The following is a 93,134-nucleotide window of genomic DNA, read 5'->3' on the forward strand; positions in this document are numbered from 1 at the left end:
AAACATCGCCTTCAACCACGTCTATCTGGACGTCTACCAGGTGCTGGCCTATCTGGCCGGGCGCCCGGCGCACCAGCACGTGGTGGTGACCGGGCGCGGTGCGCCGCCGGCGCTGGTCGAGGCCGCCGATACCGTGACCGACATGAGTCTGGTCAAGCATGCTTTCCAGGCCGGCGTCCGCGCCCAGCAGGGTATCGAATGGTAGGCGAGACGCGGCATTGCCCGGCGCTGCTGATCGCCGCCCCGGCCTCCGGTCAGGGCAAGACCAGCGTCACCGCCGCCCTGGCCCGGTTGCACGCCCGCCAGGGGCGGCGGGTACGGGTGTTCAAGTGCGGTCCGGACTTTCTCGATCCGATGATTCTCGCCCGCGCCAGCGGCGCACCCGTCTACCAGCTCGATCTGTGGATGATCGGCGAGGCCGAGAGCCGGCGCCTGCTGTGGGACGCGGCGGGGGAGGCCGATCTCATCCTTATCGAAGGCGTCATGGGCCTGTTCGACGGCCAGCCCTCGGCGGCCGACCTGGCCGAGCGCTTTGGCGTACCGGTGCTGGCAGTGATCGACGCCGCCGGCCTGGCGCAGACCTTTGGCGCCCTGGCCTATGGCCTGGCCCACTACCGGCCGGGCCTGCCTTTCGCCGGGGTGCTGGCCAATCGCAGTGGCAGTCCACGGCAGACGCAGCTGATCCGCGGCAGCCTGCCGGCGGGCATGACCTTCTTTGGCAGCCTGCCGCGCGATGCCGGCATCGAGTTGCCCAGTCGTCACCTGGGGCTGATCCAGGCCGACGAGGTCACCGACCTGGATCGTCGTCTCGACCTGGCGGCCGATGCCCTGGGCGCCAGTTCCACCCTCGAAGTGCCGCCGCCGGTGGCCTTTGCCGCACCGCCGCCGACCGCTGTCGAGCCGCTGCTGGCGGGGGTGCGGATCGGCGTGGCCCGGGATGCGGCGCTGGCCTTCATCTACCAGGCCAATCTCGATCTGCTACGCGCCCTGGGCGCCGAGCTGCAGTTCTTTTCCGTGCTCACCGACACGGCGCTGCCGGCGGTGGACAGCCTCTATCTGCCTGGAGGCTATCCCGAGCTGCACCTGCAGACGCTGTCCAACAACCTGGGCATGCGCGCGGCCATCCGCGCCCACCATGCGGCCGGCAAGCCGATCCTCGCCGAGTGCGGCGGCATGCTCTATCTGCTCGACGAACTGACCGACAAGGCCGGCGAATCCGCCAGCCTGCTCGGACTGCTGCCGGGCAGCGCGCGGATGCAGGCGCGCCTCACCGCCCTGGCCTTGCAGTCGGTGGAGTTCGAGCAGGGCACCCTGCGTGGCCACACCTATCACCACTCGGCCCTGGAGTCACCCGAGGTGCCCTGGGCGCGCGGGCTGTGCCCCAACGGCAAGGCGGTGGCCGAGGCGGTCTACCGCGACGGTCGCCTCACCGCCAGCTATATTCACTTCTACATGCCGTCGGCACCCGCCGCGGCCGCCGCGATGCTCAAGCCGTGACCACGACCCCCTATACCCCCGCCGAACAAGCCGCCGTCTACCGAGCCATCGCCGAGCGCCGCGACATGCGCCACTTCTGCGGTGGCGAGGTGCCCCCCGAGCAACTGGCCCGCCTGCTCGGTGCCGCCCACCAGGCGCCCAGCGTTGGGCTGATGCAGCCCTGGCGCTTCCTGCGCATCAGCGATCCGGCCTTGCGCCAGCGCCTGCACGAGCTGGTGGAAGAAGAGCGCTGCGCCACCGCCGACGCCCTCGGCGAGCGCAGCGACGACTTCATGAAGCTCAAGGTGCAGGGCATCCTCGATTGCGCCGAGGTGCTGGTGGCCGCGCTCATGGACGGCCGCGAAGCCCATGTCTTCGGCCGCCGTACCCTGCCGGAGATGGACCTCGCCTCGCTGTCCTGCGCCATCCAGAATCTCTGGCTGGCGGCGCGCTGCGAAGGCCTGGGCATGGGCTGGGTGTCGCTGTTCGAGCCGGAAGCCGTGCGCAGCCTGCTGGAGATGCCGGAAGGCGCGCAGCCGGCGGCCATCCTCTGCCTGGGACCGGTGGAAGCCTTCTATCCGCGCCCGATGCTGGAAGAGGAGGGCTGGCGCCAGGGGCGGCCGCTGGAGGAGCTGGTCTTCGAGAATCGCTGGGGCCGGAAACCATGATGCTGGCCTTCGCGGTCGTCAGCGGCATGCTGCTCGACCTGCTGTTCGGCGAACCCCGCCGCGCCCACCCCCTGGTGCTGTTCGGGCGCCTGGCCGACAGCCTCGAAGCCCGCTTCAATCCCGGTGGCCGCGGCTGGCGCAGCCATGGCGTGATGGCCTGGAGTCTCGCCGTGCTGCCCTGGGTGCTGCTCACCGCCTTGCTCTGCCAGCTCGACTGGCTGGCCTGGATCATCCAGCCCCTGGCGCTGTATCTGGCCGTGGGACTGCGCAGCCTTGGCGAGCACGCCGAGCCGGTGGCGCGCGCCCTGCAACGCAACAATCTGCCCGAGGCACGGCGGCGGGTCGGCTACCTGGTCAGTCGTGAGACCAGCGAACTGGACGAGACCGCCGTGGCCCGCGCCGCCACCGAATCGGTGCTGGAGAATGGCAGCGATGCCGTCTTCGCCGCGCTGTTCTGGTTCGCCCTGCTGGGTGCCCCGGGCGTGGTGCTCTATCGCCTGGCCAATACCCTGGACGCCATGTGGGGCTATCGCACGCCGCGCCTGGAGCGCTTTGGCTGGGCCGCGGCGCGGCTGGACGATGTCCTCAATTACATCCCTGCGCGCCTGGTAGCCCTGACCTATGCCGGCCTTGGCCGCTTCTGGAGCGCCATCGAAAGCTGGCGCACCCAGGCACCGCTGTGGGACAGCCCCAACGCCGGTCCGGTGATGGCGGCCGGTGCCGGCGCCCTGGGCGTGAGCCTGGGCGGCCCGGCTCGCTACCACGGCGAATGGCACGAGCGTCCGCTGCTGGGCCGTGGACCGGCGCCGACCTTCCTGGCCATCACCCGCGCGCTGAAACTGGTGCGCCGTGGTGCCTGGTTGTGGACCGCGCTGATCGCCCTGGGAGGACTGCTGCTTGCTTGAGCACGGCGGTCGACTGCGGCGCGCGGCGCGCAGCTACGACATTCCCCTGGGCGACTGGCTGGACCTGTCCACCGGTCTGGCCCCCTGGCCCTGGCCGCTGCCGGAGATTCCGGCCAGCGCCTGGGCCCGGCTGCCGGAGCCCGATGACGGCCTGGTGGAGGCTGCCGGTGCCTGTTACCGGGCCAGCGCGCTGCTGCCGGTGGCCGGCTCCCAGGCTGCCATCCAGGCGCTGCCAACCCTGCGCGCACCCGCGCGGGTCGCGGTACTCGCGCCCTGTTACGCCGAACACGCCCTGGCCTGGCGTCGCGCCGGGCACGAGGTGCTGGAGTGGGGCGAAGCCCGGATAGCGACCGACCTCGACCAGCTGGACGTGGTGGTGGTGGTCAATCCCAACAATCCCACGGGCGAACGCCTGTCGCCGGCCCGGCTGCTGGACTGGCACGCCCGCCTCGAGCGCCGCGGTGGCTGGCTGGTGGTGGACGAGGCCTTCATGGATCCCACCCCGGCAGCGAGTCTTGCACCCTTCAGCGATCTGCCCGGGCTGATCGTGTTGCGCTCCTTTGGCAAGTTCTTCGGACTGGCCGGGATGCGCCTGGGCTTCGTGCTGGCGGCGCCGAGCCTGCTGGCGCAGCTGGACGAGCAACTGGGTCCCTGGACGGTGAACGGCCCCAGTCGTCATCTCGCCCGGCAACTGCTGGCCGATCAGCCGGGCCAGCAGCGTCAGCGCGAGGCGCTGCTCAAGGCCGGTGAGCGCCTGGCGGCGTTGCTGGCCCGGCACGCCCTCGCGGCCAGCGGTGGCTGCGCCCTCTTTCAATTGCTGCAGCGCGCGGATGTCGCGGAGCTGCACGAACACCTGGCCCGCCAGGCCATCCTAACCCGCCTGTTTCCCGCCCTTGGCGCCCTGAGATTCGGCCTGCCCGGCGACGAGTCCGGCTGGCAGCGCCTGGACCAGGGCCTCGGCAGCTACCGGAGTCCCCTATGAGTACGCTGATGGTGCAGGGCACCACCTCCGACGCCGGCAAGAGCACCCTGGTGGCCGCCCTGTGCCGCTGGTTCTATCGCCAGGGCGTGGCCGTGGTGCCCTTCAAGCCGCAGAACATGGCGCTCAACAGCGCCGTGACCGCCGATGGCGGCGAGATCGGCCGGGCCCAGGCGGTCCAGGCCCAGGCCTGTGGCCTGGTACCCCATACCGACATGAATCCGGTGCTGCTCAAGCCCAACACCGATGTCGGCGCCCAGGTGATCATCCACGGTCGCGCCGTCACCAGCATGGATGCCAAGGCCTATCACGCCTACAAGCCGGTGGCGCGGGAGGCGGTGCTGGCTTCCCATGCCCGCCTCTCGGCGGGCTATCAGGTGGTGCTGGTGGAAGGCGCCGGTTCGCCGGCCGAGATCAACCTGCGCCAGGGCGACATCGCCAACATGGGCTTCGCCGAGGCGGTGGACTGCCCGGTGCTGCTGGTGGCCGACATCGACCGGGGCGGCGTCTTCGCCCATCTGGTCGGCACCCTCGACCTGCTCGAACCCAGCGAGCAGGCGCGCGTTGCCGGCTTCATCATCAACCGCTTCCGCGGTGACCTGGCGCTGCTGCAACCCGGGCTGGACTGGCTCGAGGCCCGTACCGGCAAGCCGGTGCTCGGCGTGCTGCCCTATCTGCACGACCTGCATCTGGAAGCCGAGGATCGCCTGGCCACCGGCCAGGTCGTCAAGCAGGGACCGCGCCTGCGGGTGGCGGTGCCGGTGCTGCCGCGATTGAGCAACCACACCGATTTCGATCCCCTGCGCCTGCATCCCCAGGTGGAGTTGCTGTTCGTCCGTCAGGGCGAGGAGCTGCCCGCCGCCGACCTGATCATCCTCGGCGGCTCCAAGAGCGTGCGCAGCGACCTGGCCTTTCTGCACGCCCAGGGCTGGGACGCGGCCATCACTCGCCACCTGAGATACGGCGGGCGGGTGCTGGGCATCTGTGGTGGCTTCCAGATGCTCGGCGAGCGGATCGCCGATCCGCTCGGGCTGGAAGGCGCGCCGGGTGACAGCGCCGGTCTGGGCCTCCTGGCCATGACCACCGAATTGGCGGCGGAAAAGCAGCTGCGCAACGTGCACGGCTGGCTGAGCGATGGCGACGCCGAGGTGGCCGGCTACGAGATCCATGCCGGTGTCAGCCAGGGCCCGGCCCTGGAGCGGCCGGTGCTGCGCTTCGCCGATGGCCGCGTGGATGGCAGCCTCAGCGACGACGGCCAGGTGCTGGGCACCTACCTGCATGGCCTGTTCGAATCGCCCGCCGCCAGCGTCGCCCTGCTCCGTTGGGCGGGTCTCGCCGAACCTCGGCAGCTGGACTACCACGCCCTGCGCGAGCGCGATCTGGAGCGTCTGGCCGATCTGGTCGAACACCATTTGGACACCGGGCGCCTGCGCGCCCTCTGCGAGCTCTAGATGCGCGAATTCATCCTCGGTGGCGCTCGCTCCGGCAAGAGCGCCCTGGCCGAGCGCCTGGCTGCCGAATCCGGCCTTGCCGTCACCTATATCGCCACCGCCGGCGGCAGCGACGTCGAGCTGGCCCGCCGCATCGAACGCCATGCCGCCCGCCGGCCGGCGCACTGGGCGCTGGTGGAAGAACCCCTGGCGCTGGCCGAACGCCTGGAGGCTTTGGCGGCGCCGGATGCCTGCCTGCTGGTGGATTGCCTGACCCTCTGGCTGACCAATCTGCTCTTGCGCGACGATCCCCGGCGCCTCGACAGTGCCTGCGCGGAGCTGCTCGACGTCGTGCCGCTGTTGCCCGGCCACCTCATCTTCGTCAGCAACGAAACCGGTCTGGGCGTCGTCCCGCTGGGCGAGCTGACGCGCCGCTATGTCGATGCCGCCGGCGAGTTGCACCAGGCCCTGGCCGCGCGCTGCGAGCGCGTGGTGCTGACCGTCGCCGGTCTCCCCCTGACCCTCAAAGGAATCCCGCTATGAGCATGCCCTGGTGGCAAGGACCCTGCCGCCAACCCGATACCGCCGCCGCCGAAGCCGCGCGCCAGCGGCAGGCGGTATTGACCAAGCCGAGCGGTTCGCTCGGCGATCTGGAAGTGCTGGCCATCCAGCTGGCGGCCCTGCAGGGCACGCCGCGGCCACTGCTGCAGCGGACCGCCATCGCCGTCTTCGCCGGTGATCATGGGGTGGTGGAAGAGGGCGTCTCGGCCTATCCGCAGTCCGTGACCGCCGAGATGGTGCGCAACTTCGTGCGTGGCGGAGCCGCCATCAGCGTGCTCGCCCGGCAACTGGACGCCGCCCTGGAAGTCATCAACCTGGGTACCGTCACGCCGCTGGAAGCCCTGCCCGGGATCATCGACCTGCCGCTGGGGCGCGGTACCGCCAACTTCACCCTGACCCCGGCCATGACCCATGAGCAGTGCCAGGCCGCGCTGCAAGCCGGGCGCGACGCCGTCCTGCGCGCCTGCGCCGGGGGTGCCGATCTGTTCATCGGCGGCGAGATGGGCATCGGCAACACCACCGCCGCCAGCGCCATTGCCAGCGTGCTGCTGGATACCTCGCCGCTGGCCCTGGCCGGGCCCGGTACCGGCCTGGACGCCGATGGGGTGGCGCGCAAGGTGGCGGTCATCCAGCGCGCCCTGCTGCGCCATGGCGACGCCCTGGACGATCCCTACGAGCTGCTGCGCCGCCTGGGCGGCTTCGAGCTGGCCGCCCTGACCGGTGCCTATCTGGCCTGTGCCCAGCAGGGCCTGCCGACCCTGATCGACGGCTTCATCTGCTCGGTGGCAGCGCTCTGCGCCCAGCGCCTGCAACCCGCTACCCGCGACTGGCTGCTGTTCGCCCACTGCGGCGCCGAGCCCGGCCATGCCGCGGTGCTGCTGGCGCTGGGCGGCGAGCCGCTGCTGGACCTCGGCCTGCGCCTGGGCGAAGGCAGCGGTGCGGCGCTGGCCGTGCCGCTGCTGCAACTGTCCTGCCGCCTGCACAGCGAGATGGCGACTTTTGCCGAAGCCAGTGTCTCCAGCCGCGCCCATGACTGACTGCTGGCTGCTGCGCCATGGCGTCACCAAGGGCCCCGAAGGCTTTCGCGGACGCCTCGATCCGCCGCTGGCGGAGCAGGGCTGGGCGCAGTTGCGCGCCGCCGTCGCCACGCAGCCGCCTTTCGAGCTGATCCTGACGTCGCCGCAACAGCGCTGCGCGCGCTTCGCCGAGTGGCTGGCGGCGGAGCAGGGCGCCGAGCTGGTGCTGGAAGCGGATCTGCGCGAACTGGATTTCGGCGCCTGGGAAGGCCGTAGCGCCGCGGAGCTCATGCAGGACCAGGCGGAAGCCCTGGGCCGGTTCTGGGCCGATCCCTATGCCTATACCCCGCCCGAGGGCGAGCCCGTGGCGGCCTTCGCCGAACGGGTCCTGGGGGCGGTGACGCGCTGGCGGCCCCGGGTGCAGGGCCGGCGCAGTCTGATCGTCACCCATGGCGGCGTCATCCGCCTGCTGCTGGCCCGCCAGCGGGGTCTGGCAGCCAAGGATTTGCTGCAGGTCGAGGCGCCCTACGCGACCCTGCAGCCACTGGCGCTGGAGGAAGGCTGATGCCGCTACCCCTGCTGATCGCCGTGCAGTTTCTGACCCGCCTGCCGGTCCGGCTGCCCGGCCTGCCGCCCGCCGAGGCCGTCGGCCGCTCGGTGCTCTGGTATCCGGCGGTCGGCCTGCTGCTGGGTGCGCTCCTCAGTCTGATCGCCTGGCTGGGCGCCGCGGGCGGCGTCTTCCTGCAGGCGGCCCTGGTGCTGGCCGGCTGGGTGATCCTCACCGGCGGCCTGCATCTGGATGGCCTGGCCGACACCGTGGATGCCTGGATCGGCGGCTATGGCGATCGCGAGCGGACCCTCGCCATCATGAAGGATCCGGCCTGTGGCCCCATGGGCGTGCTGGCGCTGCTGCTGACCCTGCTGCTCAAGTGGAGCGCCCTGGTGGTGCTCCTGCCGCACGCGCCGGGCTGTCTGTGGCTGGCGCCCCTGGCCGGTCGCCTGGCGCTGCCCTGGCTGTTGCTGACCACCCCCTATGTACGCCCTGGCGGTCTGGGCGATCTGCTCAGTCGCCACCTGCCCCGGACAACCTTGACTCGAGTGCTGCTGCTGGGTGCGCTAGCCATCCTCCTGCTGCCCCAGGGCTGGACCGCACTGCTGGTCACCGCCGGGGTCGCGCTGCTGGTGCGACGCGCCCTGCGCCAGCGTCTCGGCGGTACCACCGGCGATACCGCCGGAGCCCTGCTGGAATTCACCGAGACCGGGGTATTGGTCGCGCTGGCCCTGACGCTGGGCTGAAAAATCGGCCCAAGCGTGAGGCACCCGGGATTTTGCGACCGTGGTCCTTGAACGACGTCGGTTAAACCGTTAAGAAGGCGCCTGGTTGCGCGTCCAGCGAAACCGCTTCGGCACGAGCGGGTCCAGGGGGAGTCGTCGTCAGTTGGACAAGGAGCCCCAATGCTCGATGCGCCTCACAGCGTCGCCTCGCCCCGGGAAGTCGCCCCAGCGTCGCGGCTCCGCCTCAAGCCACGCAGCCTGTTCGCCAAGTTCTTTCTGGCGTTCATCCTGGTGGATGCCCTGGGCACCCTGCTGTTCACTCTGCACAGCTATCACCAGGCGCGCGAAGCCAGCAGCCAGAGCATCGACTATCGCTTGATGAGCGCGGCCCTGGCGCTGCCGGAAATTCTTGGCGAGGACTATCTCGCCCAATTGCAGGATCCGGCTCAGGCCGATCCCGACCGCTACCAGCGAACCCTGATCACCCTGGATCGCTATGCCCGCAAGGCCGGGCTGGCCTCGCTCTATGCCTTCGTCAAGGAGGGCTCGGGCTTTCGCTTCATCATGGATTCGGCCAACGAGGAGGAAATCCGCGTTGGCTATTTTGGCGATTATCGACAGCTCTACGAGCAGGCACCCCCGGAACTCGCAGCGGTGTTTGCCGATCATCAACCGCGTTTCGCGGAATACCAGGATAACTTTGGCAGTTTCCGTTCCCTGTTCCTGGCCATTCCAGGACAGAACGGGCAAGCAGTCGTCATAGGGGCGGACATGTTCATGGAAGGAATAGCGGCGGCGGAGCAGTCGGCTCTGCTGGATTCGCTGCTCATAGGGGCGATCATCTTCGCGATGGGCGCTCTGGTCAGCCGGATCTTGGCAGGCGCACTCAATCGCTATCTGCTCCGTCTGGGTCAGGCCACCGAACGCATCGCCGATGGCGACTATCAGCTGGGTCTCAAGGAAGGCCGCGATCCGGTCGGCCGGCTCGGTCGCGCCATGAATCAGATGGGCGCCGCCCTGGCCGCGCGCGAGCGGCGCATCAGCCAGCTGGCGTTTCGCGACATGCTCACCCGGCTGCCCAACCAGGTGCGGCTGGTCCTGGAGATTCGCCAGCGCATCGAGCATGCCGCGGCCGGGCGCTTCGCCGTGCTGCTGCTGGACGTGGCCAACTTCCGCAACATCAACGAACTGCTCGGCCAGGAAGGTGGCGACAAGATCCTGCGCCACCTCGCGCGTCGGCTGAGGGTCGCGGCGCCGGAAGAGAATGGCGTGGCGCGGATCGGCGCCGACACCTTCGTCCTGCTGCTGCCCTGGTTCGACGACGCCTCGGCGGAGGCGGCGCTGCTGTCGCTGCGCAACCTGGTGGAAAAACCCTTCGTCAGCGGCAACCAGCGGGTGTCGCTGCGCATCACCTTCGGTATCGCCTGCTACCCCGAACATGGCGCTAGCGCCGAGGCCCTGCTGGCCAACGCCGAGACCGCGCTGCAGGATGCGCGCCGGCGCCAGCTGCCCTTCGCCTTCCACGATCCGGACCAGGAACGTCAGCGGCAGCTGGGCATCGCCATGCTCGACGCCCTCGACCTGGCCGTGGACCACGATCAGCTGCGTCTCTATCTGCAACCCAAGATCGCGCTACCCGACGGCCGCGTGGAAGGCGCCGAGGTCCTGATCCGCTGGCAGCATCCGGAACTGGGGCTGCTCAAGCCGGACGCCTTCGTCGGCATCGCCGAACAGAGTCGCAAGATCTGCGACATCACCCTCTGGGTGCTGGAGCGCTGCATGCGCCTGCAGCGCGAGCGGCAGCTGGGCGCCCTCAAGCTCAACGTCAATCTGTCACTGCTGGACCTAGAGCACCCGGCCTTCATCGCCCGCATCGGCCGGCTGCTGGACGAGACCGGCGCCGTCGCCGCCGGCTTCTGCCTGGAGATCACCGAGTCCCGGGCCATGAGCAATCCGGTACAGGTGCTCGACTGCCTGCGCCAGCTCAAGGCCATGGGCTTCGAGCTGTCGCTGGACGACTTCGGCGCCGGACATTCCTCGCTCGCCTGCCTGAGCAGCTTTCCCATCGACGAGCTGAAGATCGATCGGCAATTCATCGAGCACTGCCAGCTGCCCGGCGATCAGGAGGTGATCAGGCTGCTGGTCCAGCTCGGCCAGTTGCGCGGGCTGCGGGTGGTGGCCGAAGGCGTGGAGACCCGCCAGGCCCTGCAGGTCCTCACCGAGCTGGGCTGCGACCAGATCCAGGGCCAGCTGGTGGCCGGCGCCCTGTCGCTGGACGACTTCCAGCGCTGGTACGCGGAGCAGGAGCAGGGCTACTGGGGGCTCAGAGCGTAGATCAGGATCGGGGCTGTTCGCCGCCGCGGATGGCTGATGCGCGATCCCGGTCCCGGAAAGCACGAAGCCGCCTGACGGCGGCTTCGCTAGCGGACCCTGACGCTTAGAAGCGGTAGGTCAACTGGGCGCCCAGACCGTGGGCGCTGTTGTCGTACTTGGCGCTGTAGCCGGCCTTGGTGGAGGTGGCGGGGCGATTGATCGACACGTCGTCTTCCCAGAGGTAGGCATAGGCCACATCGATGGTCATGTCCTTGGTCGGCGACCAGCCTGCGCCCACCGAGAAGGTCTTGCGATCGCCCACCGGGATGCGCACGTTGCGGTCGCCGTTGTCGGTCGGGGACGGGTCGATGGCCATGCCCGCGCGCAGCACCCACTGGGGATTCAGCTGATAGGCCGCGCCGATGGCGTAGGACCAGGTGTCCTTCCAGTTGAGTTCTTCCGTCACGGTTGCCAGGGGCGAACCCAGCACCGGCAGGGTGGGGGTGCCCTCGTTCTCCACGTCGATCGACTTGAGGCGACTCCAGCGGGTCCAGGTGGCCCCGGCGTACATCGTCCAATCGTTGTTCAGCCGATAGGTGAAGGAGGCATCGCTGCTTTCCGGCAGGGTGATGTTGAGGCTGGCGTCATACTTGCCGTTGAGCCGGCTGACCAGGGCGTTGGTGATCGGACTGACCTGGCTGTTGGCACCCGTGACCTCGGTATTGCCCTTGAGCTTGTAGGTGACCTTGGAGTGGTAGGTCAGGCCGAAGGTCAGGTCATCGGTCAGGTCCGCGAGCAGGCCGACGTTGAAACCATAGGCGGTATCGTCGCCATCGATCTTGACCTGGCCATCCTGGGTGCTGCCGAAGTTGACGTTGCTGTTGAGCTTGCCTTCGATGCGGTTGATGGTCGGACCGAAGCCGATGGAAACCTTGTCGGTGATCTTGTAGCTGACGGTGGGCTGGATGGTGATGACTTCCACCTTGCTCGCCTGACCCTGGTAGCGACCCTGGAAGGCGTGCTCGTAGTTGCTGATCAGCGCATAGGGGACGTACACACCCAGGCCGAAGTGCAGGCGGTCATCCACCGGCGTCACGAAGTAGCCGAAGGGCACCACCGAGTTGGGCACCATGTCGCCGTCGTTGCTGCCCTGGACGGCCTGGCCGTTGGCGTAGCGGCCACTGGCGTCCTTGATGTCGATCTTGGCGTGGATGTAGGCGCCACCGAGGGACACCTCGCGGCCCAGGCGCGACATGCCGGCCGGGTTGCCATAAACGGTGGAAGCGTCCTGCGCGGAGGAAGAGCGTCCGGCGAAGGAGGTACCCATCCCGCTGACACTCTGTTCGTTGATAGCCAGACCGTTCGCCAGGGCATAGCCGGAAGCGCTCGAAACGGCCAATGCAAGTAGGGTCAGTTTTATTGTTTTCATGCTCTTGCAGCTCCATTGAAAGGCGAGAAGCGCTTACCTCCGCGGATTCCCAAGTCCGAGTGAGTACCTGCGCACACTCAGCTTTTAGCAGGCCCGGCTTGCGAATACAAAAAAAACTATTCGGTCACGTTTGGTTCGGGGCGGTCATCAGGCGTTCATCCGACGAACCCGCCTGGAAAGCCGCTGAATGCCACGCTTCCCGGTGCGTGACGGGAGCGTCAAGCGGCACCGAAGAACCGGCCCGGGTGGCTTATACTGTCGGCTCATCTGTTCGGAGTGCGCCCTTGACTTCTGCCCCTCACTGGATCCGCGACGACGCGGCGCTGGCCGCCCTCTGCGCGCGGTGCCAGACCCTGCCCTTCATCGCCCTCGACACCGAATTCATGCGGGTCGACACCTTCTATCCCAAGGCCGGCCTGATTCAGATCGGCGACGGTCAACAGGCCTACCTAGTCGATCCCCTGTGTATCGGTGACTGGACACCCTTCGCCGCGCTGCTGGAGGACCCGGCGGTGGTCAAGGTGCTGCACGCGTGCAGCGAAGACCTGGAAGTGTTGTTGCGCCTGACCGGCAGCCTGCCGCAGCCGCTGTACGACACCCAGCTGGCGGCGGCCTATCTGGGGCTGGCCCATTCCATGGGTTACTCGCGGCTGGTCGGCGAAGTGCTCAAGATCGACATCCCCAAGGACGAGACCCGCTCCGACTGGCTGCAACGGCCGCTGACGCCGTTGCAGGAACGTTACGCGGCGGCCGACGTGACCTATCTGGTCGACGTCTATCTCTATCTCGACGCGCGCCTGGATGACCAGCGGCGTGCCTGGCTGCTGGAGGATGGCGCTGAGCTGGTGGCCAATCTGCGCCGCATCAGCGATCCCTGGGAAGCCTATCGCGACGTCAAGCTGGCCTGGCGCCTGTCGCGCCAGCAACTGGCGGTGCTGCGGGTGCTCTGCCACTGGCGCGAGGTCAAGGCCCGCGAGCGCGACCAGCCGCGCAACCATGTCCTGCGCGAACGCTCGTTGTGGCCGCTGGCGCGTTTCCAGCCCACCGACAAGCAGGCCCTGGCGCGCATCGACGACATGCACCCGCGCACCGTGCGCCAGGACGGCGATACCCTGCTGGAACTGATCGCCGAAGGCGCCGCCACCCCGGCTGAGCAATGGCCGGCGCTGCAGGCCGAACCCTTGCCCCACGAGGCGTCGCCGCTGCTCAAGGCCTTGCGCGCCATTGGCGAACGGGATGCCGAGGCCCTGGGCATGGCGCCGGAACTGATGTTGCGCAAGAAGGTGCTCGAAGCCCTGCTGCTCACCGGCTGGCCCGATGGCGACTACCAGTTGCCGGCGAATCTGCGCGGCTGGCGTCGCGAGCGCTTCGGCCAGGCCCTTCTCGCTCACCTGCAGGCGCAACGCACCCCGCCGGCGCCCCTGGAAGACACCCCATGAAACTGCTCTGCTCCATCTACCGCAGTCCGCGCAAGCCGGAAATGTACCTCTATGTCGACAAGCTCAAGGGCCTGAAACCCGTCCCCGAGGGGCTGCTCGCAGCCTTCGGCCCGCCGGCGCTGGCCTTCGAATTCGTGCTGACCCCGGAGCGCAAGCTGGTCCGGGAAGACATTGCCAAGGTCCTCGAGAACATCGCCAAGCAGGGCTATCACCTGCAGATGCCGCCGCCGGAGCTGGAGCGCGATGACTACCTTGAGCACCTGCCTGAAGAACTGCTGCGGCTCAACGATCCGCTATGACCGCCGTCCTGCTGCTGGAAGACGCGCCGACCGGCTATGCCGCTGCCTGGCGCCAGTGGGCGCCGGAGCTGGACCTGCAGGTACCGGCGGACCCGGTCGAGGCCGTGCGTCTGGCGCAGCAGCCGTGCTACTGGCTCGGCCAGCCCGATCGCGCCGCGGCCCTGTTGCGCCAGGGCGTCAAGCCGCTCTGGCTGCAATCGACCTGGGCCGGCTACGCACCGCTGCTGGCGGCGGATCTGCCCTGCGACTATCGCTTCAGCAGGGCGGTGGGCTTGTTCGGCCAGAGCATCGGCGAATACGTCCTGACCTATCTGCTGCAGTTTGAGCGCCAGGTGGCTGGGCGGCAGCTCAGTCAGCAGGAAGGACGCTGGGATACCCGGGCGCCTGGCACCCTGGCCGGGCGGCGGCTGTTGCTGGTCGGGGCAGGGGACATCGGCCAGGACATCGCCCGCCTGTTCGCGCCGTTCGGCATGATCCTCACCGGCGTCGCCCGCAGTGCACGAACCTTGCCTGGCTTTGCCCGGGTGGTGACGCTCGCGGAACTGCGCCAGGCGGCGCGGGATGCGGACTTCGTGGTCAATCTGTTGCCGGACAGCGGCAGCACCCGGGATCTCTACGATGCGGACTTCTTCGCCGCCTTGCCTGCGGGTGCCTTGTTCATCAATGCCGGACGCGGCACCAGCGTGGTGGACGCCGAGCTGATCGCCGCGTTGGAGAGCGGGCAGCTGGCCGGGGCGGTGCTGGACGTGTTCCGTCAGGAGCCGTTGCCGGCCGAGCATCCCTTCTGGCAGACACCCAACCTGCACCTCACCGCCCATGTCGCCGGACCTACGCCGCCGGCGGCGGCGGTCCGGTTGTTTCTCGACAATCTCCAGCGCCTGCAACAGGGGCAGCCCCTGCGCGGCGCCGTCGACCTGGCCGCTCAGTCGAAGGTATAGGGGCCGGCCACCGCCAGCTCTTCGACGGTCAGGCGCGGACTGGGCAACTCGCGCCCCTGCAGGGACTCCGGCAGGCTGGCCTTGTCGCCCAGCTTGCCGATGGCCACCGCCAGCTCGACCTTGAACGCTGCCGGCACCTTCAACTCACGCTGGATACCTTCGCGATCGATCCCGGCCATGCCGTGGGCGTGCCAGCCGGCGTTGGTCGCCTGCAGCGCCAGGTAGGCCCAGGCCGCACCGGCATCGAAGCTGTGACTGGGGAAGGGGACTTCCTCGCCACTGCTGGCGCGCAGCAGGGTGGTCTTCGACAGGATGATCACCAGCGCCGAGGCGTGCTGCGCCCAGCCGCGGTTGAATTCACTGATCAGCGACAGGAACAGCGCCCAGTGGGCGTCGTCGCGTCGTGCATAGAGGAAGCGCCAGGGCTGGGCGTTGAAGGCTGACGGCGCCCAGCGCGCGGCCTCGATGAAGCCGAGCAGTGTCTCCTCCTCGATGGCGACCGGGTCGAAGGCGCGGGGCGACCAGCGCTGGACGAACTGGGAATCGACGGGATACTGGGGCGTACGGCTGCTGCTGGTCATGGCTTCACCACGGGAGGAAAGGGGAGTCCGGCACGGTAATCCGGTCGGTCGGAGTCGACAAGGGCGCGAACGGTGCTTGGCGCTCGCGGCGTGCGGCACTAGACTGCGCGCCCCCTTTCCTTGCCACGATCTCTGCCATGGCCGCCATCACCCAGCCGTTCTGGAAGCGCAAGACCCTCGATCAGCTCGATGCCCAGGAATGGGAGTCGCTGTGCGACGGCTGTGGCCTGTGCTGCCTGCAGAAACTCGAAGACGAGGACGACGGCGCCGTCTACTACACGCGCATCGCCTGCAAGCTCCTGGATCTCAAGACCTGCCAGTGCAGCCGTTACGCCGAGCGCACCCGCTTCGTCCCCGACTGCATCCAGCTCACGCCGGCCCAGGCCGACCAGTTCGCCTGGCTGCCGCCCACCTGCGGCTATCGCCTGGTGGCCGAAGGCAAGGATCTGCCGGAGTGGCACCCGCTGATCTGCGACGACCGCGAGGCGGTGCACAAGGCCGGCATCTCCCAGTCCGGCCGCATGCTCAGCGAGACCCAGGTCGCCGAAGACGACTGGGAAGACTATCTGATCTTCCGCGCGGGCTGATAACAGCTTCAGACCACCGCGGGGCTGGCCCGCCGCGGTACGGCCAGGTCCGCCGCGCGATGGCAGCGTACCTCCGCCAAGGTGCCTGGCAGCAGTACCTGAGGTCGCTCGCAACCGGCGCCCGCCTGCGGACAGCGATCCCGAAAGAAACAGCCCGTCGGCAGCACCCGGTTGCCCGGCAACTCGGTGCGCTGCGCCGCAGCATCGCCGGTGAGCGGCTGGTCCAGCCGCGGCACCGCTTCCAGCAACAGCCGGGTATAGGGATGGCTGGGTTGCTCCAGCACCTCTGCCGCCGCCCCTAGCTCGACGATCTGCCCCAGGTACATCACCGCCACGCGATCAGCCAGGTGGCGCACCACCGAGACGTTGTGGGAGATCAGCACGAAGGTCAGGCCGCGTTCGCGTTGCAGCTGGGCCAGCAGGTTGAGGATCTGCGCCTGTACCGAGATGTCCAGGGCCGAGGTGGGCTCGTCGAGAATGATGACGTCCGGGTCCGACGACAGCGCCCGGGCGATGGCGATGCGCTGACGCTGACCACCGGAAAACTGGTGCGGGTAGCGATCCAGGTATTCGGGACGGATACCGACCTGCACCGCCAGGCGCTCGGCGAGGGCGCGCAGGGCGGCGGTGGAGCTGCGACCCCGTACCACCAGCGGCTCGGTGATCAGCTTCCACACCGGCAGGCGCGGATCCAGCGAGGACTGGGGGTCCTGGAAGACGATCTGGATATTGCGCTCGCCACGGGCGGCGCCGGTGAGGGTGCCGCCCACCGGCTCCACCAGTCCCATCAGGACCTGGGCCAGGGTGCTCTTGCCGCAGCCGGATTCACCGAGCACGCCCAGGGTCTCACCGGGAAAGAGCCGCAGGTCGATGCCGTTGAGGGCATGGGCCTGGCCCTTGATGCGCCCGAGCCAGTCGCGGCCCACCGGATAACGCACCTCGACGCCGCTGAGTTCCAGCAGCGGTACGGCAGGCGGAGCAAGGGTGTTCATGCCGGGGCGTCCTCCGCCTGCAGCCAGCAGGCGCTCAGGTGATCGGGGGTGTCCGTCGGCAGCAGCGCGGGGCGCGTCTCGCAGCGCTCATGGCGCCGACTGCAACGATCCTTGAAGCTGCAGCCGCCAGGCAGCTGGGTCAGGTTGGGCACCTGGCCGGGGATGCTGGCCAGGTCGCTGCCCGGCACCGCCTTTTCCGGCAGGCAGGCCATCAGGCCCTGGGTATAGGGATGTCGGGGTGCCTGCATGACCGCCGCGGTAGCCCCCTGTTCGACGATGCCGCCGGCGTACATCACATAGACGCGATCGCAGAATTGCGCGACCAGGGCCATGTCATGGGTGATCAGCAGGATGGCGGTGCCCCGGGCCCGCGCCTTTTCGCGCAGCAGGAGCAGCACCTGGCGCTGCACCGTGACGTCCAGCGCGGTGGTCGGCTCATCGGCGATCAGCAGCTGCGGATCGCAGGAGAAGGCCAGGGCGATCATGATGCGCTGGCGCATGCCGCCGGACAGCTCGAAGGGATAGCGTTCGAGGATTTGCTCGGGATCGGCGATGTGCATGTCCTTGAGCAGCTCGATCGCCTTGGCGCGGGCCTGGGCGGCATCCAGCGCGGTATGGCGGCGAATCACGTCCAGCAGCTGGCGACCGATGCGCCGCGTCGGATTGAGCGCGGTCATCGGCTCCTGGAAGATCATCGCCGCCTCGCGGCCGCGCACCTCCATCAGCTGACGCTCGCTCAAGGCGAGCATGTCGTGGCCTACCAGGTTGACGCTGCCGCCGGTGACCCGGTAGCTGCCGGGGGGCAACAGGCCGAGGGTGAGCATGGCGGTGACCGACTTGCCCGAACCGGACTCGCCCACCACGCCGACGATCTCGCCGGGGGCCACACTCAGGCTGACGCCGTTGAGCGCCTTGGCGCTGCTGCGAAAGCCGGGGAACTCCAGATTCAACTGGTCGATGTGCAGAACGGGCTGGCCCATGTCATTTGCCCTTTTGGCGAGGATCGAGCAGATCGCGGATGCCATCGCCCAGCAGGTTGAAACCGATGGCGGTAACCAGGATCGCCAGGCCCGGGAAGGTCGAGTACCACCACTGGTCGAGGATGAAATTGCGGCCGCTGGCGACCATCACGCCCCATTCCGCGGTGGGCGGCTGGGCGCCCAGGCCGATGAAGCCCAGCGCCGAGGCCATGAGGATGGCGTTGCCGATGTCCAGGCTGAATTGCACCAGCAGCGGCGGCATGGCGTTGCGGGCCACGTGCCAGTGCACCAGGTGCCATTTGCCGGCGCCGAAGGTGCGCGCTGCCTGGACGTAGGCCAGCTGGCGGATGCTCAGGGTCTGGCCGCGCGCCAGGCGCACATAGAAGGGAATGCGCACCAGGGTGATGGCCAGCATGGCGTTGAACAGACTCGGCCCGAGGGCGGCGGCCAGGGCCATGATCAGCACCAGCGAAGGCACCGAGAGGATGATGTCCATCAGGCGCATCATCAGGCGGTCGAAGGCGCCGCCGACGATGCCCGACAGGCAGCCGAGCAGGCCGCCGCTGGCGCAGGCGGCAAAGGCCACGAACAGGCCGACGCCCACCGACTGGCGGCTGCCGTAGATCACCCGGCTCAGCAGGTCGCGACCCACCTCGTCGGTGCCGAACCAGTGCAGGGCGCTGGGCGCCTGCAGGCGGGCGGTGAGTTTCAGCGCGTTGGGCTGATAGGGCGCGAGCCAGGGCGCGGCGACCATGCACAGCAGCACCAGCAGGGTGATCACCAGCCCCGTGAGCATCAGCGGATTGCGGCGGATGCGCCAGGCCAGCCAGGCGGTCTGCTCGCGCCAGCGGGGGCGCGCAGCGGTCAGGGTCGTCATGCTAGTTCACCTTGCCGATGCGGGGATCGACCAGCCGGTAGAGCAGGTCGATGAAGCGGTTGAGCAGGACGTAGATGAAGGACACCACGATGGCGAAGCCCATGACCGCCGGGAAATCCAGCGCCTGGATCGACTTGACCACATAGGCGCCCATGCCCGGCCAGGCGAACACGGTTTCGGTGAGCACCGCGCCATAGAGCAGGTCGCCGAGCGCCAGGCCGATCACCGTGATGGAGGGAATCAGCGCATTGGGCAGCGCATGGCGCAGCACCACGGTGGTCTGCGACAGGCCATAGGCGCGGGCGGTGCGGATATAGTCCTCGCCCAGCTGTTCGAGCATGGCGCCGCGGATCTGCCGGGTGATGACGCCCAGGTTGACGAAGGCCAGGGTCACCGCCGGCAGCAACAGGTGCCTGGCCGCGCTGACGAAGCCGGTGAGATCGCCCGCCAGCAGGGTATCGATCAGATAGAAGCCGGTCACCGCTGGCGGTGGCGTCAGCCCCTGGTCCAGGCGCCCGCCGCCGGGCAGCCAGCCGAGGTGCCCGTAGAACAGCACGATCAGCCCCAGGCCCAGCCAGAAGGCCGGGGTGGAGATGCCGGCCACCGCCAGGGTACGGCTGATGTGATCGATCCAACGGTTGTTGTAGACCGCCGAGAGCACGCCCAGGGGCACGCCAATGAGGATCGACAGTAACAGCGCGGCCAGGGCCAGCTCCAGGGTGGCCGGAAAGAACAGCTGCAAGTCTTCCAACACCGGGCGATGGGTGCGGATCGACTGGCCCAGGTCGCCCTGCAGCAGGTCCCCCATGTAGCGGAAGTATTGCTGGTAGAGCGGCAGGTCCAGGCCCAGCTGCTGACGGATGCCGGCGACGATTTCATCGCTGGCACGCTCGCCGGCGATCAGCCGCGCCGGATCGCCCGGGATCAGGTGGGAGATGACGAAGGTGATCAGGGACACCCCGATCACCACGATGAGGATATCGGTCAGCTGCTTGCGCAGCAGATGGAAGAAGGCCATGGCATACCTCGCGAGGCGGGTGCCGGAGCGCGCCGGCACCCGTCGCCCTTACTTGGACATCGCAGCGAAATCGAAGACCTGTTCGAGCATGGGGTTGAACACGTACCCCTTGACCGCGGCGCGCATCGGCACCGTGTAGGCCTTCTGGTAGAGGTAGGCGTAGGCGGCGTCGCCCACCACGATCTTCTGGGCCTCCTGGTACAGCGCCTTGCGCTGGGCCACGTCGCTGACGCTGGCGGCGTCGCGCAGCAGCTGGTCCACCTTGGGATTGCTGTAGAAGGCACGGTTGCCCGCCAATCCCGCATTGGTGCTGTCGAACCAGAAGTTCATGAACATGTAGGGGTCGGCAAAGTCCGGACTCCAGTTGCCGATGGCGACGTCGAAGTCACCCTTGCCCAGGCGTTCGCGGAAGGTGGCGTTGGCCAGCTTCTCCATCTTCAGGTTGACGCCCAGGGTGCCCAGGCCGGCCTGCAGGGTCAGGCCGATCGGCTCCCATGCCGGATCCTTGTCCGAGTAGAGGAATTGCAGCTCCCGCACCTTGGGCGCCTTGCCCAGAGCGGCCTGGGCGGCTTCCAGGTCCTGCCTGGGCATTGGCAGGCTTGGATCATGGCCCCACATGCCGTCCGGGATCGGGCCGTTCATGAGCTTGGCCTTGCCCATGGCGATGCCTTCGACGATGCCCTGGTAGTCGAGGGAGTCGACCACGGCCTTGCGCGCGTTGACGTCGTTCAGGGGGGCGCGCCTGTTGTTGAGGTAGAGGTAGGTCACCCGCAGCGAGGGGTAGGCGGTGGTGACGAAGCCGGACTTCTGCGCCAGCGCCTTGACCTGGTCTTCGGGCAGGTCCTCGATGATGTCCAGATCGCCCTGTTCCAGTTGCAGGCGCCGTACCGAAGGCTCGGCGATGATGCGGATCACCACCTGCTTGAGCGTGGGGGCCTGGCCGGCGTAGTGCGGGTTGGGCTCCAGGGTCAGCGACTGGCCCTTCTGCCAGGCGGCCAGGCGATAGGCGCCGGAGCCGGCGGTATGGCCGGCCAGCCAGGCGTCCACGTCCTTGCCGTGGGTGCTGGCCACCTTGGGGTTGATCACGCTGGCGCCGTCGTGGGCCAGGGCGAAGAGGAAGGGCGCGAAGGGCTTCTGCAGGGTGAATCTGATCGTCTGCGGATCCACCACGGTCACCGTCATGTCCGCCGGGAAGATGCTGGACGGGCCCTGCTTGAGCTTCATCAGACGCTCGACGGAGAACTTGACCGCCTCGGCGGTGACCTCGCTGCCATCGTCGAACTTGTTGCCGGGCTTGAGGGTGAAGGTCCACACCAGGTTGTCGGGGGAGACGGTCCAGCCGCTGGCCAGGTCGCCCTCGACGTCGGTGCTGCCCTTGCCGTCTTCCACCTTGTAGCGCATCAGGCGCTGGTAGGCCGGGTAGGTCACGGTCCAGTCGTTGTTGTCGAAGGTCACGCCCGGATCGACGGTCTGCAGATCCGCAGGCTTGCCGATGACCAGGGTGTCGGTCGCGGTGGCGGCGCTGGCCGGTTGCCAGGCGCCGAGGCCCAGCAGGGAAACCAGGGCGAGCACTCGGGACGCCGATGAAACGTGGGTGCGCGAAGACGAGAACATGCCGGTACCTCGGATTGTTTGGGTTTATGGGTGTTTCGGCAGTGGGCAAGGCGGTCGAGCGAAGGGCTCGCGGCGCCGGATTCGAATGACCCGGTCGCCGGCAGGATCAGTTCAGCAGGGCGGCGAGCTCCTCCTGACTGAGATGGTGGTAGTCGATCAGCGCATAGCGACGGGCGTCGGGCAGTTCGAAGTGCCACCACTCGCTGGGGATGAAGGTGAAGCCGGCGCTCTGCATGATGCCCAGCAGCAGCAGGCGGTTGCGCTGGGCGGCGGCGGGCAGCGCCGGATTGAACAGGTGCGACAGCTCGCGCATGTCGTCGAAGCCGGTACCCATGTCCAGCGGTTCACCGGCCTCGTCGAGCAGGGTCACGTCCACGGCCACGCCGCGGCTGTGGTGCGAACCCTGCGCCGGATCGCTCACGTACTGGGCGTCGGGCAGTACCCGCCACAGCAGTTGCTGGGCATAGGGCGGGCGGTAGGCATCCAGTACCCGCAGACGCAGACCGGCCTGTTGCGCCAGCGCGCTGGCGCGTTGCAGGCGGCCGGCGGCATCCCGGTGCAGCAGGCAGTGGGCGTCCTGGTAGAGCACCTTGCCGGCCAGGTTGTCGGCGGTCGCGTAGACCAGGTGGATGGCTACGCCGTAGTGGTCGGCGTCGATCTCGACGAGTTCTGGATGGTTCACGGTACGGAAGGCTTCCTTGGGGTGAAGAAGAGGGCCAGGGCTCATTCGAATTGCCCGAAGCGCTGCTGCAGGGCGCGGTTGCTGGCCAGCCGCTGTTCCAGGGCATCGCCCGAGCGATCCGCCACCGCCGACACCAGCAGGTTCAGCAGGCAGGCCAGCGGCGCCAGAGAGTCCCAGAACTGGTCGACTTCCAGGCGCAGTTGCAGCAGGTCGGCGGGGTAATCCCGCGCCCAGGGGCAGTGGTAGTCGGTGATCAGCGCCATGGGCAGCCGGGCATCGCGAGCGCTCTCGCAGAGCTTGCGGGTCACGCTGGAATAGGCGCGAAAGTCGGCCACCACCAGATAGGGCTGGGCGAAGCCGCTGTTGAAGATGTCGGCGTAGGTGCCCGACAGCCCATCGACATAGAAGGCCTTGGGGCGGATGTATTCCAGCAGGCTGTGAAAACTGCCGAGTACCCCGCGGGTGGTCTGGATACCGGCGATGAACACCGCGTCCGCGCCGGTCAGCTGCCGGACCACCTGTTCGAACACCGGTCCGCGAGCCAGCTGGTAGACGTCCTCGATGGCGGCGAGCTCGGCGGCCAGGGAGCGATCCAGGGCGTCGCTGCGTCCGCTCTGCTGGCGAAAGGCACTGAAGCGGTCGGTGATGCGCCAGGCTTCCAGGCCTTCGTCTCTCAGGCTCTGCTTGACGTCGTCGAGGTTGCGATAGCCCAGCGAGCGCAGCAGCCGGCCCACGGAAATGCCGGTGGTGTTGGTGCGCTGGGCGATGCTGTCGGCGGTCTCGAAGGGCAGTTTCTCCGGATTGGCCAACAGATAGCCCGCGACGCGTTTGCCGGTGGGCGTAAGGTCGGCGAAGGCGCCTTCGAGGGCCTGGAAGAACAGCGGCTTGGTCAAGGTGTGGATCCGCAATGTTATCGAGCTGTCATTAAAAGCTCCGTTGTTCGAAAGCTAACATCGCTTTTCCAGGCGTCGCAAGAGGCCGCACGCCGGTTGTCACCGAGGTGTCGCAAAGCGGATTCAGGGGTCGCTACGAGATAAGCCAGTCGGGGCTGAATGGCCTGGAGGAAGGTAGCGGCGTCCCGGACGAGACGCCGCGGTACAGCCGGAGGTCAGCCCAGCGGCGACTCCATTTGCGAGGTGCGCTCGACGGCGCCATAGTGATCGCCGACCGCATGGGCGCGTTCCAGCAGCACCTTCAGCTCGGCCAGATCCTGGGCGATGCGGGTGCCGGGGTCGCGACGCAGCAGTCGGGCGAACAGATGGCCGAGGCGCCCGGCTGGCGGCTCGTAGGCCATGACCGCGGTCACCTCGGTGCCACCGGGCACATCGGCGAAGCTGACCCAGCCCAGGTTGTTCAGGCCGGCATAACCGCAGGAGCGCCAGCCGATCAGCCGACCCGGTACGTCGTCGGTGACTTCGGCGTCCCATTCGAAGCGCCCCATGGGCGCCTTGACCACCCAGTGGGAATAGCGGTCGTTGAGCACGTCCACGCGTTCGATATGGCGCATGAAGATCGGCAGGTTGGAGAAGTCGCGCCAGAAGCGATAGAGCTCATCGCGGGGGCGGGCGATGATAATGCGGCGGGTCTGGGAGGCTGCCGAATGCCAGGCCAGCGAACGGCGGACGTCGCGCTCGAAACGCACCTTGGTCAGGGTGCTCTTGATCGAGCAGTGACCGCGCAGGCCGCGTTTCAGCAGCCAGGCGCCAGTGGCGCCGGTCAGCAGGCCGAGCAGACCGCCACGCGCCAGGCCGCGGCTGATCAGCAGGCCACCGCCGGCCACGGAGGCCAGGCGTTCGACGCCCTTGATGGCAGCGGCGTCGCGAGGCGGAGGAGCGAGAGTGGGAGTGGGGGCATCTAGGTGCATGGCAGATTCTCCTTTAGCTGTGGAAAAGACCTGCCCAGAGCCCCCGCCGTTCCCTAGCCGGTCAGGCCCAGTACCCGGAAGACGAAGGCGTATTCCAGGGCCACGTCGCGCAAGGCCTGGTAACGCCCGCTCATGCCGCCGTGGCCGGCGCCGAATTCGGTCTTGAGCAGGAGCAGTGGCGCCTGATCGGTCCGCCGCTCGCGCAGCCGCGCCACCCACTTGGCGGCTTCCCAGTACTGCACCCGGGTGTCGTGATAGCCGGCCACCGCCAGGATGGCCGGATAGGCCTGGGCCTTGACGTTTTCGTAGGGCGCGTAGCTGGCGATGCGCGCGCGCACCTCGGGCTCGTTCGGATCGCCCCACTCGTCGTACTCGGTCACGGTCAGCGGCAGGTCCGGCTTGAGCATGGTGTTGAGCACGTCGACGAAGGGCACCTCGGCAATGGCGGCGGCATAGAGGTCCGGACGCTGGTTGAGCACGGCGCCGATCAGCAGACCGCCGGCGCTGCCGCCGCTGATGACCACCTGTTGCGGCGTCGTCAGACCCTGTTCCAGCAGATGCTCGGTGCAGGCGATGAAGTCGTCGAAGGTGTTCTGCTTGTGTTCCAGCTTGCCGCTGCGATACCAGGCTTCACCCAGCTCACCGCCGCCGCGCACATGGGCGATGGCGAAGCGCACGCCACGATCCAGAAGGCTCAGGCGGGCATGGGAGAACCAGGGGTCGAGGCTGTGGCCATAGGCGCCGTAGCCATACAGATAGAGCGGGGCGCTTTGCGGCAGGTCGCGCCGACCGACCAGGCTGATGGGGATACGGGTGCCATCGGCGGCGGTGGCCCACAGGCGGCGGCTCTCGTAGGCATCGGCGTCGAACGGGCCTTCCACCGGGACCTGCTTGAGCACCCGCTGGGTACCGCTGGCCAGGTCCAGTTCGCGGATCTCGGCGGGGCGATTGAGCGCCTCGTAGCGCAGGCGCATGACCGGGCTGTTGAATTCCAGCACGTCCATGGCATCGAGGCTGTAGACCTCGTCCGGCAGGTCGACCCGATAGGGCGCCTGGCCGTAGGGCCGCACCTCCAGAATCGGCAGGCCGGCGCTGCGCAGACTCAGCACCAGCGCCTGGGCGCCGAGACTGGCATCCTCCAGCATCACCTGCGGGTCATGGGGCACCACCGGCTGCCAGTGCGCGCGCGTGGGGCTGTCCTCGGCGGCCTGGTAGAGCGCGAAGTTGATGCCGTCCTGATTGCTGCGGATGTACCAGCCATCGACGCCATGATCGGGGAAGTACTCATGACCTTCCTCGCGGGGCGCCAGGCAGACAAAAGCCTCGTCCGGCCGATCCGCGTCCAGCACCCAGGCTTCGCTGGTGGTCTTGCTGTGCGACAGCAGCAGCAGCTTGCGCTCGGAGCTCGAACGATAGCAGCCGAGAAAGAAGCGCCCGTCGGTCTCGTGGAAGACCAGTTGCGGCTCGGCATCGTCCAGGTGGTAGCGATAGAGCTTGTGCGGACGATGAGATTCGTCGCGCTCGCCAAAGAACAGGGTGCGGCTGTCGTTGGCCCAGGTCAGGCTGCCGTCGCACTCCTCGAAGGGCAGCTCGGTCACCAAGCCGGTGGCCAGCTCCTTCACATAGAGCCGGTAGGTCTCGTCACCGATTTGGTCGAGGCTGTAGGCGAGGCGGGTCTGGTCCGGGCTGATGGTGAAGCGGCCGACCGAGAGAAAGCCGCCGTCGGCGATGGCGTTGCCGTCGAACAGCAGCTCCTCGGTCGCCGGATCGGGCGTCAGGTCGCCATTGGCCGGGCGACGGCAGCGATAGTTGCGGCCGTATTCGTCACCGGCCTGGGTGCGCTGATAGTAGAGATAGTCGCCGCGGGGGACGGGCAGCGACAGGTCCGTCTCGCGAATGCGCGCGCGGATCTCTTCGAACAGCTGTTCGCGCAGGGCGGCCTCGGGTGCCAGCTGGACTTCCAGGTAGGCGTTCTCGGCTTCCAGGTGTGCCAGCACCTCGGGGGCGTCGCGGCTCTCCAGCCAGGCGTAGGGGTCGTCATCGGGGGCGCGGCGGGCAATGGGGGCTTGGGTCATGCGGGCTCCTTGGGCGCCGCGCAAGAGCACGCGGGCGGGGCAAAACCGCTATCATAGGCTTCTCCTTTCCGCTATCGCCATGGATCGCAATGACCGAGCAAGAGTACCTGATCGCCTGGGCCGTCTACGCCATCGCCGCGCTGCTGCTGTTGGTGGTGTCTTTCAAGGCCACCGGCTGGCTCTGGCGCTGGCTGCGCGAACCCATCCGGCTGGTGGTGGCCGTGCTGCTGGTGACGCCGGCCCTGGTGGATGCCGAGCACGGCCTCTATGCCCCGGCGATCGCCGTGACGGTGCTGGATCTGGTGTTCAAGGTGGGCAACAGCGCCTGGTCGGCCGTGGCCAACCTGGCGGCCGCCGGCACCATCGGCGTGGTGCTCTATCTGATCTTCGTCCTCTGTCGCTGGCTGTACCGTCGCTCCCATCCGCGTCCGGCGCCGGTCGCCGCAGCGGCGCCGACGGATGATCCGCAACCGGAATCGCCGGTGGCGCCACGGACCCCGGCAGCCCCGGTCGAGCGCCGCGAACCCCGGGGACGTAGCGAGCGCGTCGAACCCCGTCTTTAATCCAGGCTTGCGCCCGGGGCGTGACCCCTTCAGCATGATTGCGAAGGGCAGCGGCTGCAGCCGCCGTTGAACCAGGCAGCCACCCCGGAGGGACGGACATGTGCGAATTGCTGGGCATGAGTGCCAACGTGCCCACGGATCTGGTCTTCAGTCTCCAGGGCCTCATGCAGCGCGGCGGCCGCACCGGTCCGCATCGGGACGGCTGGGGCGTGGCCTTCTACGAGGGCAGGGGACTGCACCTGTTCAAGGATGCCCTGCCAGGCGCCGATTCCGAGGTGGCCAAGCTGGTCCAGGGCTACCCGATCAAGAGCCATACGGTGATCGGCCATATCCGGCACGCCAACGTCGGGTCGGTCAATCTGGCCAATACCCACCCCTTCGTGCGCGAACTGGGCGGGCGCTACTGGAGCTTTGCCCATAACGGCCAGCTGCAGGACTTCCATCCCGAGCCGCGCTTCTACCGGCCGGTCGGCGATACCGACAGCGAGACGGCCTTTTGCAGCCTGCTGGATCAGGTCCGCGAGCGCTTTCCCGAACCCGTCCCGGTGGAGATGCTGTTGCCGCAGCTGGTGAACGCCTGCGATGGCTTTCGCAAGAAGGGCGTCTTCAACTGCCTGCTCAGCGACGGCGACTGGCTGTTCAGCTTCTGCACCACCAAGCTGGCCCATATCACCCGCCGCGCCCCCTTCGGTCCGGCCCAGTTGCGCGATGCGGAAGTCCACATCGACTTCAAGGCCGAGACCTCGCCCAAGGACGTCGTCACCATCATCGCCACCGAGCCGCTGACCTCCGACGAGGTCTGGACCCTGCACCAGCCAGGGGAATGGCATCTCTGGTGGGACGGCGAGATCGTCTCCCAGGGCCGCGTCTAGACAGGAAGCCACACCACGATGCTGCGCAGTTATATTCGTCTGCTGTTGTTTACCCTGGCCTTGCTGGTAGGGGTACAGATTCCCGGCTTCATGCTCGACTACGAGCAGCGCGTGGATGCCCATCGCCTGGAGTCCGATCAGGCCCTGAGCGGTTTCAGACGGACCGCGCAACAGTATTTCGAAGGCAGCCTCGACGGCTTGCTGGCGCATTACCGGGCCAGCGAGGATCCGGTCTTTCGCAGCGACGCCGACAGCCTCGGCGTGCTGCTGCGCCGTAATGCGCTGTTCAATGAGGAGTGGCAGGCGCTGCAGGGGCCCTGGTACCAGCGGGCCTGGCACATCCTGGTATCACCCAACGCCGAATTGCGGAACGAGACCCTGCAGCAGTATCGCTATCAGGTGGTGCTTACCCCCGAAGCCATAGGTTGGGGGATAGGGCTGGGGTTGGCCTTGGCGGTGACGATGGAAACCCTCGCGCTCTGGCTTTCAATCCTGCTCTATCCGCGGCGTCCAGCCCGCCGGGTGTCCTAGCCTTCTAAAAAATTTCACGTTTTCAGGCGTTTAGCTGAAAAAAGGGCTTGACGCTAAAGTCCCGCGCTGTAGAATGCGCACCCACAGCAGGCACGTAGCTCAGTTGGTTAGAGCACCACCTTGACATGGTGGGGGTCGTTGGTTCGAATCCAATCGTGCCTACCAAACAAAACCCGCACTGCTGGCGGGTAAGAAAAAAGGCGATCCGAAAGGGTCGCCTTTTTTCGTTTGGGGATGGATTGGGAAGGCCCCCGTGGGCAACGCTTCAGATCCATCCTGGCGATTTGGGGCTGATGACCAATAGCGCGGCACCGCCATTCCACCGTCGCCAGCTGCCCTTGAGTAGCCACCAGGCCTCTCGGCAGGCCGCTGGCGCTGCTGCTCGGCATGCTTCATGACCTGAGTCATTCCAATGGCGTGCTGCTGGGCCAGGGTCTTTGCCCCCAAGAAGGCGAGGCGCTAGGCGTCTCGCTGCCGGGCAGTCATCGGCCACGTGAGCGCCACGAACGCCATCCCGCCACCGACCAGCAGCAACGCCGCACTCAGGCTCCAATGCTGCGCGACGAAGCCGATGGCGGCTGGACCGATGAGAATGCCGGCGTAGCCGATGGTGGTAATAGCTGCGATGGCGTGGCTTGCGGGCATCCGTGTCTGCCTGCCGGCGGCACTGAAAAGCACGGGGACAATGTTGGACGCCCCGAGGCCGACGAGCAGGAAGCCGGCGAAGGCAAAGGGCTGGGTAGGTGCCAGGACCGCCATCAGGAAGCCTGCCGCGGCGAGTAGGCCGCCGCCTACGACCACTTTCAGGCCACCCAGCGTCTTCACGATCCAGTCGCCGGTCAGGCGGCCAATGGTCATCGCCAACGCGAATACCGTGTAACCGAAGCCGGCCTGTGCCGGGTCGACGCCATGCGCATCGATCAGGAACAGGGCGCTCCAGTCCAGGATCGCGCCTTCGCCGAGAAAGATCAGAAAACAGAGCAGGCCGATGAAGGCGACGATCCCGCGCGGCAGTGTGAACAGCGGAGTATGCCCGGCGTCATGATTGCCGTAGGGCAGCAGACCCTTGATTGAGGCCGCGAGTAGAACGATCAACAGCGCGCTGAACACCAGAGTCGCAACCAGCGACTGAATTCCAGCCCCCAGCAGAACGCTCATGCCGCCGGCGCCGACGATCCCGCCGACACTGAACAGGCCGTGGAAGCCGGACATCATGTTGCGCCCGCTGTCCTTCTCGACCATCACGGCCTGGATGTTGATTGCGACATCCAGGGCGCCAACGCTGGCCCCGAACAGGGCCAGGGCTATGGCCATGCCGAGAGGCGAATCGGCGACGGCAAGCAGCGGCAGCACCAGCGCCAGTGCCACCGAGCTGGTCGCGATCACCGCGCGGCATCCGAAGCGGCTGGCGAGGATGCCGACGATGGGCATCGCGACAATGGATCCCAGGCCCAGGCAAAGCAGCAGAAGGCCTAGCGTCGAATCATCGGCGCCGATCCTCGCCTTGGCGACGGGCACCAGGGGTGCCCACGCGGCCATGGCCGAACCCGCAATGAGAAAGCCGGCGCGGGTCGCCCATTGCTCGATTGCCCCCGAAGGCTGTTGGGCGGCGAGTTGCACGTGTTGCATGGGCCATGCTCCGGAATAAGGTGTCGGTAGGAGTGATACCACCTCATACCAGTGTGAGCTGATCATGCATGATTAAGCAATACCGCGCACAATCGTGCATATCATGCGTGGTAGGCGCAGCGTGAGTCGGCTGTGCCTGTCCCGAGCGGGTTGGCAGCCGGCTGGCGTCGAGGTAGCGGCCAGAGTCTGGTAGCTCTGCCTGCAAAGAGGAGGGGTGATAGCTCTGGGAATTTATGGGCGGAACAGTGCTTCAACCCGTCGACAGGCTCGGATGTCAGCCGTACCGACTGCCTCCGGTACAGCGGCAGCCTAGGTCCAGGCACCTTGAGATTTTCGATGCCGACGCTGTTGGCGGGCCCTACCAAAACTTTTTGCAGAAGGGGTATTGGTTCAGGGCCCGTCGGACCTGGCAAACGAAATCGGGCGTTTGATGGGCATTGGAAAAGGGCGATCCAAGCGGTCGCCCTTTTCGTATTTGTCCGTGCTGCACGCCGTGATCGAGCCGGAAGTGCTGGGTATCGGCTCGTTTAACCAGGCGACCTTGCGATCGCCCTGTTGTGCGTCCCAAGCCATCAGCTGCTCGGAGTAACGGTCTCGGTAAAGGAGCCCGCCGGCTGCAGCCCGTGCTTGTTCGCCGTGAAGTCCAGCGCCGTCGAGGCGTAGCGCACGCCATCCTGAACCTGCTTGAGCGTCAGGTTGGCCTCATAGAACTTGTCGCTGGCCAATTGCTTGGCCGCCTGGTCGACGTCCGTCATGGTCTGCTTGAGCGGTGCCAGGGCAATGGCCGTATCGATATCCACATCGGCCAGGCGCAAGGTTTCTGCAGCACCCTTGGCGTCGCCATGTTTGAGTTTGTTATTGGCATCGGCCACTGCCTTAACTTTCTGCGGGCTGGCCATATAACTGTCCTGCACTACGGTATCGCCCCAGATAGGTAACCAGGAGGTTACGGCGGTACTAGTATCGGCCTTGCCCTGATTGTCCTTGACCTGCAACTCACTCGCGGCTTTTTTCAATGCCGTGTTATCCGACTGCGCAAGTTTGAGTGCCTGTTGGGCGTCCTTGACATGGGATACCGCTTGCTTCGTCTGGCCTTGGAAGAGTTCCAGGCGCGCGGCGGAGATGTCGGTGAAAGCTCTTTGTCCCTGGGTGGAGAGGGCCTGGAAGCTGCCCAGTTCTTTTGCCGAGGGGGCTTGGTTCGCGGCGATGGCCGCAGACGAGCAGGCGGCTACGATGGCGACGACCAGCATGCTCTTTGCCAGTGTGTTCTTGACGTTCATTTGCTGCCTCCAGCGGATATGCAATTGAAGTAAGGCTATCGCTCAGGTACCAGAACCAGGTTCTGCAGTGCCTGGAATCGATACTCCGCCGTATCGCTTAACACTGGATTAATAAGGGCGAGTCTTTTCTTGAATAGCGGCTGAACAAGTCTGCGTGGATACATCCATGAGATCGTGTCGTACCTAATCAAGATAAGAGCCTGATTGGGTCCGGCGTAAGTTTGTTTTGCGCGGTAGAACTTTCCGGACGTCCGAGTCGGCCTTCTGCGGAACTCGCGGGCGGGGTGTGACCGCTTGCCTCGGTCGTGAGGCCCGGGCTTTTCACGTAGACTGGCGGACGATTTTTTCTTGGGGCTCCGTTGCTTCGCCAGGCGCGAGCAGGCCCCGTTGCCGCGAGGAGCGAGTGATGACGCAGGGTGGTGAAGGCCGGCAGATCGGCAAGGGTGGTTGCCTGGGATTGATCCTGCTGTCGATCCTGTTTGCGGTCGTGATCTTCGGCTCCATCATCTACGTCTATCGCCACAATGCGACGCCGGTCAGCCGCGCCAACGAGCAGCAGGCCATCGACCAGTGCCTGGCACGGGCCAACGCCGCGGACACCTCGCCGGCGGATCGCCAGGCGCTGATGGAAAACTGCCAGGAAATGCAGAAGCAGTTCCTCAAGAAGTATCCCGACGCGGCGCGCTAGGTAGACGACAGTCCCTTGGCGAGGTTGCGCCAGGTCTCAGTTTCTGAAAGGATTTCCGTCCCAAACTTTCCAGTGATCCTTTCGCGTCGCCCGGAATGCCTTACGGCCCTGCCACTGTGCGGCGGGATTTCCAGCGGTGCGGCTGCTTACTGGCCAATCCCACCATGTGGCCCTTGGTATGGGTCACCACTGAGTTGAGGAGGCGCCATGCCTGTCATTACTCTCCCCGACGGTAGCCAACGTCCATTCGACAAGCCCGTCACCGTAGCCGAAGTCGCCCAGTCCATTGGCGCCGGTCTCGCCAAGGCCACCATCGCCGGTCGCGTCGATGGCCAGCTGCGCGATGCCAGCGATCTCATCGAGCAGGATGCCAACCTGCAGATCATCACCGCCAAGGACGAGGCCGGTCTGGAGATCATCCGCCACTCCTGCGCCCACCTGGTAGGTCATGCGGTCAAGCAGTTGTTCCCGACCGCCAGGATGGTCATTGGTCCGGTGATCGACGAGGGCTTCTACTACGACATCGCCTTCGAGCGTCCCTTTACCCTCGATGACCTCTCGGCCATCGAGACGCGGATGCGCGAGCTGATCGACAAGGACTACGACGTCATCAAGAAGATGACGCCGCGCGCCGAGGTCATCGAGGTGTTCAAGGCCCGGGGTGAGGAGTACAAGCTGCGCCTGATCGACGACATGCCGGAGGAGCAGGCCATGGGCCTGTACTACCACGAGGAATACGTCGACATGTGCCGGGGCCCCCACGTGCCCAACACCCGCTTCCTCAAGGCGTTCAAACTGACCAAGCTGTCCGGCGCCTACTGGCGTGGCGACGCCAAGAACGAACAGCTGCAGCGCATCTATGGCACCGCCTGGGCGGACAAGAAGCAGCTGGCGGCCTATATCCAGCGCATCGAGGAAGCCGAGAAGCGCGACCATCGCCGCATCGGCAAGCAGCTCGACCTCTTCCACCTGCAGGAAGAAGCGCCCGGCATGGTGTTCTGGCATGCCAATGGCTGGACCGTCTACCAGGTGCTCGAGCAGTACATGCGCAAGGTCCAGCGCGACCACGGCTACCAGGAGATCAAGACGCCCCAGGTGGTCGATCGCGTTCTGTGGGAGCGTTCGGGTCACTGGTCCAACTATGCCGAAGGCATGTTCACCACGGCCTCGGAAAGTCGTGACTTCGCGATCAAGCCGATGAATTGCCCCTGCCATGTGCAGGTGTTCAACCAGGGCTTGAAGTCCTACCGCGACCTGCCGCTGCGCCTGGCCGAATTCGGTGCCTGCCACCGCAATGAGCCGTCCGGTGCCTTGCACGGCATCATGCGCGTGCGCGGCTTCACCCAGGATGACGCCCACATCTTCTGCACGGAAGAGCAGGTCAAGCAGGAGGCCGACAACTTCATCAAGCTGACCCTGCAGGTCTATGCCGACTTCGGTTTTACCGACGTGATCATGAAGCTCTCCACCCGGCCGGCCAAGCGCGTCGGTTCCGAAGAGCTGTGGGATCGCGCCGAGAAGGCCCTGGCCGATGCGCTGGATGCCTCGGGTCTGGACTGGGAATACCAGCCGGGCGAGGGCGCCTTCTACGGACCGAAGATCGAATTTACCCTCAAGGACTGCCTGGGTCGTCAATGGCAGTGTGGTACCCTGCAATACGATCCGAATCTTCCGGAGCGTCTCGATGCCAGCTACATCTCCGAGGACAACAGCCGTCAGCGTCCAGTGATGCTGCACCGCGCCATCCTCGGTTCCTTCGAGCGTTTCATCGGCATGCTCATCGAGCACTATGCCGGTCTGTTCCCGGCGTGGCTCGCCCCGACCCAGGCGGTGGTGCTCAATATCACCGACAAGCAGGCCGATTTTGCCCAGCAGGTCGTCGGCGAATTGAACGCTGAGGGCTTCCGAGCCAAAGCCGACTTGAGAAACGAGAAGATCGGCTTTAAAATCCGTGAGCATACTTTGCTCAAGGTTCCCTATCTCCTGGTTATTGGAGACCGGGAGGTTGAGACACGATCCGTTGCCGTGCGTACCCGTGAAGGCGTTGACCTGGGCTCCATGCCCGTCGAGCGTTTCCGCGAGCTGCTCACGCAAGCGGTTTCCCGGCGTGGCCGGCAAGATTCGGAGTAATCACTATCAAGCAGCGTGACATGAGACAAGACAAGCGAGCCGCACCCCGGGCACCGATCAACGAAAATATCACCGCCCGGGAAGTTCGCCTTATTGGCGCCGATGGTCAGCAAGTAGGCATCGTCTCCATCCAGGAGGCCCTGCAGGCTGCTGAAGACGCCAAGCTGGATCTGGTGGAAATCACCGCCGACGCCCTACCTCCGGTCTGCCGGATCATGGACTACGGCAAGCACATCTTCGAGAAGAAGAAGCAAGTCGCGGCGGCGAAGAAGAACCAGAAGCAGGCTCAGGTCAAAGAAATCAAGTTTCGTCCAGGGACGGAAGAAGGGGATTACCAGGTAAAACTACGCAACCTGGTACGTTTCCTAACCGAGGGGGACAAAGCCAAGGTCTCGTTGAGATTCCGCGGCCGGGAGATGGCCCACCAGGAGCTGGGCATGGAGCTGTTGAAGCGGGTCGAAGCTGACCTCGTCGAACACGGCGCCGTTGAGCAGCATCCTAAGATGGAAGGACGCCAACTCATCATGGTCATCGCCCCCAAGAAGAAAAAGTAACTACCAGGGCACTGGCAGGCCTTGCTGTTATGCGTAATCACTCAATGCGGAGTATCCGAACATGCCAAAGATGAAAACCAAAAGCGGCGCTGCGAAGCGCTTCGTGAAAACTGCTGGTGGCATCAAGCACAAGCACGCTTTCAAGAGCCACATTCTGACCAAGATGACCACCAAGCGTAAGCGTCAGCTGCGCGGTACGTCGCTGATGCATGCATCCGACGTCCAAAAGGTCGAGCGCATGCTGCGCCTTCGTTAATCCTGGTTAAGAATTTAAAGGAAGTTACTCATGGCTCGTGTTAAGCGTGGCGTTATCGCTCGTCGCCGTCACAAGAAAATCCTGAAGCTCGCAAAAGGCTACTACGGTGCCCGTTCGCGCGTCTTCCGCGTCGCTAAGCAAGCGGTAATCAAGGCAGGCCAATACGCCTACCGTGACCGCCGCCAGAAGAAGCGTCAGTTCCGCGCTCTGTGGATCGCTCGTATCAACGCTGGTGCTCGTATCAACGGTCTGTCCTACAGCCGTCTGATCGCCGGCCTGAAGAAAGCGGCCATCGAGATCGACCGCAAGGTACTGGCCGATCTGGCCGTGAACGAAAAAGCGGCGTTTGCTGCGATTGTCGAGAAAGCTAAAGCTTCGCTGGCTTAAGCCCCCCGGCAATCTCGCGCCTCTGGCGCGAAGCAACGTTATCAATAGGGGAAGAGCCTCATAGCTCTTCCCCTATTTTGTATCTGGAGTCCCTAGATGGAAAACCTGGATGCGCTGGTCTCCCAAGCACTGGAGGCCGTGCGGCACACCGAAGACACCAATGCCTTGGAACAGCTCCGGGTCAATTACCTGGGCAAGAAGGGTGAGCTGACCCAGATCATGAAGACCCTGGGCCACCTCACCGCGGAGGAGCGTCCCCAGGCTGGCGCGCTGATCAACGCCGCCAAGGAACGTGTCCAGGACGCAATCAACAGCCGCAAGGCGACGCTGGAGCAGGCCGCCCTGGCCGCTCGCCTCGCCGCGGAACGCATCGACGTGACCCTGCCCGGGCGTGGTCAGGCCTCCGGTGGCCTGCATCCGGTCACCCGTACCCTGGAGCGCATCGAGCGTCTGTTCGCCAACATCGGCTATGGCGTCGCCACCGGTCCCGAGATCGAAGACGACTACCACAACTTCGAAGCGCTCAACATTCCCGGCCACCACCCGGCACGGGCGATGCACGACACCTTCTACTTCAATGCCAACATGCTGCTGCGCACCCACACCTCGCCGGTGCAGATCCGCACCATGGAGAGCCAGCAGCCGCCGATCCGCATCATCTGCCCGGGTCGGGTTTACCGCTGCGACAGCGATCAGACCCACTCGCCCATGTTCCATCAGGTCGAAGGCCTGGTGATCGACGAGGAAGTCAGCTTCGCCGATCTCAAGAGCACCCTGGTGAGCTTCCTGCGCGAGTTTTTCGAGGAAGAGCTGGAAGTCCGCTTCCGTCCCTCCTACTTCCCCTTCACCGAGCCGTCGGCCGAGGTGGACATCCGCCGCCCGAGTCGCGACGGCGAACCGGCTTCGCGCTGGCTCGAGGTGCTGGGCTGCGGCATGGTCCACCCCAATGTCCTGCGCATGGCCGGTATCGATCCGGAGAAGTACCAGGGCTTCGCCTTCGGCATGGGCGCCGAGCGCCTGGCCATGCTGCGCTACGGGGTCAACGACCTGCGCCTCTTCTTCGACAACGATCTGCGCTTCCTGGCGCAATTCCGCTAGCTGCCAGACGGGAGTCCTATGAAATTCAGTGAACAATGGCTGCGTAGCTGGGTGAACCCTGCGGCTCCGCACGAGGATCTGGTTGCCCGGCTGTCCATGGCCGGCCTGGAAGTGGACGGCGTCGAAGCGGCGGCCGGGCGCTTCCAGGGCGTCATCGTCGGCGAAGTGGTCTCCGTCGAGCGCCATCCCGATGCCGACAAGCTCAATGTCTGCCAGGTGAGCAACGGCCAGGAATTCTTCCAGGTCGTCTGCGGCGCGCCCAACGTGCGCGCAGGCCTGAAGGTGCCTTTCGCCACCGTCGGCGCCACCCTGCCCGGTGACTTCACCATCAAGAAGGCCAAGCTGCGCGGCGTGGAATCCCACGGCATGCTCTGCTCGGCCAGCGAACTGCAGATCAGCGATGACAACAGCGGCCTGCTGGAGCTGCCGGCTGCTGCGCCAGTGGGCGAAAGCATCCGCAGCTACCTGCAGTTGGACGACGCCATCATCGACGTCGACCTGACCCCGAACCGCGGCGACTGCCTGTCCATCGCCGGTCTGGCGCGGGAAGTGGGTGCCCTGTACAACGCTACCGTCGAGCCGCTGCAGGTCGAGGCCGTAGCGGCTACTCATCAGGAGGCTCGTCCGGTCGAGGTGCTGGCTCCCCAGGCCTGCCCGCGCTACCTGGGTCGTGTGGTCAAGAACGTCGACCTGTCCCGTCCGACGCCGGACTGGATGGTCGAGCGCCTGCGCCGCAGCGGCGTGCGCAGCATCGACGCCGCCGTCGACGTCACCAACTACGTGATGCTCGAGCTGGGTCAGCCCATGCATGCCTTCGATCTGCACCAGATCAAGGGCGGCATCCGCGTGCGCCTGGCCGATGCCGGCGAGCGCCTGGTGCTGCTGGATGGCCAGGACATCGAACTGCGCAACGACACCCTGGTGATCGCCGACCACGAACGCGCCCTGGCCATCGCCGGCGTCATGGGGGGCGAGCACAGCGGTGTGGCCGCCGGTACCTGTGATCTGTTCCTGGAAAGTGCCTTCTTCGACACCATCGCCGTGGCCGGCAAGGCCCGTTCCTATGGCCTGCACACCGATTCCTCCCACCGCTTCGAACGGGGCGTGGATTTCGAGCTGGCACGCAAGGCCATGGAGCGGGCGACCCGCCTGCTGCTGGACATCGTCGGCGGCGAACCAGGTCCGGTCATCGAAGCGGTGAGTGCCGAGCACCTGCCGCAGGTCGAGCCGATCCTGCTGCGCGCCGAGCGCATCGAGCGTGTCCTGGGCCTGACCCTGGACGATGCCCAGGTCGAGCGTCTGCTCAGTGGCCTGGGTCTGGCCGTGGCCAGGCTGGAGCCTGGTCGATGGCAAGTGGGCGTACCCAGCCACAGATTCGATATCAGCATCGAAGTGGACCTGATCGAAGAACTGGCGCGCCTCTATGGCTACAACCAGCTGCCGATCCGATTCCCCCAGGCCCGCCTGGCGCCGCAGCCGCTGCCCGAAAGCAAGGGCGAGCTGAGCCAGCTGCGTCGCCTGCTGGTGGCCCGCGGTTACCAGGAAGCCATCACCTACAGCTTCATCGACGAAAAGACCTTCCGTCTGTTCGCCCCCGAGGCCCAGCCGGTGATGCTGGCGAATCCCATCTCCACCGACATGGCCGCCATGCGCTCGTCGCTGTGGCCCGGTCTGGTCAGGGCGGTGCAATACAACCTCAACCGTCAGCAGGACCGCGTCCGGCTGTTCGAGTCGGGGCTGAGATTCGTCGGTCAGCTGGAAGGCCTGGTTCAGGAAAGCGTCCTGGCTGGCGCGGTCTGTGGTTCGCGTCTGCCGGAGAGCTGGTCGTCCGGGCGTGAGGCGGTGGACTTCTTCGACGTCAAGGCCGATGTCGAGGCGCTGCTGGCGCAGTCCGGTGCGGGTACTGACTTCCGCTTCGTGGCAGGCGAGCATCCGGCGTTGCACCCGGGGCAGACCGCGCTGATCGAAAGGGCAGGGCAGCCGGTCGGCTACCTGGGCGCCCTGCATCCGGAAGTGGCGAGCGAACTGGACGTGGATCGTCCGGTGTTCCTCTTCGAGCTGGCGCTGGATGCCCTCACTACCGGCAGCCTGCCGCGCTTTGGCGAGCTGTCGCGCTTCCCGGAAGTGCGGCGTGACCTGGCGCTGGTGGTGGACGAAACCGTAGCCGCAGGTGACCTCCTGGCCGACATCCGCGAAAACGCTGGAGAAGGCCTCAAGGAGCTGCGTCTGTTCGACGTCTACCAAGGCAAAGGTATTGATCCACATAGAAAAAGCGTCGCCATCGGCTTGACCTTGCAACATCCATCGCGCACATTAACCGATGAAGAAGTCAACGAAACGACGCAGAAAATCCTCGTTTCTCTGGAAAGAAGGTTCAACGCCACCTTAAGGAAATAGTGCATGGGGGCCCTGACGAAAGCTGAGATGGCCGAACGTCTGTTTGAAGAGCTCGGTCTGAACAAACGTGAAGCCAAGGAATTGGTCGAACTGTTCTTCGAAGAAATTCGTCATGCGCTCGAAAGCAACGAGCAGGTCAAGTTGTCCGGTTTTGGCAACTTCGACCTGCGCGACAAGCGCCAGCGCCCCGGACGCAATCCCAAGACGGGGGAGGAGATACCCATCACGGCACGCCGTGTGGTGACCTTCCGCCCCGGGCAGAAACTGAAAGCCAGGGTCGAGGCCTATGCTGGAACCAAGTCATAACGACGAACTGCCGGTCATACCGGGCAAGCGCTACTTCACCATCGGTGAGGTGAGCGATCTCTGCCTGGTCAAACCGCACGTGCTGCGCTACTGGGAGCAGGAATTTCCCCAGCTGAACCCGGTGAAGCGCCGCGGTAACCGGCGCTACTACCAGCGCCACGACGTGCTGATGATCCGTCAGATCCGCTCCTTGCTCTACAACGAAGGCTTCACCATCGGCGGGGCGCGCCAGCGCCTCACCCAGGGCGACGAGACCCGCGACGAGGGTTCGCAGTACCACCAGCTCATCCGCCAGATGATCAGCGAACTCGAAGAAGTCCTCGTCGTATTGAAAAAGTGAAAAAAAGCTTCCATTAATCAAAGTGTTGCAGTAAGATGCACGCCGTTCCCTAGGGAACACAGTCGGGGCGTAGCGCAGCCTGGTAGCGCACTTGCATGGGGTGCAAGGGGTCGAGTGTTCGAATCACTCCGTCCCGACCAAAAAATCGTAGAAAATCCAGCCACTTAGCGGTGGCTGGATTTTTTTATGTCTGCTTGGTTTGGTGTTTATCCGAAATTTGCCCCACTTTTTGCCCCACCTGTATTTAGGTAGCTCCAAAGAGCTTCCTAAAGGGGAAGGTTTGGCACACTGGTTTTCCTAGCCTCGCCCCGCAATAAGCAGTAGAGGTTTACATAGCGGGGTTGCGAGCTTTCGAATGGGCGCCGTGCAGTAGATAGAAATCAACGGGAGCCCTCCTGCTAGCAATATTACGGTCGAGCGCCTGAGCGTGGAGCTGGCCGAGCGCTTCGCCTGCGTCGACGATTTGGTTATCACTGAGCCGCCGATCCAGTATTGCATCGACATCCTCGAACACGAAGGCAAGCTTAGGCCCTGCGCGGTACTGGTCGAGGATGTGTGTACAACTGTCTTTAACCCCTTCCCCGACGTATTGCCGATGACCACCGAAATCTTCGTCTGGGCCAGGGCATTGCCTATAACGGTCGTAGCGTAAGCGGGGCTCAGGAGCCGGTACCAGCGCTGCATGACTTCAACTTAGAGGTGCGCCAGGGCGAGTTCCTCACCTTACTAGGTACCTCCGGCTGCGAAAAGTCCACATTCCTCAACATCCTCGTCGGCCTCGTGCAGAAGAGCGCTGGCGACTTGAGAATCGCTGGCAGGCCGTTGCAGGGTATCAATCCGCACCAGGGCGTGGTAATGCAGGGTTATGCGCTGGTTCGGTACTGGACAGCTTCGCCATGAGCCCTCGACGAGCTTGAACACCGTGATCGGCTAGCGACGACGAGAGAGTACCGGGCGCTGCTTGGCCTGCGGGGCAGGACGCACGCTATCCCGACGGAATCTGCGACAGCTAGGGCACAGCGGGTGGCGCTGGCAAGATCCGGTAACCGGATCACCTGCAACAGGGGACCTAACCATTTCTCGTCCCGCCGATTCCGCTGGGTCACATCAAGGATGCCGGCCGATAGTAGGCTTCGGCTGCGAGCAGGCAGGCCCTCGGCAGCAGCGACGTCGCGCTCCGCACGATCAGCTTGCCCTGGGTCCGCGCAGCAGTGTCCACACGATGTCGGCCGAGATGACCGGTCCTGAAGGGCTCCAGCGTGAGCGAGAATTGCCCGCTCCTTGGGCCAATGGCCACCTTCCAGAGGTGGCGGATCAACTCGGCGCCCCAACAGGTGTTAAGGACGACGATTCTCCGTGCGAAGGTGCAGCGCTGCCTGGCGGGGAGTAGGGCGGACTGGATGTTCAGTTAGAACGCGGCATCCCGGTCCTCCACTTCCGACACCACGAGCGGATTGTTGCGGCTCATCTCCACCGAAAGCAGAAAGTCTGGCCCTTCCGGCGAAGTGGCGGGGCAGTACCTCGCCGGCCAGGCTTGATCCTGTGAACAGAAAGCCGTCCTGCCCTGACCCCTAGGTCACAGTTAGCCAGTCTCCCGGCCAACCTGCAGGGGGTTAAGAACCCTGTTCGGCAGTCCGGCCTGCTGCCAGCCCGCACTACCCATTCGGCGATTGCAAACGCCTGTGCCCTGGACTTGAACACCAGAGTACTGCTGGTGAGCAGAACGGGTACGATATGACCATTCGGCAGGTGCGTGGGAGGTTGTCGGGCCAGAGCGTTTCGCGGACTTACCCCCTTGTACCTTAAGGCTAAGCAGCGAAATGGCGACATCTGTCGTCGTCTCCCACAGCGGCTTGCCCGTCTCTTGGGCGATCAGTCGGACTAGGTCAGCGCGTTCAGCCTGCAACTGCTCGGCGAAGCTATTGAGGATCGTCTGGCGGCCCGGCCCTACCATTGGAGTTCGGTAGGGACTCGAAGGCAGTCGCCGCCCGAGGACCATTGGCCTTAATCAATTGCACACTCACCGACTTGCTCCTTCCCGTCCGGTGTATAGCGGTACTGTACGCACCTGTGGGCAATGATTGAAACTACAACGCTCGGCGACCAGGCAGGTGATTCCGGCAACCCTGTAGCGGGTGTTGTAGATCAGGTAGGGCTCGCCGCCGCCATGGGTCTTAACAGCGATAGCTTGAATAGGCTGCTCTCCGCGACGCGGCGGATGTGGCGGATGTAAGGCGATCCGGGCACTGAGTATGGGCCCGCTTCGAAGATGTCGACGTGCTCCCACTCGACGATTTTCTACCTTCTATAAGCAGCAGCACCTGCCTCTGAGATAATGCTGGCGACCTTCAGAGCAGGTGGAAAGTTAGTTCCCCTTTGCCACGAGTTAATTCTTTTATTTGTCAGTTAGGTCCAACTTGCACCTCCCGGGCTTTTTCTAATGCATAGTCCGGGCTATGTCCGTTGCGGTTTGGCGATTTGAGAGTAACCTAGCTCCCATGTTCACGCACAGTATGGGAGATGACTCTATGTCGAAAATCGAAATGGACAGCCGCGATCATGTGCGCGGTCACCGAATTATCAGGTTGAATACCCTTCGGGATAAAATAGGCGTTAGTAGGGCTAAAATTTACGAAATGATAAATCCTCAGTCGCCGCGGTATGATTCGACGTTTCCTAAGCCGGTTAGGCTAACCTCGAGTATGATCGGCTGGCTTGAGAGTCAAGTTGATTCTTGGATTGAATCGAAGCTAAATACAAATAATAGAACCAATTAATTATCGTTATTCTGTGGCGGCTCTTTACGCTGGCTGGCCTGGCGTATTTTGGATATAAGGTTTTTTTAATATACGCGATGCGAAGCAAAATGCAGTACACAGGCATAAAGTAAAATGTATTACAGGCAAGATGCAATGCGCACGATAAAGGTAATGTTTTTGCGCATGTAGAGTGTATGCGTGCTGCGTGTATGATCGTTAGTGATTATTTGGTGAGTCTCGCCATATCTTAAGTCTACTTGAAGATCCTCGGTAGTTGGGTGGAAGAATTTCCTCAACTGAGAGTGTGGGTTTTATCCGTGATGAGCTTTGATGCTAACTCTGGCGTGAGAATAAAAGAATGAATGAGTCAGAAAGCAAGCTACTTGCTGGAGGACATTTCGCCGATCATCAAGGCAGAATAAAACCAAACATCGAGTGTCAGGTTAGAATGGCGCTCGTATACAAGTTAAACCAAGTCTTGATAAGAGTAAGCGATACGGACGATGAGCTCTTTAGGATGGCTGAAGAGATAGATGATGATGAAGGTATGATTTGTACGAGCTTAGGACATCGATTCCTTTCTACGTTGAGTCTGGAAGTGGTGGAGGTGTTCGAGGTTTTTTTTAATTGTAGGTTTAACCCGTATTTTGAAAGCTTCTGTTCGATAGCTAAGAAGCATGGTTTCTTCGGAAAGGGAGATCATTTATCTGTTTTGAGGCAGACATTTCAAGCAGAGCTGGTATCTAAGCTAAACGATTGCGTGTTGGAGTTGCGACAGGAGTATGCGAGTAAAGAATTTAAGCAGAAACTGTATGATTATAGGAAGTCAGGCACTAAAAACCTGAGGTCATTGAGAGATTATTTTTCCCAAATGTTCGAGGCGCATGCACGGATGCTGATGGTGAGGGTAGATCTTTCCTATAGTAAGGCATGCGTTGAAGCTGGTGATGCGCTGCATGAGCGAGTGCAAAGAGATCGAGACATGTTAATTAATCATGTCAAGTCGGGAGTATTTGGTCCGCTGCTGGGGGTGGTGTGGAAGTTAGAGCGCGGCGTTAGGAGAGGGCTTCACTATCACATGCTGTTTTGTTTTGATGCGAACGTAGTACGTGCGGACATTTTGATAGGAATAGGAGTCGGCCAATATTGGCAAAAAGAAGTCACAAATGGAAAAGGGGTGTACTACAACTGTAATGCTTACAAGGAAAAGTATCCGAAGCCATTTTTAGGTCAAATGCATTACACCGATAAAGTTGCGTGGGAAGGGCTTGATCAATACCTTAGATACATTACGGTGGCAGATGACCTCTTACGATTATCGCTCCCGCATACCCGAAGTTTGGGTAGGACGGGAGCGACTCGCAGGGCGACGTCAAGGCGAGGAAGGCCTCGTAAGGAGGAGGGATAACAATGAGTTGGGGCTGTTACTGCTGATAGTAATCGTGGCGGCTAGCTTGAAGTCTTGAGTATTCCTCGAAAATAGGGTTTTGCTTAGTTTTATTCGGATTAGGTTTTAGCCATCGCTTCACGGTCCTCTCCATGTCCTTGCCGAAATCTAAGGTCCCATCTGAATGTATTGCCTCTCTAAGATGTGATTTGATCATGTGGTATGCTTGTGTGATGCCGGAAAATCCAAGCGATGGAATGTTTTCTTTGAGAAGCTTTATAACAAGCTCGTGCTCCCGGATGTTTTTGTTAGCTTTCGCGGATCGTTCCCGCTGTTTTTCGTTATCGTAAATTTCTGCATCGACGCCAATATAGCAGTTTCGTCCTGCTACAGCCGATCCGGTGATATAGGCCGCTTGAGTAAGATAGGCCCATGCAGTCTGGGTGTCTTCTTGCGCCGCTGCTTCCGCAAGCAATAAGTAAACACAGGCGTGATTGAAACTCGTCCTGAAGGGCGCGTGCTGCTGAGGATTGAGATACTGTAATTGTTGATCCTTCTCCATGGTTTCAGCGGTAATTTCGTCATTTTCTAGCTTTGCTTGGAGTTGCGCTAAGTGAGTCTCGAAATCCAAGGCCATAGGCCAGTGCGAAGGCCGGCTCTGCGTCGAATCAAACCGACTGCCTAGCACTCCGTGCCAGTCCAGCGCCAGAAGCGAGAGCTGGCTCTTGATCATTACACTGACCTTCTGAAAATCTGGAGGGGCGATACCTGATTTTTTCATACTGCCATCTTCTCGCGTGGTGGTGGATGGCCAAAGGCTAGCTCAGTGACGACGACATGTAATCTTTGCCCTGCTTGTAAAAAAACAAAACCCGGATTTTGCATACGAGCTTTGAAACGAGGACCTTATGACTCCGATCTGGGCATTGGAGTGGGCCACGCCCTAGACATTGAGAGTCCGGATCTGTGACGGCTCCTGCTAGGTAAGGTGATGACCATGATGGAAGCCAATCTCGAAGAGCCCCTCACGATCAAGCAGCTGTGCGACTACGCCGACCGCTCGCGCCATCAGTTGGAACGGCTGTTCCGCCAGCAGCTCGATACCGCGTCCATGCGCTATTATCTTGAGCCGCGCATCACTGAAGACCGCTCTCTGCTACAGCACTCCTCCTTGTCGATGCTTGAAGTGGCGGTCGCTAGCGCCTTCACCTCGGCTACCCACTTCAGCAAAAGATACTCAGGTTATTTGGGCTATCCACCTTCTAAGACGCGGCGGCTGAAGTAGTGAGGATATGCTGGATGCCTGCGAGACGACGCCTGCATTAGTGAAAGTCACGGCTTCGGGTATCGAGGCCCTGTAACAGTTCACTGATGTCCTCAAGCCGTCCTGCTACGACGTGCAGTACACCATCACGTGTTTCGATGGTGCCATCCACACGCAGCAGTTGCGACGCTACCAGCTCCCGCCGCTGGCGCTCAGCCAAGGTTCGCCACACCACCACGTTCACCATCCCAAACTCGTCCTCGAGCGTCACGAAGGTCACGCCGCTGGCGGTACCAGGCCGCTGCCGCCCAACGACCAGGCCAGCTACCCGACCCGGCTGGCCGTGGCGCCGTTCTTTTAGCTCTTTCGAGCTCATCAGCCGTCGGGCCGCGAGCTCCGCGCGCAGCAGTGTGAGCGGATGGGGCCCCAGGGTGGTACCTAGCGAGGAATAGTCGGAGTAGAGGTCCTCACCCACGGTCGGTGCGACCAACTCCTGGATCTCCTCCTCAACCACCGCGCCTTCGGCAAAGAGCGGTAGCTGCGGCTCTATCGCTGCCATCGCCCAGCGCGCCTGGAACCTGTGCCCAGCCAGCCCCTTCAACGTTCCGGCGTCCGCCAGGCACTCCCGGGCCTTGGCATCGAGGCCTGCACGTAGGTACAGGTCAGTGACATCGCGGAATGGCCGCTGCCAGCGGGCCTGCTCAACCGTGCGTCCGGCTTTTTCGGCCAGGCCGCGCACCATGCGCAGTCCCATCCGGATGGCCGGTTGTGGGCTATCCGCGACAGCCTCGAGGCTGCAATCCCAGTCGCTGCAGGTCACGTCCACCGGCAGGGTCTGCAACCGATGGCGCCGGGCGTCCTGCAGGATCTGGTCTGGGCTGTAGAAGCCCATGGGGTAGGAGTTGATCAATGCCGCGGCGAAGGCGGCCGGCTCGTGGCATTTGAGCCAGCAGCTTGCATAGGTCAGCAGGGCGAAGCTGGCCGCATGAGACTCGGGAAAGCCGTAGCTGCCGAACCCTTCGATCTGCCGGAAGATGTCCGCGGCATACTCGGCGGTATAACCGTTCGCAAGCATGCGCGAGGTGAGCCGCTCCCGGTGCGGTTCCAGCCCGCCATGGCGCTTCCAGGCCGCCATGCTGCGCCGTAGCTGATCGGCTTCGCCTGGGGTGTAGTCGGCAGCAAGGATGGCGAGCTCCATCACCTGTTCCTGGAACAAGGGGACACCCAGGGTCCGGCCGAAGACGCGCTCCAGCTCTGGCGGGTAGCTGATTTCCTCCTGGCCCGTCCGCCGGCGCAGGTAGGGGTGGACCATGCCCCCCTGGATAGGGCCCGGCCGGACGATAGCCACTTCGATCACCAGGTCGTAGAAGGTCTGGGGCTTCAGCCGCGGCAGCATGGCCATCTGGGCGCGTGACTCGATCTGGAACACGCCGAGCGTATCGGCCCGGCTGATCATCGCGTAGGTCGGCTTGTCCTCCTGGGGGACGGTGGCGAGTGTCAGTTCCTCACCTCGATAGCCTTTGACCAGGTCGAAACAACGGCGTAGGGCACTGAGCATGCCCAGGGCGAGGATGTCGACCTTGAGCAGACCCATGGCGTCGAGGTCGTCCTTGTCCCACTGGATGACGGTGCGTCCTTCCATGGCGGCGTTCTCGACCGGTACCAAGGTATCCAACGTCTGATTGGCGATAACGAAACCGCCCGGGTGCTGGGAGAGATGCCGCGGGAAACCGATCAGCTCGCCGGTAAGTACCAGAATCCGGTGGAGCAGGGGGCTATCAGGGTCGAAGCCCGATTCGCGAAGTCTCTCCGGTGGCGGTAGGTTGTCCGTCCAGCGGCCGCAGCAGTCCGCCAGCGCGGTGATTTGATCTGGGGGTAAGCCCAGGGCCTTGGCCACGTCCCGCACAGCGCCAGCAGCGTGGTAGGTGGATACCACCGCAGTGAGCGCGGCGCGCTGCCTGCCGTAACGGCGGAAGATGTACTGGATGACCTCTTCCCGGCGGTCATGCTCAAAGTCGACGTCGATGTCCGGCGGCTCGTCCCGCTCGTGGCTGATGAAGCGCTCGAACAGCAGGTTGATCCGGGTTGGATCCAGCTCAGTGATGCCCAGTGCAAAGCAGACGGCAGAGTTGGCGGCCGAGCCGCGGCCTTGATAGAGAATGCCTTGCTGACGGGCGAAACGGACGATGTCGTGCACCGTCAGGAAGTAGCTCTCGTACGACTTATCGGCGATCAGCTGCAGCTCCTTCTCGATCTGAGCACGCAGGCGATCCGACAGACCTTCCGGCCAACGCCAGGCGCAACCTTCCTCAGTGAGAACCCGCAGCCAGCTGGTGGCCGTGTGGCCCTCCGGCACTACCTCGCTGGGGTACTGATAGCGCAGCTCGGCCAGGCTGAAGGTGCAGCGCTCGGCAATGCGCAGGGTCTCCTGCAGCAGCTCGGGCGGATAGCACCTCGCCAAGGCCTCACGGGTACGCAGATGACGCTCCCCGTTCGGGAAGAGCAGCTGGCCAGCTTCCGCCACCGGGACGTGATGGCGGATCGCGGTGATGGTGTCCTGCAGGGCCCGACGACCGCGGCAGTGCATGTGTACGTCGCCCGCGGCCACCAGCGGTAGCAACAGGGCCGCACCCAGCCCCTGCAACTGCTGCAGCCGTACCTGGTCGTCCTGGTCGAAGTGGAGCTCGGCGGCGATCCACAGCCGGCCGAGAAATACCTCCAGCAACCAGCGCACCGACTCTGCCTCTGCGTGCCGATCCGGTACCCAGAGCGCGACAAGGCCGGCGACTTGGTCGAGGTCCTCGCGCAGGAGCCGGTAGCTGCCCTTGTCCGCGCGCCGGCGCGCGAGGGTGATCAGTCGGCACAGCTGCTGGTATCCCTGCAGGTTTTCAACTAGCAGCACCAGCTTTGGGCCCTGGGCGACCTGGAACTCAGCGCCTACGATCAAGCGGACGCCGTGCTTCTCAGACGCCTGCCAGGCCCGCACGATGCCGGCGAGAGTGCACTCGTCAGTGATGGCCAGAGCCTCATAGCCCATGGCCTTGGCCCGCTCGAACAGCTGATCGACGCTGGAGGCACCGCGCTGGAAGCTGAAGTTCGACAAGCAATGCAGCTCTGCATAGCGCGGTGTCACGCAAACCACCCCTGCACCCACCAGCGCCCTTCGGTAGGCGTTTTGAAGGCCCAGGCCGTGCGCCCGTCGGCGAGCTTAAGCACGTAGTAGTCCCGGCGGGCATCCTCACCGTCCCACCATCCGCTCTCGATACGCTCCGGCCCGCTTAGGACCCGTGACTGATCGACATCCAGCGGCTCCGGCGCCGGCAGCAGCCAACCCGGCCGTCGATTCGGTCCCAATGCCTGGAGTGCCAGCGAAGGCGTATCTCGCCGCCAGGCCCGCTCCGGCCGGTGGTCGCCCTGGGCGCCGATCGCATAGACCGCGTCATCGCCTAGGCGCGACCGCAGCCGCTCGCGGAGCTGCTCCCAGCTCACCGTCTGCTGCGGACGTTCATCGAAGAGGCCGCGGTGCTGAGGGACGAAGGAGGGCAGCTCGTCGGCGACCAGGCCGATGGCGAGTACCGGTTCAACCACCTGGGTAGGCTCAAGGCGCCCCCGGGCAAATTCGAACAGCAGCGCAGGATCCCGCTCGGGTGCAAGCAGACCCACGACGATCTCGGTTGTCGGCGCCTCGCGATGCTCCAGGCGCAGGGTGAAGCGCTGAGCGCCCATGTCCCGGCCGGCGAGGTAGGTGGCCAGGTCCGAGGTCAGGCGACGCAGCGGGAACAGCAGGGCCTGCGTCGACTCGACCTCGAAGTTGAGTTCGATCCGCAGCCTGAAGGTAGTCGGGGGCAGGAAAAACTCCAGGGGTAGGACCTTGCTGCCCAGCATCTGATCGAGGTGGTTGAGCAAACTCACGGGGAAGCGCCGGGCGAGCTGGGCCCGTGGCAGCGCCAGTACCTGACTGAATTGCCGAAGCCCCATACGGCTCAAGGCCTGGACGATCTCAGGCTCGAAGCCCAAGAGAGCCACCGGCAGCGTCCGCATCGCGCTGGCCAGGCCTGCGTCGTCGCGAACCGCCAGGCTGTCGCCTGCGTTGGCCAACACCCGGGCGGCGACCGGATTGGGCGCCAGGGTGATCCGGTGGCCGAACCCGAGCGCCGTGAGCTCCTGGCGCAGGCGTGCTTCGAACCTCGGCCATGAGCCGAAGAGCGGCAGGCTCGACTGCACTTCGAGCGCCAGGGCGTCGGCGAAGTGCAGGCTCACCTGGGAGCTGAATCCGTATGCCCAAGCCGCTAGCAGTTCGTGCTGGCGCCTCAGCGCCGCCTCGTCGTACTCCACCGTCGCAAACTGCGGGCAGATCGCTTGAGCCGCGGTGTAAGTCATCTCCGGCCGGAGCCCCAGCGCCAAAGCCGCCGGGTTCGCCGCCTTGATAATCCGGCGCTGAATAGGCCCGTGGAGCAGCACTAGCGGCTCATCAGGGTCAGGACAATTGCGCAGCACACCGTCCAGCGCGAACTGCGGGAAGAAGATGCAGGCCCATTTCATGGCAGTAGTCCCTCAATGCCAGACCCGATGCGTCAGCGCGGTCGCCGGTGGATTGCCGCCGCGGCACTTGAGCACTCGCAGCTGCTGAGGCGAACCCTCGAGCACCAGGCGCAGCGCTGCAGGTGAGGCATTGACGGCTTCCCGCAGGTGGCGGAACGCAAAGGCAAGGGTCTGCCCGGTCTCTGCAGCCACCTGCAGCCGTCGCAACGCGCGATCGTCCGCACGGCTGGGCCAGCAGAGCACCGCGCCACAGCTACCGGAGCGCAGGCACTGCTCTGCTGCCCACAGCACGTCTTTGCCCTGTACCTGGATGATGTTCAGCCGGCCAAGATCGACGCCGGCCTGCAGCCACGCATGCGGGTAGAGCAGGTAGGGAGGGGCGATCAACACCACGCGTTCGCCGGCGGCGGTGAGGCGCGCCAGTGTTGGCCATACGAGAGTTAACTCACCCAGGCCCGGCCTGGCGCTCAGGATTTCGGTCAGGGCGGCATCAGGCCAACCGCCAAGGGGCAGTTGGGCGTCGAGTGCGGCGTGCCCGGTTGGCTGAGTGCTGCCGTCGTCCACATGCGGACTCTGCCCGCGCCACACGCGGCGACTGTCGAGCAGAGAGTCGAGCGCAACGACATTGGTAGCTGCGCTATCCATGCTGCACCCCCGTCTGCATAGAAGTCGGTGCAGGCGGCGTGCTGCCACGCTCGGTCAGCAGCACCTGCAGCTGCGCGCGCACTTTGAAGAGGTCAGCGTGCAGGACGGAGTTCATCGACTCCAGCCGCAAGATATGGCGCTGGGCACGTGAGAGGGGATCGTCACGGTCGTCCGGAATAAGTCGGTCACCGCGAGGCACGTGGCGCTGGTTCTCTTCCTGTACGAACTGGACGTAGCGCAAGCGGTGGCGCTGAACTTCCGCCGTCAGGACATCTTGCTCAGCGACCAGAATGCGATTAGCGCGCTGAGCTTGGCCCAGGCACTGACGCACCTGGTCGAGCTCCTCGGTCAACAGATCAACGAGGTTGCGGCAGTACATCAGCTCCGTAGGGCGGAAGAGTGACTGCTGCTGTTCGAAGCTGTCCTGCTCATCACCAAGCATGTCCATAGCGGCCCACCTGCTCAGTCCCTGAAGCCATGACCTTCTGATACTCGACAGAACGACCGGGACAACCGTGGCAGAGACGAGGGATGGGGCGCGAAATGGACATGAGATAGACCTCCTTTCAGGATACTGTATGGATAGACAGTAGTCACTGAAAGGGTTCCCAGCAATCTTGACACCGACGAACGGTAGAAGAAATTTATGGCCCATCGCTTGGTGGGTCTGGGCAGATTCGAATTGCCTACCTTACCCTTATCAGGGAGGTGCTATAACGAGCAGAGCTACAGACCTGATCGTCTTACCTTGAGTCTCAATCTCCAACCTACCTGTGTGATCAACTATCCGTCAGCTGATAAGGAGTTGCCTATTGGCGTGGTGGGGCTCTGAAAGATCGTATGTGCCAGCTCAGCCGCATTCTGCTGAACATATAGGAGTTACTAGTTCTGCACACTCTAGGTTGAGATAATTCATTCCAAGGAGCTATTCGCCAAAAGCAGATTGGCGCCTAAGATGGTCGTCGACTATCGTTCCGAGTGGACAGAATAAAATGCTCAAAAGCTCCGAAACAGTCCATTGTGGTCAGCCGTAAATTTTATCTGCCTGGCGTCTAACGTTACATGCGGATACTACGAGAAGGGCAAAGCCATGAAGATATGTAGCTTGGTGTTCGCGACTTTGTTATGCGGTTGTGTTTCAAATGCTCCTTTCAGAACCGCTGATGGAACATGCACCGGTCATGCGTATGGATGCGGATATTTTTATGAAGAGCATCCGGGGTATGATCTAGGGTTTGTAGAGTTTTCTGAGAGGGGTAATGATTTTTCACCGCAAAATACAGCAAAGATTCTTGAAATAATTAAGGATAAAGAAGAAAAGGGTGACATAGCGATAATTGTCTTTAGTCATGGGTGGAAGCACAATGCCTCGACACAAGACGGTAACGTAAAAAGCTTTGAAAAAGCCTTGGATTTTATAGCGCGATCAAACGCTGTAGGAAAAAAGCAAATAGTCGGAATATACGTTGGGTGGCGTGGGTTAAGTCTCCATGGTCTGCAGCTGGAAAACACGACCTTCTGGGATAGAAAAGCAGTAGCAGAAGAAGTTGGTCGAGGTGGCGTAACGGAACTCCTCGGTGATCTCGAGTATATTTCAAGCAAAAAAAAATCGAATTTTATGCTGACAATTGGACACAGCTTTGGTGCCGCAATCACTCTGTCTGCCCTGCATGACACGTTATTGGAAAGAATGAAACTTGCTGAACAAGGTCGTGGGCTTAGGACCTTCGGAGATGGCGTTGTTCTTTTAAATCCTGCCATTGAAGCAAATCAAGCATTGCTTTTGAAGGAAAGCAGTATGCGTCTTGGTGCTAAAGGAGAGCCCCTCCCGCCAGTTATGTATGTTGTAAGCTCTCGAGCTGACATACCTACAAACATGCTTTTTCCTATTGGCCGTTTTTTAGGAATGGCTGGCCGATGGAGTCAGGTGGACATAGAAAGAGTATACTTCGAGCGAAACTATATACTTAATGAGTCGCAACTAGACAGTCAGACGATTGGTAATTACGCTTTATTTAGAACCGGCTTTATGGATGACTTGCTGGTGGATGCAGAAACTTTTGAAGAATTGGCGTCGGGCGTAACCGCTGGTCACAATAGAAATATATTTATGAGCTCAAGTATTCTGTCTTTGCCAAATACTAAAATGAAAAGTTGGGGCTTTGAATCATATTGTTCATCGACTGGTGGTCGCGAGGTGAGCCGGTTGCCATGTTTTGATCACGATCCAATAGATTTCATTTCGGTACCAAAATCATTTATCAAAAATCATAATGATATTTTCAATAGGAACGTCATAGCGCTGCTTTCAACTATTGTACACAGGTCCTTGGTACAAAAAGACGGGAGATTACGTGAGTATTGCGCTGCAGGCGATAAGTTCGATTTTGGCAAGTGTTATGCGTATTATTCGGCGTACAACCAGTCTGTTGAATATCTTCCAGATTAGTTTTCTTGTGTCACCCTCGCGGGCGGGCGGGCGGGCAGCAGTAGCATGCAAGGCCTGAGTCTTCCTGTCATTGTTGGCGATACATAGTGCCGCGGCCTGAAAATACAGTGCACCTCCTTATGGCTAAATGTGTCGGCTGACGGCGCAGGTCAAAAAAACGGCATGCTGAAAGGTCTTTCAGGCTAGTATATCGGCGTTCTAGAAAGGTGCCTACTTGCTTCCAGTCCTTGCAACAGGCATTCTGAATAGGTAGGTGCTTATGCCTGCGCTAAGGAGAAAAAGAGCAATGACAATTGCCGAGGTTGCCGTATACATGAACGAAAATCTGATCTGCCTCAAAGCCGCTATGCTGTTGGCCGCGGTATTTTTGGGTTTCATGACGTGGGAGAGTAAAATCAATCGGAAAGCATAGCCGCGCGCAGAAAAACTCTGCCTTCGGCAGAGTTTCTTGGAGCTGCAGATGAATTCATATTTTCATTCGCACAGCGATTGGGAGTGGTGTGGCGCATTAACGGCAGGCCATTGATTTATGTTGTTTAAAAATTACTCTTAATCAATTGGCAAAGGTTGCTTGTAGCAAGTGTCGAACAATTGCCCAGCTTTAAGGCATGCCTTACAACTGAATCTAATCACCCGTTAGGTTTTCCAAAAAATTGCTATTGCGCGCGACACGCATTTCAGCGAAGCGCTTTGGCGCTTGCTTCCACGATCGCTTCACGAACACCTTCAGTGTCAAAATCATTGGCGTAGCAGGACGCGCCAGACTAGTTGCCTATTGGACGCCCTGACCGGGGCGGACCGACAACTGATGCTCGGATTAGTACTGGGATTGGGTGAGCGCCTGCGCCAGGGATGACGGTTGCCCTCCGACGATCAGGTCGCCGTCGCTTGGCCGGTAGACGTCGTTGGCTCGTCATACTTGGCACCACAGCGCAGACACAGGCACTGGTAGTCCATGAATTGATGGCGATGAACGTCCTTGATGAAGGCATGGGTATCGGGCCAGCTCGTGTGAACCGCGGACATACCCTGAAGCATGTGATTGAAGGCCTCCTCCAGCGGACTGCGCTGGCCCAGTTGAGTGATAGCAACAGGCTCGGTCGGTGGCTGAATACCCCTTAGAAAGGCGTTCAAGCTGCTGATGAGGCTGGCTATCACCTGTGCTGCCTCCTTGGACAGCACGACCGATGAGTTACAGATCAAGCAAGGTGTGGGCATGGCTAAAGCTCTCGTCAGAAAAAGGGGCAGAACGGCTATCTAGAATGAGAAAGGGCAGGCCATCAGGCCTGCCCCTATGCCGTCGTGGATGGGGTGCTGAACGCGGTACCGGAACGGCGAAGCAGCCTGCCGAAAAGCGCTAGTGCCAGAGCGATTGCCACGGCCAATGGCCAGAAGCGCAGCATCAGTACCACAAGGCCGACAGCGAGCAGGCTGCTGGCCAGTAACCCAACGAACACGAAGAGCAAGGCGAGAAATCGCAGAAGCGGCATAGCTGGATCTCCAGTCAGTTAGCGATTGGCCAAGCAACCAGGACACGAGCGCGTGCCTTGGCGGTCGAGCCAATAGTTGTCATGAGGGAAGGGGGAGAGACGTGCTGGTAAAGCGCGCGGAGCGCTAAGTGTCAGCGGGGGGCTGTTAGGCAGGCGGAGCAGATCGCAGGCTAGACCAGGCCCAGTTCCGCCATTGAGACGCAGCCCTCGTGTCCCACGATGATGTGGTCCAGGGTGCGGGTACCCACCAGGTTCAGCAGCTCCTTGAGCGTCTGGGTGAGACGACGGTCTGCCTGGCTTGGCTCCGGATCTCCCGAGGGGTGGTTGTGCACCAAGATCACCGCCGCCGCGTTGTGGCGCAGCACGGTTTTCACCACCTCGCGCGGATAGACACTCGCCGCATCCAGGGTGCCTTGGAACAACTCCTCGTAGCAGATCACGCGATGCTTGCTGTCGAGCAGCAGCAGGGCGAAAACCTCTCGCTCCTGCTGGATGAGCAACGTCTGCAGATGGGCAATGACCTGTTGGGGCTCGGTCAAACTGCTGCCCTTGCTCAATCGCTGGGCAACGAGTTGCCTAGCGATGCCGAGGATGTCGGCTTCGGTCACCGGAGAGTCGATGAGATAGCTGCCAGCGGTTTCGCCAGCTTTGAGCTTGCTCGAAATCATGAGAGGTCTCGCGACAAAGGTTAGGTTTCAAAAAGGGACGTGCAGAGGCCAGGGAGGGCAGGGCTGCCGCATTTAACTGATGAAGAACTGCCGCTCTCCTGGCAGGTATTTGGCGTAGCGCTCGAGTAGCTCTGGGTGGTCCTGCAGCAGGCGCTCGACATCGAGCACCATGCGGTCCTGGCCCCGTTGCCATCGAATGGACCCATGCGGGAAATCCCCATAGGTGGCGTCGCCCAAGGCCTGCTGGAGACGCTGCTGGAGTTCTGCTGCTCGCGCTTGCTTGGCCTGGAGTGCTTGGCGCACCACCTTCAGCTCCAGATAGATGGCAAGGAGACCGGCTTGCTGGCGAAAGTCACGCCGCGCGCCTGAGTCCTGCGGATACAGGCGCGCGAGTGCCTTACCTGCAGAGGCGGAGCCATCGGCTGGCGGTGGACAATCCGTGTCCAGGTAGTGCCAGAACTGCCGCTCCCCTTCGATCAGCTGCGTGATGCTGTCTTCATCGCGTTCGATACGATGAATCTGCCACTGCTGACCACCCAGCAGTACGGCCACGTCGGCCGCGTGTTTACCTGTCACTGCCAGTAGGTGCATGACCTGCAGGCGCATAGCTACCGGCACGCCTTCCTGCCAGAGGTGGACTTCGCTGGCACCCACTGCTCTACACACGAGCAACTGGACGTCTTCGTCATCCAGCACTTCGCGTTCAATGCGGGCAATCATCCAGGGTAGATCGGGCGAGGCATGGGACACCTCCCGGCTGTAGCGCCGAACCTTGCGGCCGGTGCTCCTTCTGTAGCGCCAAGCGATGATGGGCTCGAGTACGCTTGGCCAGAACGCTGGCGTGCTGTCGTCCCGAAGATCGTTCTCCAGAGCAGCCGTTTGCCGTCCAGTTTTCTCTAGCCAGAGCTCCAGCTGAGATTTGTCAGGATCCAGCCCCAGGGCCGCTGCAGCGTCTTGGCTGAAAAGTCTCAAAGGCCGAGCTTCAGGAGCTGCAAGGCGAGAAGCTGTAGCGGTGGTGACGAGGTGGAGGAGTGGACGAGGGTGTTGCTGCGTTGTGATCAGGGATGAACGACTCATGAGCAGTCTCCTGTGCGGCATAAAACGCTCAGCCGACACGAGGCCGCCTGAGCTAGGTGTTAGGAAGTAGGTAACAGCGCTTCGAATCTGGAATGGCATTGGCTCTGCCGTGGGGGGGGCGTGGCCAATAGCGAGGAGGGGAACCCGTCAGGCCACCAAGTCAAGTGTGGCCGACAAAGCACGTTGCTTAATCTGCGCACCCTGGCCGAACCAGGCCGAGTCCAGGCGGTGTTCGGTACCGCGCGCCCGGCGCTCGTGGTCGACGAACTCGGTCACGGCATTGAGCAGGCCCCAAGCCGTACCGCGAGCTGACTCCAGGTTCGAGCCACGACCCCGACCTTCGTAGAGCTCCTGCACCTTGCGCAGTGCGCGTTCGTTCGGCAGCACGTCCGGCAGTGTGGCGGTCGGTGAGATCTCGCACAGTACGTTCATGAAGAAGCCCCGGGGCGTCGTGACACTGCACCTTGCGTTCGGCCAACGCACGCATGCGGTACATGAAGTCGTCCCATTGCGAGACGGCGATGCCGAGTTGCTTTCTCACCGACCGGGGATCGAAGCGGGTGTTGTGGGGCACCTTGATCGCGCGGCCGGCGCCGTGTAGGGCGACGGTAAGGGTGTTGTCGCACACGACGCGCACGATGGTCGGCGTTGCCGTGGTGGCCAGGGTACCGTCGTAGGAGGTGGCCAGCAGAAGGTAGCCGTTGATCTGGTCGTAACCTTTGAGCGCTGCACCTTGCCCGGTGCGCGCGAGGGCCCAGAACTTGCGGCCACCCTTGAGCACGCCAGCGGTTTCCAGCCCATAGCCGGACACCTCGGTCAGATCCCTGTAGAACTCCAGCACGTCGTGAGACTGCACCACCTGGTAGCGTTGCGAGACCACCGACAGCGGCGCCTTGGTGTTGGAGCGATACAGGACTTTCTGCTCTGGGAGCGAGCGGATTGTGCCTAGACTTCCGATAGCGTCCGACTTGAAATTCACCTGGCTTTCGAGAATCCGCCAGTCCGTACCGGCTTCGCGTTGCCAGGTCTCGAGGGGTTGTTTTCGTGTGAGTCGATTGCCGAGGCCATGCCAGGGCGTGGCACCGACATAAGCCATTTGCTCGATGAGACGAGCCATTAGGATCTCCTTGCCAGCGAGGCTGGCCACGCTCGGCTCAACAGCACCGAGCACAAGAATCAGTAAAAAGGGAGGGCGCTGGACACGTCTTGTCGCAGTAGAAGCGTCAACTGTCGTGATCGGAAAACACATGGCCGCAGGCCTGGCACTCGAAGTTATCAAGCACCCGTGCATCGATCTCCTCGCCGAGCCGGGCGCCAGCCAAGCTACCCACGGCACCTCCGGCCAAGCCGCCAAGAATGGAGCCCGCCAGGCCACCCAGCGCCATGCCCACCGGCCCGGCGACGGCGCCTATGGCCGCACCGCTGCGTGCACCCAACACCGCATTAGCAGCGCCCGTCGCCGCACCACCCGCGGCGCCAGCAGCCCCGCCCACTTTGCGGGCGATATTGCGCGTTCGGACACGCTCGGAATTGCAGGAAGGACAGTGGATCGACATCGTTCAGACTCCATACGTAGGGAAGGACTGAAGAGGGCGTTAGCTGCCCGTCTTCCCTTAGGTAATACAGGTCTGAAGATTTTTCGAATCAAGTTGGGTCACGTGAACCTGGGCTGGTTGGGTGCTTGAGGGTGCTGTTACCGATTAAGTAAGCGTACAAGTAAGCGGTCAAACATCGTAAGGTTCTAATTTCATAGGGATTATTGCCCCTTATGTCGATAAAGTCGCTACGAAGGGCCTAGATTTGAGAGGGGTAGGTCGAGCGAGAGGCAAATCCTTATCAGTGGTAAAGCCAGTCTCGCAACTCATCTAAATTGCCTACCACGATCTGCTGGGCAATAGCCTTGGTATGCACCTTGGCGGGATCTATCTGGTAGCGCTGCAGCACGTACTGCACCAGAGGGGTGCGGGTCTCGATGACGAGTTTGAGGTTCGCTCAGGCGCTCGCTCAAACCTCGAAACCGACCTGGTGATTTCTGAGGATGGTAATGCTCTGGAGCATCGGGGTAAGGGGCAGCAGTGCTTCATCAAGACGAGCTTCGCTCTCAAGACGCGCCGAGCCCAAGCTGGCTGGGGCGTGGCGATGTGGCTAAAACGCCCATACACGGACTGCGCGCCGGCATACTGACTAAACCGGCAAAAAAGCAAGGTATCTCTTTACCCATGCCTTGTCACTGGATAAGGTGATGAGGGTCACAAAAGGTTGGTCGCGGTCTCCCAGGAATGGCTTTCCAGTTTCATCAGCCCAAATTGTGCAAGGTTCGCTCTGGGTCCTTCAGATCTATCTGCTGCCTTGGCTGGTTAGCTATGGCGGCTAGCCGTGCGGTTGTGTGCAGTTGAAACACTCAGTGAAGCCTCCGATGGTGCGCTTCAACTTGGGCAAGGACAGCGGTTAGCTGGTCAGAATTACATGGAGCAAGGAGGAAGTAATGGCTGACAGTAGCATTTGTTTTAAACGGGTCGATTACAGTCTGGACAATCTGCTGAATTACATTGAGACAGGCGATATTGGCTTGCCGGATATTCAGCGGCCCTTTGTCTGGAAGAACACCAAGGTTCGCGATCTGTTTGACTCAATGTACCGCGGCTTCCCGGTGGGCTATTTCCTGTTCTGGGCCAACCAGAGTGATGACAAGAGCCGCAACATCGGCAGCGGCCCTAAGGTGCGTGACGTCCCCAATCGTTTGATCGTGGATGGGCAACAGCGGCTGACATCGCTCTATGCGGTGTTCCGCGGGCAAACTGTGCTCGATTTGAACTACCAGAAGCGGCAGATCGAAATTGCCTTCCACCCGCGCAGTGGGCGGTTTGAGGTGGCGGATAACAGCATCCGGCGTGACCCGGAATGGATCGCCAATATCTCCCTGTTGTGGGCAGAGGGGCAAAATAGCCGTAAGTTGATTAATGCCTTCATTTACAAGCTGGGTGAGCGCGAAGCGCTGGATGAGGCGGAAGAAGAGCGCATTGCCGACAACATCCAGCAGTTGATCAACCTCAAGGGGTACCCGTTTACGGCGCTGGAGATTGCCGAGAACGTGGATGAAGAGCATGTCGCCGAGATCTTCGTGCGCATCAATAGTGAAGGCAAGAAGCTCAACCAGGCGGATTTTATCCTGACCCTGCTCTCTGTGTTCTGGCATGAAGGGCGACTGGCGCTGGAGAAGTTCTGTGCGGACTCCAGGCAGCCCGCCCAGAGCAAGTCATCGTTCAATCACTTTATCGAACCTGACCCTGACCAGCTCTTACGGGTGTCGGTGGCGCTGGCGTTTCGTCGTGCCCGTCTGAAGTCCGTCTACCAGGTGCTGCGAGGCAAGGATGCCGATACGGGTGATTATTCGGCAGTGGTTCGCGATCAGCAGTTTGCCAAGCTGAAGGCCGCCCAGGCCGAGGTGCTTATGGCCCTTTGTCGGCGCTGGCTTGTTGGTTTTGTTTTTCCTGTTCTTGAGTGTTGGTGAGTCTTGGCATCCAGTTCTTCGTCTGGTGACGTTTGCCGTCTTTGCTGCGATTACTGGGTGGGTTTACTGGCGCGACCAGATGCGCAAACTGACGGTTCTCTTCTATGAGCCGGACCAGGTCACTAACGAGCTCTTTGAGAGCCTGTGTCGTGCGCTTAAACAGGCTGCGATGGCGCGCAAACTAAAGTCCATTGCCTCGACTGCCCGTTATGCGGACACCAAGTATTCGGCTGGCGCCGGTCAGGGGCTCAAGCTAGGCGGGGCAAAGCTGGTGCTTGGGCATGCGCCGGGTGTTATAGCTAATGTGCCGGTGCCGGTGCTCACTTCAGACAAAACTACGTTGGCCTTTTACCCAGATCGCGTGCTTGCGTTTCAAGGTGACGCGGTGGGCGCAATCGAGTATGTCAACTTGTCCGCGGTCAGTTCGGCTGTCCAATACATTGAGTGTGAGTCGGTTCCGAGTGATGCGCGGGTCGTCGATAAGACCTGGCACTACGTCAACAAAAAAGGCGGCCCAGATCGGCGCTTCAAGAACAATCCGGAACTACCGATCTGTGCATATAGCCAGCTTAATCTGTCGACTCCTGACGGTTTGGATGTGCGCTTTATCGGTTCTAAGGATGGCGGCTTTAATGCCTTGGCTCATGCGCTATCCGCCGTGTTGGCTGCTCACCGATGAGCCTCTACTCCGGTACCTGGGCGATTCCAACCGTTTTGATTTGCAGTTTTAGATAGTGGGTTCTCCTATGAGTGCAGTGATCAGCCAGAAACTACAGAGCAGCCGCAAAGAACTGCTGGACATCGGGCTTCGCAACAACATGCTCAATTTCCGCAAAACAGCTAAGACCTTGATGATAGTTGATGAGCTGTCCAAGGAGGTGTTCAGCATCCTCTACCGCCAAGAAAAGGCCATGACTTTTGCGCCTATGGCTCGCAAGAAACTGGCCGAGCTGGCAAAAGCTGCCAAGCCCGAAGACGCTGAGGGTGACACCGCCAGCGACGCAGAGTTGCTGCATGAGCTGGACACCCTGGACTGGTCCAGTGTTGCCGACGAGGCTGATGAAGATGAGTCAGGCAGATCCCGTCGCCATCTGGATACCCGCTTGCAGACGGCCATCGATGATGAGCGTCTGTTCTTGCAGCTGCTGAAGATTCACACCGAGGCTAAAGGCTTTATTGAGGAGCAGGGCGTAAATACGCTGTTCCTGGCTCTTGGCTTCTTACATTGGTACGAAGCGGATAGCTCCGAGAACCTGCGTAAAGCTCCCTTGCTATTACTGCCGGTCAGTCTAGAACGCAGTGGCGCCAAAGATGCCTTCAAGCTGAAGTACTCGGGTGACGAGCTGATGGCGAACCTTTCGCTGGTGGCCAAGCTGAAGACGGATTTTGGTTTGGATATGGCTTCCTGCGCGTTTGACGAGGATAGCTTCGCCACCGATGAGAGCAGCCTTGGACGCTTCTATGGCGATGTTGCTGATGTAATCAGCAAACAGGGGCGCTGGAGGGTAGCCAGCAACGAGATTGCGCTGGGCTTCTTTTCGTTCGGCAAGTTTTTGATGTTCAAGGATCTTGACCCGAAAAGCTGGCCGGAAGAGAAGCAACCCGATGCCAATGGCGTGATGAAGCGCTTGCTTGGCTCCGGCTTCGGGGATATGGGCGCGGCGTATGCGGAGAATGTGAATATCGACTCGGTGATCAAACCGGGCGATGTACGGTTTGTGAAGGATGCCGACAGCAGCCAGACAGAAGCCATTCTGGAGGTGCGTGAGGGCTCCAACCTGGTTATTCAGGGACCACCGGGTACAGGTAAGTCACAGACGATCACCAACATCATCGCCGAGCTGATCGGCCAGAAGAAAACGGTGTTGTTTGTTGCCGAGAAAATGGCGGCACTTGAGGTGGTTAAGCGTCGTCTGGATGAAAGTCATTTGGGTGATGCCGTTCTTGAACTGCATAGCCACAAGTCCACAAAGCAGTCTGTGCTCAAGGAGCTAGGACGAACTCTGGATCAGGGGCGACCACTGACCAAAGTAGGCGAGGAAGACCTTGCCAGTTTGAAAGAGCTGCAAGATGGCCTCAATCAGTACTGCGAGGCTGTGAGTGCCTCCGCAGGCGCGAGCGGTTTGCCTTTTGTTGATGTGCTTGGTCGTTACCTGAAGCTGAAGCGTGTCTATTCCGGATTGCCGGTCATTCCTTTCGCGCCTATGGCGGCCTGGAGCTATGCCGAGCAGCAAAAACGGCGTGAGTTGGTTGAGGAACTGGTGCTGCACCTTGAGGAGATGGGACGGCCTGACCGGAGTGTATTCTGGGGCAGTGAGCGGACGTTCTTTTCGCCTATCGACCAGAGCAGCGCCAACGATGCCCTGCAGTTGGCAGGCTCGCACCTTAATGCACTGAAGTCGGCAGCCGCAGCACTTTCTGAGCGGTTAATGCTGACTCAGCCGGCCACCTTGGCAGATGTGGATGTGGTGTGCCGTGCCGCACGGCGTGCGGCCGAAGCTCCGCGACTCGAAGGGGTACATCTTTCTACGGGCGAGTGGCAATCCAGGCGTGACGTCATTCGTGAGCTGTTGGAGGCTGGCGAGCATATGACGGCTTGCCGCGCTAAATATGACGGCCAGTTGATCGATGCTGCCTGGGAGCAGGATCTCCTAGAGGTTCGACAGAGTCTGCTGGCCTACGGCGACAAGTGGTGGAAGATTTTCTCGGGTCGTTTCCGGGCGGCACGTACGCGTCTCCAGGGACTTACCCGTGAGACATTGCCCAAGACTAATGCGGGCATGCTGGAGCTGGTTGATTCGGTACTGACCTATCAACAGAACAAGAAGGTCTATGACCAGCACGAAGCGCTAGGGAGCGCACTTTTCGGTGCCCAATGGCAACGTCAGAAAACGGATTGGGCGGTGCTTGAGCGCTTGAGTGCTTGGGTGATCAAGCTGCATGACGATCTGGGGAATGGGCAGATTCCACAAGGCATCATTGCCTTCTTGGCCGGGCACACCGATGCCAGTGGTTTGGGTGACGCAGTTACCGGAATAGAGCAACATGTTGTTGGTTTAGACAAGGCCTTGCGCAGCGCGCTTCAAGTCACCGGTATGCAGGCGGAGAACGCCAAGGCTGACGTCAGGGCACTTGGCCTGGCGGCTCTTGGCGAGCGTTTGCAGCAGTGGCAGGAAAGTCTGACTGCGCTGTATCAGATGGCACGGTTCAATGTGTTGGCGGAACAGTTGCGCAAGGCCGAATTGGACCGCTTGTTGGATATTGCCATCAGCAGTGATGAACCAAAACAGCTACCGGCAATTCTGGATTTCTCTTGGTATTCAGGCTTGGTACAACGGGTATATGCCGAGAAGCCAGCGCTACAGCAGTTCGACCGGATCAAGCATGAGCATCAAATTGCGAGGTTCAAGTCGCTCGATTTGGCCTCCCTCAATCATGCGCAAACGCATTTGGCTAAAAAGGTCTGGGAGGGGATGCCCAACATCAACCAGCCCGGTGAAATGGCGGTGTTACGGGCTGAACTGAACAAGAAGCGCCGACATATCCCGATCAGGCAACTAATTGAGAGGGCCGGTCGGGCGATCCAGCAGATCAAGCCTGTCTTCATGATGAGCCCCATGTCGATCGCGAACTTTCTTCCTCCAGGAAAGCTGGAGTTCGACGTAGTGGTATTCGACGAGGCCTCTCAGGTGAAGGCTGTCGATGCATTCGGCGCCATCATGCGCGGTAAGCAGGTGGTGGTGGTCGGGGATACTCGGCAGATGCCCCCCACTGACTTTTTCAGTCGTGATGTCGAAATGGATGATGAGGATGCTGCTACCGCCGACATTGAAAGCATCCTGAGCATGTTCAAGGCGGCAGGTAGCCAAGAGCGCTATCTCCGCTGGCACTACAGGAGCCGGCATGAGTCGTTGATTGCGGTTTCCAACGTCGAGTTCTATGACAGCAAGCTGGTGGTCTTCCCCTCTGCGGGCCAGCATCCGCACGCCAGTGGGGTGAGCTTCGACTACCTGCCTGATGCGCTGTATGACCGAGGTCGTACCCGCACCAACAAAGGGGAGGCCAAAGCAGTTGCGCAGGCCGTTATGCAGCATGCACTTCGAACGCCTGAGCTATCGCTGGGTGTCGCAGCATTCAGTGTGGCGCAGCGCGACCTTATCCACGTCGAGATCGAATTGCTACGCCGACAGATGCCAGAGGCTGAGGCATTTTTCACTTTTCAGGGCAGTGAGCCGTTTTTCGTCAAAAACCTTGAGAACATCCAGGGTGATGAGCGAGACAAGATCTTTATCAGCATCGGCTATGGTCGCAATGAGTCCGGCCGGATTGCCAAAGAGTTTGGCCCGGTTAACCGCGACGGCGGGCATCGTCGCCTCAACGTACTGATCACGCGTGCCAAAATGGCTATGCGGGTGTTCTGCAACTTCAGGGCTGACGAACTGGAGATTGATGCTGGCGCTCCGCTCGGTGTAAGGGCCCTGAAGAACTTCCTCAAATTTGCTGAAACCGGAGAGCTCGAAGTCGCCCGAGAGACCGGCAAGGCCGCCGACTCACCGTTTGAGCTAGAAGTCATAGAAGCGTTACGTGAGCGCAACTATGAGGTTGAACCGCAGGTGGGAACTGCCGGGTATTTTATCGACATCGCAGTCAAAGACCCTGAGTATCCCGGGCGCTATGTGCTGGCAATCGAGTGTGATGGCGCCGCTTACCATAGCTCGCGTTCAGCTCGGGACCGCGACCGCTTGCGTCAAGGCGTGCTTGAGGGGTTGGGTTGGAACTTCCACCGCATCTGGAGTACTGACTGGTTCCGCAATCCGCAACAGGAAATAGCCCGTGCGGTGGCAGCAGTTGAGGCCGCCCGGGCCAAAATTGCAGAGGGTCGTCGTGCCACCCCTGAAGTAGTGCCAGAGGCGAAGCATGAGATCGTTCGAGGGGCTCCAGCTGAGGAGTCCATGCCAAGTTTGAGTCAACCCTACGTGAAGGCTCGCCTGGCTCCAGTGGCATCGTTGACTGAGCTGCATCAAGAAAAACCTGAGAATCTGATGCAGATGATTCGAACCGTGGTTGCTGTTGAGGCCCCGGTGCATACCGGTGAAATCACTCGACGACTGATGGAAGCCTTTGGCGTGACCCGGGCTGGGTCGAGGATCACAGTCGCGGTGGAGAACGCTATTCGTCTTGGCGTTCGGCACAGACTGTTTCAGGGCAGTGGAGGCTTCATTTACTCGGTGGACGGTGGGCCTACACCCATTCGCAGCCGAGCTCACTGGGAGTCGTCCGAGCGCAAGCTCGAGTGGGTAGCGCCTGAGGAGTTGGATCAAGCATTAGTCCAAACGGTAACCCTCGGTTTCTCCATGAGTCGTGAGGACGCCATTTCTGGTGCGCTCAGGCTCTTGGGCTTTGGGCGTGCCACTTCGAAGATCGCAGGCATGCTTGATACGAGAGTTGAAACGCTTGCCGCTGAGGGACGATTGCAGGTGGTCGATGGTGGTGTTGTCACGGCAGCAACTGCGTCCGCTTGAACACTTAGCTGCTCCTGCTACGGTGCGAGCAAGTGGCAACGCGATAGACCTCTATAAAGATGGGACGGGTCGCCAGTCGCATTCGTGAGCTTCGTAGTCGAAGGCGATCAGCGCAGTGCGCAGGGTTAACCGTGCGGGTGAGGTCGGCCGCGAGCGCACCGAGCAGAGTTTTCTGGTGCCCAAGGCAGAAATCGCCGACACCGATTACGACCTGTCGATCAACCGCTACAAGCAAGTGGTGTACGAGGAAGTGCAGCACGAGTCGCCGCAGAAAATTCTGGCCGAGTTGAAGGCGCTGGAGGCGGAGATTATGCGGGGGATGGATGAGTTGGAGGGGATGCTGTCGTGAGTTTCCCTGCGGTAGCACTTGGTGATGTTGCAGAGTTCATCAGGGGCGTTACCTACAAGCCTTCTGACCTTATGGATAACTTCTCCGAGGGGGCGATTGTTTGTATGCGGACTGCAAACGTGCAAAAGGTATTGGATGAATCTGATCTTCTGTCGATCCCTCGTGGCCACGTCAAAAGCGAAGAGAAAATTCTTCGAGAAGGCGATTTGCTTGTGTCTACGGCCAATAGCTGGAATCTCGTTGGGAAGTGTTGCTGGGTGCCGGCGTTAAGTTATGCCGCAACGGTAGGTGGATTTATCGCCGCCTTGAGGGGCGATAAGAGCAAAGTAGATTTGCGGTACCTCTATCACTGGTTTAATTCACCTGATACCCAAGCCGATGCTCGAAACTGTGGCAGGCAGACTACTAACATTTCCAACATGGACATCGCACGATGTCTCGCGCTAACGATTCCACTCCCCCCCATTCCCGAACAGCGCCGTATCGCAGCGGTTCTGGACAAGGCCGACGCACTGCGCGCCAAGCGCCGCGAAGCTATCGCCAAGCTCGATCAACTGCTGCAATCCGTGTTTCTGGAAATGTTTGGCGGCAGCACTACTGCGTCCACATCAGTAGCAGAGCTAGCGCCTGCTGCTGGAGCTATACGTACCGGTCCCTTCGGCAGTCAATTGCTGCATAGTGAGTTTGTCGACCAAGGCATCGCTGTTCTCGGTATAGATAACGCCGTATCCAACACGTTTGCATGGGCGAAGCCACGATTCATTACGGCAGAAAAATATGCGCAGCTCGCTCGCTATCGGGTTAATCCAGGCGACGTACTAATAACCATCATGGGCACCTGTGGGCGATGCGCTGTTGTCCCAGATGGCGTGCCCACCGCGATCAATACCAAGCATCTCTGCTGTATTACTCTCGACGCCACACGGTGCGAGCCGGAGTTTTTACATTCGTACTTCTTGATGCATCCAGTCGCTCGGAGCTACCTTGAAAGCCGAGCCAAAGGCGCAATCATGGCGGGGCTCAATATGGGAATCATCAAAGAGCTACCGGTTGCATTACCCTCGATAGAAGAGCAACGACGTTTTGTTACGATCAAGAAATCGCTAGAAAAACAGCGCGCGCAGGCGGTAAGTCAGGAAAGTCGTTCTGACGAACTTTTTGCTGCACTCCAGCAGAATGCATTTGCAGGTACGCTCTAGGTCATAACCTGTGCCCCCGGCACGCCAAGGAACAGGCAACCCAAATGGCTCAACTCTTCCCCGCTCGCACCAGCTGCCGTTTCGACACCCCTGGCGAACGCCGCTTGGCCGAGCGCTTGGAGAAGAAGCTCGAAGACGATTACCTTTGCTGGTTCAATATTCCGGTGGGACCAAAGGCCTTGCAGCCGGATTTTGTGCTGATGCATCCGCTACGCGGCGTGCTGGTGCTGGAGGTCAAGGATTGGAGGCTGGACACCATCCGGAGCATGGATCGTGGCCAGGCGAAGATCTTTGCTGATGGCGTGCTGAAAACCCAGAAGAATCCGATGCTGCAGGCGCGGGCCTACGCCATGGAAGTGGTAATGATGTTGCAGCGTGATCCGGCGTTAAAGCAGCCCGCTGGCTCGCCGCGTGCCGGCAACTTGATTATGCCGTTTGGCTGGGGCGTGGTGCTGACCAACATCACCCGCAAGCAGTTCGAGGGTACGGACCTAGCCGAGGTGCTCAACCCGAAGCAGGTGCTGTTTCAGGATGAAATGACCGAGACGGTGGATGCCGAAGCCTTCCAGCAACGGCTGTGGGACATGTTCCACCATGTCTTCCCGTGCCAGTTGAGCCTGCCGCAGATCGACCGCGTGCGTTATCACCTGTACCCCGAGGTGCGGGTGAATGCACTGCCGGGGCAGTTCGGGCTGTTCGCCGAACAGGACGCGCCTCTGCCCAGCCTGATCAAGGTGATGGACTTGCAGCAGGAGCAACTGGCGCGCTCCCTCGGCGAGGGCCATCGAGTGATTCATGGCGCGGCGGGCAGCGGCAAGACCATGATCCTCGGCTACCGCTGCGCGCACCTGGCGCAGGTGTCGAGCAAACCGGTGCTGGTGCTCTGTTACAACAAGTCCCTGGCCGGCCGCCTGCAGCAGGTGCTGGCCGAGCGCGGCCTGAGCGAGAAGGTTGTGGTGCGTAACTTCCACGCCTGGTGCTCGGACATGCTCACCGCCTTTAATGTCGATCGCCCGGACCCAAAATTGTCGGTCAACGCCAAGATGGCGCAGATGGTCGAGAACACCATCGCTGGCGTTGACCGTCGGCAAATCCCCCGCGCCCAGTACGCGGCGGTGCTGATCGACGAGGGCCATGACTTCCAGCCCGAGTGGTTCAAGCTGGTGGTGCAGATGATCGATCCGGAGAGTAATTCGCTGCTGGTGCTGTACGACGATGCGCAGTCGATCTATCGCGGCAAGGGCGGTAAAAGCGGCATGGATTTCAGCTTTGCCAGCGTCGGCATTCAGGCCCAGGGCCGCACCATCATCCTCCGGCTGAATTACCGCAATACCGTGGAGGTACTGTCGGTGGCGCGGGCTTTTGCCATGGAACTGCTGACCGCCCGCGATGCCGCCGAGGATGGCGTGCCCATCGTCGCGCCACAAAGCGCGGGCCGGCGCGGCGCCTTCCCCGAGCTGCTGCGCTGTGAGTCCGATTGGCAGGAACACAACTGCATCGTCGAGCGCATTCGCGACGGGCAAGGCCAGGGCCGTGCCCTGAACGATATGGCGGTGATCTATCGCAGCACCGCCCAGGCGCAACGCATCGAGCGGGCCTTGAGCGAGGCCGGCATCGCCTTCGCCTCGGGCCAGTCGGCCAAGGGCCGTGGCACGTTGTATGGCAGCGAGGATGCGGTCAAGATCGTCAGCATGCATTCGAGCAAGGGCCTGGAGTTCGGCCTGGTGCTGATCCCCAACTTGGGTGAAATGCCGAAGAAGGGTGAAGACGAAGTCGACGAGGCGCGCCTGCTGTATGTGGCCATGACTCGCGCGATCGATCGGTTGGTGATGACCTACCGCGAACCGTCCAGCTTTACCCGCAGAATTCAGGACTCGATCGGCAGCGTGCGTCAGCACCTGGACGAGGTGGACGCACAGAAGGCAGCCGGTTGATATGAGCAACTTTGCATTTCTCATCCCCGAATTCAAAACCCTGTTCGAGCCGGCCAAGGGCGCGGAACAGCTGGTGTACTCCGACCCACGCGCCTGCTGCATGCGCACCCGCCATGCCCTGGAGCAAGCGGTGCATTGGCTCTATGAGCATGACCGCGACCTGCGCATGCCTTACGACAACGGCCTTAATCTGCTGCTGACCCAGGTTGAGTTTGTGCGCCTGCTGCCGCCGCAGATCCATCAGAAGGCCCGGTTGATTCAGAAGCTGGGCAACCAAGCCGTGCATGGCAATCAGCCGATCAGCTACAGCGATGCGATGAAGCTGGTGCGCGAACTGTTTCACCTGCTGTTCTGGCTGGCGCGCACCTACACCCGAGCGAGCGACCCGAAAAGCATCGACGCGGCGTTCGACGAACAGAACGTGCCGAAGCTGGTCAGCGTCAGCGATGCGGCGGCCTTTACCCGTGAAGAGCTGAAAAAACAGGAAGCCAAATTCCAGCAACAGATCGCTGCCCAGCACGGCACCCTGGAAGCCCGCGAGGCGGCGATTGCCGAGCAGGCCGCCAGCCTGAGCGAGCGCGAGGCGCTGCTGGCCAAGCTGGATGCTGAACTGGTGGCTACCCGTGCGGCACTGGCCCAGGCCAAGGCGGCGAATATCGCCGTGCCGGACAGCCACGATTACGACGAGGCCGACACCCGCCGTTTGTTTATCGACGTGCTGCTGCGCGAGGCCGGCTGGGAGTTGGGCAAGAACGCCGACGCCGAAGTGCCGGTTAGCGGCATGCCCAACGGCCAGGGCGAGGGCTTTGTCGATTACGTGCTGTGGGGTGCCAACGGCAAACCGCTGGCCGTGGTGGAGGCCAAGCGCAGCCTAAAAGACCCGGACGTGGGTCAGCAGCAAGCCAAGCTTTATGCCGATTGCCTGGAGGCCGAGAAGGGCCAGCGCCCGCTGATTTTCTACAGCAACGGCAACCACACCTGGCTGTGGGACGACCGCCGTGCGCCGCCCCGCGAGGTACAGGGCTTTTATACCCGTGATGAGCTGGAACTGGCGATCCAGCGGCGCAGCCTGCAAAGCGATTTGCGCGAGCTGCCGATCAATAGCGAGATTGTCGAGCGTACCTATCAGCACCGGGCGATTCGGGCGATGACCGAATCCCTCAGCCAGGGCCGCCGCGCCGGTTTGCTGACCATGGCCACCGGTACCGGCAAGACGCGCATGTCGATTGCTCTGGTCGAGCTGTTGATGCGCGGCAACTGGGTCAAGCGCGTGCTGTTCCTGGCTGACCGGGTGCCCCTGGTCAATCAGGCCACGAATGCCTTCAAGGAATTCTTGCCGCACTCCAGCCCGGTCAATCTGGTGACCGACAAGAACGGCCAGGGGCGCGTCTATCTGTGTACCTATCCAACTATGATGGGCTTGATTGAGCAGATGGAGGGCGACCGCCGCAAGTACGGCGTTGGCCACTTCGACTTGATCGTGATCGACGAGGCGCACCGCAGCGTGTACCAGAAGTACGGTGCGATCTTCCGTTACTTCGACAGCTACCTGGTGGGCCTGACTGCCACCCCGCGTGACGAAGTGGACCGCGATACCTATCACCTTTTCGGTCTGGAAACCGGCGTGCCGACTGATGCCTACGGCCTGAATGAGGCGGTGGAGGATGGCTATCTGGTGCCGCCCACGGCGTATTCGGTGCCGATCAAGTTTGTCCGCGAAGGCATCCGTTACGACCAGCTCAGCGATGACGAGAAAGAGCACTGGGAGTCGCTGGACTGGGGCGATTACAGCGCCGAGGGCGAAGCACCCACCGAGGTGTTGGCCTCGGAGGTCAACAAGCAGCTGTTCAACGAGCCAACTGTCGACCTGATGCTCAAGCACCTGATGCAGAACGGCCTGAAGGTGGAGGGCGGCGACAAGCTCGGCAAGACCATCATCTTTGCGGTGAGCCAGAAGCATGCCGAATTTATCGCCCGGCGCTTCAATCATCACTACCCGCACTTCAATGGCGAGTTTGCGCGGGTTATCACCCATGCGGTGAGTTACTCGCAGACCCTGATTGATGACTTCAGCAGCAAGCTCAACAAGCTGCCGCAGATCGCCATTTCGGTGGACATGCTCGACACCGGCATCGACGTGCCGCAGGTGCTGAATCTGGTGTTCTTCAAGGCGGTGCGTTCGAAGGTTAAGTTCCTGCAGATGATCGGGCGCGGCACGCGGCTGTGCCCGGATCTATTTGCGCCGGGCGTGCACAAGCGCGAGTTCTCCATCTTCGATTTCTGCGGCAACTTCGAATACTTCAACGAAAACCCCAAGGGCGCACTGGGCGGTGTGGCCGAGCCGTTGGGTAAGCGCTTGTTCAAGGCGCGACTGGATCTGCTGGCGTTGTTGGCATCGAAGAATGTGCGCGAGCCGGGGGCGCTGGCGGAAACCAGTGGCCATTACGTTGCCTTTGTCGAAATGCGCACGGATTTGACCAACGAACTGCACGACGAGGTCGCGGCGATGAACCCGGACAATTTCATCGTCCGTACTGAGCTGGAACACGTGACCCGTTTTGCTGAACGTGAGGTGTGGAATGCCCTGGATGAGGCGGCGCTGGGCGATCTGCGCAGCCATGTCGCCGGCCTGCCGAGTGAGCGTGCGGCCGAGCACATTACTGCCAAATTGTTCGACCTGGTCTGCCTGAACCTGCAACTGGCGTTGCTGCGTTCAACCAGCGATTTCATTACCTATCGCGACAAGGTGGTCGAGCTGGCTAGCCAGTTGGAAGTGATGGATAGCATTCCGGCGGTACATGCCGAGTTGGCGTTGCTGCAGGACGTGCAAACCGACGAATACTGGCAGGACATCCGCTTGCCAATGCTTGAGCAACTGCGCCGCCGGATGCGTGAGCTGATCAAGTTTATCGAGCGCCGCCCGAGCAACCCGGTGTACAGCGTGCTGAGCGACGAGATTGGCGAGGCGACGGTGGTCAATCTGAAGGACTTCAACACCGGCATCAACCTGGAGCAGTACAGGAAGAAGGTCGAAGCCTATATCCGTGCCAACGAGAATCACATGGCTATCGCCAAGCTCAAATTCAACCGCCCGCTTACGTCGAGCGACCTGAGCGAGCTGGAGCATTTTGTCTACGAGTCGGAGCCGGTGCAGAGCCGTGAGCAATTCGAGCAGTGCTATGGCGCGGACCAGCCGCTGACTCTCCTGATCCGCTCATTGGTGGGCTTGGATCGCAATGCGGCCAAGGAGGCTTTCGGCCAATTCCTCGACGAGAACCGCTACAGCAGCCAGCAGATTCGCTTTGTCGAAATGATCATCGAGCGCCTCACTCGGCAGGGCGTGATGGAGGCCGGACAGCTCTATGAGCCCCCCTTTACCGCACTGCACCACGAGGGCCTGGACGGTGCCTTTGGCGATGCCGATGCCAACGCGATTGTGGCGGTGATCGCGGCTATCAAACGTAGTGCGGCGGCGTGATGATGTATCAGCCCCCCTTTATGCTGAACGGCCGCATTCTGTCTTTGGTGGCGGAGATTGCACAAATCGTTGGCGCGGATAAGTGCGCAGTCGAAGCATGCCCATGCTTTACGCTTGCGACGGATGAATCGTATCCGCACCGTGCAAGGTTCGTTGGCCATTGAAGGCAATACGCTGAGCGAAGAGCAGATCACCGCGATTCTTGACGGTATGCGCATTATTGCGTCGCCTGAGGACGTACAAGAGGCGCTTAATGCGCTGGCGATTTACGAGCAACTGAAGGCTTGGCAGCCCGCAAGCATCTGCTCAATGCTCACGCGTTGCTGATGAAAGGCCTGATCGAAGATGCCGGACATTATCGCCAGGGCGGTGTCGGCGTGATGAAGGGGGATCAGGTGGTGCACATGGCTCTACCGGCCAATCGCGTCAGCAAGCTAATGCGTGACCTACTGCACTGGTTAGAAATAGCCGATCAGCCGCCGCTGATTGCCAGTTGTGTCTGTCACTACGGGTTCGAATTTATCCACCCCTTTGCCGATGGCAATGGGCGCATGGGGCGGCTGTGGCAAACCTTGATTCTGAGCCGTTGGCGCAGCCGCGGTTCGCGCATGTGCCGGTGGAAAGCCTAGTGCACGCGCATCAAGCCGAGTACTACGCGGTTATCAACGAGAGTTCCCAGCAAGCCGACAGTGCACCGTTTATTGTGTTTATGTTGAGCATGCTGCGCGATGCGATCCTCAGCGTAACCCCCCCCCAAGTCGCGCCTCAAGTAACCCCCCAAGTCGCGGAGCTGCTCAGGTATGTGGTTGGCGAGGTCAGTCGTGAGACGCTGCAAGCTAAGCTAAGCTAAGCTGGGCTTGGCTGACCGCAAATCTTTCCGCGAGCGCTATCTGCGTCCGGCGCTGGATGCAGGGTTGATTGCCATGACTAGGCCGGACAAGCCCAATAGCCGATTGCAGTGTTACTACCTGACTGGGTTTGGTAAACAAGTGGCCAAACAGAAATAAGGCTGTAGATCAGTCAAGTAATCGACTAAGTGACCGGTCAAGTAATGTGTCCTGCCGCTAGTCTGCCGATGGGCTTGGCATGAGTTTTTCTAGCTTCTCTCCCAGAAGCCCCCATGCTTCAGTTTTTTCTTTCGCATAGTCGTGATGTAGGTAATGTCGGCGCACTTTGGAGCCGCCCAGCAGGTGGTTCTGACAGCGGTCAATAATCTCCAGGGTGACACCCAGCTCCTGCATCATAGTCGCGCCAGTACGGCGCAAGTCATGAGGTGTCCATTCCCCTTTGGTGCCCTTGCTCAGCACCAGTGAGTCGTCGTGGTGACGACCTGTCAGGGGCTTACTGCGGTTTTTGAATTGGCACTGCCGGTCGCCTATCACCTTACTGACCGTTTTGGTGTCGACGTGGCTGCTTTCGTCCTTGCTGGGGAAGCAGAACGGTGTATGCCCGGTTTCTGCTTTGAGACGCTTGAACTGCTCTGAGGCGAATGACGATAGAAATACGTGGTGATCCTGGCGCTTGCCCTTGTGTCCCTTAGTGGCTTCGGCTGGGATGAACCAAGTGCCTTTTTCCAGATCGACGTGGCGCCATTCGGATTTGAGCAGTTCGCCGATGCGGCAGAGGGTGCTCAGGCAGATCCACACGGCGCATTGGACGCGTGGGTTGACTGGGCGGATGCCCGAGTATTTCTGGCCGGCGGGGAGGACCTCGTAGTCGCGTTCGAGGCGGGCGAAGATGTCGCGCAGTTCGCGGATTTCATCGGGGGAGAGGAGGCGGTCGCGTTGTTCCTGGTAGTCGTGGTCGAGGAGTTTGTTGACGTCCACCAGGTCGGCCGGATTGCCGTCGGCCATCAGGCCGCGCCACGGTTTGCGTTTCTCGGCCCAGCGCAGCATCTGGCCGATGTCGTTGTTGCGGATCACGACGGTACGGTTCAGGCCGCGGGCCTTGATAGAGCGCAGGACTGCGAGCAGGTCTTTCTCGGTGAGGTTGCGCAGAGGCTTCCTGCCAATGAGGGGCAGTACGTCCTTGGTGAAGCTACGACGCAGTTCGGCGTTGCCGTCCTGGCGGGATACGCCGTCGTGCATCCACTCTTCGAAAAGGTCGGCGACCGTCTTGTTCTCCGCGGCTTGGCGCTCGGCCTCGGCAATGGTGGCGGCGATGGCGGCCTGAGCTTCGATCTTGGCGGCCTTGCGGGCTGCAGTGGGATCGATACCCTTGGCAGCTGTCGCTTTCACCTCATCACGTTCGGCGCGAATCTGTGCCAGCGATTTCTTCGGCCAGCTGCCCAGGCTCTGGTCGCGCTTCAATCCATTCAGCTTGAACTCGTAGCGAAATTGTACCGTCACGCCACGCAAACCTGAGCGGACTTTGGCGACCAGGCCACCTTCTTCGCGAAGGATCTTGCCGTCATCGACGGCGGTGAGCGCTTCCAGTTGCTTGGCTGTCAGTTTGGCCATGTCCTACCCCTTGCATAATTCCGCTACCTGAGTTTTTTACCCCACTTTTACCCCACCGAATCGCTTGGCTGTCTGTGGATGCTGGTGGATCATGATGGACGCCAATATAGCCTATATTCCCCGTATTTATTATGATTTCGGCGTTCCAATAGCGTCCATGGACTTCCATGGAAATCCACTAAATAAGCGCATGGGGTGCAAGGGGTCGAGTGTTCGAATCACTCCGTCCCGACCAAATTAACGAGAAGGCTCAAGCCCTTAGTGGCTTGGGCCTTTTTCGTTTGTGGGCTCTAATCAAAACAGAATCAAAATCCAGGCAGACACGCTAGCGATTCCATTGGTGCAAAACTTCAATGGCGTTTAACCAGGTTGCTGCATGAGCCTTGCTGGTTAGGGTCATGCGTATCTGGCTGGAGTCTCGCCCCTTGCTTGCGCAACCCTAAAGAAATGTCCACGCTCAATAGCACCTGACATTACCTTAGGCCGCGGGTCCTGTTATTGCCCATAGCAGCTTATGAAAGCCTTGGTCCGAGGGCGCTCGTCGACCACTGCCTATAGCGCGTGCAGCTAGGCTGCTTGTGAGTCAGCCGCTGCTTTGGACTAGCCAATAGAAACAAGAGAGGCCCGGCGTTAGAACTGGGCCTCTGATGTTATTCAGCATCTTTAGCGGCATCTGCTCCAGCAGAAGTTAGCTTGATGGGCAGTACCAGGGAGCGCTCGCCTTGAGCGCCAACGTGGATATTGCCCTTATGAATCAGTCCATGCTCTTGCAGGTCGTGGAGAACCTCCATAACGGCATTATCCCCGTGATGATTATCGAGAATTTCATTACCCAGGCCTGCCGGATGCGAGTGATACAGGCGGCGCAAGATTTCAGCTTTGAGTTCCGCATTGATAGCCATGAGTTCTCCTCTTGTGTGTGCAGAGGTTGTGACAATCGTTCCGATGACCAGTGCCTGCTCAGGAGACGCCGGACATCGTCCGGAGCGTCTTTGCTACGCAAGTTAGACCGTTGCAGTTGGCTGTTGAGAACCCCGCTATCTGGATTCGGCGCTAGGATAATAGAGGCTGTAGTTCCCTTGGTCTGAACGTGGCGCCCGAGGGTGCAACAGGTTCTTCGCAGAGAGTTAGCCGAATGAGTGGCCTGTCGCGTCCTGCGTCCTTTCGGAAAACCGATATAAATTTCGTTATAGCAACCCTCAAGCGGAAAGAGGGCCATGGCAATCAGCTCTCACTGCGGAAAGTGCCGTGCATAATGCTTCCGTAGCGCCTGAATAAAGTCCGTCGCCAAAGGCGTCTGGCTAGATCCTGCTGGCACAACAACATAAACCGGAAACAACAGCTCAGGCTCGAAGCGGTGGATAGTGATGCCCTTGTGCAGAAAATCCTGGGCAACGTTCGGGCTCATGAGGGCGGCGCCCATGCCGGCGGCGACCATCTCGCAGGTGATGGAGCTGTATTGGCCTTCCACGGCGAGTTTGCGTTCGACACCGGCTTGCTCGAAGACCCTGTCCATCTGCTCGCGGGTGCCGTCGCCGTGGCAGAGGGATACGAAGTTCTCGCCGTGAAGATCTTGTGCCCTGATGACTTCCTGCGACGCCAGTCGATGGCCTGGCGGTAGGACGCAGACGGCGCGGAGCCGGGTGATGAGCAGCGTTTCCAGGGGGCCGGCGTCGCTGGGCTGGACCACTACGCCTAGGTCGCAGAATTGGGATTGCACCCACTGCACCACCGTGGGCGAGGCGTTCATGTGCAGGGAGACGGTAAGCTCTGGGCGGGTCGCGACGAAGTCCTTGATGACGTGGGGGATGAGCGTGAGGCCAGTCGAGGGTACTGCCGCGATACGCAGGCGGCCGGTACCCAGGTTGCGGATGTTCTTGGCCGACTGGCGCAGGCTGTCCAACCCTACATAGGCCCGCTCCACCTCCTGGAAGAAGGCGCTGCCTTCCTTAGTGGGTATCAGGCGTACCCCTGCGCGTTCGAACAGTTTGAGTCCGGTACTCAGCTCCAGCTGGGCGATCAGTCGGCTGACATTGGGCTGCGAGGTGTGCAGGGCTTCAGCGGCCGCGGTCATGGAGCCTAGACGCATTACGCTGCGGAAGGCTTCGATCTGTCTGAGATTCAACAGAGCTCTCCATATCAAATATGAATACTTAACCCGTACCTTCGTATTTGACCCTATGGGTTCAGGCTGACAATACTCGGTCACAAGCCAAATGGCCCCATAAAAAGAAAGCGTTTCCGAATGGCGGTTACCGCGATGTCCTCGGAGGCGGATGCCTAGATCTTCCGGTCGTGTCCTCACGACGTTCTCGATCTGCCGCAACGCAAAAAAGGGAGCATTGCCCGTGACCAGTCCGTATCTCCGTACCTCATCCATCTCCTGGCGTCAGGGTCTGTCCGCGCTGCTGTTGGCCGCAGCGGGCGCTGGCATGGCGCTGCCTGCACACGCCGAAACGACGCTGTTTGTCGCGGGGGTCGGCGGCTCCACCGAGCAGATGTACAAGACCCGCGTCATTCCCGCCTTCGAGAAGGCGCATGGGGTCAAGGTCGTGTATGTATCGGGCAACTCGACGGAAACGCTGGCCAAGTTGCAGGCCCAGAAAGGGCGGCAGCAGATCAACGTGGCCATGATGGACGATGGCCCCATGTACCAGGCGCTGCAGTTGGGGTTCTGCGAAAAGCTCACGGATGCGCCGGTCTACCAGGACCTGTATCCCTTGGCGCGGCTGAGTCCCGAAGCCACGGCAGTGGGCATGGTTGCCACCGGGATCGGCTATAACGAAGAAGCCTTCAAGAAGCGCGGTTGGGCGGCTCCCACGTCCTGGACCGATCTTGAAGATCCGAAATATCGGCAGCTGCTGGGCATGCCGCCGATCACCAATACCTATGGCCTGCATTCGCTGATCGAGATGGCGCGGCTGAATGGCGGCGGCGAGAAAGACATCGATCCGGGTTTCGCGGTGTTCGAGAAGAAGATCGCGCCGAACGTGCTGGCCTGGGTCAGTGCCCCGGGCGAGATGGACGGGATGATGCAGAACGGTGATGTGGTCATGGCGGTGTACGGCAGTGGCCGTGCGGTGGCGCTGCAGAACACCGGCTTTCCGCTCAAGTTCATCTATCCGAAGGAGGGCGCGGTAGCCCTCCAGGTGGCCGCCTGCTCCGTCACGCCCAATGCGCAGTCCGAACTCTCCCAGCAATTCATTCAGTACGTGCTGTCGCCGGAAATCCAGAAGATCCAGTCCGAAAGCAACGGCTTCGCGCCGGTCAATCGCACCGTGAAGCTGCCGCCAGAACTGGCTTCCCGTATGCCCTACGGACAGGAAAAGGTCGACAGCCTGCTCAAGGTCGATTGGGACACCATCAACCAGAAGCGTTCCGAGTGGACGACGCGCTGGAACAGGACCATCGAGTGATAGTGGCGTATCGGCCAGATGGCGAGGAAGTGACAGCGGGATTGCGAGTGGAGAGGAGGGCGGCTTCGGGCTATCCCTCCGCCCGCTGTAGCAGCAGGCCCTCACGTCCATTTCGCCATCGTCCGATTCCACCTCGCTCGATGATCGAGTGGCTGGGTTTTCCCTAGCAACCGGTCGCTCCCACCTCCTTTGGACGAACAGCGATCACGCCTTCGTGATCGCCGGAGGCATGCCCATGGCTTTCCTGATCCTCGACGGCCTCGTCAAAACCTACGGTGACTTCACCGCCATTGCCGGACTCGATCTGGCCGTGGAGAAAGGCGAATTTCTTTCCCTGCTCGGCCCTTCGGGTTGCGGCAAGACCACGACGCTGCAAAGTGTTGCGGGTTTCGTCCAGCCCAGCGCGGGGCGCATCGTGCTGGACGGTCGTGACATCACCCATGTCCGCCCGGAAAAGCGTGGACTGGGGATGGTGTTCCAGAGCTATGCCCTGTTTCCCCACATGACCGTGGCCGAGAACGTCAGCTTTGGCCTGGAGATGCGCGGCGTCCCGCGTAGCGAAAGGGCAGAGCGAGTGAAGTCGGCGCTCGACATGGTTCGGTTGCAGGGCCTGGGCGAACGCTATCCCAAGGCTCTCTCGGGTGGGCAGCGCCAGCGGGTGGCCATCGCCCGGGCGTTGGCGATCCGCCCGAACCTGTTGCTGCTGGACGAGCCGATGTCGAACCTCGACGCCAAGCTGCGCGAGGACATGCATATCGAGTTGCGTGCCATCCAGCGTGACCTCGGTATCACCACCATCCTGGTCACCCACGACCAGGTTGAAGCGATGACCATGAGCGATCGCATCGCGGTGATGCACGGCGGGCGCATCGTGCAGATCGGTTCGCCGTTCGAGACCTACGAGCGGCCTCAGTCGCCCTTCGCCTCGAGCTTCCTGGGCAAGACCAATGCCTTCCCGGGTGCCGTCCACAACCGCAAGCCACGCTGCTACGAGGTCAAGGTCGATGGCCTGATGCTGCACGTCCCTCATGAGGGGCATCAGTTCGACGGCGATGTAAACGTCTACCTGCGGCCGGAAAAGATCCGCCTGGCCGATCCTGCCGAAGCCCGGTTGCGCGGCACGGTGCGCATGCGGGTGTTCCTGGGCAACCTCTGGCTGATCGGTGTCGAGAGCCCCCTGGGGCCGGTGAATCTGACGCAGCCGAACCTCGGCGCGCCGCCGCCACTGGAAGGGGAGGAGGTGGGCCTGACCTGGCTGGACGACGACCTGCGCCTGCTCGGCCGGGAGGTGTCCCATGGCCACCTATGATGCCGAGCGCGTCGGCAGCGCGCCCTGGCTGCTGACCGGTCCTGCGCTACTCGTGTTCCTGACCTTGCTGGCGGCGCCGCTGGTGCTCACGGCCATGCTGTCGTTGAACCTGTTCAGCGACACCAAGGGGGTGATTCCCGTGTACTCGCTCGCCAACTACCTGGAGGTGTTCGGCGACGATTATTTCCACGAGATCTTCCTGCGCACCGGCGGCATGGCGCTCGCGGTGACCGTCTGTTCGGTCCTGATCGGCGTGCCGGAGACGCTCATCATCGCCCGCATGCGGGCACCCTGGCGGTCGCTGTTCCTGCTCGTGGTGCTCGGCCCACTGCTTATCTCGGTGGTGGTGCGCACCCTGGGATGGGCCATCCTGCTGGGCAACAACGGGCTGATCAACCAGGCATTGCAGGCCCTAGGCATCATCGATTTTCCGATCCGCATGATGTTCACCCAGTTCGGCGTGGTGCTGGCGCTGACCCATGTGCTGGTGCCCTTCATGGTGATCGCCGTCTGGGCCAGCCTGCAAAAGCTCGATCTGCAGGTGGAGCAGGCCGGCCTGTCGCTCGGCGCTTCGCGGATGACGACCTTCAGGCGGGTGGTGCTGCCGCAGATCGTGCCGGGAATCCTCTCGGGCTCGATCATCGTCTTCGCCCTGGCGGCCTCGGCCTTCGCCACCCCCGCGATCATCGGCGGCCGTCGCCTCAAGGTGGCCGCCACGGCTGCCTACGACGAATTCCTCGGCTCGCTGAACTGGCCGCTGGGCGCTGCCATCGCGGTGCTGCTGCTGATCGCCAACCTGGTGATCGTGGTGGGTTGCAGCCGGTTGGCCGAGCGCCGTTTCAAACACGTCTTCGAGTGATCGCCATGTACCGGAACGGTTTCTTCTCCCTTGCCTTTCATGCGCTGTTCATCGCCTTCATCGTCGCGCCGCTGGTGGTGGTGATGGCGGTGTCCTTTACCGGCGAAGGCTTCATTTCATTACCTTCCGGTGGCCTGTCGCTGCGCTGGTTCGAGGCGCTGTGGGCCAACCAGGAAATGGTCGATGCCTTCTGGCTGTCGCTCAAGCTGGGCCTGGTGTCGGCGACGGTCGCGACCCTGCTCGCGGTGCCCGCGGCGCTGGCGATCAGTCGCTACGACTTTCCCGGACGCGGGGCGATCACCGGCTTTCTGATGTCGCCGCTGATGATTCCCTCGGTAGTGCTGGGGATCGCCTTCCTGCGCTTCTTTTCCCTCGCCCAGGTGGGCGGCTCGCTGTGGGCGCTGAGCATCACCCACGTCATCGTCGTGCTGCCCTATGCCTTGCGCCTGACCCTGGCGTCCACCATCGGCCTGGAGCGCGATGCGGAACACGCGGCGCTATCCCTGGGCGCCAACCGGCTGCAGACCTTCTGGCGGGTGATCCTGCCGCGGATCCGCACCGGCGTGGTCGGTGGTTGGCTGCTCGCCTTCATCCAGAGTTTCGACGAGTTGACCATGACGGTCTTCGTCGCTACACCCGGCACCACGACCTTGCCGGTCGCCATGTACAACCAGATCTCCCAGACCATCGATCCCCTGATCACGGCGGCCTCCACGGTGCTGATCCTGGGCACCCTGGCGGTGATGCTGCTGCTCGATCGGCTCGTCGGCCTGGATCGGGTGCTGATCGGAGAGAAGCAATGAACGACAGCAGCGTATCCACCTCGGCAGAGGTCATCGTGGTTGGCGGTGGGCTGGTCGGCATGGCGGTCGCCTATGGCCTGGCGAAGGCCGGTACCAGGACGCTGGTGCTCGATCAGGGCGATGATGCCTTCCGCGCTTCCCGGGGCAACTTCGGTCTGGTCTGGGTGCAGGGCAAGGGCTTCGATCGCCTCGAATATTCCCGCTGGACGCGTTCCTCGGCGCTGGCCTGGGCCGGGCTAGCCGAGGACCTGCTGAAGGAGACGGACGTCGATGTCCGCCTGAAGCAGCCCGGCGGCTTTCACATGTGTTTTTCTGACCAGGAGCTGGCGGAGCGCCAGGCGCGGCTGGCAGGTATGCAAGCCGGTCTAGGTGACTATCCCTTCGAAATGCTGGATCAGGCGGATCTGCGGGCACGCTTGCCCGGTATCGGTCCGAAGGTCGTCGGGGCGAGCTACACACCCATGGATGGCCACGTGAATCCGCTCAAGCTCCTGCGGGCCTTGCATGCGGGAGCGCAGCACCATGGGGCGACGGTACTGGGGCGGATGCCGGTCGAGCGGATCGACTCCGCACCGGGCGAATTCACCGTGGTCACCCCCGGTCAGCGCTTCACCGCGCCACGCCTGGTGCTGGCGGCGGGTCTGGGCAATCGGCCGCTGGGGGAGCTGGTCGGACTGCATGCCCCGGTCGCGCCGAATCGTGGGCAGGTATTGGTCAGTGAGCGGGTTCGCCCCTTCCTGGACTACCCGACGATCAATGTGCGCCAGACCGACGAGGGCAGCGTGCAGCTCGGCGATTCCATGGAGGAGGTCGGCTTCAACGACCTCACCACCACCGACGTGCTCGCCCGGATCGCCCAGCGTGGCGTCAACACCTTCCCGCTGCTGGCTGACGTGCGCCTGGTGCGCGCCTGGGGCGCCCTGCGCGTCATGAGCCCGGATGGTTATCCGATCTATCAAGAGTCCGCGTCGCATCCCGGGGCCTTCGTCGTCACCTGCCACAGCGGCGTGACCCTGGCCGCGGCGCACGCGACCCGGATCGCGCCCTGGGTGCGGGGCGGGGATCGACCGGAAGAGCTGGCGGTGTTCGCTGGCGAACGTTTTCTCACGGGGGAGGTGTTTTCTCATGCCCACTGATTCCTTGTTTCGCCGCGTGGACGCCGAAGGCGGCCGTCTCATCACCCTGACCTTCGACGACCAGGCCTTCCAGGCGCCGAGCGGTCTCACGGTTGCCGCCGCCTTGTTGCTGGCGGGCGTACGGCAGTTCCGCACCTCGCCGGTGGGCGGTGAAGCCCGTGCACCCTATTGCATGATGGGTGTGTGCTTCGAATGCCTGGTCGAGATCGACGGGGTGCCGAGTCGCCAGAGTTGCCTGATCGAGGCGGCCGACGGCATGCGCATCCGTTCGCAGCAGGGCGCCCGGGAGCTGCCCTTCACTGCCGCCGACCCCGTGGTGATGGAGGTGCAACCATGAATCTCGAACCTGTGGACGTCGTCGTCATCGGTGCGGGCCCGGCCGGCATGGCCGGGGCGCGAACCCTGGCGGACCTGGGTCTTTCCGTGGTGCTGCTCGACGAGCAGGCCGCGGTCGGCGGACAGATCTATCGCGGTATCGCCAGCGCCTCAGCGGCACGGCGTTCGCTGCTCGGACCGGATTATGCGGCCGGCGCCCACTTGGCGGATGCAATGAAGAGCACGACCGTGCGCCACGAGACGGGAGCGTCCGTCTGGCAGATCACCCGCGAGCGTCAGGTGCATTACCTCAAGGACGGACGGGTACGTTCCTTCGCCGCCAGGGCCGTGCTGCTGGCAACCGGCGCCATGGAGCGGCCCTTTCCCATTCCCGGCTGGACCTTGCCCGGGGTGATGACCGCCGGGGCCGCGCAGATCCTGCTCAAGACCGCTGGCATCGGTCCGCAGGGACCGGTGGTGCTGGCCGGGTGCGGACCGCTGCTCTACCTGCTCGGCTGGCAATACCTGAGGGCGGGCATACCCATTGCGGCCCTGGTGGACACCAGTCGCCGTGAGGACTACTGGAATGCACGCAGGCACCTGCTGGCGGCATTGCGGGCCTGGCCCTACCTGCGCAAGGGGGTCTCGCTGTTGCGCGCCCTGCGCAAGGGCGAGGTCCCGCACTACACCGGCGCCGAGCAGCTACAGGTCGAGGGGGAAGGGCAGGCCCAGGCGCTCAGCTTCGTCGTCGACGGGAAGGCACAACGGGTGTTGGCCAACACCGTGCTGCTGCACCAGGGCGTGGTGCCGAACATCCAGTTCACCCAGGCGCTCAGGGCCCAGCATCGCTGGGATGATGCGCAGCTGTGCTTCGTCCCGGAAACCGATGGCTGGGGCGCGCTCGACGTGCCCTTCATCGCGGTGGCCGGCGATGGCGCAGGGATTGGCGGTGCCCAGGCGGCCGCGCTGCAAGGGCAGCTCGCGGCGCTGGGGCTGGCGCGTAATCTGGGCCAGATCACCCCGGCCCAGCGCGATGCCCAGGCTGCGCCCCTGCGCGCCGAGCTGGAGCGCAACCTGCGTATCCGTCCCTTCCTCGATGCCCTGTATCGCCCGCGCGAGGAGAACCGCATTCCCGCGCGGGACGACGTCACCATCTGCCGCTGCGAAGAGGTCACGGCAGGCGATGTCCGCCGCTTCGTCGAGCTGGGCTGCAGCGGACCCAACCAGGCGAAATCCTTCGGTCGCTGCGGCATGGGTCCCTGCCAGGGACGCATGTGCGGCTTGACCGTCACCGAGATCATCGCCAAGTCGCGAGGGCTCACGCCCGACGAGGTGGGCTACTACCGCATTCGCCCACCGATCAAGCCCATCACCCTGGGAGAACTGGCGAGTGGCTGACCTGACGTCGGACGTGATCGTCATCGGCGCCGGGCTGCATGGCTTGAGTACGGCCTGGCAGCTCGCGCAGCGCGGCGTGCGGGTGACCGTGCTCGAAGCCGACTACGCCGGGCGGCATGCCTCCGGCGTGAATGCCGGAGGCGTGCGGACGCTTGGCCGGCATCTGGCGGAAATCCCCCTGGCGCTGGCGTCCCGCGAACTCTGGCACAACCTGCCGGCGCTGCTGGGGACGGACGCGAGTTTCGTCGCCAGCGGCCAGCTCAAGCTGGCCGAAACCGACGCAGAGCTGCAGGACTGTCGGGATCGAGTCGCTGAACTTCAGGCCCATGGCTTCACCCATGAGGTGCTCATCGATCGGCAGGAGGTTTTCGAACTCCTGCCGACGGTGGCGCCCCATGTGGTGGGCGGCATCTGGGTGGCGGACGATGGCTACGCGACGCCTTACCGCGTGGTGACCGCGGTAAGGCAGGCAGCGGAGCGCCTGGGTGTGGTGCTGCATGAACAGACGCCTGCGCTGTCCATCACCCAGCGAGGCAGCCGTTGGCAGGTCGAGACGCGCCAAGGGCGGTTCGCGGCGGACCAGCTGGTGGTGACGGCAGGTGCCTGGGCGGGGCGCCTGGCTGCCGAGGTGGGCGAGCCGGTACCCACCTATCCGCAAGGCCTGATGCTGATGGTGACCCATCGAGTGGCGCCCTTCTGCAGGCAGGTGCTCGGCGCCACCGGCCGCGCCCTGTCGTTCAAGCAGTTCGACAACGGTACGGTGGTCATTGGCGGCAAGCTGATCGGTGCCCTGGACTTCGAGGCGCGCCATGGCGAAGTCGATATCGCTCGGCTCGTGACCAGCGCCCAGACGGTGACGGATCTCTTTCCGCACCTCAGGCATCTGGGCATCAACCGCGCCTGGTCCGGTATCGAAGCCTTCACCGAGGACGATCTGCCCGTCATCTCGGGCAGCAGTCGCGCCAGTGGCCTGACCTACTCGTTCGGTTACTGCGGCAGCGGTTTCCAGATGAGCCTCGGCACCGGCCAGCGCGTCGCGCAGCTGGTGCTCGGCGAGTCTTCACCCATCGATCTCGCGGCCTTCGCCATCGATCGCTTTCCCAGAGATTCCTCAACCCCCAGGCCACTCAAGGAGCCTATATGCAACCCATTACCCGTATCGAAACCAACCAGCGCATGAGCCGCGTCGTCCAGTACAAGGGCGGCATCACCTTCGTCGGCGGCCAGACGGCCAATGATCGCACCCAGGACATCAAGGGGCAGACCGCGCAGGTCCTGCAGAAGATCGACGACTACCTGGCCAAGGTCGGGCTGGACAAGACGCGCATCCTCAGCGCCCAGGTATGGCTGTCGGACATCCAGGCCAACTTCGCCGGCATGAACGAGGTGTGGGACGCCTGGGCACCCGAAGGGCAGGCACCTGCACGGGCTACGGTGGAGTCCAGGCTGGCGGCGCCGGACTTGCTGGTCGAGATCGCCATCGTCGCGGCGGCGGAGTGAGGCAGGGCGCATCGACTCGCGTGAGGCGGTGCGCCTATCCGTAATCATCCGCGGTTGGCGACGCCGGGGGCAGGTCGCTCAGGACACCACTTCGACCCTTACCAGGCCCTGCTGCCTGAAGGGAGTCAGGACCTCGCTCGCCGTGGCATCGGTGATCAGGGTCCAGTCGGTCTTGAGCGGCGTCCAGTGCTGCTGGCGATCACGGCCGAGCTTGGTCGAGTCGGCGAGCACGAAGACCTCGGCGGCCTGCTGGATCATCAGCTCCTTCAGATAGGCCTGCTCGGTACTGGCCTCGCAGAGGCCACGGCCGGCCACCACGCCATCGGCGCTGAGAAAGACCTTGTCGGCCGACAGTCGCTCCAGCATGGTGAAGGCCGCGGGGCCAAAGGTCGACATGCTGCCGGGGCGCAGGTCGCCGCCGAGCAGGGTGACATGGCCTTCAGGCAGATCACGCAGCAGCGGCACCGCCAGCAGGTTGTTGGTGATGACGTGCAGGCCGCGTCTTTCGTTGAGCAACTTGGCCAGGGCGGCGGTGGTGGTGCCGCCGTCGAGCACCAGGGTGTCGTGGTCGTTGATATGGGCGAGGGCGGCACGGGCGAGCAGGGCCTTTTCCGGACCGGACTGGTTGCTGCGTTGCTCCAGCGACGGCTCGGGCTCACGGGTGCCGATATGGGTCGCCCCACCGTAGGTGCGCAGGATCTGGCCCTCTTCCGCGAGGGCAGTCAGGTCGCGGCGGACCGTGGCTTCCGACACCTCCAGATGCCGGCACAGGGTTTCGACATTGGTGTGACCGGCCAGAACCAGTTCGAGGATGGCCTGGCGACGTTTGGCGACCTTCATGGGGAATCCATCGGGAAAGACCGCGCTACTCTAGCGCAGTCGTGCTTCCCCCACATCACAGCGAGGCGCCGCCGCAGACCGTCAGCGTCTGGCCGGTGAGGGCGCCGGCATCCGGGCCGAGCAGGAAGGCGGTCAGGCCCGCGACCTCTTCGGGCTGCACGTAGCGTCCCAGCGGCGGCAGCCGCGGCGGTGTGCCGGCACGACCCGGATCGCGCAGCATGGGCGTTTCGGTCGCGCCGGGCGCCACCAGGTTCACGGTGACGCCACGCGCGGCCAACTCCAGCGCCCAGGAACGCACCAGACCCACCAGGGCCGCCTTGGTGGCGGCGTACTGGCTGCGTCCAGCAGCGCCCTGCATGGTACGGCTGCCGATCAACACGATACGACCGCCTGCGGCGAGGCGCTCGATCAGGCGGTCCACCAGGCGGCTGGCCACGGCGACGTGCAGGTGCCACATGGCAGCGCCATCGGCCGGGTCCAGGGCGCCCAGCGGCGCGGTACGCATGAAGCCGGCCGCATGGACGATGGCGTCCAGCGGACCAATGTCGGCCAGCACGGCATCCAGCGCCTGGTCATCGGCCAGGTCGACGCCGATCCAGGTCAGCGCCGGATGTTTGCGCTCGGGTGGGCGACGGCTGAGGCCGGTCACCCGCCAGCCTTCGGCGAGCAGGCGCTGGGCGATGGCCGCGCCGATGCCGGAGCTGACGCCGGTCACCAGGGCGTGAGGCTGAGTCGTCATCGCCGTCTCCTCTAACGCAGCGGGGCCAGCGGCAGGCGGACGTGCTTGATGCGCTGGCGAAAGTAGGTGAAAGCCAGGTGCACAGCCCCGTCGGCCGCCTGCACCAGGCTCGGATAGGAATACTCGCGATTGAGCTTCTCGGTGGAGTTGTTGGTCAGGCAGTAGCCATCGCCGGCCTCGACGTCCAGACGCCGCCAGCTCTGACCCTCGTCCGTGGAGACGGCCAGACTCATGGGACCGCGCGGCACGCCCCAGACCGCGCTGCGCTCACCGTCCTTCGCCACCGGATCGACGCGGCTGTCGCCATCGTCGATCTCGTCATAGAGCGAGGCACGGCGCTCGCTGTAGTCGGCGGCGCTGGTGGGGTTGTAGGCCACCACCAGTTCGCCGCTGGCGAGGCGAACGAACTGGATGGAGGAGTTGTTGTTGGGCAGGACCGTTGGAGTCGGTGCGCTCCACGTGCGACCGTCGTCCTGGGAGCGGCTGGTGTGGATGAAGTCGGCCCAGCGACTGCGAAACAGCGCCAGCAGGCTGCCGTCACCCAGCCGCTGAATATTCATGTGCACGCAGCCGGTGCTCTCAGGTACCGCATGCTCGGTCCAGCTGCGGCCTTGATCGCCTGAAATCAGCACGGCACTGGTGTCATGGCTGCCCACCCATTTCTCGCCGGGGCGGGCGATGCAGTGGAAGATCGGCAGCAGCCAGTCGCCGTTGGCGAGCACCACCGGAGGCTGGCGAACGAAGGTTCCGGGGGTGTCGATCAGCGTCTCGATGGCGCCCCAGCTGTGGCCGCCATCGGTGGACAGCCGACGCCGGACGATGGCGGTGTCCTGGTTGCCGGCCACCTGAGCCGTCCAGAGCAGCCACAGCGGTCCGTTCGGCGCCTGGAACAGGATGGGATTCTGCTCGGAGCGGGTCGGGTCGTCCGACAGTTGCACGGGCTCGCTCCAGGTCCCGCTCGATGGATCGCGGCGGCTCAGCAGTACCGAGATGTCGGCCTTGCCTTCCTGGGTGCCGGCGAACCAGGTGCACAGCAGGGTGCCGTCCGGCTGAGCCAGCAGGTTGGCGGCGTGGTTCTGCGGATAGGGCGTCGGCAGGAAGCTGTCCTGACGGTCGGCGATGGCGATTTCAGTGGTGGACATGGGGGACCTCGGCAGGGGCGGCTTTGGCAGCGGACTGGGGGAAGAGCCGTTCGATGACCACGACGATGGCGGGCGTCGCCAGGGCAACGTACATGTTGTCGATGCCATAGGGGTTGCCCAGCAGATACCAGACGCTGGTGGTGATGGTCGAGGCCAGCAGGCCCAGGGTCGCGCCGCGGTTGGTGGCGAACAGCGGCAGGTAGATGGCGATCATGGCGATCACCGCGATGGACAGGCGCAGCGCCCGGGTAAAGAACGACAGGTTGAGGATCTCGGGGACGAAGAAGACGAAGAACAGTGGCACGAAGCCGATGATCAGGGAGATCACCCGGGTGGCTTTGAATTCACGCTCGGGCGTCGGCTTGCGCAGCGGCACGTAGAAGTCCCGGACCACCAGCGAGGCGATGGCCAGGGCCACGGTGCTGACACTGACGAAGATGGAGGCGACCAGGGAAATGGTCACCACCCCGGCCAGCACCGGGTGCATCGACTGCAGGAAGACCGGCAGGGCGTAGAGGCTGCTCATTTCCGGATGCAGGTACTTGGACGCGACCCCGATGAAGCCCAGCGCCAGGGAGATGGGGATGCACAGCAGCGAGGCATGGAAGGTGGAGCGTTGCGCGGCGCGGGCATCCTTGGTCGAGGAGATCGCCTGGATGATGAACTGGGTGGAGAAGATCGCGCCGACGGTGCCGATGATCCAGGCGAAGATCTTGCTGCCGCCGATGGCGCCGTCCCAGGTGAAGTAGTGCTCCGGCATGTTCTGCATGACCGGGGTGAAGCCGCCGGTCATGTGCAGGGCCACGCCCGTGACGATGAGCACGCCCACGTATTTGACCGCGGTATGCAGGATGCTCACGTAGGCCACGCTCTTCAGCCCGCCCAACGCGTAGTACAGGGTACTGACGATGGCGGTGATGAAGGCCGCGGTGGGCAGGTTGATCTTGAGCACCGTGGCGATGGCCGCGGCGCCGCTGACGTAGTTGCCCACGTTCACCAGCAGGAGGGCGTAGATCATGATGATCGACACCATCAGCTTGGTGGACAGGCCGTACTTCTGGGCGATGAAGCCGGAGATGGTGAATTCGCCGGAGGCGTAGAGCTTGCGCGCCATCAGCAGGCCGAACAGCGGAAAGCCGATGGCCGCGGCGATCACCGACCAGGAGGCGGCGAAACCGCTCTCGAAGGCGGCCTGGGCGGTGCCGACGGTGGACTTGGCTCCGATGAATTCCGACATCATCAGGATGCCCACCACGAAGGCCGGCATGCTGCGCGCGGCCACCATGAATTCGCCGCTGGTGCGGCTGCGCAGGCGGATGCTGAGCCAGGTGGTGAAGAGGATGTAGACCACCACCATCCCGATGATGATGGCGGTGCTTTGCACGTCGAACGTCTGCATGGAAATCGCTCCGTGTTGTTGTTGTACGAGCTTTTTCACAGGGCGCCGGCAGGCCGCCGACGCCCTGGGCGAGAAACGTCAGTGGCTGGGTTGGCCGGCGCCCAGCAGGTCCGCCTCCGGGTCATCCTCGGTGACGATGGGTTCCACCCGGCCGAGCAGGAACAGGTAGTTGAGGATGGCTGCCACGATCAGCGCCGCCGAGAACAGCAGGGCGATGTTGAAGGAGCCGGTGCTGGCGACGATGAAGCCGGTGACGATGGGGCCGACCACGCCGCCCATGTTGGAAACCGAGTTCTGCAGGCCGGCCAGCATCGAGGTCATGCCGCGCGGGGCGATATCCCCGGGCATGGCCCACACCTGGGTGGCGGCCACGGTGGTGCCGGACTTGGCGATGCACAGCAGCGCGATGGCGATCCAGGCCGACTCGGCGAAGGCGGCCAGGCCGATGCAGGAGGCCATCAGCAGGCCGACGATGAGGAAGGTCTTGCGGATGGTGGTCAGCGAATAGCGGCCACTGCGGTAGATGCGGTCCGACAGCCAGCCGGCGAAGACTTCCACCACCATGGCGATCAGCAGCGGCAGCGCCGCCATGAAGCCCATGGAGATGAGGTCCATGCCCTTTTCCTTGACCAGGTAGGTGGGCAGCCAGGTAATGAAGAAGTAGGAGTTGTAGTTGATGAAGAAGAAGCCCAGGCACATGGCCCAGACGTTGCGGTAGCGCAGCAGCTCGTACCAGCGCATGGCCGGCTTCTCGCCATTGCCTTCGCGGCGCCGCTGGCCTTCGCGGATGTAGCGCAGCTCGGCCTCGTTGATGCGCGGATGGTCTTCCGGATCGTTGCGGTAGAAGGTGAACCAGGCCAGGGCCCAGAGGATGCCGAGGGCGCCGCTGATGACGAAGGTCAGCTTCCAGCCGAACACCGCGATCAGGCCGACGATCAGCGGCATGGCCACCGCACCGCCAAACTTGGAGCCGCTGTCGAAGATGCCCGAGACGGTGGCGCGCTCCTTGTCGGGAAACCAGCGCGAGGTGATGCCGGCGTTGCTCGGGTAGGCCGCCGCCTCGCCGATGCCCAGGCCGATGCGCAAGGCGAACAGCGACTTGAAGCCGGTGGCAAGGCCGGTCAGGGCGGTCGCCAGCGACCACCAGAGCACCGCGCCGCCCAGGGTGGCCTTCTGACCGAAGCGGTCGGCCAGCCAGCCCGCGGGCAACTGCAGCAGGGCGTACGACCAGAAGAAGGCCGACATGATCAGCCCCATCTCGGTCGCGTTGAGGGCGAATTCCTTGCTGATGAAGGGTGCGGCGGCGGAGAGCACCACCCGGTCGATGTAGTTGATGGCGATCGCTGTCCACATCAGTCCGGCGATGATCCAGCGAATCCTGGTGGCCTTGTTGTTGTTATCCATGATCAGGTTCCGAAAGGGGTAGGGGGTCAGGGGGCGACGACGACGGACTCCAGGGTGCCGCTGCCGGTGAGGGCGGCGACCACGTTGCGGGCGCAGGTGAGGCTGAGGATGTCCAGCGCGCCCGGGGTGTAGCCGGCGATGTGCGGTGACACCACCACGGTGGGCAACCCGTACAGCGGGTGCTGGTTGGCCGGCTCGTCCTCGAACACGTCCAGGGCCGCGCCGCCCAGGTGGCCGCTGTGCAATGCCTGGTAGAGCGCCTCTTCATCGACGATGCCGCCGCGCGCGGCGTTGATCAGGTGGGCGCCCGGCTTCATCAGGCCCAGTCGCCGTGCGTCCAGCAGGTGGCGAGTGGCGTCGGACAGGCCGATGTGCAGGGTGACGAAATCGGCTTCGGCGAGGAGCTCGTCGAGGGCGCGAAACTCGATGCGTTCGCGGTCGGCGAAGGCCTGATCGGGATAGGGGTCATGGGCGATGACGCGCATGGCGAAGCCGCTGGCGCGCCGCGCGACTTCCTTGCCGATGCTGCCCAGGCCGACGATGCCCAGGGTCTTGCCGTGGACATCCGCGCCAAACAGCCGTGGCCACTCGCCGGCGCGGGTCTCCCGATCGGCGCGAGCGACCTGGCGGGCCGAGGCCAGCAGCAGGGCGAAGGTGTAGTCGGCCACCGCATGGCGGTTGGAGTTGGGCACGTTGCAGACGGTCACGCCGCTGGCACGGGCCGCGTCGAGGTCGATGTTGTCGACCCCGACGCCGTGCTTGCACACCAGGCGCAGCTGCGGCAGGGCCGCGAAGGTGGCGGCGTCGAAGACATTGAAGGCGGTGATGGCCGCCTGGCACTCGGCGGCCGCGGCGATTAAACCCTCGGCATCGATGTCGGCGGGCAAGGTCACCACGTCGATGCCGTGGCGGGCCAGCAACTCCAGGGGTTCCCGGGAGTACTTGGCGAAGGAGGGCGAGGTGCAGACGACTTTCATGGTCAGGCTCCTCAGGCGGCCTGGCTGGCGCGATGCCGGCTGGCGAGTTCGGTGGCTTGGCGCAACGCCTCGATGAGGCTGCGCTCGTCGGCGATGCCCTTACCGGCGATGTCGAAGGCGGTGCCGTGGTCCACCGAGGTGCGGATCACCGGCAGGCCGACGGTGACATTGACGCCCGCCTCCAGGCCCATGACCTTGACCGGCCCGTGGCCCTGGTCGTGATACATGGCCACCACGCAGTCGAAATCGCCGCGACCGGCGCGGAAGAACAGGGTGTCCGCAGGCAGTGGGCCTTCTACGCGCCAGCCACGGGCGCGCAGTTCGTCGATGGCCGGCTGGATCTTGGTTTCTTCCTCCCCGTAGCCGAACAGGCCGTTCTCGCCGGCATGCGGGTTGATGCCGCAGACGGCGATCAGGGGATCCTGGATGCCGGCCCGCTGCAGGGTGGCGTGGGCGCGTTCGATGGTGCGCTTGACCAGGCCCGGCTCGATGCGCGCGATGGCATCGATGATGCCGATGTGGGTGGTGACGTGGATGACCTTGAGGATCGGCGTCATCAGCATCATCGACACTTCCTCGGTGCCGGTGAGGTGCGCCAGCAGCTCGGTGTGGCCCGGGAAGATATGACCGCCGGCGTGCAGGGCCTCCTTGTTCAGCGGGGCGGTGCAGATGGCATCGAGTTCACCAGCGGAGGTGAGCTGCACGGTGCGTTCGATGTAGCGATAGGCGGCGTCGCCGGCCAGGGCGGACAGCTTGCCGTAGGGCAGGTCGGCGGGAATCAGCCCGAGGTCGATGCAATCCACCACGCCGGGCTGGAAGCGCGCCTGATCGGGACGCTCGATGGCGTTGATCTGCAGGCGACCGCCGACGATGCGATTGGCATCCTCCAAGCGACCCGCGTCGCCGATGACCAGCGGGCGACAGCTGTCGTAGACCGAGGCGTGGGCCAGGGACTTCATGATGATCTCGGGACCGACGCCGGTGGCGTCACCCATGGTGATGCCGATGACGGGACGTTCAGACATGGTGGGCTTCCTTCTGCAGGGAGGCCGTGGCGGCCTGTGCGGGTAGGCTGGCGCGCAGGTGGCGCCAGGCATCGAGGAGGGTGTCGGATTGGCCGAAGCCGCCGGCCTTGGTCACTACCCGCAGGGCGCGACCGCGCCAGCGGGTGCTGGCCAGGGCCACGCCCGGGGCGAGGGCGCCGTGCAGGTCCAGCGCCGTGATGCCGGCCTGGGCGAGCACGGCGCGAGCGGTCTCGCCACCGGTGGCCATGACGGCGGCGGCCTCCTGCAGGGCGGGCTGCAGCAGTTCGGCCAGGGCCTGGCTCAGGGCCACGGCCTGGCGCGGGTCGCGGGCCTGCTGGTCAAGGCTCACCAGGACGTCTTCGCCGCGGGCGAGCTGCCGAGCGAGGGCTGCCGCCAGCGCGGTACGCTCGGCGGCGCGCTGCGGCTCCAGCAGCCAGGCAGGGGCCAGCCGCTGCCAGTGTTGGCCGCTCCCCGCCACCAGCCGCTCGGCCTGGGCCTGGGAGTGTCGTGACATGCTGCCCACCACCGTGAGGATCGGGCCGTCGCCATGAGGGCGGAGTGCGGTGTGGCCGGTCAGGCCCAGGGCAGCGGGCAGCGCCTCGGCCAGGCCTGCGGAGCCGACCCAGAACAGCTGCTGCGCCACGGGCGCGGAAGCCCGGGCCAAAGCCTCCAGGTCCGTTTGCCGCTCGGCGTCGCAGACCAGCGCGGGCAGGCCACTGTCCAGCGCGCGGCGCAGGGCGGCGGCCAAGGCCACCGGCTGACGGAGGGTCGCGAGATCCAGCCGCGCACAGCTGACGCCGTGATCAGTCAGTTGAGCGACCAGATCGGCACTGCCGGTCAGGCCTTCGTTGCGCCAGACATCGGTCTGGTCGACCGGTACGCCGTCCAGGTACTGGATACCCCCCAGGGTGGTGCGGCCCAGTGCCGGGTAGGCGGGCGCGACCAGGGCCAGGCCGCGCGGGGCGAGGGCCGCCACCTCGGCGGCGACATTGCCACGCAGGGTGGAGTCGATCTTCTTGTAGAGCGCGGCGCCAGCCAACGCCGGGTGCCCGAGCAGCGCGGCGTGGGGGGGGGGCGGCCCCCCCGCCCGCCCGGGCCCCGCGGGGCCGG

86 protein-coding genes, 2 tRNA genes and 3 pseudogenes are annotated in these 93,134 nt (G+C 62.9%); 54 read left to right on the forward strand and 37 right to left on the reverse strand.

Annotation, left to right across the window (positions count from 1 at the left end):
* The 11 genes from QMX82_RS04940 to QMX82_RS04990 form a co-directional block, all read left to right on the forward strand.
* On the forward strand, nucleotides 1–205 hold a 205-nt coding region (locus tag QMX82_RS04940; protein ID WP_282281405.1), incomplete at its 5' end, for a cob(I)yrinic acid a,c-diamide adenosyltransferase.
* Nucleotides 199–1,497 carry a cobyrinate a,c-diamide synthase gene (locus QMX82_RS04945; RefSeq protein ID WP_208694582.1) on the forward strand — a complete coding sequence of 433 codons (1,299 nt, stop codon included), beginning with the start codon at nucleotides 199–201 and terminating at the stop codon, nucleotides 1,495–1,497. The genes QMX82_RS04940 and QMX82_RS04945, both read left to right, overlap by 7 nt.
* Nucleotides 1,494–2,144, forward strand: coding sequence for a 5,6-dimethylbenzimidazole synthase (gene bluB, locus QMX82_RS04950; RefSeq protein ID WP_208694583.1), 651 nt, complete (start codon nucleotides 1,494–1,496; stop codon nucleotides 2,142–2,144). Before QMX82_RS04945 ends, bluB begins: the two co-directional genes overlap by 4 nt.
* Complete coding sequence (gene cbiB, locus QMX82_RS04955) at nucleotides 2,141–3,049, forward strand: adenosylcobinamide-phosphate synthase CbiB (RefSeq protein WP_208694584.1); 909 nt, start codon at nucleotides 2,141–2,143, stop codon at nucleotides 3,047–3,049. Before bluB ends, cbiB begins: the two co-directional genes overlap by 4 nt.
* Nucleotides 3,042–4,031: a threonine-phosphate decarboxylase CobD gene (gene cobD, locus QMX82_RS04960; RefSeq protein WP_208694585.1), complete on the forward strand. Its 990-nt coding sequence runs from the start codon at nucleotides 3,042–3,044 to the stop codon at nucleotides 4,029–4,031. The genes cbiB and cobD overlap by 8 nt, the downstream gene beginning before the upstream one ends.
* Nucleotides 4,028–5,479 carry a cobyric acid synthase gene (locus QMX82_RS04965; protein ID WP_208694586.1) on the forward strand — a complete coding sequence of 484 codons (1,452 nt, stop codon included), beginning with the start codon at nucleotides 4,028–4,030 and terminating at the stop codon, nucleotides 5,477–5,479. Before cobD ends, QMX82_RS04965 begins: the two co-directional genes overlap by 4 nt.
* The gene (cobU, locus tag QMX82_RS04970; RefSeq protein WP_208694587.1) at nucleotides 5,480–6,001 is read left to right on the forward strand and encodes a bifunctional adenosylcobinamide kinase/adenosylcobinamide-phosphate guanylyltransferase; all 522 of its coding nucleotides are present in this window, start codon (nucleotides 5,480–5,482) and stop codon (nucleotides 5,999–6,001) included. It abuts the gene before it with no gap.
* The gene (gene cobT / locus QMX82_RS04975) at nucleotides 5,998–7,056 is read left to right on the forward strand and encodes a nicotinate-nucleotide--dimethylbenzimidazole phosphoribosyltransferase (protein ID WP_133859646.1); all 1,059 of its coding nucleotides are present in this window, start codon (nucleotides 5,998–6,000) and stop codon (nucleotides 7,054–7,056) included. Before cobU ends, cobT begins: the two co-directional genes overlap by 4 nt.
* A complete protein-coding gene (locus tag QMX82_RS04980; RefSeq protein WP_208694588.1) occupies nucleotides 7,049–7,600 on the forward strand; it encodes a histidine phosphatase family protein in 552 nt (183 codons plus the stop codon). The genes cobT and QMX82_RS04980 overlap by 8 nt, the downstream gene beginning before the upstream one ends.
* Nucleotides 7,600–8,331 carry an adenosylcobinamide-GDP ribazoletransferase gene (locus QMX82_RS04985; RefSeq protein ID WP_208694589.1) on the forward strand — a complete coding sequence of 244 codons (732 nt, stop codon included), beginning with the start codon at nucleotides 7,600–7,602 and terminating at the stop codon, nucleotides 8,329–8,331. The genes QMX82_RS04980 and QMX82_RS04985 overlap by 1 nt, the downstream gene beginning before the upstream one ends.
* A 159-nt stretch (nucleotides 8,332–8,490) precedes the next feature.
* Complete coding sequence (locus QMX82_RS04990; protein ID WP_282281406.1) at nucleotides 8,491–10,644, forward strand: putative bifunctional diguanylate cyclase/phosphodiesterase; 2,154 nt, start codon at nucleotides 8,491–8,493, stop codon at nucleotides 10,642–10,644.
* A 103-nt stretch (nucleotides 10,645–10,747) separates the two neighbouring features.
* On the opposite strand, the gene QMX82_RS04995 is transcribed toward QMX82_RS04990, so the two are convergent.
* Entirely contained in the window at nucleotides 10,748–12,052 is a 1,305-nt protein-coding gene (locus QMX82_RS04995) for an OmpP1/FadL family transporter (protein ID WP_208694591.1), read from the reverse strand.
* Between the two features lie 284 nt (nucleotides 12,053–12,336).
* Here QMX82_RS04995 and rnd point away from each other — a divergent pair, with 284 nt between their 5' ends.
* From rnd to QMX82_RS05010, 3 genes are read left to right on the forward strand one after another with little or no spacing between them, the layout of a single operon-like run.
* On the forward strand, nucleotides 12,337–13,491 hold the full coding sequence (gene rnd, locus QMX82_RS05000) for a ribonuclease D (RefSeq protein ID WP_208694592.1): 1,155 nt from the start codon (nucleotides 12,337–12,339) through the stop codon (nucleotides 13,489–13,491).
* The gene (locus QMX82_RS05005) at nucleotides 13,488–13,790 is read left to right on the forward strand and encodes a YcgL domain-containing protein (protein ID WP_208694593.1); all 303 of its coding nucleotides are present in this window, start codon (nucleotides 13,488–13,490) and stop codon (nucleotides 13,788–13,790) included. Before rnd ends, QMX82_RS05005 begins: the two co-directional genes overlap by 4 nt.
* Complete coding sequence (locus QMX82_RS05010) at nucleotides 13,787–14,728, forward strand: D-2-hydroxyacid dehydrogenase (protein WP_208694594.1); 942 nt, start codon at nucleotides 13,787–13,789, stop codon at nucleotides 14,726–14,728. The genes QMX82_RS05005 and QMX82_RS05010 overlap by 4 nt, the downstream gene beginning before the upstream one ends.
* Here the strand turns inward: QMX82_RS05010 and QMX82_RS05015 are convergent.
* Nucleotides 14,713–15,309, reverse strand: coding sequence for a nitroreductase family protein (locus tag QMX82_RS05015; protein ID WP_133859638.1), 597 nt, complete (start codon nucleotides 15,307–15,309; stop codon nucleotides 14,713–14,715). The two genes, QMX82_RS05010 and QMX82_RS05015, sit on opposite strands and share 16 nt — an antisense overlap.
* A gap of 137 nt (nucleotides 15,310–15,446) precedes the next feature.
* Here QMX82_RS05015 and QMX82_RS05020 point away from each other — a divergent pair, with 137 nt between their 5' ends.
* Entirely contained in the window at nucleotides 15,447–15,896 is a 450-nt protein-coding gene (locus QMX82_RS05020; protein WP_058762427.1) for a YcgN family cysteine cluster protein, read from the forward strand.
* An 8-nt stretch (nucleotides 15,897–15,904) separates the two neighbouring features.
* Here the strand turns inward: QMX82_RS05020 and QMX82_RS05025 are convergent, their stop codons facing one another.
* The 9 genes from QMX82_RS05025 to QMX82_RS05065 all read right to left on the reverse strand — a co-directional run bounded on the left by QMX82_RS05025 (nucleotide 15,905) and on the right by QMX82_RS05065 (nucleotide 25,998).
* Nucleotides 15,905–16,888, reverse strand: coding sequence for an oligopeptide/dipeptide ABC transporter ATP-binding protein (locus QMX82_RS05025; RefSeq protein WP_208694595.1), 984 nt, complete (start codon nucleotides 16,886–16,888; stop codon nucleotides 15,905–15,907).
* Complete coding sequence (locus QMX82_RS05030; RefSeq protein WP_133859636.1) at nucleotides 16,885–17,868, reverse strand: ABC transporter ATP-binding protein; 984 nt, start codon at nucleotides 17,866–17,868, stop codon at nucleotides 16,885–16,887. The genes QMX82_RS05025 and QMX82_RS05030 overlap by 4 nt, the downstream gene beginning before the upstream one ends.
* A 1-nt stretch (nucleotide 17,869) precedes the next feature.
* On the reverse strand, nucleotides 17,870–18,745 hold the full coding sequence (gene ddpC, locus QMX82_RS05035; RefSeq protein ID WP_208694596.1) for a D,D-dipeptide ABC transporter permease: 876 nt from the start codon (nucleotides 18,743–18,745) through the stop codon (nucleotides 17,870–17,872).
* A gap of 1 nt (nucleotide 18,746) precedes the next feature.
* Nucleotides 18,747–19,763, reverse strand: coding sequence for an ABC transporter permease (locus QMX82_RS05040; RefSeq protein WP_133859634.1), 1,017 nt, complete (start codon nucleotides 19,761–19,763; stop codon nucleotides 18,747–18,749).
* A 48-nt stretch (nucleotides 19,764–19,811) separates the two neighbouring features.
* Nucleotides 19,812–21,377, reverse strand: coding sequence for an ABC transporter substrate-binding protein (locus QMX82_RS05045; RefSeq protein ID WP_208694597.1), 1,566 nt, complete (start codon nucleotides 21,375–21,377; stop codon nucleotides 19,812–19,814).
* Between the two features lie 106 nt (nucleotides 21,378–21,483).
* Complete coding sequence (gene ddpX, locus QMX82_RS05050) at nucleotides 21,484–22,059, reverse strand: D-alanyl-D-alanine dipeptidase (protein WP_208694598.1); 576 nt, start codon at nucleotides 22,057–22,059, stop codon at nucleotides 21,484–21,486.
* 41 nt (nucleotides 22,060–22,100) lie between these two features.
* Nucleotides 22,101–22,952, reverse strand: coding sequence for a MurR/RpiR family transcriptional regulator (locus QMX82_RS05055; RefSeq protein WP_133859631.1), 852 nt, complete (start codon nucleotides 22,950–22,952; stop codon nucleotides 22,101–22,103).
* 215 nt (nucleotides 22,953–23,167) lie between these two features.
* The gene (locus QMX82_RS05060) at nucleotides 23,168–23,923 is read right to left on the reverse strand and encodes an SRPBCC family protein (protein ID WP_208694599.1); all 756 of its coding nucleotides are present in this window, start codon (nucleotides 23,921–23,923) and stop codon (nucleotides 23,168–23,170) included.
* Between the two features lie 53 nt (nucleotides 23,924–23,976).
* Nucleotides 23,977–25,998, reverse strand: a complete 2,022-nt coding sequence (locus tag QMX82_RS05065) for a S9 family peptidase (protein WP_208694600.1) — start codon at nucleotides 25,996–25,998, stop codon at nucleotides 23,977–23,979.
* Between the two features lie 89 nt (nucleotides 25,999–26,087).
* Here QMX82_RS05065 and QMX82_RS05070 point away from each other — a divergent pair, with 89 nt between their 5' ends.
* The 4 genes from QMX82_RS05070 to QMX82_RS05085 all read left to right on the forward strand — a co-directional run bounded on the left by QMX82_RS05070 (nucleotide 26,088) and on the right by QMX82_RS05085 (nucleotide 28,129).
* The gene (locus QMX82_RS05070; protein ID WP_208694601.1) at nucleotides 26,088–26,561 is read left to right on the forward strand and encodes an MFS transporter; all 474 of its coding nucleotides are present in this window, start codon (nucleotides 26,088–26,090) and stop codon (nucleotides 26,559–26,561) included.
* A 98-nt stretch (nucleotides 26,562–26,659) separates the two neighbouring features.
* The gene (locus QMX82_RS05075) at nucleotides 26,660–27,433 is read left to right on the forward strand and encodes a class II glutamine amidotransferase (protein ID WP_133859627.1); all 774 of its coding nucleotides are present in this window, start codon (nucleotides 26,660–26,662) and stop codon (nucleotides 27,431–27,433) included.
* Nucleotides 27,434–27,451: 18 nt separating this feature from the next.
* Complete coding sequence (locus tag QMX82_RS05080; protein WP_208694602.1) at nucleotides 27,452–27,964, forward strand: DUF2937 family protein; 513 nt, start codon at nucleotides 27,452–27,454, stop codon at nucleotides 27,962–27,964.
* Nucleotides 27,965–28,052: 88 nt separating this feature from the next.
* Nucleotides 28,053–28,129 (forward strand) — tRNA-Val (locus QMX82_RS05085).
* Nucleotides 28,130–28,423: 294 nt separating this feature from the next.
* On the opposite strand, the gene QMX82_RS05090 is transcribed toward QMX82_RS05085, so the two are convergent.
* Both QMX82_RS05090 and QMX82_RS05095 read right to left on the reverse strand, forming a co-directional pair.
* Nucleotides 28,424–29,593, reverse strand: coding sequence for an MFS transporter (locus QMX82_RS05090; protein WP_282281407.1), 1,170 nt, complete (start codon nucleotides 29,591–29,593; stop codon nucleotides 28,424–28,426).
* 572 nt (nucleotides 29,594–30,165) lie between these two features.
* A complete protein-coding gene (locus QMX82_RS05095) occupies nucleotides 30,166–30,873 on the reverse strand; it encodes a YfdX family protein (RefSeq protein WP_208694604.1) in 708 nt (235 codons plus the stop codon).
* A gap of 406 nt (nucleotides 30,874–31,279) precedes the next feature.
* On the opposite strand from QMX82_RS05095, the gene QMX82_RS05100 reads away from it, so the two are divergent.
* From QMX82_RS05100 to QMX82_RS05155, 12 genes are all read left to right on the forward strand, one after another.
* A complete protein-coding gene (locus tag QMX82_RS05100) occupies nucleotides 31,280–31,561 on the forward strand; it encodes a hypothetical protein (protein WP_133859623.1) in 282 nt (93 codons plus the stop codon).
* Nucleotides 31,562–31,768: 207 nt separating this feature from the next.
* Nucleotides 31,769–33,691 carry a threonine--tRNA ligase gene (thrS, locus tag QMX82_RS05105; protein WP_133859622.1) on the forward strand — a complete coding sequence of 641 codons (1,923 nt, stop codon included), beginning with the start codon at nucleotides 31,769–31,771 and terminating at the stop codon, nucleotides 33,689–33,691.
* A gap of 20 nt (nucleotides 33,692–33,711) precedes the next feature.
* Nucleotides 33,712–34,245 carry a translation initiation factor IF-3 gene (gene infC, locus QMX82_RS05110; RefSeq protein ID WP_133859621.1) on the forward strand — a complete coding sequence of 178 codons (534 nt, stop codon included), beginning with the start codon at nucleotides 33,712–33,714 and terminating at the stop codon, nucleotides 34,243–34,245.
* Between the two features lie 61 nt (nucleotides 34,246–34,306).
* Entirely contained in the window at nucleotides 34,307–34,501 is a 195-nt protein-coding gene (gene rpmI, locus QMX82_RS05115) for a 50S ribosomal protein L35 (protein ID WP_007159200.1), read from the forward strand.
* A 30-nt stretch (nucleotides 34,502–34,531) separates the two neighbouring features.
* Nucleotides 34,532–34,888 carry a 50S ribosomal protein L20 gene (rplT, locus tag QMX82_RS05120; protein WP_007159199.1) on the forward strand — a complete coding sequence of 119 codons (357 nt, stop codon included), beginning with the start codon at nucleotides 34,532–34,534 and terminating at the stop codon, nucleotides 34,886–34,888.
* Between the two features lie 96 nt (nucleotides 34,889–34,984).
* Complete coding sequence (gene pheS, locus QMX82_RS05125; protein WP_208694605.1) at nucleotides 34,985–35,986, forward strand: phenylalanine--tRNA ligase subunit alpha; 1,002 nt, start codon at nucleotides 34,985–34,987, stop codon at nucleotides 35,984–35,986.
* 18 nt (nucleotides 35,987–36,004) lie between these two features.
* Nucleotides 36,005–38,383 (forward strand): phenylalanine--tRNA ligase subunit beta, encoded by a 2,379-nt coding sequence (gene pheT, locus QMX82_RS05130; protein WP_282281408.1) that lies wholly within the window; start codon nucleotides 36,005–36,007, stop codon nucleotides 38,381–38,383.
* Nucleotides 38,384–38,386: 3 nt separating this feature from the next.
* The gene (gene ihfA / locus QMX82_RS05135) at nucleotides 38,387–38,689 is read left to right on the forward strand and encodes an integration host factor subunit alpha (RefSeq protein ID WP_007159196.1); all 303 of its coding nucleotides are present in this window, start codon (nucleotides 38,387–38,389) and stop codon (nucleotides 38,687–38,689) included.
* Complete coding sequence (locus QMX82_RS05140) at nucleotides 38,670–39,029, forward strand: MerR family transcriptional regulator (protein ID WP_007159195.1); 360 nt, start codon at nucleotides 38,670–38,672, stop codon at nucleotides 39,027–39,029. The genes ihfA and QMX82_RS05140 overlap by 20 nt, the downstream gene beginning before the upstream one ends.
* A 63-nt stretch (nucleotides 39,030–39,092) precedes the next feature.
* Nucleotides 39,093–39,169 (forward strand) — tRNA-Pro (locus tag QMX82_RS05145).
* Between the two features lie 287 nt (nucleotides 39,170–39,456).
* Complete coding sequence (locus QMX82_RS05150) at nucleotides 39,457–39,681, forward strand: hypothetical protein (protein WP_282281409.1); 225 nt, start codon at nucleotides 39,457–39,459, stop codon at nucleotides 39,679–39,681.
* A 26-nt stretch (nucleotides 39,682–39,707) separates the two neighbouring features.
* Nucleotides 39,708–39,929 carry an ATP-binding cassette domain-containing protein gene (locus QMX82_RS05155; RefSeq protein WP_282281444.1) on the forward strand — a complete coding sequence of 74 codons (222 nt, stop codon included), beginning with the start codon at nucleotides 39,708–39,710 and terminating at the stop codon, nucleotides 39,927–39,929.
* Nucleotides 39,930–40,611: 682 nt separating this feature from the next.
* On the opposite strand, the gene QMX82_RS25940 is transcribed toward QMX82_RS05155, so the two are convergent.
* Nucleotides 40,612–41,028 (reverse strand): aldehyde dehydrogenase family protein, encoded by a 417-nt coding sequence (locus tag QMX82_RS25940; protein ID WP_442969371.1) that lies wholly within the window; start codon nucleotides 41,026–41,028, stop codon nucleotides 40,612–40,614.
* Between the two features lie 544 nt (nucleotides 41,029–41,572).
* Here QMX82_RS25940 and QMX82_RS05160 point away from each other — a divergent pair.
* Both QMX82_RS05160 and QMX82_RS05165 read left to right on the forward strand, forming a co-directional pair.
* Nucleotides 41,573–41,806 carry a helix-turn-helix transcriptional regulator gene (locus QMX82_RS05160; RefSeq protein WP_282281445.1) on the forward strand — a complete coding sequence of 78 codons (234 nt, stop codon included), beginning with the start codon at nucleotides 41,573–41,575 and terminating at the stop codon, nucleotides 41,804–41,806.
* Nucleotides 41,807–42,146: 340 nt separating this feature from the next.
* Nucleotides 42,147–43,196: a YagK/YfjJ domain-containing protein gene (locus QMX82_RS05165; protein WP_282281410.1), complete on the forward strand. Its 1,050-nt coding sequence runs from the start codon at nucleotides 42,147–42,149 to the stop codon at nucleotides 43,194–43,196.
* A 16-nt stretch (nucleotides 43,197–43,212) separates the two neighbouring features.
* Here the strand turns inward: QMX82_RS05165 and QMX82_RS05170 are convergent, their stop codons facing one another.
* Nucleotides 43,213–43,956, reverse strand: coding sequence for a hypothetical protein (locus QMX82_RS05170; RefSeq protein WP_282281411.1), 744 nt, complete (start codon nucleotides 43,954–43,956; stop codon nucleotides 43,213–43,215).
* 216 nt (nucleotides 43,957–44,172) lie between these two features.
* Here QMX82_RS05170 and QMX82_RS05175 point away from each other — a divergent pair.
* Nucleotides 44,173–44,460: pseudogene (locus QMX82_RS05175) on the forward strand (helix-turn-helix domain-containing protein); the annotation flags it as partial.
* Nucleotides 44,461–44,497: 37 nt separating this feature from the next.
* Here QMX82_RS05175 and QMX82_RS05180 read toward each other — a convergent pair.
* From QMX82_RS05180 to QMX82_RS05195, 4 genes are read right to left on the reverse strand one after another with little or no spacing between them, the layout of a single operon-like run.
* Nucleotides 44,498–47,572: an error-prone DNA polymerase gene (locus tag QMX82_RS05180; RefSeq protein ID WP_282281412.1), complete on the reverse strand. Its 3,075-nt coding sequence runs from the start codon at nucleotides 47,570–47,572 to the stop codon at nucleotides 44,498–44,500.
* Complete coding sequence (locus QMX82_RS05185; RefSeq protein ID WP_282281413.1) at nucleotides 47,569–48,981, reverse strand: Y-family DNA polymerase; 1,413 nt, start codon at nucleotides 48,979–48,981, stop codon at nucleotides 47,569–47,571. The genes QMX82_RS05180 and QMX82_RS05185 overlap by 4 nt, the downstream gene beginning before the upstream one ends.
* A 12-nt stretch (nucleotides 48,982–48,993) precedes the next feature.
* Nucleotides 48,994–49,626, reverse strand: coding sequence for a translesion DNA synthesis-associated protein ImuA (imuA, locus tag QMX82_RS05190; protein ID WP_282281414.1), 633 nt, complete (start codon nucleotides 49,624–49,626; stop codon nucleotides 48,994–48,996).
* Nucleotides 49,619–50,074, reverse strand: coding sequence for a hypothetical protein (locus tag QMX82_RS05195; protein WP_282281415.1), 456 nt, complete (start codon nucleotides 50,072–50,074; stop codon nucleotides 49,619–49,621). The genes imuA and QMX82_RS05195 overlap by 8 nt, the downstream gene beginning before the upstream one ends.
* Nucleotides 50,075–50,716: 642 nt before the next feature.
* Here QMX82_RS05195 and QMX82_RS05200 point away from each other — a divergent pair.
* On the forward strand, nucleotides 50,717–52,075 hold the full coding sequence (locus QMX82_RS05200) for a hypothetical protein (RefSeq protein WP_282281416.1): 1,359 nt from the start codon (nucleotides 50,717–50,719) through the stop codon (nucleotides 52,073–52,075).
* An 873-nt stretch (nucleotides 52,076–52,948) separates the two neighbouring features.
* Here the strand turns inward: QMX82_RS05200 and QMX82_RS05205 are convergent.
* From QMX82_RS05205 to QMX82_RS05235, 7 genes and pseudogenes are all read right to left on the reverse strand, one after another.
* A complete protein-coding gene (locus QMX82_RS05205) occupies nucleotides 52,949–53,233 on the reverse strand; it encodes a hypothetical protein (RefSeq protein WP_282281417.1) in 285 nt (94 codons plus the stop codon).
* 134 nt (nucleotides 53,234–53,367) lie between these two features.
* On the reverse strand, nucleotides 53,368–53,565 hold the full coding sequence (locus QMX82_RS05210; protein ID WP_282281418.1) for a hypothetical protein: 198 nt from the start codon (nucleotides 53,563–53,565) through the stop codon (nucleotides 53,368–53,370).
* Nucleotides 53,566–53,735: 170 nt separating this feature from the next.
* Nucleotides 53,736–54,233 carry a RadC family protein gene (radC, locus tag QMX82_RS05215; protein WP_145250685.1) on the reverse strand — a complete coding sequence of 166 codons (498 nt, stop codon included), beginning with the start codon at nucleotides 54,231–54,233 and terminating at the stop codon, nucleotides 53,736–53,738.
* A gap of 72 nt (nucleotides 54,234–54,305) precedes the next feature.
* On the reverse strand, nucleotides 54,306–55,310 hold the full coding sequence (locus tag QMX82_RS05220; RefSeq protein ID WP_282281419.1) for a YqaJ viral recombinase family nuclease: 1,005 nt from the start codon (nucleotides 55,308–55,310) through the stop codon (nucleotides 54,306–54,308).
* A 147-nt stretch (nucleotides 55,311–55,457) separates the two neighbouring features.
* Nucleotides 55,458–56,427, reverse strand: a pseudogene (locus tag QMX82_RS05225) (DUF932 domain-containing protein).
* Nucleotides 56,428–56,533: 106 nt separating this feature from the next.
* Nucleotides 56,534–56,866 (reverse strand): hypothetical protein, encoded by a 333-nt coding sequence (locus tag QMX82_RS05230; protein ID WP_282281420.1) that lies wholly within the window; start codon nucleotides 56,864–56,866, stop codon nucleotides 56,534–56,536.
* Between the two features lie 280 nt (nucleotides 56,867–57,146).
* Nucleotides 57,147–57,299 (reverse strand): annotated as a pseudogene (locus QMX82_RS05235) (WYL domain-containing protein); the annotation flags it as partial.
* 496 nt (nucleotides 57,300–57,795) lie between these two features.
* On the opposite strand from QMX82_RS05235, the gene QMX82_RS05240 reads away from it, so the two are divergent.
* From QMX82_RS05240 to QMX82_RS25820, 10 genes are all read left to right on the forward strand, one after another.
* Nucleotides 57,796–58,821 (forward strand): DUF262 domain-containing protein, encoded by a 1,026-nt coding sequence (locus tag QMX82_RS05240; protein ID WP_282281421.1) that lies wholly within the window; start codon nucleotides 57,796–57,798, stop codon nucleotides 58,819–58,821.
* 79 nt (nucleotides 58,822–58,900) lie between these two features.
* Nucleotides 58,901–59,500, forward strand: a complete 600-nt coding sequence (locus QMX82_RS05245) for a hypothetical protein (RefSeq protein WP_282281422.1) — start codon at nucleotides 58,901–58,903, stop codon at nucleotides 59,498–59,500.
* A gap of 67 nt (nucleotides 59,501–59,567) precedes the next feature.
* Nucleotides 59,568–64,343 (forward strand): DUF3320 domain-containing protein, encoded by a 4,776-nt coding sequence (locus QMX82_RS05250; RefSeq protein WP_282281423.1) that lies wholly within the window; start codon nucleotides 59,568–59,570, stop codon nucleotides 64,341–64,343.
* A gap of 115 nt (nucleotides 64,344–64,458) precedes the next feature.
* Complete coding sequence (locus QMX82_RS05255) at nucleotides 64,459–64,692, forward strand: hypothetical protein (protein ID WP_282281424.1); 234 nt, start codon at nucleotides 64,459–64,461, stop codon at nucleotides 64,690–64,692.
* Nucleotides 64,689–65,891: a restriction endonuclease subunit S gene (locus tag QMX82_RS05260; RefSeq protein ID WP_282281425.1), complete on the forward strand. Its 1,203-nt coding sequence runs from the start codon at nucleotides 64,689–64,691 to the stop codon at nucleotides 65,889–65,891. The genes QMX82_RS05255 and QMX82_RS05260 overlap by 4 nt, the downstream gene beginning before the upstream one ends.
* A gap of 44 nt (nucleotides 65,892–65,935) precedes the next feature.
* On the forward strand, nucleotides 65,936–67,825 hold the full coding sequence (locus QMX82_RS05265; protein ID WP_282281426.1) for a DEAD/DEAH box helicase: 1,890 nt from the start codon (nucleotides 65,936–65,938) through the stop codon (nucleotides 67,823–67,825).
* Between the two features lies 1 nt (nucleotide 67,826).
* Nucleotides 67,827–71,303, forward strand: coding sequence for a DEAD/DEAH box helicase family protein (locus QMX82_RS05270; protein ID WP_282281427.1), 3,477 nt, complete (start codon nucleotides 67,827–67,829; stop codon nucleotides 71,301–71,303).
* Nucleotides 71,304–71,426: 123 nt separating this feature from the next.
* On the forward strand, nucleotides 71,427–71,630 hold the full coding sequence (locus QMX82_RS05275) for a hypothetical protein (RefSeq protein WP_282281428.1): 204 nt from the start codon (nucleotides 71,427–71,429) through the stop codon (nucleotides 71,628–71,630).
* Nucleotides 71,630–71,932 carry a Fic family protein gene (locus tag QMX82_RS05280; RefSeq protein ID WP_282281429.1) on the forward strand — a complete coding sequence of 101 codons (303 nt, stop codon included), beginning with the start codon at nucleotides 71,630–71,632 and terminating at the stop codon, nucleotides 71,930–71,932. Before QMX82_RS05275 ends, QMX82_RS05280 begins: the two co-directional genes overlap by 1 nt.
* A 228-nt stretch (nucleotides 71,933–72,160) precedes the next feature.
* Nucleotides 72,161–72,310, forward strand: coding sequence for a Fic family protein (locus QMX82_RS25820; protein ID WP_336619060.1), 150 nt, complete (start codon nucleotides 72,161–72,163; stop codon nucleotides 72,308–72,310).
* Between the two features lie 57 nt (nucleotides 72,311–72,367).
* Here the strand turns inward: QMX82_RS25820 and QMX82_RS05285 are convergent, their stop codons facing one another.
* From QMX82_RS05285 to QMX82_RS05295, 3 genes are all read right to left on the reverse strand, one after another.
* Nucleotides 72,368–73,762 (reverse strand): tyrosine-type recombinase/integrase, encoded by a 1,395-nt coding sequence (locus QMX82_RS05285; protein WP_282281430.1) that lies wholly within the window; start codon nucleotides 73,760–73,762, stop codon nucleotides 72,368–72,370.
* 650 nt (nucleotides 73,763–74,412) lie between these two features.
* Nucleotides 74,413–74,664: a hypothetical protein gene (locus QMX82_RS05290; protein WP_208694607.1), complete on the reverse strand. Its 252-nt coding sequence runs from the start codon at nucleotides 74,662–74,664 to the stop codon at nucleotides 74,413–74,415.
* Between the two features lie 329 nt (nucleotides 74,665–74,993).
* Nucleotides 74,994–75,887 carry a LysR substrate-binding domain-containing protein gene (locus QMX82_RS05295; RefSeq protein ID WP_208694608.1) on the reverse strand — a complete coding sequence of 298 codons (894 nt, stop codon included), beginning with the start codon at nucleotides 75,885–75,887 and terminating at the stop codon, nucleotides 74,994–74,996.
* A gap of 223 nt (nucleotides 75,888–76,110) precedes the next feature.
* Here QMX82_RS05295 and QMX82_RS05300 point away from each other — a divergent pair, with 223 nt between their 5' ends.
* The 9 genes from QMX82_RS05300 to QMX82_RS05340 all read left to right on the forward strand — a co-directional run bounded on the left by QMX82_RS05300 (nucleotide 76,111) and on the right by QMX82_RS05340 (nucleotide 84,498).
* Nucleotides 76,111–77,178, forward strand: a complete 1,068-nt coding sequence (locus QMX82_RS05300; protein WP_282281431.1) for an ABC transporter substrate-binding protein — start codon at nucleotides 76,111–76,113, stop codon at nucleotides 77,176–77,178.
* Between the two features lie 235 nt (nucleotides 77,179–77,413).
* On the forward strand, nucleotides 77,414–78,487 hold the full coding sequence (locus tag QMX82_RS05305) for an ABC transporter ATP-binding protein (protein ID WP_208694610.1): 1,074 nt from the start codon (nucleotides 77,414–77,416) through the stop codon (nucleotides 78,485–78,487).
* The gene (locus QMX82_RS05310; protein ID WP_282281432.1) at nucleotides 78,474–79,346 is read left to right on the forward strand and encodes an ABC transporter permease; all 873 of its coding nucleotides are present in this window, start codon (nucleotides 78,474–78,476) and stop codon (nucleotides 79,344–79,346) included. The genes QMX82_RS05305 and QMX82_RS05310 overlap by 14 nt, the downstream gene beginning before the upstream one ends.
* A 5-nt stretch (nucleotides 79,347–79,351) precedes the next feature.
* On the forward strand, nucleotides 79,352–80,149 hold the full coding sequence (locus tag QMX82_RS05315; protein ID WP_208694612.1) for an ABC transporter permease: 798 nt from the start codon (nucleotides 79,352–79,354) through the stop codon (nucleotides 80,147–80,149).
* Nucleotides 80,146–81,285 (forward strand): NAD(P)/FAD-dependent oxidoreductase, encoded by a 1,140-nt coding sequence (locus QMX82_RS05320; RefSeq protein ID WP_282281433.1) that lies wholly within the window; start codon nucleotides 80,146–80,148, stop codon nucleotides 81,283–81,285. The genes QMX82_RS05315 and QMX82_RS05320 overlap by 4 nt, the downstream gene beginning before the upstream one ends.
* Complete coding sequence (locus QMX82_RS05325) at nucleotides 81,275–81,622, forward strand: (2Fe-2S)-binding protein (protein ID WP_282281434.1); 348 nt, start codon at nucleotides 81,275–81,277, stop codon at nucleotides 81,620–81,622. The genes QMX82_RS05320 and QMX82_RS05325 overlap by 11 nt, the downstream gene beginning before the upstream one ends.
* Nucleotides 81,619–82,998 (forward strand): FAD/NAD(P)-dependent oxidoreductase, encoded by a 1,380-nt coding sequence (locus QMX82_RS05330; RefSeq protein ID WP_282281435.1) that lies wholly within the window; start codon nucleotides 81,619–81,621, stop codon nucleotides 82,996–82,998. The genes QMX82_RS05325 and QMX82_RS05330 overlap by 4 nt, the downstream gene beginning before the upstream one ends.
* Entirely contained in the window at nucleotides 82,991–84,178 is a 1,188-nt protein-coding gene (locus QMX82_RS05335) for an NAD(P)/FAD-dependent oxidoreductase (RefSeq protein WP_282281436.1), read from the forward strand. The genes QMX82_RS05330 and QMX82_RS05335 overlap by 8 nt, the downstream gene beginning before the upstream one ends.
* A complete protein-coding gene (locus QMX82_RS05340) occupies nucleotides 84,139–84,498 on the forward strand; it encodes a RidA family protein (protein ID WP_282281437.1) in 360 nt (119 codons plus the stop codon). The genes QMX82_RS05335 and QMX82_RS05340 overlap by 40 nt, the downstream gene beginning before the upstream one ends.
* A gap of 78 nt (nucleotides 84,499–84,576) precedes the next feature.
* Here QMX82_RS05340 and QMX82_RS05345 read toward each other — a convergent pair whose 3' ends face one another.
* The 8 genes from QMX82_RS05345 to QMX82_RS05380 all read right to left on the reverse strand — a co-directional run.
* Nucleotides 84,577–85,338, reverse strand: a complete 762-nt coding sequence (locus tag QMX82_RS05345) for a DeoR/GlpR family DNA-binding transcription regulator (protein WP_133859595.1) — start codon at nucleotides 85,336–85,338, stop codon at nucleotides 84,577–84,579.
* A 55-nt stretch (nucleotides 85,339–85,393) separates the two neighbouring features.
* Complete coding sequence (locus tag QMX82_RS05350) at nucleotides 85,394–86,077, reverse strand: SDR family NAD(P)-dependent oxidoreductase (protein WP_282281438.1); 684 nt, start codon at nucleotides 86,075–86,077, stop codon at nucleotides 85,394–85,396.
* A gap of 11 nt (nucleotides 86,078–86,088) precedes the next feature.
* Complete coding sequence (locus QMX82_RS05355) at nucleotides 86,089–87,219, reverse strand: sialidase family protein (protein WP_282281439.1); 1,131 nt, start codon at nucleotides 87,217–87,219, stop codon at nucleotides 86,089–86,091.
* Nucleotides 87,206–88,618 (reverse strand): sodium:solute symporter family protein, encoded by a 1,413-nt coding sequence (locus QMX82_RS05360; protein ID WP_282281440.1) that lies wholly within the window; start codon nucleotides 88,616–88,618, stop codon nucleotides 87,206–87,208. Before QMX82_RS05360 ends, QMX82_RS05355 begins: the two co-directional genes overlap by 14 nt.
* A 78-nt stretch (nucleotides 88,619–88,696) precedes the next feature.
* Nucleotides 88,697–90,022 (reverse strand): MFS transporter, encoded by a 1,326-nt coding sequence (locus QMX82_RS05365; protein ID WP_282281441.1) that lies wholly within the window; start codon nucleotides 90,020–90,022, stop codon nucleotides 88,697–88,699.
* A gap of 26 nt (nucleotides 90,023–90,048) precedes the next feature.
* Nucleotides 90,049–90,999, reverse strand: coding sequence for a phosphoglycerate dehydrogenase (locus tag QMX82_RS05370; RefSeq protein ID WP_282281442.1), 951 nt, complete (start codon nucleotides 90,997–90,999; stop codon nucleotides 90,049–90,051).
* Nucleotides 91,000–91,010: 11 nt separating this feature from the next.
* Complete coding sequence (gene pdxA, locus QMX82_RS05375; RefSeq protein WP_074584374.1) at nucleotides 91,011–92,024, reverse strand: 4-hydroxythreonine-4-phosphate dehydrogenase PdxA; 1,014 nt, start codon at nucleotides 92,022–92,024, stop codon at nucleotides 91,011–91,013.
* Nucleotides 92,017–93,134 (reverse strand): four-carbon acid sugar kinase family protein (locus tag QMX82_RS05380; protein WP_282281443.1); only part of this gene is annotated, 1,118 nt, incomplete at its 5' end. The genes pdxA and QMX82_RS05380, both read right to left, overlap by 8 nt.

Source organism: Pseudomonas sp. PS02302 (genome assembly GCF_029959585.1).
GTDB lineage: Bacteria > Pseudomonadota > Gammaproteobacteria > Pseudomonadales > Pseudomonadaceae > Chryseomonas > Chryseomonas aestiva.

Coding starts and splice junctions, on each gene's coding strand:
- QMX82_RS04945 (WP_208694582.1), top strand. CDS start 199: ATGGTAGGCGAGACGCGGCATTGCCCGGCGCTGCTGATCGCCGCCCCG.
- cbiB (WP_208694584.1), top strand. CDS start 2,141: ATGATGCTGGCCTTCGCGGTCGTCAGCGGCATGCTGCTCGACCTGCTG.
- QMX82_RS04965 (WP_208694586.1), top strand. CDS start 4,028: ATGAGTACGCTGATGGTGCAGGGCACCACCTCCGACGCCGGCAAGAGC.
- cobU (WP_208694587.1), top strand. CDS start 5,480: ATGCGCGAATTCATCCTCGGTGGCGCTCGCTCCGGCAAGAGCGCCCTG.
- cobT (WP_133859646.1), top strand. CDS start 5,998: ATGAGCATGCCCTGGTGGCAAGGACCCTGCCGCCAACCCGATACCGCC.
- QMX82_RS04980 (WP_208694588.1), top strand. CDS start 7,049: ATGACTGACTGCTGGCTGCTGCGCCATGGCGTCACCAAGGGCCCCGAA.
- QMX82_RS04985 (WP_208694589.1), top strand. CDS start 7,600: ATGCCGCTACCCCTGCTGATCGCCGTGCAGTTTCTGACCCGCCTGCCG.
- QMX82_RS04990 (WP_282281406.1), top strand. CDS start 8,491: ATGCTCGATGCGCCTCACAGCGTCGCCTCGCCCCGGGAAGTCGCCCCA.
- QMX82_RS04995 (WP_208694591.1), bottom strand. CDS start 12,052: ATGAAAACAATAAAACTGACCCTACTTGCATTGGCCGTTTCGAGCGCT.
- QMX82_RS05005 (WP_208694593.1), top strand. CDS start 13,488: ATGAAACTGCTCTGCTCCATCTACCGCAGTCCGCGCAAGCCGGAAATG.
- QMX82_RS05010 (WP_208694594.1), top strand. CDS start 13,787: ATGACCGCCGTCCTGCTGCTGGAAGACGCGCCGACCGGCTATGCCGCT.
- QMX82_RS05015 (WP_133859638.1), bottom strand. CDS start 15,309: ATGACCAGCAGCAGCCGTACGCCCCAGTATCCCGTCGATTCCCAGTTC.
- QMX82_RS05020 (WP_058762427.1), top strand. CDS start 15,447: ATGGCCGCCATCACCCAGCCGTTCTGGAAGCGCAAGACCCTCGATCAG.
- QMX82_RS05025 (WP_208694595.1), bottom strand. CDS start 16,888: ATGAACACCCTTGCTCCGCCTGCCGTACCGCTGCTGGAACTCAGCGGC.
- QMX82_RS05030 (WP_133859636.1), bottom strand. CDS start 17,868: ATGGGCCAGCCCGTTCTGCACATCGACCAGTTGAATCTGGAGTTCCCC.
- ddpC (WP_208694596.1), bottom strand. CDS start 18,745: ATGACGACCCTGACCGCTGCGCGCCCCCGCTGGCGCGAGCAGACCGCC.
- QMX82_RS05040 (WP_133859634.1), bottom strand. CDS start 19,763: ATGGCCTTCTTCCATCTGCTGCGCAAGCAGCTGACCGATATCCTCATC.
- QMX82_RS05045 (WP_208694597.1), bottom strand. CDS start 21,377: ATGTTCTCGTCTTCGCGCACCCACGTTTCATCGGCGTCCCGAGTGCTC.
- QMX82_RS05060 (WP_208694599.1), bottom strand. CDS start 23,923: ATGCACCTAGATGCCCCCACTCCCACTCTCGCTCCTCCGCCTCGCGAC.
- QMX82_RS05065 (WP_208694600.1), bottom strand. CDS start 25,998: ATGACCCAAGCCCCCATTGCCCGCCGCGCCCCCGATGACGACCCCTAC.
- QMX82_RS05070 (WP_208694601.1), top strand. CDS start 26,088: ATGACCGAGCAAGAGTACCTGATCGCCTGGGCCGTCTACGCCATCGCC.
- QMX82_RS05075 (WP_133859627.1), top strand. CDS start 26,660: ATGTGCGAATTGCTGGGCATGAGTGCCAACGTGCCCACGGATCTGGTC.
- QMX82_RS05080 (WP_208694602.1), top strand. CDS start 27,452: ATGCTGCGCAGTTATATTCGTCTGCTGTTGTTTACCCTGGCCTTGCTG.
- QMX82_RS05090 (WP_282281407.1), bottom strand. CDS start 29,593: ATGCAACACGTGCAACTCGCCGCCCAACAGCCTTCGGGGGCAATCGAG.
- QMX82_RS05095 (WP_208694604.1), bottom strand. CDS start 30,873: ATGAACGTCAAGAACACACTGGCAAAGAGCATGCTGGTCGTCGCCATC.
- QMX82_RS05100 (WP_133859623.1), top strand. CDS start 31,280: ATGACGCAGGGTGGTGAAGGCCGGCAGATCGGCAAGGGTGGTTGCCTG.
- thrS (WP_133859622.1), top strand. CDS start 31,769: ATGCCTGTCATTACTCTCCCCGACGGTAGCCAACGTCCATTCGACAAG.
- infC (WP_133859621.1), top strand. CDS start 33,712: ATGAGACAAGACAAGCGAGCCGCACCCCGGGCACCGATCAACGAAAAT.
- rpmI (WP_007159200.1), top strand. CDS start 34,307: ATGCCAAAGATGAAAACCAAAAGCGGCGCTGCGAAGCGCTTCGTGAAA.
- rplT (WP_007159199.1), top strand. CDS start 34,532: ATGGCTCGTGTTAAGCGTGGCGTTATCGCTCGTCGCCGTCACAAGAAA.
- pheS (WP_208694605.1), top strand. CDS start 34,985: ATGGAAAACCTGGATGCGCTGGTCTCCCAAGCACTGGAGGCCGTGCGG.
- pheT (WP_282281408.1), top strand. CDS start 36,005: ATGAAATTCAGTGAACAATGGCTGCGTAGCTGGGTGAACCCTGCGGCT.
- ihfA (WP_007159196.1), top strand. CDS start 38,387: ATGGGGGCCCTGACGAAAGCTGAGATGGCCGAACGTCTGTTTGAAGAG.
- QMX82_RS05140 (WP_007159195.1), top strand. CDS start 38,670: ATGCTGGAACCAAGTCATAACGACGAACTGCCGGTCATACCGGGCAAG.
- QMX82_RS25940 (WP_442969371.1), bottom strand. CDS start 41,028: ATGGTCCTCGGGCGGCGACTGCCTTCGAGTCCCTACCGAACTCCAATG.
- QMX82_RS05160 (WP_282281445.1), top strand. CDS start 41,573: ATGGACAGCCGCGATCATGTGCGCGGTCACCGAATTATCAGGTTGAAT.
- QMX82_RS05165 (WP_282281410.1), top strand. CDS start 42,147: ATGAATGAGTCAGAAAGCAAGCTACTTGCTGGAGGACATTTCGCCGAT.
- QMX82_RS05170 (WP_282281411.1), bottom strand. CDS start 43,956: ATGAAAAAATCAGGTATCGCCCCTCCAGATTTTCAGAAGGTCAGTGTA.
- QMX82_RS05185 (WP_282281413.1), bottom strand. CDS start 48,981: ATGAAATGGGCCTGCATCTTCTTCCCGCAGTTCGCGCTGGACGGTGTG.
- imuA (WP_282281414.1), bottom strand. CDS start 49,626: ATGGATAGCGCAGCTACCAATGTCGTTGCGCTCGACTCTCTGCTCGAC.
- QMX82_RS05195 (WP_282281415.1), bottom strand. CDS start 50,074: ATGGACATGCTTGGTGATGAGCAGGACAGCTTCGAACAGCAGCAGTCA.
- QMX82_RS05200 (WP_282281416.1), top strand. CDS start 50,717: ATGAAGATATGTAGCTTGGTGTTCGCGACTTTGTTATGCGGTTGTGTT.
- QMX82_RS05210 (WP_282281418.1), bottom strand. CDS start 53,565: ATGCCGCTTCTGCGATTTCTCGCCTTGCTCTTCGTGTTCGTTGGGTTA.
- radC (WP_145250685.1), bottom strand. CDS start 54,233: ATGATTTCGAGCAAGCTCAAAGCTGGCGAAACCGCTGGCAGCTATCTC.
- QMX82_RS05220 (WP_282281419.1), bottom strand. CDS start 55,310: ATGAGTCGTTCATCCCTGATCACAACGCAGCAACACCCTCGTCCACTC.
- QMX82_RS05230 (WP_282281420.1), bottom strand. CDS start 56,866: ATGTCGATCCACTGTCCTTCCTGCAATTCCGAGCGTGTCCGAACGCGC.
- QMX82_RS05240 (WP_282281421.1), top strand. CDS start 57,796: ATGGCTGACAGTAGCATTTGTTTTAAACGGGTCGATTACAGTCTGGAC.
- QMX82_RS05245 (WP_282281422.1), top strand. CDS start 58,901: ATGCGCAAACTGACGGTTCTCTTCTATGAGCCGGACCAGGTCACTAAC.
- QMX82_RS05250 (WP_282281423.1), top strand. CDS start 59,568: ATGAGTGCAGTGATCAGCCAGAAACTACAGAGCAGCCGCAAAGAACTG.
- QMX82_RS05265 (WP_282281426.1), top strand. CDS start 65,936: ATGGCTCAACTCTTCCCCGCTCGCACCAGCTGCCGTTTCGACACCCCT.
- QMX82_RS05270 (WP_282281427.1), top strand. CDS start 67,827: ATGAGCAACTTTGCATTTCTCATCCCCGAATTCAAAACCCTGTTCGAG.
- QMX82_RS05275 (WP_282281428.1), top strand. CDS start 71,427: ATGAATCGTATCCGCACCGTGCAAGGTTCGTTGGCCATTGAAGGCAAT.
- QMX82_RS05280 (WP_282281429.1), top strand. CDS start 71,630: ATGAAAGGCCTGATCGAAGATGCCGGACATTATCGCCAGGGCGGTGTC.
- QMX82_RS05285 (WP_282281430.1), bottom strand. CDS start 73,762: ATGGCCAAACTGACAGCCAAGCAACTGGAAGCGCTCACCGCCGTCGAT.
- QMX82_RS05290 (WP_208694607.1), bottom strand. CDS start 74,664: ATGGCTATCAATGCGGAACTCAAAGCTGAAATCTTGCGCCGCCTGTAT.
- QMX82_RS05305 (WP_208694610.1), top strand. CDS start 77,414: ATGGCTTTCCTGATCCTCGACGGCCTCGTCAAAACCTACGGTGACTTC.
- QMX82_RS05310 (WP_282281432.1), top strand. CDS start 78,474: ATGGCCACCTATGATGCCGAGCGCGTCGGCAGCGCGCCCTGGCTGCTG.
- QMX82_RS05315 (WP_208694612.1), top strand. CDS start 79,352: ATGTACCGGAACGGTTTCTTCTCCCTTGCCTTTCATGCGCTGTTCATC.
- QMX82_RS05320 (WP_282281433.1), top strand. CDS start 80,146: ATGAACGACAGCAGCGTATCCACCTCGGCAGAGGTCATCGTGGTTGGC.
- QMX82_RS05325 (WP_282281434.1), top strand. CDS start 81,275: ATGCCCACTGATTCCTTGTTTCGCCGCGTGGACGCCGAAGGCGGCCGT.
- QMX82_RS05330 (WP_282281435.1), top strand. CDS start 81,619: ATGAATCTCGAACCTGTGGACGTCGTCGTCATCGGTGCGGGCCCGGCC.
- QMX82_RS05340 (WP_282281437.1), top strand. CDS start 84,139: ATGCAACCCATTACCCGTATCGAAACCAACCAGCGCATGAGCCGCGTC.
- QMX82_RS05345 (WP_133859595.1), bottom strand. CDS start 85,338: ATGAAGGTCGCCAAACGTCGCCAGGCCATCCTCGAACTGGTTCTGGCC.
- QMX82_RS05350 (WP_282281438.1), bottom strand. CDS start 86,077: ATGACGACTCAGCCTCACGCCCTGGTGACCGGCGTCAGCTCCGGCATC.
- QMX82_RS05355 (WP_282281439.1), bottom strand. CDS start 87,219: ATGTCCACCACTGAAATCGCCATCGCCGACCGTCAGGACAGCTTCCTG.
- QMX82_RS05360 (WP_282281440.1), bottom strand. CDS start 88,618: ATGCAGACGTTCGACGTGCAAAGCACCGCCATCATCATCGGGATGGTG.
- QMX82_RS05365 (WP_282281441.1), bottom strand. CDS start 90,022: ATGGATAACAACAACAAGGCCACCAGGATTCGCTGGATCATCGCCGGA.
- QMX82_RS05370 (WP_282281442.1), bottom strand. CDS start 90,999: ATGAAAGTCGTCTGCACCTCGCCCTCCTTCGCCAAGTACTCCCGGGAA.
- pdxA (WP_074584374.1), bottom strand. CDS start 92,024: ATGTCTGAACGTCCCGTCATCGGCATCACCATGGGTGACGCCACCGGC.